Genomic DNA, 115,343 nt, shown 5'->3' on the forward strand with positions numbered 1-115,343 from the left:
TTCTGGTCCTGCAGCATTACGTTGTTCGATGTTTGTTCATCAAACAATGCAGCGAGACAAAACCGATCAAGTGACCATGACTTTAGATGTTTTACCAAATTTTTCTGTTGGACAGCTTACCCAACAATTCCAACAACTCATTAAGAAGGATGGCGATAAAAGTCTAAAGAATGCCTTGAAAGGTTTGGTTCCAGAACGTTATTTATTATTTGCTATTGAGCGTCTTAAATTAGATGAAGGACAACCTTTAAAACAATGTACTACTGAACAAATCGACGGATTAATTGCCTTCTTTAAAGATTTTCGATTTACTGCGAATGGGACACATCCGTTAGAAAAGGCTTTTGTAACGGGTGGCGGAATTCATACTAAAGAAATTAATCCTAAAACGATGGAAAGTAAATTAGCGAAGGGGCTATATTTTACTGGAGAGATTATGGATATCAATGGCTATACTGGTGGATATAATATTACAGCTGCCTTTGTAACTGGACGAATTGCAGGAATGCATGCTAGTCAGATATCTGAATAGAAAGAAAAAACTTCTCACTCCTAAATTAGGAGTGAGAAGTTTTTTAATTAATCATCATTTTTCTTTATATCCAGCAGCTTTTAAGATTTTTTCACTTTCTTTCATACTAATTTTCTTACTTTTGGCATCGGCATTGCCAGATGTTCCTGGAAGATCTCCTAATTTAGATAAATCAACTTTAGAATAATCAACAGCTACTGTTTCTGTAGCGTACGTATCACTATACTCAATTTTTTCTTCTAGTCCATCAATATTTTGGAATTTTTTTGACTGTTCATCTAAAATGGTTTTTGCTTGCTCTTTAGTTTCAATTCCAAGTGCTTTATACTCTATTTTACTCGTTGTTACTTGTTTTGTTACAGTATCTCCCTCATACGTGTATGTTAAGACCATCTCAATACCAGCTTGATTCATAGTAAAAGATTTTGTTTCCTCCTTAGCTCCACACGCTACCAGAAAGAACGCTACCAAAACTAGCATCATACCACTAACAATTTTTTTCATATCTTATTCTCCCCCCGAAAAATTATTTTATGAACTTAAATATAATTCATTAAAAATCCTTTGTCAACGGGAAAAATAAATAACGTTCTTTTATTATAAACTTGTTATTTTATAATAAAAATAGCGCCTCATATCTTTATTATACAACAAGAAATTTGCTTATTTAGATTTTTATAGCTTCTACAACTACTCTTATTTTTATAACTTAAATCTACATAGTTTATTCAAAAAAACTTAATCTGTAATATCAGCGAATTGTGCATGAGCCACCTGGCTTAATGCCCTTGGATCCAAAGCAATCTGCATACCACGTTTGCCTGCCGAAATAATCACTTCAGCTTGATCTTGCGCTTCGCTTGCAATGAAAGTAGGAAATTCTTTTTTCATTCCAATTGGCGAACATCCCCCACGAATATAACCCGTTGTTTTTTCTAAATCTTTCATAGGCAACATCTCGATTTTTTTATTGCCACTGACCTTTGCTAAGGCTTTTAAATTCAATTCATGAACACCGGATAAGCACGCTATCGTAATACCCGATTTATCGCCAACCGTCACCAAGGTTTTATAGAGATTTTCTCGCTTTATTCCAATCTTATCAGCCACTGAATTGGCATCCAAATGATCTTCACTCCATGGAAACTCATACACATGATAATCGATTTTAGCTTGATCCAAGATCCGGCAAGCATTAGTTTTATGAATTTTTTTTGCTTTCATTACTAAACAACCCTTCTGAAAAATAGCTTTTATTTGCTAATAGTTTAACATAAGTCTCGTTCTTTTGCGAAGTCTATTTCTCAGCAGAAGGGCTATGATTTGAATTTTAAATCCCTTGGGGCTACAATCAAGTTATACTGATAGTTGGAGGGATTTTTCATGACAAAGAAAAGAATTTCACGAGGCAAATTTGAAAAAATGCAACAGTTATCCAATCAAGATGGAGTCATTGCTGCTTTAGCAATTGATCAACGTGGTTCTATGAAAAAAATGATGGAAAGTGCAGTTGGTCCGGATACCTATAACATTGATATGGTTTATGAATTCAAAGGGTTAGTTTCACAAGAGTTGACTAAATACGTTAGTGCTATTCTATTAGATGAAGAGCTTGGATTTAAAGGAATTCAAGATAAAAATCCACAAGCTGGTTTAATTTTGTCCTATGAAAAAACTGGCTACGATGCCAATACTCCCGGTCGTTTACCTGAATTATTACCTGATATGTCCGCTCAACGTTTAATTGCCAAAGGGGCAGATGCGGCAAAGGTTTTAGTTTATTTTAATCCTGATGAAGCTGATGAGATTATACAAAAGAAACTGGGATTTTTAGAGCGTCTTGGTGATGAAGCTCGAGCTGCTGATATTCCTGTCTTTGTTGAACCCATTGTTTATGATGATAAAATCACTGATGATCACAGTCCTGAATTTGCTAAAATTAAACCTAAAAAAGTAATTGATACAATTAAAGAATTGACTAAAGACAAATACCATATTGATGTGTTAAAAGTTGAAGTGCCAGTACTCTTTAAATATGTGGAAGGTTACACTGAAAATGACGATTCTCATGTTTATACACAAGAAGAAGCTTTGAGTTATTTTAAAGAAGCCAGCGATGCTGCAACTCGTCCCTTCATCTATCTAAGTGCTGGCGTTCCAACTAAAACTTTCCAAGAAGAATTACGTTTTGCCAAACTTGCTGGTGCTACTTATAGCGGGATTCTTGGTGGACGTGCTACTTGGTTTGAAGGTGTGGCCGCCTATGCAGAAAATGGCAAAGAAGGCTTAGTAAAATGGCTTGATACAACTGGTAAAGCCAATGTTGAAACCTTGAATACAATTTTAAAAGATGGTGCTGTTCCTTGGTATGATGCTTATGGCGGTTTAGAGAATATTGAAGTCTTTGATTTAAATCTAGCTGATTAATAAACAGAAAAGTGAGTGGGACAAAACTAAAAATAGTTTTGTCCCACTCACTTTCTTTACATAAATGACAGTAAAAAAACACCTCATTTATTTACCAGTCAAATACTCTTCACCTAAATGAACTTGATTCCGTCCTGAATTCTTAGCTTGATACAAAGCTTTATCTGCATCTTCAATAATCTCTGAGTAGTCTTTTCCAGTTCCACTTTTTATAGAAACACCAATTGACGTTGTAATCTCAACAACATCATCCTCAGCAATAATAAATGAATACTCAGAAATAAGCTGACGCATAATTTCTGCTATGTCGCATGCTTCAACCAAGCCGACATTCTTAAGCAAAACAATAAATTCTTCTCCACCATAACGAAAACTCATATTTTTTTGTTCAAACGCAGATTTAATTATTTTAGAGAATTGTTTTAACACTTGATCTCCTGCTAAATGCCCATATTGATCATTGATTAACTTAAAATGATCAATATCTAACATTAAAATGCAATAATTTTTATTTTTAGAATCTAAGTTTTTCAGTGTTGTCACTAAGTAATTTCGATTGTATAAGCCTGTTAGAAAGTCTTTTTTCGTTTCTTCGATTAACTGTATATGACTCAAAAAATAAATTCGCTGTTGATTCACAAAATAATAACAAATGATGGAAGATAAATAACAAAACGTTTCAAATAAAAAAATATCTGGTGATTTCCAAGTATCTGGATAATAAAAACTTAGCATAAAGATGGAATAAACAATCATAATCAACAAATGCAGTGAAAATCGTTTAGGAGAGTTATTTTTCCATCCTTTTACTAAAAGCATAAACACAATTAAAACGGAATAATACAATATATTAAGCCATTCAAAAGTCCAGTTAGGAGTAGTCAATGCATCGAAAAGATACATAACTGAAAAACTAGTAAGTCCACTTAATGGGCCAGCAATGTAAAAACAAATAAAAATTGGAATAAAACTATAAGTTAAACTACTTTCCCCAATAACAATAGCTGTATACATTAATAGCTCTGCTACTAGCCCAAAAACGACCCCAAATAATACTCGCTTCCACCAAACTGAAGAAACGGACAACAAACTATTTCCATCAACTAAATAAAAAGTTAGCGAAAGCAAAAAGTAAATCACGCTAATATTTTCGATTGATCGAATAACCAACTCACCAATATTCATATTTACTCTCCCCCTATCGCTTAGATAACTTTTAAAAACTAAGCTCTATTTTTTACGTAAAATCCAGACCTTTAAATAACTACCTTCTGGAAATTGTGGGTTTAATTTAAAATCACTAGGCAATTGATAGCTCTCCAGCCATTCAAACTGACTATTTTGATTCACAAAAGCCTTTTTAATCATACCTTCAAATTTTTCCATTGTAACATTGGCAGCATTTGTTGAAGCAACAATCACGCCATTTGGATTAGTAATCGCAATAACTTCTTCTAATAGTTGACTATAATCTTTCGCCACACTAAATGTTTTTTTCTTTGAGCGAGCAAAACTTGGCGGATCAACTACAATCGTATCAAATGAAAGCTCTTTGCGGGCAGCGTATTTGAAATAATCGAAAACATCCATCACGATGATTTTCTGTGTTGCTGGATCAATACCATTTACAGAGAATTGTTCTTGAGTTTTAGGCAAGCTCCGATTGGCCAAATCAACGCTAGTCGTTTCAAGTGCGCCACCCATAGCAGCTGCTACTGAAAATGCGCCTGTATAGCTAAACGTATTCAGAATTGTTTTTCCAACTGAGTATTTTTCCCGAATTGCTTCGCGGACTTCACGTTGATCTAAGAAGATCCCTGTCATTAGACCATCATCTAAATAAGTTGCATACTGAATCCCATTCTCCACAACTATCAAAGGTTCTGGTGCTGTTTCCCCAAATATATGGCTATCATAAGTTGCCCCTTTTGTATCATAACGGAATTTTTGATAAATCCCTTTTCTAGATGGAACAGCTTTTTTGAAAGCTTCTAGGATCATTTTTTGATGTTGATAAATCCCAACACTATACCAAGAAAAAACGTAATAATCAGCATAATAATCAATTGTTAATCCGCCTAATCCGTCTCCTTCTCCATTAAAAAAGCGATAAGCTGTTGTCTCATCATCAGCCTTTAAGGCAGCTCGATTTGCTTCAGCTTCATGGAAAAGACCTTCATAAAATTTTTGATTAATGGGTTGATTTGGAAGTATAGATAGAACCCAACCGTCCCCTTTATTTTGTGTCGCTAAATAGCCATGAGCTACAAATTTTTGTTGTGAATCAATTAATTCAACAAGCGTTCCTTCAGCAACTTTAGGTTCTTTTACAAAATCTCCTTTTACTAATAATGGATAACCACTACGAATTCTACCTGTTGCTTGCTTTTTTAACATCATTTTTTCCATTTTATAAAAAACTCCTTTGATTGTCTATTAAGATGTAGGCTTTTGCTTTTTGATACTTTTTGTATTTCGTTGAACTAAGAATAGATTCATCACAATAAACAGCGGCGTAATCAGAAATACACTACTAAAACCAAAACTAGCGGATACCATTGAACCGACTAGTGGACCCATTACATTTCCCATTGCCTGAAAAGACTGATTATAACTAAAAACACGCCCTGCCACAACATGTGGGCTATTTTTGGTTAAAATTGCTTGAACTGCTGGAATCAACGCGGCATCGGAAATACCTAATAAAAAGCGTAAAACCGCCAGTTGCCAGACTTGTGTTACGAAAGCCATCGGAATCAAAATAATAATTGAAAAAACTAAACCAGCTTTTAAAACACGTTCACTCCCAATTCGATCTCCTAATGCCCCTAATCTTGGTGCTGCAATCAAGGTAGCTATTCCAGGTACCGAGGCGACAATCCCACTAATAAAAGCAATATTACCAGAATTTCCAGCTAATTGCTTCACATATAAACTAAGTATTGGGCTGATGGAATTGGAGGCGACTTGAATCATCATCGTGGTCACAAACATTCCAACAATCACGCGAGGGTTTTTAAGCTGATGCAAAACATCTTTCCCACTAAGTTCTTCACTTTTTAAAATCGGAACAAATTCTTCTTTTACAAAAAATAAACAGAGTAAGAAGACTAAGAATAATAACAGTCCGGTAATAAAGAAGGTGACTCGAAAACCAAAAAATCCAGCAATCGTACCACCTGCCAAGGGACCTAATAAGGTTCCTGTAACACTTCCTGTTGTTAACGTTCCAAGTGTGGCACCACTTTTTTCACGAGGAACTTGAGTCGCAATTAGTGCTGTTGCATTGGAAATAAAACCAGCAAAAACACCTTGCAGTAAGCGCAAAGCAATTAATTGATACACATTTTGCACAATACCCATTAATCCAAGTACAATTGCCATCCCTAATGCAGTTCGTAAAAGCATGAGCTTTCGTCCTTGTCGATCAGCTAATTTCCCCCAAAAAGGTGACACAATCGCTGTGACTAAAAAGGTTGAACTAAAAGTAATGCCGCTCCAAAGACTCAATTGCTTTTGTGTAAAATCGCCTAAGGTATTAATGTAAAGTGCCATAAATGGCATAACTAAACTAAATCCCATACCTGCTAAAAAACAGCCAAACCATAAAATCTTTAAATTCGTTTGCCAAATTGATTTATTCACGTGCTGTCCACCACTTTTCTGAATTCTTCATCTACTATTATAGCACAGCTTTTTTCAGCTAAAAGCTTAGTTTGCTTGACAGGCTATTTAAAATAGGAAAGCACTTACACTTCAACTAACTTTATTCGTCCTTTAGTTTACATTCATAGCTAGATAGTGTTCAGTAAAAAACCTGTTAAAATTTAGAATTTTTAACAGTCTAAATCATTTTGGTGGACTTATTTCCAAACTAGTTAAAGGATTTTGCGCCCCATTTCATATTCAACCAAGGACTTGCATTATTGGTTAAAAGCCAGTTCAATCTCAATTAGATCAACTTTCTACCTAATTTAGAGCAAATTAAAGCTATTCTTAAGGGACAAACATAGGCACTCATTTTCTTTTCTAATGAAATAGGGGCTTCTTTTATATCTTGGTACATTTTTTAGCTCTTCCTGTTCTTCTTTTCTTTCTTTAGTAAATTTGAATACTCACGCCATCTGAATCGCTTCCTTTTTACCTTTCTATTCTTACGATAAACTAAGCTATGATGACTAAATCCCCAACTCTATGTAGCATAACTATAACTATTTTCAGATTACTATCTCCTGATTAATCTCTATTAAAATAACCTATACTTCCCCCTCTTCCTTCTCAAGATTAATTTTTTGAATAAATAGGAATTATAAATAGAGACTACATTTTACCAAACTATATGCAGATAAAGTGAGTAGAACAAAACTAAATAAATCGTTTTGTCCCACTCACTTCAGATTCAATTAACTTAGCGCTATTTTTAACCTTGTGATGCCTTCTTGGATTTTATTATGAGATGCGCCAATATTCATTCGCAAATAATTAGTACCAGCTACACCATAGGTATCGCCCCGCATTAAAGCAACTTTTCCACGATTCACTAATTTTTTTTGTAATTGATCCATTGAAATCCCTAGATCCGCAACATGAATCCAAGCTAAATATGAAGCTTCTGGAATAGTAAATTTGATTCCAGCGATCTGATTTAATTCTTTTTCTAGATACAAAAACTCTTGATCCATATGTTGGCAAAGTTGATTGACCCACTGCTCTTCCCTATTGTAACATTCCATATGTGCCAATAATCCTAGATAAGATGCGGAAGATAAACCATTTTCTGCCTTTAATTTGCCTAAAAAAGCTTCACGTAATTGAAAATCTGGAATAACACAATATGAAAAAATTAAGCTAGGCGTATTAAAAGTTTTTGAAGAAGAAGAGACCAGCGCCAAGCGATTTCCTAGTAGCTTTTGAAACATCGTAATTGGTAAATGCCTTTGACCAGCTCGCAAAATATCCATATGAATCTCATCACTAATGACAAATAATTCATATTTATGACAAAGTGCCATTAACTTTTCCAACTCCCACTGTCGCCAAACGCGACCTGTTGGATTATGAGGACTACATAATAGAAATACTTTAGCCTGTGTCTGTTTTATTTGCTTCTCAACATCTTGGAAATCGATTTCAAAATACCCCGCTTCATTGGGAACTAAATCTGATCCAATCAATTGGCGCTGATTCGCTGTAACTGTCTGAATAAATGCATCATAACAAGGCATTAAAGTAAGAACTGTATCTTTTGGTTGACTCACTAATTCAAGAATTTTGGCAATACTGAATAAAACACTGGGACTGTAAACTAACCAATCTGGCTCAAGAGTTGCTGCAAATCGCTTTTCAAACCAATTCACCGTGCTATCCTTAAAATCAGCATGATTCCAACGGGTATAACCAAATACACCTTTTTTTACTGCATCTTCTAAGACCAACAACGTTCCATCAGGGACTTTAAAATCCGTATCTGAGATTGTGAACGGTAGTAAATTTTTTTCACCAAAACGGTCTTGAACATAGTCCCACTGAGTGGAATAGGTATTACTACGAGAAATAACTTGATTAAAATCAGCGTTAGTCAATCGCCAGACCTCCTTCTTGATCGATTGTTTGAATAAATTTCACCAATAATGCTACACAATTTTTAACATCCTCTAACTGAATAATCGATGCACCACTGTGACAATAACGAACGCCTAAGCTAATCACAATTGTTGGAATACTCCCGCCAGTCAACTGAACAGAACCAGCATCTGTTCCACCCCCTGATAATTGATCATATTGATAGGGAATCTGATGTATTTCAGCAACTTCAACCATTTTATCTACTAAATGTAGGTCTGCCAAGGCCGTTTTATCATAAAGTACAATCCCCGGACCTTTTCCTAATTCACGATTTCGGTAGCGATCTGCTTGAGGTGTATCTTTGGCCGTTGCAACATCTAACACAATCGCCACATCAGGCAATACTTTTTTTGCGGCAATTTTAGAACCTCTAGTTCCAACTTCCTCTTGCACCGAGCCAACGCCAACTACATTAAATTCTGTTAAAGAGAGCCGGCTCATTTCATTTAATACCTCAGCCATTATGCCACAGCCTACTCGGTCGTCCCATGCTTTGCCTAATAAATAATTCTCATCTGCCATCGCAATCGATTCCGTATAAGGAGTAATCATGTCCCCAGGCAATATTCCTAAATCGGATACTGCTTTTCGGCTACTGACACCAAGATCAATATACATGTCCGTTGGCGCGATGACTTTTTCAGGAGCGTGATTTTTAGATGGAGTCGTTCCAATCACACCACGATATTTTAGTTTATTCTTTCGAGCTGTCACCGTTACTAGTTGCCCTAATAAAACATGTCCCCACCAACCACCTAAAGGTTGAAAATAGATAAACCCCTCTTCCGTGATATGCTTGACTAAGAAGCCGACTTCATCTGTATGAGCCATTAACATGACTTTTTTAGTCTGAGGCAAATCCGTTGTAACATAGAAATTACCAAAGCCATCGACTTCTTGCTTTAAAGCGTCATTTTTATTAAAAAAATTAGCTAAAACATCTCGAACTTCTTGTTCTCTACCTGCCACACCATCTGCCATCGACAAGGCTTGATAAAACTCACGAGTTTTTCTTTTCATTTATAACTCAATCCATTCTCTTGTTGATTTTGTTAAACTTGTCGCTATTCCGTTTGGTTGAAGCCAGATATCATCTTCAATCCGTACGCCACCTTTTTCAGGTAAATAAATCCCCGGTTCAATTGTAAATACCATTTGAGGTTGCAACGGTAAGTTTGTTGTTTGATTAAGAGCTGGAAATTCATGGCAGCTTAAGCCAATTCCATGACCTGTCCCATGACCAAAGTAAGCACCATAACCTGCTTCATGGATAAACTCACGGCACACGGCATCCACTTCTTGACATGTTTTACCAATCTCAACGGCAGCCAACCCTTTTTCACCTGCAGCATTAACAATTTGATAGATCTGTTTCAGTTCAGAATCTACCGCTCCAAGGGCAATCGTACGAGTCATATCAGAGTAATAATTTTGATAAATGACCCCAAAATCTAACGTAATCAACTCGTTTTTTTGGATTACTTTTTCGCTCGCATGTCCATGTGGCAACGCCGAGCGCCAGCCAGAAGCAACAATCGTTTCAAATGCACTTCCAGTAGCTCCTAACTCCCTTAAATAAGAATCAATTTTTGCAGCTGTCGCTTGTTCGGTCATTCCTGGTTCGACTATCTTTAAAAAATAGGAAAAAACTTCATCTGTTAGTGCAGCAGCTTGTTGCATTATTTTTATCTCATTTGGTTCCTTAATCATTCGTAACGCTTCAACTAAATGTTCCGTTTCTTGAAGTCTGACGCCACCATTGAGCAATTGAAAATAATCTTTTGTAATCAGATACTCCGCTTCATAACCAACTTGTTTTAACTTTAATTGTTGAACCAACTCGACAGTCCTCTGATACATCTGACCTTTATGATCCACTACTTCAAAATCTGGTGCTTGCTCTTTTAATTGTTGAAAATAACGAAAATCAGTAATAATATACGCTTTAGTTTGGGTAATTAAAAACACTGCTGAACTCCCAGTAAAATTAGACAAATAAATTCGATTGGTCTTATCTGATACTAGAAAACCATCTAAGTCCTGTTCTTTCATCCTTTTCCGTAATTCCGTTAACCGTTTCATTTCCATAAAATTAACCAGCTTTCATTTAGTCTTCCTAAAAAATTAAAAATCTAAATCACCTAGTAATACTTCATCTTCTTTAGAAATCACAGATTTCTTAATTTCATTTTCTGCTTCACGTTTTAATTCTTGTTTTTCTAGAACTTTAAAGAATGGCAAATACAGACCAAATGATAACAGTATTTGAACGCCGTTGACTAAAATAGAGCGCCAATCAAATCCCACTAAAAAGCCTTCCATAAAAACAGGAACATAAGGCGGATCAAAGATGGGAGAATTTAGAAGACCTAATTTCATCATCACCATCGGAAATAGCCCTACTAGCGAACCACCAAAGATAAAGGGAATTAACAATATCGGATTTAAAATAATCGGAACTCCGAATAAAACTGGTTCGTTGATTCCAAATAATGATGGCAACAATCCTACTGCCCCGACTTTTTTATAACGTTGTGATCGACTAAATAACATTGCAATTACTAAACCAATCGTTACTCCAGATCCGGTAAAGTTTGCATAAGCAGATAAAGACCCGCCTGTTAAAACATGGGCTAATGGTTCACCAGCTGCTTTTGATGCGATGTTTTCTGATAAATACTGCACCGCAATTGGTGAAATAATCGGTGACAATACAGCTGAATGAATACCAAAGAACCAAAAAGTTAAACGTAACACTAATACTACATAAATCACCCATAATGAATCCATGCCACCAATTGCTGGTGCAAGAGCGCTCATAATAATCTGTGGAACTAAAATACCATTTGTTAAACTATCTGCTACTGCCCGAATCACAATAAAAATAATACCAATTGCAGCGGTTGGCGTAATCAATTCAAAGGAACTAGAAACAAAATCTGGAACTCCTTCTGGCATCTTAATCACCAACTTATGTCGTGTAAAGAAGCGGTAGATTTCCACCGCAATTAAAGCGACAAAGATAGCCGTAAACAGCCCTTTTGAATCTAAATACGTAGCAATTAAATTCCCACTATCATCAATATCCAATGCTAATAATAAAAAGGCAATCGTGGCTAACAACATAGAGCCAACAGTATACAACTTATAATGTTCACTTAAAAAATAAGAAATTCCTAAAACAGCATATAAACCGACTAATCCTAATGAAACCTTTGAGATTAAACTAAAAATATAACCATATTGCTCAAACCAATTCACAACTCCTTGATTAGGAATAAACTCTGGAATTGAGGGGAAAATGGCAGCGATTGAACCTAATAATAAGACTGGTGTTAATACAACCATCCCTTTTTTGATTGCTGTTAAATGAGGCTGGTTATCAACTTTATTGGCAATTGGAACTAATGTTTTCTGAATGACTGCTTCAAATTTTGCGAATAAACCTTCTGTTTGAGACATCCTTCTTCCTCCTTTTTAATTAGCCAGATTTTTACGATAGGCAATAATCGCCTGCTTCACAACTGTACCACCATCCATTGCGCCATAAATTTCAGATGTTAGCAATACAGCTGGTTTATCACGTTTTTTAGCTTCCTCTGCCACATAATCAAATTTATGACTTAATTGTGGACCAACTAAAATCACTTCATAATTGTCGATATTTTGTTCCAAACGATCGACACCAATCGCTTCCATTGGAAAATCTTCAATCGCTAATTTTTCAGAACCATTAATTACCTTTTTCATGGCTTCCATCATCATTGTTGTTGAAAAACCACCTGCACAAACTAAAAGAATTTTCATTTTTCATCGACTCCTCTGTTTTTATTTTTTTTGATAAATTTCTTCTAACATGCCAACCATTTCTTCAATTAAATCACGAGCTAACATGGATGACATCAAATGATCTTGCGCATGAACCATCAATAGGCTAACTTCGGTTTTATCCCCTTGGGTTTCTTTAGTAATTAAATGTGTTTGAACTTCGTGGGCGGCAAGACTTTTTTCCTTCGCCTCTTTTAGTTTCTCCTTAGCTCCTACAAAATCTTGTTTTCGTGCCAACCCTAATGCTGCAAAGGCTGCTCCACGACTGTCACCTGACGAGGCAATTATCTTAAATATTTCTAATTCTGCTGCTTCCATATTTACACTTCCCTAACGAATAGTTTGAATAACTTGTTTAAATTCTTGGTAATTTTGACTTCGTAAAACTCGTGCCAATAACTCATCATCTTCCATCATCTTCATCAATAACAAACTAATTTCTTTATGCACCCATAAATGACCTTTATTTAAATTAATTAAAAAAATCAATTGAACTTTTTTCTGCAAATAGAAGATTGGCTGCTCTAATAAAATCACACTAATGCATTCAATCTTTGCCCCCATCTCAATCCCATGAGGTCCAGCAACTCCATTTTGATAAATAGTATTCATTCGCTTTTCTCGTTCCATGACTTTAGCCGGATAGTGAGGTTCCCCATAGCCTAACTCAACTAATTCATTGGCACCTTCTTCAAGTAACGTTAAATAGTCACCATGATAATCTAAACGCTGAAAACAATCTTCTTTGAAATAATCTAAGATTGTATGAATAGCTGTTTTTGATTGCCTTTGCTGCAATTCTCCCGCTAAAAAGAGCGTATCTCTGATTTTATTTAATTCTTTTTCATTTAATAGATTAGATACTTCAATAACTGGTACTCGAAACAAGGGATCAACTAATGGCAATGTTGAAATAACAACATCAAAGTTTCCTTGTTTAATCTTGGCAATCTCATTAATAGAAAAAGTTTCAATCATTCCCGTTGAAAATAAACTCTCAAGCTTAATTTTTAATAAAAATGCTGCACCACCACCACTGGAACAGACCACTGCAATTTTATCGTATTGACTCAATATTCGATTTTTTTCTTTCTCTAGACTGGCTGCTAAATAAATAGCAACGTATCCAATCTCATCTTTTGATACAGTTAATGAATACTCCTTGCCAATTAATTGAATAAAAAATAATGCACTGTTAAAAACGTTAGCATATCGTGTATAAATATCTTCAATGATTGGATTGTCTAATTGCATGTTGTAATGTAAACGCATCAATAAAGGATACACATGCATCAATAAAGCTTGAATCAATTCTTCATCTTTGCTAAAAGTAGTCATAAAAGCTTGATCCACTTCTATTAAAGCGCTGACAATTTGTTGATATAATTTATCTTTTTCAACTTGATTGATACTATCCAAGGTTACTTTTCCAACTAAATGTTCAGTAAGATAAGCTATTTCAGTCTCTGGAAGCTCCACTTGGAATTCTTGTTTTAGATACGCACTAATATCTTGACTTAATTGCTGACACGGCTGAAAGGTAGAAGCATTTGCCAAGTCCTGATTTAACTCCATTGAACGAATGTAATTGTGCTGGGATACTCGGAATAGTAACATTCGCAAATGCTCAATAATATTTTGAAAGGCCTGATCACTGAGATATATCTTATAGAACCCAATTCGTTTCCAGAGATAGTCTGCTAGATTTGTCATATCCAGCGTTTCCATAAAGTTCTGATAATCTGACGTTTTCAATAATTGAATTTCCGATTGGTTAAAAACTTGTTGTAAAGCTTTTCTACGTACAGCCTCGTCTCCTACTAATCTCAGTCCATAGTGAGCTCGTCTTTCTAATGAAAGTCCCTGTTGAATCAAAAAAGTATCAATTTTTTTTAAATCCGTTTGAATAGTTGAAGGACTAACTTGTGAGTTTTCTGCCAGACTTCCAATCGTAATGTATCCATTAGCTTGAAATAATAGTAATAAACTATCATTGATTCGCTGCTGAATCGTATAATGCTCTGCGGAAACATACAAAGATGAATAGTAAGCTAAGAATTGATGTTGTTCCTTAATAACCAAGCGATATCCTACATTCCGAACACGTTCTACTTCAAATCCATGATTTCTCCCAATTGTATTTAGTGTTTTTATTTCATTTCTAACTGTTCGATCCGAGATTGTACACAGATTCATTAAGTCATGACTTGCAACGACTTGATCTGATTCAACTAAATAAATCAACATTGTATCCGCTCTCAATTATAAGTTCCTCCTTAGATACTCCAAGTTTACTGTTCTGTTTACACTTTTAAAATAGTAAATTTTTCAATAATTTTTGGCAAAAGCTACCACATACTTCAAATTAACCATAACTTACAAAAAAATACTATCAAATCTTAGGAATTAAACCTAGATTTGATAGTATTGATGTTGGATGTTACGTTTTTCTTTTATGCCTTTTTTGTTTAATCAAAAAGTAAATTTCATAACACAAAAAACCTACAACGCCACCAAGAGTATTAAATATGACATCATCAATATCTGCTACACCCGTTTGAAATAAAAATTGTAAGCTTTCAATTAACAGGGAAGCGAACATACCGATGACAACCGTTTTTATAAAGGGATGATGTTTCTCAGAGAGATAGGCTATACAAAAACCCATTGGAATAAACCAGAAAATATTGCCATATAAATTATAGTAGAAATCAAACTTTGATGTACCTTGAGTTAGTTTTAGCGTTTCTGTAAATGGCTCCCAATTGACTTCACTTAATGGTCGTAATTCAATATGAACATTCATAATGCTAGATTCACCACGAAAAACAGTTAATTGAAATAGTAAAATTAGATAGAAAACAAAAAAATGTACTAACAATTCTCTAGCTATAGAGAAGGATTTTCCATTGTTTGAAGGGGACTTTTTAACAACTTTTTGATAGCCTAAGTAGATTCCACGAATAACCAACCAAATAATAAAATATTGTAATGTTCGATCAAGGCTATAAAATATGAGCCGAATAAGCGGAAAATGATTGATTGTGTCCCCAAAAACCGAGTCAGTGTAATTGTATAAATTTTGTAAGAAAAACATTCTTTGGGAACCTCCTTTTTTTAGTCTTCTAATAGTATAACTGAAAGTTAAAAAAAAAGATGCAGTGGAAGTTTAAGATTTCTTTAAAATCAAAAAATGTCACCAAAATTGTATCCTCATTGACTTTTGAAAGAGTTACTTTTCTGGTATATATTTGACATAGTTCTGTTAAAACGGTAAAATATTAGATGCTATACTTGTTGATAGTTTAAAGAAGAGCACGTGACAAAGGGAATACGTGATACTTCTTTTTTTAATGGAAAACTATACAAACTTGTCTACTTTTTAAGGAGGACGCTAGAATTGAAAATTATCGAAAAAACAAAATCACTATTAAATACACGCTTGGGGTTCTTTACACTTGCTGTGATCCTATTTTGGGCTAAAACCTATTATAGCTATCAAACTGCATTCTCATTGGGGGTAACTGGACCACTACAACAATTTCTCTTGTTCATTAACCCTGTGGCTACAACGCTATTTATTTTCTCAATAGCCTTATTCTTCAAAAATCCTAAACGAGCTTACATCGCTCTATTCGTTTTATATTTACTGGCAACTGTACTTGTCTATGCCAATGTAATTTATTATCGTGAGTTTACAGATTTCTTAACAGTCAATACAATGTTAGGCGCTAAAAGCGTATCTGGTGGATTGAACACAAGCGCGTTTGCATTAACTTCATTTTCTGATATCTTCTATATCTTAGACTTTATTATTTTATTAGGTTTATTGTTAAGCAAGCAAGTCAAAATCGATCCAAGACCCTTTAAAAAACGTTATGCCTTTGCCATTATGGCTTTATCTGTAGCTATATTTGGTGCTAACTTAAGTCTTGCCGAAAGCAATCGCCCACAACTATTAACTAGAACATTTGACCGTAATTACATTGTGAAATACTTAGGTTTAAATGTTTTTACTGTTTATGATGGCGTAAAAACAGCTCAAGCCAACCAAGTTAAAGCAAATGCTGATAGCTCAGATATGGCGAATGTCATTTCTTATTTAGATAAACGTCGTACAGAACCAAATCCCATCACATTTGGTTCTGCTAAAGGAAAAAATGTTATTTATATTCATTTAGAAAGTTTCCAACAATTCTTAATCGATTACAAATTAAAAGATGCAAATGGTGTTGAACGTGAAGTAACACCTTTCTTAAATAGCTTATATCACGATCAAAGTACAACTTCTTATGAGAATTTCTTCCATCAAGTTGGACAAGGAAAAACAAGTGATGCTGAAACGCTTTTAGAAAATTCACTATTTGGTTTACCACAAGGTTCTGCCTTTACTCAAGCTGGTTCAACAAATATTTTCCAAGCTGCACCACAAATACTACGTGACAATGGCAACTATACAAGTGCTGTTTTCCATGGTAATGTTGGTTCTTTCTGGAATCGTGACAACACGTATAAATCATTTGGCTATAACTATTTCTTTGATGCAAGTTACTATGATGTATCAGACGGCAATACGTTAGAATATGGTCTAAAAGATAAATTGCTCTTCAATGAATCTGTTCAATATTTAGAAAAATTACCACAACCATTTTATGCAAAATTCTTAACGGTAACGAATCACTTCCCTTATCCATTGGATCAAGAGAATGTTGAATTTCCAAGAGCCACTACTGGAGATAGTACAATTGATGGCTATTTCGCCACTGCTCACTATTTAGATCAATCGGTTAAAGAATTCTTTGACTATTTAAAAGCTTCTGGATTGTATGATAACTCAATGATTGTTCTTTACGGCGATCACTATGGGATCTCTAATTCTAGAAATACAACATTAGCTCCATTACTTGGCAAAACAGCTGAAGAGTGGACAGAATATGACAATGCTCAATTACAACGCGTACCATTTATGTACCATATTCCTGGTCAAAAAAATGGAGGCATTAAATCAGAATACGGTGGTCAAGTTGATGTATTACCAACTCTGCTTAACCTATTAGGTGTTGATACATCAAATAAAGATGGCTTCATTCAATTTGGAACAGACTTAAATTCCAAACAACATGATCAAACCGTTGCTTTCCGAAATGGGAGCTTCGTAACACCTAAGTATACGGTTATGGGGACTGATATTTATGATACTCCAACTGGCAAGCTAATTGAAAAACCTTCTGAGGAAGTTTTACAGGAAGTTCAAACCCTACGTACTGGTGTTGAAAAACAATTAAATCTTTCTGATAGTATCATCAATAGTGATTTGCTACGTTTCTATACGCCTGCAAGTTTCACACCTGTTGATCCAAGTAAATTTAATTATAAAAACCAAGTGAAACAATTGGATGATGCTTCAAAAGAATTAGGCGATCAAAATACTAGCTTAATTACTAAAAAAGCTGGTACTTCTACTGTTGATTTATATAAAACAGATGCTCCAGAACTAATGACAGAAGCTGAAAAAGCAGCTAAAGCTGCAGCTGACTCAGCAGCTAGTTCTAGTAGTCCTGCTACAGAAGGTGCCGACAAACCAGTTACAACCAATGAAGCAAAATAAAGTTAACCAGAACAAAAAACAAGTTGATTATCTTTTATCAACTTGTTTTTTTATTTAGTATTTTTAAGATAAAAAATAAAGGCCTACTGCCTTTCCATAGCCACATAGCTAATTTTTTTAAATTCATAGCAGCAAACTTAAGCATCGTATGCACTGTAACTTTTTCCAAGCTTCTGTACTTGGTCCAGCGCATCCCATGCTTTTCTTTTACATCTGCAAATACTCGTTCAATGGTTTCTTTTCTCTTTTTATAAAGTTCTTTGTTAAACGCCGTATGGCGTAAATGCTCCAATTCATCCATCAGGTTTGACCAAACATGCCTCGTCACAAGTTTTTAATAATGGGCAGTTGATGCATTTTTTCGAATCAGATTTATATTCTCGATAGCCTTCACGATTAATTGTTGTAAATTTCAAAACACCGTTTGCTGGACATAAATAACAATCAAAATAAGTATCATAGACAAAATTATTTTTTCTGAAAAGTGTTTTATCGCCACGCGGTCGAGTATAAGGAAGGATTGCTTGGAGTTTCAAGTGTGTTAAAAAGTGGACAAATTTTGGTGTTTTATAACCTGCATCCGCAATCACGTTTTTTATTGAAGGAAACGTTCTTTTAGATTTTTTCACCAGTTGAAAAGCAACTTGGCTATCATGAATATTCCCTGGTGTGACAATGGTACTGATAATAAATCCATTATCATCACAAGTTGTATGTGTGGAATAAGCAAATTGTTTTTCTCGCTCTCCTTTAACGTAATAGCCACTTTCAGGATCTGATTTACTAATTTTTCGTTCTTTCAACTCACTTTCTGTGCCCCATGTAAAAGGATTTTTTCCTTCTTTTATTCGTTGTTCATTGATTTCATTTTCTAATTCATCTTGATAAGCTCTTGCCTCACTATAAGTCATTTCTTTATTAAATTTATGTTTATTTGCGTTGGCTTTAATATGAGTAGAATCCATATAAAGATTATCTTCTGTGACAAAGCCTGCCTTAACTGCTTGTTCTAAAACATAGGAAAAAATTTTTTCAAACAACGTGGTTTCTCTAAAACGTCGCACATAATTCTTTCCAAATGTTGAAAAATGCGGCACTTTATCATCGAACGAATAGCCTAAAAACCACCGATAAGCAACATTTGGCTCAATTCCCTTAATCGTTTGTCTCATGGATCGAATACCGAATAGGTATTGAATAAAAACTAATTTAATTAATACAACAGGATCAACACTTGGGCGACCTAAGGTCGAATACGTTGATTCAACAATAGGATAAATAAACTCAAAATTAATTGGATGATTAATTTTTCGTACTAAATGGTCTTGTGGCACAAGTTCATCAATTGTGAGCATGGAAAATTGATTTCTTCCGTTAACAGATTGTTTCGTCATCATAGCTATCACTCCTTGAATTCGTTTTCAATTCTATTATAAAAGAAAAAAACTGTAAACGTCATCCTTTTTGGGGACTTTGTCTACAGTCTGAAGCCAATCCTATTCGCTGTAGGGTTGGCTTTTGTGCTATTTATACTACCTTATCTTATCTCGCTCCTTAATAATATACTAAATTTCAATTAAATAACGAAAAAGTTCCTCGTTATCGAGCGACTTTACATAATGGCAATTATCTCAACCTCCACGACCCGTAAGGGACAGAGCTTGAAAGTTTGTGATGTTGAACTGGTATAAGTTCGGAATCTTGATTTAATAGGATTTAAAAAGGACGTTTCCTTGTGAAAATTAAAAGGAAAAAAACTTTTTAAATAATGTTTTTCGTTCTATTAATCATTGATTTCTGTTTTTTCTATGTCAGAAGCATTTTTTAATAAATTTTTAATCTCGACAATATAAGAATCACTCACATACTGGTTGATTTGAATCAAAATGTTCCGTTGGTAATTTGGCAACTGAACTGGATTAATGTAGTTAGTGTTTATTCCTGTGTAGTCAAAATAATCACTATTTTCAAATGATGCAATAGTTTCATCCATATCTTTTGAATTGTTAAAAATAATAAATTTACCTGTACGCATTTTATTAGGTGGGCTACCAAAAAAATCACTTATACCTATTTCTGCTTCTATATCAAATTCTATTATTTTTTTCGGATTTTTATAATATGATTTATAATTGTCGTCAATAATACTTGGGTAGGCTATTTTTAGAAGCTCTTTTTTTGACATTAACTCTATAATTCTCGTTAAGTATTCATCATTGCTCCAAGCCTTACTTTTTATATGTTCGTCATTAGTAATAGTTTCCTTTTTTGAATCTGATAGTTTAAAATTTATAGTGCAGGCAGTTAGTAGGACCAAAGTGAAAACTACCAATAAAATCTTTTTTATAGTTATTCATCTCCAATATTTTTTGTTTAAAAAGCCTTTGATAGAAAATGCTACAGTATTTATTTCTGATTTTAATTTTCAGAATTATCTTTCACAAAATTAGTAACTTCATCATTTAATTTTTCTTCTTGAACTACAGAAAGAACTATTTCACTTTCCGCTCCATTTACAGCACTAGGTAATGTAAACTCATTAAGTTCGTCATTTTTTTCAAAACGAGTCATATAATTCCCCATAAACTGATAAAAGTCCTGCGATACTCCTAACGATTCTTTCGGTAATTTCACTAAAAAAGCTGCCATTTCGGTTCCAGGTATTGAGTTTTGGACGCCATCAAAATTAACAACTACTTCTTCATCTAACTCTTTAGTTGTCATTTCTGGCTGCTTAGTATCCATCCCTAATTCTCTTTTTGATATTATTCCACCTGCTTCATAGATAATAATTTCAGTATCTTTAAAACTAGCATCTCCCTCTAGTACGTCATTGACGTATAAAGTTATCTTTGTATAAGGCTCTGATCCAGATTCTGTTGTATAAATAAATGGTTCGCTATTCACTACAACACCTGACACAGCTATTTCTGTAATTTCCAACACATCGCTGACTGTTTCTATATCTACATCTACAAAAGCTGAAGTGAAAAGTTGCTCTTTAGCGTTATATTCTGACCGTATTTTTTCTCCTTTAGTTTTTGATTCTGCTACAATTACGTCATACTTTGAGGTTTCAGATAATTTTTTACTCACTACAGACGAAGTGATTTCAGAATTATTTAACTCTGTATTAAACGATGTTTTTGTATCTTGAGAACATCCCGCTAGACTTAATAGCATGAATGTACTTAATAAAAAGAATTTTTCCATATTTTTAGTCACTTTCTTTTTTTAATATAAGTAGTTTATTCCTTTGAAATCATTGATAGTTGGTCCTGTTGGCATTCCGTTTGAGTTACTCGTTCTCATCACAGTTGAATCCCCTATAGTATTGTTGTGATTTAACCCAAATGCATGGCCAATTTCATGGGAAGCAGTTCTATTTTTAATAGTTACATTAGCACTAGCGTATGCTGTTGTCATAGTGATTTTTGCCCAATACCAACTAGTTTTACCGAATGGATTTACGACTGAGTTACCATTAAAACCTTGAGTATAGCCGTATACTCAAGATATAGGTCCTCCTCTATGAAAGTTCTATTGTAGAGTTGGATTGTGCAGAGGTACGTCTAAATGAAATAGCTGTATACGCTCCCGTCCCGTTACTGTTAACCCATTTACTCATAGCGCCGTTTATAACATTTTGATCGGCTGCTGTTGCATATCCTCCAGAATACCAATAGTATTTGGTACTGTTCCCATAGTTACCAACACCACTAGATAGCCTGTTTTTCCCCCAAGTTATATAAGTGGCGGCATTTACTTTTTCAGTAGCAATAAAAAATAAGGCTAAAAATAAACCTACTACAATAATTTTTTTTTCATGATAAACTTTCTCCTTTTCAACTTTTAATTAAAAACAACCAGTTATTATTTTAACAAAAAACAAAATATTTGTAAACGTTTTATTATATAATTTAATTCAGAATGATAGGTTTCGGTTCTTGAAAATAAATACGAAAACTAGCAATTTGGGTAGGGGGGCAGGGGAACAATGGAACCAAAAATTACGGTAGGATTGATTTTTAAAAAGTAAAAACGTTGATTTGAAAGGATTCTTTAAATTCCAACACTTTTTTTACCGTAAAACTTCCAAAACTATTGACCTGAAAATTACGGTACGTTTCAAAAACCGAACAATAGATCAAAATGCCGGTCGGTTTTTCTTAGTATATTTCACCTGAATTTGAGCTACTTAACATAAGACCGATTAAGCCAAGTACCATACACCGTAAGGGATAGCGCTATAAAGATTGTGAAATGAGAGTGGACTATCTGCTATAGTTTATAGAAATACTATCAACACGCAATGTTTAAAAAATCCATCCTTGTGAAATTTGATAGACGTATGCTCTAAATAAGCTATAATCATCAAATTTAAAAAGCGACTGTTAATTTCATTTTTTTTAATAAAAGTTCGGTTTTGTACCGTGATTCTTGGTTCCATCGTTCCCTTGACCCGAGGATTGCAAGGCTGAAAATTTTCACTTCGACAACTAAGAGAGAATATGAGTAGCCTGAGGATTTAAACATGAATGTGTACGCTTTTTAAGTTAAGTAGAATTGGAAATAAGGCGGGAGAATCAACACTTTTTTGTATTATCTAATTTATATAAAATGTTTAACGTGATTATTAAATAATATGTTAGTAGTATTTTGGAGGAATACTACTAACATATAGCTAGGGAAGCTCAACGAAACTTGAAAGATTCTTTTACAAGCAATTCTGGAAAAGATATTCAACAAAAGTTAATGGATAGAGCCGTGTTAATGGGAGATTCAAAAGCCGATATAAACAAGTTGAAAAAGTCTATGAAATCAGCAAATATCTAAAAAACTAGGAAAAGAAAGGCGGATTAAGCCTGTTCTTTTCCTAGTTTTTTTAATGCACGTTGCAAAGCTGATTTTTCTTTACCAGCGTAGCCTTTGGTTTCTAAAAATTCTGCTATTGTGATGTCGTATTGTGCCATTTGTTCGGCATACCATTCTTTATAAATTGACTCTTCTAATTTCGTGAGAGGAACAGAGGTATCCGTTGCCCAATCGGGCAAGGTTTCTTTCCGTTGACTAGAGGTTTTATCTGGATCAAATTTGTTCTCTTCCCACGTCCCTGTTTGTTCAGCCTGCCATGTGAATTTATAACCTAAAAGTTTGTTTCAACGAGTATTAACTTTTATTTTTATTAATTTTAACACTTTAAAATATTTAGGGAGTTCGTCTAGGATTGGTTTTAAGACTTTTTGATCCACACTACCCGATTTATAACTTGGAGGAATATCTAAAAGAAAATTAAATTCATTTAAGTTGAATTCACGAGTCCCCTTAGTGCGCCACTGTTTTAATAAACGGTACATAGATTTTGCATAAGTTGACCTAAGATGGGTAAATTCCTTCAGCTCCCATAAAGTGAAATTAGCTTCTAATTTATTTAGAACATATTCAAATTGTCTAGAAACCTCAATAATAACCTTCATATCGGAGTAATCTGACGTCCATTCAACTTTAAATTAGGAAAAAAGTGTCATAACTTCATACGAATTAGAAGTACGTTCTCTATATTTTAAATCGGATAATTTATCAACTAAACCAGCCATGGTCTTTTCGAAACGTTTATTATGGTCATTGCTATATTGTGCTAATTCTTGCTTGGAAAATATAATTTCTTTGCAACTTTGTTCCTTAGCTTTGGCTACAATTGAAAAAAAGAAATTCATTTCTTCATTATCTTTTATTAACTTGTTTTTTTATTTAGTTTAAGAATCTCTAAATTAAAAGATAAAAATACATTAACTGTTCACACTTTTTTCACAATCATTTACTATAATAAGTTATATAAAGTTACTATCTAACTATTTAGTGTTTTCATATAAAATTTAGATTTAAAGGAAAGGGGGCTTGAAAAATGACTATTTTCCAACGGGCGATGTTAAGTATCCGTCATAATCCATGGAAAAGTTCAATTGTTTTTCTATTTTATACGGTCTTCATTAGCAGTCTTTTCTTTTTCTTTTTAATTATGAATCAACTAAAGCAGTCACTAAGTGCTATTAATTCAGCTTTAGATACAACTAAAACTACTAATAGAACTGATTTTTTCCACTCGTTGGCTAAAACTATTACTGAAAAGTTGATTCCACTTACGCAACATATTTACCTAACACTTATTATCAGCACCCTTTTCTTTATGGGTTTATATATGCTCCTTTTCTTTTTACGTAAAAAAGAGTTTAGTAGTTTCCAGTTAATGGGAGAGAAAAAAAGTCGTATTTATTTCCAACTAGTTATAGAAAATCTTTTGCTAGTCAATGGATTTCTATTTATTCTCTTTTTAGGCAGTATCTTTTTCCGCGCTCCATTGGCTGCTCAGTTAAATCAGATTGAACAAGAATTACTTGATCAGAAAGTTCAAAATATCGTTATTAAGACACAGCCCATTACCGAGAAACAACAAACTCCCGATATGGCTGAAGGCTCTATCTATGAAAGTGGCGTATCTCATTTCAATATGGCTGTTGTAACCGAAACAAGTACTAGTTCTACCATTGAACCACAGTACTTTTCATTATTTGTTATTTTTATTAATTTCTTCACATTAATTTGTCTATCACCGGCAGCGATTTGGTTTCTTAATCGATCTGGTTCAAAGAATAATTACCACTTTGTTTAATTTAAATGGTTAGGATGTGTGAATAATGGCTAGTTCTCTTAATATACTAAAAAAAGAACAACTACTTGAAGATTTTCCATTTGGAGAAAAAAGTTTTTATACCATCTTTTTAGATGATGAAGAACATCAAGAAGTACAAGCAAAAAAAATATACAAATCTCTAATTTCATTATTTAATGAGTTTCATCAAGAACAACCTGGGTACATTCTACAAGATCCCCCTTTTATTAATTACCTGACGCTCTTACAAAATATGCTACTAGCAGTAACACTTGCACAACCAAAGCTACGCTCACCTGAGTTAGTCGTTCTGGATGCTTTAGAGGAAAGTCAATTTTCCCATAAACAGGCTGAAAAAAGAATTGCGGATTTCTCACCACAACAAATAAAAGAAATTCAATTAATTACTAATCTTTGCAGTCAAAAGCAGACAGTTATTATCGATGATTGGTTAAAAGATGAGAACGACATACAACAAAAAAATTGGATTTTAATTTTAAAAAGTCTAGTGAAACAAGAGCAGATTTCAGTAATTTTGGTCACTTCAAATCCAACAATTGCTGATATGGGGGAAATTCAATTTAACTCAGATAGCTTTATTTAACAAAAAATCAGAACGATTCATCTTACTGAATCGTTCTGATTTTTATTATTTTTTTGCTAAAGCTTCTTTTCCTTTTTCCAAATAGCTTAAATCTCCAATATCTACAATAGAGTAGCTACCATCTTTCACTTTCACTTTGGTTACACTGCAATTTTTAATTGATTCTCCTTGATATCCTCCTGGCACCAACAACTCTAAAATAGTTGGAATCTCACTACCATGAGCAACAATTAAAATATTCCCTCCACCTTTTTCAGTTCCTTTTTTGACAATTTGATCCATGGCTTTCTGTGATCTAATAACAATCTCTGCATAATTTTCTGCAGTTCCCGTTGGATCATTTTTAGCAATTAAATTGGCAATATCTTCATCACTTAACTTCTCCGTTAACGCACCATATTGTGACCAATCTTCATCAAAGGTTAAACCATTTTGCTGAAAAATCGGATCCCACATTGTTGCATTATCTCGTCCTTCATAGCCACCGTAATTCCACTCTCTTAATCCAGTCAATGTCTCTAATTCTAGATTTTTACGATTCCCTTGCTGCAGGACATAATGAGCAGTTGAAATAGCTCGTCCCAAATCACTAGAGTAAGCCAGTACAAAAGGAGTTGCTTCCAAACCGAATGCTAACTCTTCCGCACCTTGAACACCTTCTTCTGTCAAAGGTGTATCTGACCATCCCTGAACTTGTCCGGTTGTATTAAACATCGTTTTTCCATGCCTCACAAAATACAAAACAAGCTCCTTATCGTCTATTGCTAATTTACTACTTTCTAGTGCTTGATCATTAGTAGCAGACTCTCCATTACACGCTGCCAATAATACTACACAACCTAATAAAACAATCCATAATTTTTTCATTGTATTCTCCATGGTTTCATTTTATAACGTTTCCCCGTTACTAGCGATTACTTGTTGCATCCAAGTATAACTATCTTTCAAATAACGTTTGCCTGTACCTTTACCATAATCATCTTGATCTACATAAATGAATCCATAACGTTTGCTCATCTCCGATGATGAACAACTAATAATATCAATCGGTCCCCACGCACAATAACCACGTAAATCGACACCGTCTTGAATCGCTTCTTTCATTTGCTCAATGTGAGCCTTGTAATAATCGATTCGATAATCATCATGAATCTTGTCGTCTTCTTCTAAAACATCGTAACAGCCAATACCATTTTCAGTGATATAAATCGGACATTGATAACGATCGTAGAAGGAATTCAATAAAGTTCGTAAACCTAATGGATCAATTGTCCAGCCCCACGGATTGGCAGGCAACGCTTTGTTGCGGTAAGGCTCTGAGTGTTCAGCATCACAGATTTGTGTGTAGTAGTAAGAAAAGGACATATAGTCAGCTGTATGCTTCAGATCTGCTTCATCTTCTGGTCCAAAGTTTAGCTGAATCTTGTTTTCTTCAAAATATCTAAAGGCGTAACCAGGATAGTAACCCCGTAGCAATACATCCGCAAAGAAATACTGCATTTGATTAATTTTCAAAGTTGCAAGTACATCTTCCGGTTTGCATGTTGCTGCGTATTCTGGACCACCACACAGCATCATGCCAATCTCATAGTTTGAATCAACTTGATGAGCATAGTCTGTTGCTCGTCCACAAGCCACCATCATATTGTGAACTCCCTGATATTTTGCTTCAACCAAATTCTCAACTTTATCTTCCGCAATTCCTAAATGATTAAAGGATTCATGACCAATTAAGTTAATCTGATTAATAATAATCCAATACTTCACCTTGCCTTTGTAGCGATCAAATAAGACCTTACAATAATTAACAAAGAAGTCAATTACCTCTCTTGAATACCAACCTTGATAGTTTAAAGTTAAGTTCAAAGGAATCTCATAATGAGAAATTGTAATCATTGGTTCCATCCCATTGCTAATAATTTCATCAATCAGATCATCATAGAAGGCTAGACCTTTTTCATTTGGAACAAGGTCATCTCCATTTGGAAAAATTCGTGACCAATCGATAGATGTTCGGAAAAGCTTAAATCCTGTTCCACCTAATAACTTTAAATCTTCACGATAGGTTTCTTTAAAGTTAATCCCCCATCTTTTTGGAAAGACACCCGTACGATTGTTTAAAGCCTCTTCAATATAGCTTGTTGAAATTTCTGCATTAGAACGTTTCTCTAATGGCAAATCTGCTCGAAATTCATTAATATCTGCAACACTTGTGCCTTTCCCTTCAAATTCATAGGCACCTTCGGCTTGATTAGCAGCGATTGCTCCTCCCCATAGAAAATCCTTTGGAAAGCCTTTTGGAACTTGTCTCATTTTCTTCGCCTCTTTCTAGTTTATTTAATCTAATTTTTGTTATTTTTTTGCTTCTAATGAAGTCAATCTTGTATCTACTTTTTCAGCAATCTTGACTAAATGATTGGTAATGTTAATCTCGCTATAAATCGTCATTAGTGTATCTTGAGCATGGGTAAACAGTAAGGATGGTTTATGTTCTACTTCCTCTTCACGCATCTCATTTTGAATGGCCTCTGTTTGAATCTTATGGGCTTCTGTAATATTTTTCTTTGCTAATTTCATTTCAGCCTGTGCCGTTGCAAAATCATTTTTTTCAGTTGCAACTAAGGCATTTTTACAATTTACACGTGCATCTCCAGCAAATAAAATAATATTCATTGCTTGTTTTGTTGTTAGATCGTCCATTTTACGTGGTCCCTTCTGCTTTTAGATTTTCGGCCTTCGTTTCTTGATCGTCATAGGCTTTAAAGAACGGATACCAAATTGCAGCTGAAATCACAAAGATCAGCGCCATCAAGAGTAATCCAAAAATACTACCGGTTGTAAACCAAGTTACAAATGGGAATGGTACATACCACATCTCAAATTGAACCTTAGGAATGGGTGCAAAATGAATCACTTTCGTAAATAAATAAATCACTGTTGGTAAAATAATTCCTTGCAGCCACATTGGAATCATCAACAAGGGGTTCCAAGCTACAACACCGAAGATAACGGGTTCATTAATATTAAAAATAGATGGTGCTAAACAGGCTTTCCCTAATGCGCTAATCTTTTTAGACCGTGCTCGCATCATCATAAAGACAAGTGGCATCGTGCATCCAATTCCACCAATCCATAAGTAAGCGGAATATAACGTACTACTTGTGACTAAATTCAATGTTTCTGCAGTTGCTTGACCATTTTGAACTAATGTCAAATTTTCAGCAATTGCTTTTAACAATACGGGTTGAACAACTGGTGTTAAGACCCATGTCGAAATTCCCATTGAATACAAAAAGCAAATCAAAAACATCATTCCGATAAAACCTAATGGCGACTCCATAAAGCTTGATAAAGGCATAAATACGCTCAGCACCATGTTATATAAATCAACATTTAACATCAAAACAACGACCCAACCAAAGACAATAACAATCCCAATTGGCAGCATTGAATCAAACCAGGCTCTCACAAAATCAGGAATCACAGAGTCCTCTTTAAAGAACGAGAATTTCCCAACCATCACTAACACAAATCCTGCAATTAAGCCAGCGACAATCGCAACAAACATTCCACCTGCCCCTAAAGCTTCATGACCAAAACCAACCACGCCATCCTTTTCAATTTGTGGAGAAATAATCATGAGAAATAATATCAAACCACTCATTCCCGCAACAATTCGTTGCTTTCTAAGACGCTTCTTTTCCATTAAATTAAAAGGAATCAAAAATGCTACAAAGAGAGAAATCTTCCCCATCGTCCAACCAAATGGAATCCAAAAACTTGGTAGCATCGGAAAATATTCATTTAATATCGCTAACATTGAAAAAATAGAGCCTAAAAAAACAAATGGTAACGTTTGCATAATTGAATCTTTAATACTGACAATCCAAGGATTATTATTCACTTTATTCATTTTTGGTGAAAAGCTATTTTCCAACCAATTAATTAATCCATTCATCTCATTATCCCCTCCTTTATTATCCTTCTTCTTGTAAAGCACTTTGCAAATGTTCAATGGCTGCATTACCATCTAGCGTTGCATAATACTCTTTTTTCATCAGTATTACTTTGATTGGAAATTCATGAATCAGATCATCAATTTCATCTAAAATATAAGCCAAATGAGGTCCTACCATTAAAGCATCAATCTCCTCAATATAGTTCTCAATTTCTGATTCACTTCTAGCAGAAATCTTCATATCTAATTGCTTTTCTTTAGCAGCCTTCCGCATATTAGCTGCCATAAATCCGCTACTTGCCCCTGATCCACAAACTAATAAAACATTTAATTCACTCATTTTTTCTTCCTCCCGACTAAGTTTTCTTACACTCCTATCATCTATAATTTTCACTTATTTATCAAATATCCTTTTTTCCTACTACGTCTAATTTGGCGGAAAAAAATGTATTTGATTTGCTACTAAGAAGATTGAGATAATAGAATGAATAAGAAATGAGAGGAGATTTTTACTGTGTCCTTAAATAAAAAAGAAACAGCGCTGATAAAAATGCTGACGCAGCAACAAACTTGGCTATCAGCAACCTATTTATCGGAAGCTTTATCTACCTCAACACGAACTATTCGGAATTATGTCTACCGGATTAATCAAAAAGCTGGACTTGAATTGATTGTATCTTCTAGACAAGGCTATCAAATCGATTGCACTTTTGGTGTTGAAGAGTTACTCTCTCAAAATAAACGAGACGTATATACACCTAAAGATCGACTGAATTATTTAATGAATTTATTGATTCAACATCGAAATGTAGACTATTTTGATGTAGCTGAAACGCTATTTGTTAGTGTTCCAACTATTGAAAAAGATACTCTACGTTTACGTAAAAAATTATGTGGTTTTAATTTAACCTTAGTAAAGCATGGGCAATTCCTCAGTATGGAAGGTGAAGAAGTTAATTTTCGTCGTCTAGCTAGTACAATGTTGCAAGATGAGGCCTTGCAAAGTTTTCAATCCTTAGATTACATTCAATCTATTTTTCCAGATATCTCAATTCAGTATGTACAAAAAATTGTAATGACCTGCTTAAATCAACAACATTTATATGTAAATGGATATGCAATGAATAGTTTGCTGTTACATATCGCTATTGCCATTAATCGACTACTTCATAACCAGCGATCTGAAATGGTGCCTACACCTCTTCTCTTTTCAGATGATCAAATGGAGCATTTATTAGCTAAGCAAATTGCGCTAGAACTTAATCAGTCCTTTCAAGTAGAGATGGATCAATATGAAGTTTATAATTTAACCTTGCTTTTAATGACAAAAATCTCTCCATCAAATGATGCCTTTTTAAAAAATTATATGGATACTTCGATTTACACCTTTGTAGAAGAAACGATGCAATTAGTTTCAGAAAAATACTTTATTGCTACTGTTTCAGCAGATCTCATTTTAAACTTAGCATTACATGTCTCAAATTTAATTACTCGAGCCAAAAACGGAAAACAAGTTCGCAACCCTTTGGCAGAGGAAATTAAACAATCCTATGCCTTTATTTATGAAGTTGCTGTTTTTATTGCCAAACAAATCCAAAAAAATATCCAAATGCCGATTACTGATGATGAGATTACCTTTATTGCCTTGCATATTGGGTCCTATTTTGAGGAAAAATTTGAAACTGAAAATAAACTGAGCTGCATGATTTACACTCCTGAATATTACGACCTTCATCAACGATTAATCTATAAAGTGGGCGATACATTTAAATCAAGTTTAACTATTCTTGGAAGTGTTCATTTGCTAAATAATGAGGATATTGCTGAATTAAAGCGAGCTGACTTAGTCTTAACTACAATTGATTTGCCTGACTGGCCTAATGGGATTCACATCTCACCTTTTCTTTCACAAAAAGATATAGATAAAATTCAAAAACAGATACACTATGTACAAAATCAACAGTTGCAAACAGAGCTTAAGGAAGGGCTTACAAAGTATTTAACTCCTGAACGCTTTGAGCGCAATATTTATTTGGACACACCAGAGGAATACATTGAACATCTTGGTGGACAACTAGTTCACGCTCACTACATCGATCGTTCATTTATTGAATTGATTAAAGAACGGGAAAAAATGTCAGCGACTTCATTTAATAATTCCGTGGCTTTGCCTCATGCAATTGAAATGAGCGCCAAGAAAACTGGCGTTTCAATTATTATTAATAAACATCCAATAAAATGGGATACTCACTACGTTCAAGTGATTATTATGATTGTCATGAACCAAAGTGATACTAAAAAATTCAGACAACTTTTTGATTTTATGATTGATACTTTTTCTAATCAAGAGCGACTAAAACATTTGTTAGATGCCGAAAATTATGAGCAATTTATTGAGAAATTATTTACGTTATGACTAAATTAAAAAAAGACTGAGAAAAAGCAATATTTAAATGAATAAAGAGGGCGAAACAAACTAAAACATAGTTTGTCTCACCCTCTTTAATTCATTTATTCTTAGACAGAAGTTTCTTCTGCCACCGTTTCTTGTGGGAAGGATAATCTAAAAGTTGTTCCTTCATTTGGTACACTTTCTACTGTGATTTTAGCATTATGCATATTTATTAGCTGCTGGACAATCGCTAAACCTAAACCAGATTCCCCAAATTTAGTATTTTTTCTAGAAACATCTGCTTTGTAGTAGCGTTCCCAAATATTAGCAACCTCTTCAGCGGTCATTCCAATTCCAGTATCTTGAATTTCAATCACTGTTTCATTTAATCCAGCAAAACCAGTTACTGTAATGTGACCATTTGAAGTAAATTGAATAGCATTTTGAATGATATTCACAATGATTTGCACAAATCGATCGTAGTCTGCAAAAATAGTTAGATCTGGTGAACAGTCTAATTCTAACGTATTTCCAGCCTCACTAGCTTTTACATTTAGCTGTTGAACAATTCCCTCTAAGGCCTCAAATGCATTAAAGGTATACTTAGATAATGTAATCTGATTAGAACGAATTTTTTCATAATCTAGATTTTCATTCACTAAACGAATTAAGCGACGGGTTTCATTTTGCATCAACGTAATGCTACGTTTCTTTTGCTCTTCTGGAAAGACATCATATTCCAGACCTTCTAGAAGCCCATTAATGGTTGTTAGAGGCGTTCTCATTTCATGAGCTGCATCAGCCATGAATTGTCTTCGGCGATTCTCTTGACGCTCAATTTCTTCATTTGAGTCCTTCAAAGAGCTGGCCATGCTATTAAAGTCTTCCGCTAAATCATCAAACTCATCTCTAGCCTTACTTTCTAAATGCACATCGAAATCACCTTTAGAAATACGATGAGTTGCATTCCGAATGCGATTAATTCGTTTTACTTGATACTGCGCTAAGACAAAACTCAATATTAATGCACATATTGTTGAAATAATCAGCGCAAAATAAAGATTTTTCTTCAATTCAGAAATACTTCCTTTAATGTTACTAACGGGAGCATCAACATAAACTACACCAGCAAATTGCTGCGTATCTGAATAGACGAATGGTACTAATACCCATAGCTGTTGCTTTTTATTTCCTAACAAATCAATAGCTGAATCACCTTTTGAACTAACTTCATTTCCAGATTCCAGTGCTTTAAAATCTGCTTCTGAGATATTTAAGTACTTGCCTTTGTCTCGTAAAGGAGAAATAATCTGCTTTTTATCATTAGTTACAAAAATACGAATGTCTTGATTACGCAGTAGAGCCTCTGCCCACTGAGAATTCTCTAATAGACCATTGGGATTTTCAATAATTGTATTGGCATAACTACTTAGCTGGCGCTCCAAGTTCTCTTGCACTGTATCTGATGTAAATTTAACAAATGAAAAACCTAGAATAATTAAAACCGTCATAATAACTGCAAAAAAGGCCAACATTTGTTGATAAAGATACTTCATAGTTATTCAACTCCGCTGTCATCAAACTTATAACCGACTCCCCAGACAGTTTGAATTACCTGTGGACCCGTTTTTTCAATTTTTTGACGTAATTTTTTTATATGTGCATCGACGGTTCGCTCATCCCCATAATATTGATAATCCCAAACAAGTGTTAATAACTGTTCTCTTGAGAAAACCTGTTTAGGACTTCTAGCTAATGTGTAAAGCAACTCAAATTCTTTTGGTGTTAATCCTTCAATTGGTTTTTTGAATAAAAAGGCTTCTCTTGTTTTTGTGTTAATCTTTAAATGATCCGTCTCCACTTCAAAATCTTCATCTTTAGTGTGCTTTGTTCCATCTGAGCTTTCTTGTATGCTTAAATCCGCTCTACGATGTAATGCTTTAAGACGAGCAATTAATGTTAATGGACTAAAAGGTTTCGTTACATAGTCATCTGCGCCCATTTCTAGACCAATTACTTGATCACTCTCTGAATCTTTAGCTGTTAACATAATAATCGGAATACTTTCAGATACTTTTCTAATTTCACGACAAATCTGAATTCCGTCCATTGTCGGTAAGTTTAAATCTAACGTAACAATATCCCATGCATCAGGTTTCTCTAAAAAAGCATCTAATCCTTCTTTTCCATCTTGCTTAAAGGTTGCATCCCAATTTTCTTTTAAAAAAAACATTTCCATCATTTCACAGACAGATTGGTTGTCTTCAATCATTAATATTTTCATCTAGATCCCTCGTTTCTGTTCAATTCTGATAGTCTCTCTTCATTATACTATTTTTAACTGCTGAAACAAAGTAACTTACTAAAGAATCAAATTTTCTTCACAAAGTATTCATACTTAGAATAAAGAAAAAAGCCCTCATATTTCTATGAGAGCTTTAAGCATAATCTATCTTAATCTAAAATTGTTACATTAACGGTACGAACGCCCCATTGATAGCAAGCAGCTACTGTTGAAAAATGTACATCAATCTTATTTCCAACAATTGCCCCGCCTGTATCGCCAGCAATTGCTTCTCCATAACCTTCTACCATAACACGGCTACCTAATGGAATAACGCTTGGATCAACTGCAATCACATTTGGTGTTTGTCTTAGATCAATTCCAGTTGCGGTATACGGTGTTAATCCTGCTTCACTAAAACTATACGCTGTAGAAGTAACGGTTACTGTCCGTCCAGTTGTTGGTGCTGCTTCAGCAACGACTGGTACTGGTGTTTCGGCTACAGGTGTTGCTTCAGCTGTTTCGATTGTTGCTTCAGCCACAGGTTCGATTGTTGGATTAACTTCCGTCACAACAGGTGCTGGTGTTTCTACAACAGGTGCTTTCCATGTTAATTTTGTTGTTTCGATTTTAGTAGGGTCTTTTTCAGTTTGTATTTTAAGCTTTTGTCCCACTTGAATAATTGAATCAGCTGTTAAACCTTCATTCCATTTAGCTAAATCATCCATTGAAACTTCAAAAGCTTTTGCAATATTTTCACTAGTATCACCAGCTTCTACAGTATAACTTGCAACAGTTGGTGTTTTCTCAATTTTTGTAACCTTTGTCATAGCTGCTTCTTTTTCAGTTAAGTTCTTATCAGCTAGTAGGTTTTTTATTAAATCTGGCGATTGACTAGAATCATTTAAATCCGCCAACACTGCTTGATTTGATTGGATAGTTACGTTTTGAGTTGATACTATCTTGTCTGAACTATCATCTAAAGTTGCAGCTAGTACAGAAGAGATCCCCACTGTCCCTGCAAATAAAGTTGACATAATAGCCATCGACATGATTGTTTTCTTCATACGTTTATTTCCTCCTATTCATTACGAGGAAAATCTTACCATGCCACTAATCCCTCTAGGTTACTGAATCATTAAGCATTCATTACTCGGTTCCAAATCACTTAAGGATTACCGTTATAATTGTAAATTTTCTGACAATTCTTTTTTTTTTAAAATAATACTAAATTTCATTTTATTTCTCATTTTTCCTTATAAACCCTAATTTACTCACTTTTAATTCTAAACTTTCAACAAATTTTTTTCTCATCTTTTTTTTTAAAATTTACAGCATTTACGTAAGATTGCTTATTTTAATATTACAAATCAACAAAATAAATGGTTAAATTCGCTACTATTTTATTTATAAAAAAAAGAAAGCATGCTTTTAGACTACATTGTTACAGTTAAATAACAACTAAGTCAGGTCATTTAGAAAAAATTGCTACTCATCTTCAATAGATATCGTCTCTTCTGTTCGTTTATTTTGCAGAAATTGAACTTCTTCAACCCGCATTTCAACAACGAAAACAGTCTCCTTCTCACGATTAATAAAGCTATGAGATTGCATCTTTCCATTGAGACCAATCAAATCTCCTTTCTCACAATACAAATCAATTAGCTTCGCAACTTTACCCCAAGCAACTATTGGAATAAAATCAGTTTGTCCTGAATCTGTTTTAAATAATCTCTGGACAGCAAGTGTATTATTCAGTACGACTTTATTCTCACCTACATTCTGAATTTGTACCTCCCGAACTAAACGCCCCACCAATGTTACCTGATTCATGTTCTTCACTCCCTTCTGCTAGTACTATATGCAAAAAAAGTCAAAAAATTTTTTAAAACTAAAAAAAGTCTTAATTCAATTTTTTGAATTAAGACTTTTGCTAGTTATTTAACAACTTTTCCCTTAGTGAAGTAACTAAAAATATGTTTCCAAGTTGCTGAATCGAAAATAGAAAATGGATTTCCATCTCCTAGTACTCCAAAACCAATCATGGATCCAATCAAGAATGCCAAGATAATTGTGCAAATTACAATCAACACCTTATAGGCAGTTGGTAGACTGGTTAATTTTATTTTTTTCTGCCTCATTTTCCACCTCATTCGTTAACACAGCATTATTCTTTTAAATAAGAATACAGGTCATTTATCAGGGGATAAAAGAATTAACGACGCTTTTTATTGATATTTTCTAATAAAATCCCTGTTCCTAGAGCAACAGCATCTAGTGGACGTTCAGCTACAAATACAGGTACTTTTAGTTCTTCTGCAAATAGTTGATCAATCCCATCTAGTAACGCACCGCCACCAGTTAAGATGATTCCACGATCTATGATATCCGCTGATAATTCAGGCGGTGTTTGTTCTAATACGTCTTTTGCTTGTTGAACAATCAACATCATTGATTCATTTAATGCTTCTTGAACTTCATCTGATGTAATTGTAATTGTTCTAGGTAAACCACTAACCATATCGCGACCACGAACATCCATTGAATCTGTACGATTCTTAGGAAAAACAGTTCCAATCTCCATCTTAATTGATTCAGCAGTACGTTCACCAATTAATAATTTATATTTTTTCTTCACATATTGTGTAATTTCACTGTCTAGCTTATCACCAGCTAATTTTAATGAACGACTCGTAACAATATCTCCCATTGATAAAACTGCGATATCACTAGTTCCTCCACCTATGTCAATAACCATATTTCCGCTTGGTTGGAAAATATCCATTCCAGCACCAATTGCAGCAACTTTAGGCTCTTCTTCAAGATAAACATTTTTCCCACCACTTTTTTCAGCAGCTTGAATAATGGCTTTTTGCTCAATAGATGTGATATTTGTAGGGCAGCAAATTAAGATGTTTGGCTTTGATAAGAAACCTTTTACGTTTAATTTATCTATGAAATATGAAAGCATTGCCTCTGTAATATCAAAATCAGCAATAACGCCATCTTCTAAGGGACGAATTGCACGTATATTTCCTGGAGTCCGTCCTACCATACGATAAGCTTCCTCACCAACTGCTAAAACTTGTCCATTTGTTGTATCAATAGCTACTACAGCCGGTTCATTTAGAACAATTCCTTTACCTTTTACATGAATCAATACATTTGCTGTACCTAAATCGATACCTATATCTTTCGCCATTATTATTGTTCTCCTCTCAAAGCTCTTCGTTCAAATTTAGGCTATAATAAAATCTAGCCATCTAATATTTTATTATAGCATAATTCCTACTATTCGGAAACTAGCATTTTCTTAAAAATTTGATAATATCGTTCGAACATGATAATGTCTTAATGTAATCGAAGCACAAAATGTCCCTTCGTGATAAAATCAAACCATGAAAAGGATAATACTAACAATGAATGAAGATAAGAAATATAACGTAATAAAAGCTGTCACAGAAAAAAGAAAAGATAAGAAGAGAGCTTGTGTTGAACTAGATCTCTCGATCAGACAAGTCAATCGATTAATCCAAAAATATCAAGAAGGAGGAAAGGCTGTTTTTTCACACGGCAATAGAGGAAAAAAACAGATGCATGCCGTACCGGAGGATGTAAAAAAACAAATCATTGGGCTTTATCAACAGTTTAATATAAAACCGAATGTGAAGCACTTTACTGAAATATTAAAGGAGGATTATGCGATCTGTTACACCGATACAACGATTCGAAATATTTTATACCTAGCGAATATTATCTCACCTAAAACACAAAGAAAGACACGAAAAAAAATAAAAGCTCGAATCAAAGCACAATCAATGAAAGCAAAGACAAAGCTTGATAATCCACTGCTTCCAAGAGCCGAAGATCAACTGGCTTCACCCGAAAAAATCCATCCTAGCCGCTCTAGGAAAAAATACCAAGGAGAGCTGATTCAAATGGATGCCAGTTCATACAATTGGTTCGGGAACGACGTCACCCATCTTCACTTAGCGATTGATGACGCTTCTGGGGATATCGTTGGTGGGTATTTCGACACGCAAGAAACGCTCAATGGCTATTATCATGTGCTCCATCAGATCCTCCGTAACCGAGGGATTCCTTTAGCTTTTTTAACCGATAAACGAACCGTTTTTGACTATCAATCCAAAACCAAGAAAGTCGTTGAGGAAGATACCTTCACGCAATTTGGTTTTGCCTGCCATCAACTCGGTATTGACATTCGTACCTCCTCTATTCCACAAGCGAAAGGCCGTGTAGAACGATTAAACGGCACGGTTCAATCACGACTTCCTGTAGATTTAGAATTAGCAGGGATCCAATCTATTGTGGAAGCCAATCATTTTTTAACAAAATGGATTCAATCATTTAACAGGAAGTTTGGTAATAAGACGAAGGAATCAATCTATGAGAAGGCACCTACGAAATCAGAGATGAATTTATTATTAGCACGAGTCGCAAATAGAAAAATCGATAGTGGGCATCACATTCGGTATCAAAATAACTACTATTTACCGACGGAGGGTAGCGAAGATCAGTACTTTACACGCGGATCAAAAGCCCTCGTTATCGAATCCTTTAACGGCGAAATCTATGTAAATATCGCTGAAAAAATATACACAACAAGGAGACTGAAAGAACATGACGACTATTCAACAGAGTTTGACCCGATTCCAGAGCAAAAAAAAGAAAGACGCCAGTATATTCCCCCACAATCTCACCCGTGGAAACTAGAGTCTTTCAAAAGATATCTTCGCAGCATCGGAAAAACACTCGAAGAATACGAAGCTGAACGAGCAGCTTAACACTCATTTTACCAAATACGGTCACATTAATGCAAGTTTTTACGAAGGAAAAGCTTGCATTAATGTGAGCTTAAGGTTTAGGACATTTTACCTTTCGCTTGACACTAGCATTTTCTTAAAAATTTGATAAAAAACCGCTATCTTTATCGTTTTTTACAACTTTCCATATTATTATAACGATTGTTTCATAAATTCATCTTAAAACTGGAATTCAATTTCACTATCAAAAATTTAGTTTGGAAAAGGCTTCCTTTAGGTACGTTTCTAAAATTTAAAAAATATGCATCTTAAAATGGCGAATATTCATTGTAGAAATTGCTTTCTACATAATTTTTCCAAGAACTTATCCTCTAACAAATAAGAATGAATCTCATGAATTGGAATTCCTCCAACATCAAAATAAAGTTCAGCAAAGATTTGATGTTGGAGAGCTTGACTATTTTCTATTTCTAATTGATAATCTGCTTTTATTTGATTGAATATAATTTACTTATGTTGACTGTTCAACTTGTTGATTGTGAATGTCATTTTTCAACATTACATATGTAATAAATAGTTTTATAAAAAAGACCCTAAAAATTAGATTTGACTAAAATTCAGGGTCGATACCATTTAATTAATTAAATAAGCTTGCTAATTCAGCATCCGCTAAAACATGTGTGTCTTCTTCGTTAACACGTTCAACATCAGCACCTAATGCTTGTAATTTTTTGTGGAATTCAAAATAACCACGATCTAGATATTCTAAATGAGTTACACGTGTATAACCTTCTGCACATAAACCACTTAAAATTAAGGCTGCTGCTGCTCTAAGATCCGTAGCAGCTACTTCAGCACCTTGTAAGTTTGTAGGACCATAAATAACTAAAGAGGAACCTTCTACTTTAAAGTTCGCATTCATGCGTCGTAATTCTTCCATATGCATGTAACGATTTTCAAAAACCGTTTCAGTCATTGTACTTGTACCTTCTGCTAATAATTGAATAGCAGTCATTTGTGCTTGCATATCTGTTGGGAAACCAGGATGAGGCATTGTTTTCACATCAGTTGCTTTTAACTGATCCGGTCCAATTACACGTAGACCATTTTCTTCTTCAATAATCGTTACATTCATTTCTTTTAATTTAGAAATTAAAGGTTTGTTGTGTTCAGACATCGCATCTTCTACTAAAACATTTCCTTTAGTCATTGCAGCGGCAATCATAAATGTACCAGCTTCAATACGGTCAGGAATAATTCCATGTTCCGTTCCAACTAACTCTTTTACGCCTTCAATTCTGATTGTTTCAGTACCAGCACCAACAACTTTAGCACCCATACGATTCAAGAAGTTAGCTAAATCAACAATTTCAGGTTCACGAGCTACGTTTTCAATCGTTGTTGTTCCCTCAGCTAAAGTAGCTGCCATCATAATATTCTGTGTTGCACCTACACTTGGGAAATCAAGATAGATACGTGCACCTTTTAGTTTATCTGCAAAAGCTTCGATATATCCATTTTCGATATGTACTTTCGCACCCATCGCTTCAAAGCCTTTTAAATGTAAATCAATTGGTCTAGTTCCAATTGCACATCCTCCTGGAAGAGCAACTTTAGCATGACCTAATCTCGCTAATAATGGACCCATAACTACAATTGACGCACGCATTTTGCTTACGTACTCAAATGGAGCTTCAAAATTTAATTCATGAGTTGCATTAACTGCAACAGTTTTATTTTTTTCATTAAACGTAACATCTAAATTTAAGTGATGTAGCACTTCATTAATTGTATAAACATCAGACAATGTTGGTACATTTGTTAACTTACTTTCACCAACACTTGCTAAGATAGTTGCTGCTAAAATAGGTAAAACTGCATTTTTAGCACCCTCTACTTTAACTGTTCCTTCCAGACGCTTACCGCCACGAACAATTATTTTTTCCATGTTTTAAACCCCTCCGAAACTCTTAAGTGCTTCATTGAATAACAAAAAGAATTTTTTATTCAATGGTCGCTTCTAGCATTATAGCATGAAATGATTTCACGAAACAATCATTTCATTCATTTTCTAAAAATTTAATTAGTTTTCTCTTATTTTAACAAATACGGCAAACTTTTCGATAGATTAATAAACTCCAAGAAAAAGCTACTAACCGTGTACCCAATTACGATTGATAAGAAAATATAAAGTACTTGCGCTTGCCTAACTTGTCCTTTATTGATCCAGTTGTCAAATCGTACAGCACGTAACGCCCAGAAAGATAACATAATAAATAGAATATGGGAAATAACTCCCAATAAAGATTGAACGCCAAAAATAGACACGAAATGCCTCACTCCCTTCTTTATCTATCTACCTTGGTACTATAGATAATAAAACTTTCTCATTCTTTTGCTGCATGAATCCGAATGAGTATGTAAAAATCCTCAGAACTACATCTGAGGATTTTGTTTAATCATTGAAACTACTCGCTTCATTAATTCCACTATCCATTAAAATGAAACAATCAAAAACTACTGACCATGATGTTTAACCGAAATCCGGTTAATTGCTTTGTGTAAAGCAACTGTTGCTCGTTGAATTTCGTCACGATCTTCATGTTCTTTCGCTGCTTCAATTCGTTTTTCAGCTTTTTCTTTTGCACGTTCAGCACGGCTTAAATCAATATCACGTTCTCTTTCTGCACTATCCGCAAGAATAATACAAACATTATCACGAACTTCCATAACCCCACCATTTACAGCAACTGCATCTTCGTGGTCTGGTCGATCAATTCGTTTAATCCGAACTTCATTAATTTGCAAAGGAACAATAATTGGAGCGTGCTGTGGTAAAATCCCGATTTCTCCATCGAGGGTTTTAGCAACAACCATATTCGCCTGATGATCATAAACAAGCCCGTCTGGTGTAACAATATTGACTCTTAAAGCAGCCATGAGTTACCCTCCTTTTAATTAGTAGCCTTCAGCCTTCGCTTTAGCAACAACATCTTCAATTTTCCCAACACTTCTAAATGCATCTTCAGGTATATCATCGTATTTCCCATCTAATATATCTTTAAAGCCACGAATCGTGTCTTTAACTGGTACATAAGATCCTGGTTGTCCAGTAAAGGCTTCAGCAACGTGGAAATTTTGTGATAAGAAGAACTGAACACGACGTGCACGAGAAACTAAAATCTTCTCGCTATCTGATAATTCATCCATTCCTAAAATAGCAATAATATCTTGTAATTCACGATAACGTTGTAACGTTTGTTGAACTTCAGTTGCTACTTTATAATGTTCTTTCCCAACAATTTCAGGTGCCAATGCACTTGAAGAAGAAGCTAACGGATCAACTGCAGGATAAATCCCTTGTTCCGTTAATTTACGTTCTAAGTTAGTTGTTGCATCTAAATGGGCAAACGCTGTAGCAGGAGCCGGATCGGTATAATCATCGGCTGGTACATAGATAGCTTGAATAGATGTGATTGAACCTTTTCTTGTTGAAGTAATACGCTCTTGTAATTGACCCATTTCTGTTGCCAATGTAGGCTGATACCCAACGGCAGAAGGCATACGACCTAAAAGTGCCGATACTTCTGAACCCGCTTGAGTGAAACGGAAAATATTATCGATAAATAAAAGTACATCTTGTCCTTCATCATCACGGAAATATTCAGCAATTGTTAAACCAGTTAAAGCAACACGCATACGTGCACCAGGCGGCTCATTCATTTGACCAAATACCATCGCTGTTTTTTCGATAACACCAGATTCTCTCATTTCAAAATACAAATCATTACCTTCACGGGTACGTTCCCCAACTCCGGTAAATACTGAAATTCCACCATGTTCTTCAGCAATATTGTGAATTAATTCCTGGATAAGTACTGTTTTACCAACACCCGCTCCACCAAATAACCCGATTTTACCACCTTTTAAATACGGAGCAAGTAAATCAATTACTTTAATTCCAGTTTCTAAAATTTCAGTACTACTACTTAATTCATCAAAAGCTGGAGCGCTTCTATGAATGACATCACGACGAGCTTCAGCTGGAAAAGGCTCTTGTAAATCAATGGTTTCGCCTAATACGTTAAACACACGACCCAAAGTTTCCTTTCCAACTGGAACTGAAATCGCACGTCCAGTGTCTTCAACATCCATCCCACGTTGCAGTCCGTCTGTTGATTCCATTGCGATGGTACGAATGATGCCATCACCTAACTCTAAAGCAACTTCTAAAACAATAGTTTCAGGTGCTTCATTTGTTTCAGCATTTTTATTGTAGATTTTTTTAACAATTAGGGCATTATTAATATCAGGTAATGATCCATCTAATGGGAATTCCACATCGACAACGGGTCCAATTACTTGAACAATTTGACCTATACTCATTCGTTTTTCCTCCCATTTAATAAAAAGTTTGTGGAGCCTGCTTAACTCTGACAGAAAAATAGGAACTGGAAGAGATGACGTTTTTTGTCATTTTTTTCATTTATCTTTTTTCCGAAGAGTTGGCTCATAAAAACTAGCCTTAATAAAAAGTTTGTGGAGCCTGCTTAACTCTGACAGAAAAGTAGAAAATGGAAGAGATGACATTTTTTGTCATTTTTTTCATTTATCTTTTTTCCGAAGAGTTGGCTCATAAAAACTAGCCTTAATAAAAAGTTTGTGGAGTCTGTGCTTAACTCTGACAGAAAAATAGGAACTAGGAGAAGATGACAGTTTCGCCATTTTAACCATTCCTTTTTTCTGAAAAGTTGCTCATAAAAATTATTCTAGCGCCGAAGCACCGCCAACAATTTCGGTAATTTCTTGTGTAATAGCTGCTTGTCTAGCCCGATTATAGGTAATCGTTAAATCCGCAATAATCGAATGAGCATTATCTGTTGCACTTTTCATCGCACTCATTCTAGCAGCAAATTCAGCTGCCTTAGCATCTAGGATTGCTCCATAGATTAAACTTTCGGCATATTGTGGTAAAAGAATATCCAAGATAGCTTCTTTAGAAGGTTCAAAGATATATTCTACTTCATACTCAACTGATTCGCTGGCATCTAAGTCACTTAGTGGCAACATTTTTTCTGCTCGATATTGGCAAGAGATTGAGTTTACATGATGGTTGTAACAAACGTACAATTCATCAAAAACTTCATTTTTATACATCTCAGTTGCTGTTCTTGCAATTTCACGAATCTCTTCAAATGAAGGTGAATCACTAATCCCTCTTAATTCATAGGCTAAATTCATCCCACGACTTTTAAAGAAATTAGCTGCAGCAGATCCAACTGCCATAAATACATACTCATCTGATGATTTATGATCTCTTGTAATCATATCAACTGTTGATTTGATTACCGAGCTATTGTAGTTTCCAGCTAAACCTTTATCTGAACTAATAACAATATAACCCGTTTTCTTCACAGGTCTTTCAATCAACATATCATGAAAATCAACGTTAGATGGTGAATTGGTGCCGATTAGGTTGCCATCTTCAATCATCGCTAATTGAGTTGCCGCAATATGAGTCACGACTTCTCTAACTTTCGATGCATAGATTTGGAAATCTTTAGCGACTGCCTCGGATTTACCTAACTTAGCACCAGCAACCATCTGCATTGCGCTGGTAATCTGACTTGTTTTTTTAGTTGAAGCAATTCTTTTCTTTATATCAATTAAAGAGCCGCCCATTCAGGCTCACCACCTTTAGTTTGTTTCAAAAAATTTAGATAGACGATTTAACAGGAATAAAGGTTTCTTTAAAGCTATTAATCGCTTCATCTAAGTCTTTTTCATCTGGTAAATCTTTTGTTTCAACAATTGTTTTTAAAATTTCTGGTTTTTGACTATCTAGATAATCAAAGAACTCACCTTCAAATCTTAAAATCTCATCAACTGGAATACTATCTAAGAAACCATGTGTTAATGCATATAAAATCATTACTTGTTTGGCTACTGGTAGCGGAGCATGTAAATCTTGTTTTAAGATTTCGACAGTTCGACGACCACGGTTTAATTTTGCTTGTGTTGCCGCATCAAGGTCTGAACCAAATTGAGTAAAGGCCTCTAACTCACGGAAACTTGCCAAATCTAGACGCAATGTTCCAGCTACTTTTTTCATCGCTTTAATTTGTGCAGCACCACCTACCCGTGAAACTGATAATCCAGCAGCTACGGCTGGTCTTGTTCCGGCATAGAATAAGTCGCTTTCCAAGAATATTTGACCATCTGTAATCGAAATTACGTTTGTTGGAATATAAGCAGAGATATCTCCCGCTTGTGTTTCAACAAATGGTAAAGCAGTCATTGAACCGCCACCAAGTTCTTGGTTTAATTTGGCTGCACGTTCTAATAAACGTGAGTGCAAATAGAAAACATCTCCTGGATACGCTTCGCGACCTGGAGGACGACGAAGTAGTAAAGAAATTTCACGATAAGCCGCTGCTTGTTTTGATAAATCATCAAAGACGATTAAAACATGCTTGCCATTATACATAAATTCCTCACCAATTGCAGTTCCAGAGTAAGGCGCGATAAACAGCATTGGTGCTGGTTGAGAGGCACTTGCTGTAACAACAATTGTATAGTCCATTGCACCGTAACGTTTTAGTGTTTCCACTTGGTTACGAACAGTTGATTCTTTTTGACCAATCGCCACATAGATACAAATCATATCTTGATCTTTTTGGTTAATAATTGTATCAATCGCAATACTTGTTTTACCAGTTTTACGGTCCCCAATGACTAATTCACGTTGACCACGACCAATCGGAACTAATGCATCAATTGCTTTTAAACCTGTTTGTAAAGGTTCTCCAACTGATTGACGTTGCATAACGCCTGGTGCCAATGCTTCAACTGGGCGTGTTTTAGTTGTTGCAATCTCACCTAAACCATCAACTGGTTGTCCTAGTGAGTTTACAACGCGACCAATCATCGCTTCTCCAACTGGTACTTCCATAATACGACCGGTTCTTCTGACTTTATCCCCTTCACGAATCTCTTCAAAAGGTCCAAGAATAATAATCCCAACATCATTTGACTCTAAGTTTTGAGCCATTCCAAATACACCATTTGAAAACTCTAATAACTCACCAGACATGGCATTTTCAAGTCCATATGCACGAGCAATCCCATCACCGATATAAGTTACAGTTCCAACTTCATCGATAAGTAGCTCGTTGCGGTACCCTTCTATTTGTTGCTTAATTAGAGCACTGATTTCTTCAGCTTTAATGCCCATTACATCTTCACCTCTTCAACCATTTCAATTTATTTAATGATTTGTTTTTTCAATGTTTCTAAATTCAAACGAATACTTCCATCGAAAATTTGATGTTCTGCTTCAATAATGACTCCACCCAAGATAGTTGGATCAACAACTTCATCAAACATCACTCTTTTTCCGTCCATTTTTTTAAGAAATGACGCAGATAATTGTTCTTTTTGAGTAGCTGATAGTGGTACAGCAGTTGTTACCTTCGCTAAAATTGTGCGATTTTTATAGTCGTAAAGCTTTTCAAATTCGTCAACGATTAATTCCATATCGTTCATTCGATCATAATCAAATATCATTTGAACAAAATTCTGCATAAGTTCTGGAAAATTTTTCATTAAATTTTCTATGATTGGACGCTTTTGAGAGGCAGATAAACGCGCATCTGACAAAACAAGACCAAGACCTTGGTTGTCTTGAAAAATTTGACGAATATCCATCATGTTATCAAAAGCTTCTTCAATGGAATCATGTTCTTCTGCTAGTCTATAATAGGCTTTTGCATATCGACTTGCTACTGTGTGTTTGTCTAATTTCATTCGTCATCAGCCAACCCTTCAATATACTTATCGATTAAAGCGGCATGATCCTCACTTGTTAATTCTTTTCCAATCAGTTTAGTGGCAATGTCAATAGATAAATGACTAACATCATTTTTGACACTCTCAATTGCTTTTTGTTTTTCTAATTCAATATCTTTTTTCGCTTCTACTATTATGCGATCTGCTTCTGCTTTCGCTTTTTCTAGCATCTCGCTTTGAATATTTTCACCATTTTCACGAGCTTTCGTGATAATAGCTGACGCTTCAGTTCTTGTCGCTTCAAGATTATCTTTACTTTCAACGGCTAAACGATTGGCCTCAATACGAGAATTTTCTGCACTATCGATATTTTTAGCAATTTGCTTTTCGCGGTCTTCCATGATAGTCATCAATGGTTTCCATGCAAATTTCTTTAGAACTAACAATAGCAATAAGAAGGACACTAAGACAAAAATTGTATCTCCAGCACTGGTGGATTCTCCTAATACTAAACCGTACATTTCCGACACTCCTTCTAAATCACTTTTAACACTTTTTGTTTATACAAAAAGGCAGAGGTACCGTTCAACAATCTCCGCCTACATCTATTTTTATTTAAATACTAAGATAAAGGCAATAACTACTGCCATAATTGGAACAGCTTCAATCAAACCGACCCCAATAAACATCATCATTTGCAGTCTACTTTGTAATTCAGGTTGACGCGCCACTGATTCGATTGTTTTAGAGATTACTTTCCCGTTACCTAGTGATGCTCCGATTGCTGCTCCTGCTACTGCGATTGCTGCCCCGATTAAACCCATTCCGTTCATAATAAATTTCCTCCTTGAAAATAGTTACTTTTATAGTTTTTTTATTACTCAGTTGTATCTCTGTTACTCTTCTACTTGCACTTTATGTGCCATATATACCATCGTTAATGTGGTAAATACGAATGCTTGAATACTTCCGATAAACATTGAGAATCCTTGCCAAATCATTTCCAATGGTAACCCGATAATCCAGGTCCATGGTCCGTAGCTAAGTCCTAAACTGGCAATTAAGCCTAGTAAAATTTCGCCTGCATAAATGTTCCCATAAAGACGTAATGCTAATGTTAACGTGTTTGTGAATTCTTCTAATAGTTTAATTGGTAGTAAAAATGACACTGGCTTAATATAACTATTGACGAAATATTCCTTAAACCCTTGTTCACGTACTCCAAAATAGTGAGTAAGTAAAACAACCATTAATGCTAAAGCTAGACAGACTACTGGATCTGCTGTTGGACTCTTCCAATATCCTTTACCACCAACTGTCAAAGTTAACGGCAATCCCATCATATTAGATACAAAAACAAATAATAACAAAGTAAAACCTAATAAATGAAACTGTGCTCCCTCTTTCCAAGACATTGGTCCAGAAATAATGGTTCGTACGAAATCAACAATCCATTCAATGAAATTTTGTTTTCCTGTTGGTTTAATTTTTAGATTTCTCGTACAAACAAACGTAATTAAGAAAACAATTAAACATGCAGCCACGACCGTAATCATGTTCGCCACATTAAACGCCAAGCCAAATAAATGAATTATTGGAGCCTCATGATCCACAACTTTCACCTCTTTTCCAAAATTGAATTCTCATCCAACGAAGTTAGGTAAAATTAAAATTAGCAATTGAAAAAATAACTTTGTAGCATCACTTCATTTAATCTTTCGAATCCATTCGTTGATACCTTTATATTCTAACACAAATGACTAGATATTTCCTATTTAAATCACCTTTTTTGGTATCACGAAGAAAGATAAACTGAAACTTATCGCATCATCATTTTTTCAAGTTCATTCTTTAACATTTGCTATCATACCACCATTCTTTCAAAATTACAAAGCTTTTTGAAAAACAGTTCTATTTTTCAAAAAAAGACTTTTAAATAAAGGTTCCTTTCAAATATTTTTTTATTCTTCTCCTCTGTTTATCCTTGTGATTGTTTTCTCTCAGCAATCTGTTTTTCATAATTACACAGTTTATTTTCCACCAAATTAAAAAGCCAGTTATACACTTTATTTTTTTATTTTATTCTAAAAATATAGACTTATTTCATTCTTAGTTTTCCCAAGACACTTTATGGAAGAAATCGATCTAAAAAAAAGCTAGTTAAATAACTAACTACTTATATGTATAACAAGTTTATTCTTCTCAATCCATTGCAGATCCTCCTTCTTCATTTGCGCCGCTTGAACTTACCAGCACCTCCACCAAATTGCCAAGAATTCCCGGAAGCATTAACAGCTGTACTGGGTTCAACATTTCCATAATATACTATTTGTGATGCAAAATTTGTACAATCTTCTTTATAATTAGGAAAGCTATAATTACGGTCAAACGCCCACTTACGTGCATATCCAGTAACATTTTCTACGTTTAATGTTTTATTTCTACGCGCCGAAGGTTTAGGTACTAAACCAGATTGTTCAGCTTCCATAATGTTGACAGCGTTCTCATCTTTAATGTTCTGAAATGTTTTATTTAATAGTTCTAGTCTACTTTTCCGAATGACATCAAGATTACTATTATCTGCTAATTGCATAGAACCAACTCTGTTAAAGTAAACGTTTGAATACTCTTTAACATATTCAAAAAATGATTCATTATGAATTGGATTATTAGCATCGTCAACAATAGACGACAGATAGGTTGAGTATTCGGGATTATCTGGGGTTACTTCAATATTATTCAATTGAAAATAATTTAAGATTACAGTTTCGACATCAACTAATTTCATATTATAATCAAAATTATCAACTTCCCTTTTCTTTGTATTTGACTGAATCATCTCTGTCATTGTTTGCCCTTCGTTAGCACTAACGCGATTCGATGGGAAAACTAAACTACCTAATAAACCGGCTGAAACTCCAAGTAATAAACTGATTTTTATTATTTTCATATTGTATCCTCCAAAAAATAGTTATACTTTAAAATATAAGCATGCAAATTAAATATAACGCGCGTATAATTAAAATGCAACACCCTTGTAATATAAATAATCAATAATAACAAAAACAATTGATAGTAACATCATAATATGAAATAATGAGTTAAAACATAGGAATATATAGGGGTACTTAAATTATTAAAAAAAATATATATATGAAAGTAGCTATAGCATTAGTAATGTTATTAAGTGTTATTGGTGTTATGCTCTCAATATCTAATACTGGAGATTTGAAAAAAGTTTTAATAAATACTGAGTGGGAAATTCAAACATCTGAAGGAATTAGTGGAAAAGTTAAATTTGGTGAAAAAAATGCAGTTTTTTATGTGCAGGATGGTACAGGGAAAGAGGAAGAAGTTACAGGTGCATTTCAAGTAAATAATTATACGCGTGAATTAAAAATAATGAGAAAAAAATTATTATTTCTGTTGCTAACATAGGACCAAATGAGTTTGAGAAGGGTTGGAATCCAGCAAGCTTTGAGGTTTTTTTAGATTATTTATATCCTAAAACTATTGGGGGGATGATGATTAAGATAAAAAATTAAAAACTGATAGGGTATGTGCTATCACTTCTCCTTATACTCTTTCTCGTTTTTGACCGACGTTTTTTAGTAAACTGGAGCTTTTTATTTTCATGGTCACTCTCGTTTTTTCACCCTCACTTTTCAAAAAAACGAGTATCCGTTCTTAATTTAAAGTTACCAGTAACTAATAACTAAAAAAACTGAAAACAGGAAAAATCCTGAAGAGCGCACTTACAAAAACTCAAAATTTTGGTTGCTGCAAGCAAAAGAAATGGATCTGGTCGACGACATTTTTTTCGTTTTGCAAGCTGAGCCACATGTCCCCATGTGACCATTTCGACAAAAAAATTGTCGGTGGCGGATAATTTTTTTAGGTTTCCCCAATCCCATCAAACCAAAATTTCAAAAAATCGCTCGATTAAATTTACAAAAAAATAAAAAAGACAACGACTAAAAATTCGCAACATGGGAGTCAGTATATTTCAAATGATTTTCAAGTTCTGGAATTTTCTTGAATATATCATCAGTCCCACTAATCTTCTCGGAAAAACCGGGTACTTTCACCCTCTCCTTAAACCCTTTTACACCCACATATCCGCTCATACTAGCTCTAATCCGCCAAACATCCCCTACATAATTCGCTCCGATGGACTTAATTTTTGCCCTGAACCAATCTCTTCTCCCGATACCGATATGTGTCTAAGGATACAAAAAAAAACGCTGAAAAATCAGCGTTTTTTTTGTATTTCTACTACGCCCTTGAAGTGTACTTATAAGTTACACATTTTACGGTTTATATTTGTTCATTCTATTACTCAACAAATATTTGAAGTCTATCCACTTTTAAGGTAACATATTGCCCTATTAAATATTCATAATCCTCAAATAAATCACTCGTAATCAGACATCCTGCATCAAGAACATTTTTGTCTAGCAACTTTCCCATTACAATATAACTAAAATTTTCTAGATACTCCATTTTTTTCTGCTGTGCCCCACTTTGTTCTTCCATGTCTAATCCATCAATTAAAAATATATCGATTTCAGCTTCATAACTTTCCCCTACTTTTAATTCTTGCATAGATGTATTGAAAGCAGTTAGTTTTTGATTATTTACTACAAAATCCACTTCTTCTTCAATTATGTCATCAATTCTGCATATTGTTATCATATTCTTCATATTAAATCAGCTCCTTTATTCTATAGGATGAATAACTGGTATGTTTTCACCATTGTTCATCATTTTCCAAAATGTTTTTCCACTTTCAAGATGATATGTTGTAATTTCCCCATTATTATTCGTTCCAACAAATTCAAATTTAGCATAACTTTTTTTAGGAACACCATTAGTATTATACAAGCTACTGTTCTTCATAAAAGCAACATATCCAGTTCTTAATTCAAATGTTCCATCTTGAAGTTTGTAATTATATTGGACTTTCATTCCATTTGTTATTACATTGTTAGCCCCAAATAGATATCCATCTGCATCAGAATACGCTCCTCCGAATTCAGCACCATGTTTTGAAAAATGATTTTTTAATTTCTCTGCATTCGCAAAATTTAATTTAGTCCTTTTACTAGAATTGTTAACGTCAAATCCTTCGGCAGTAAACCATGTTTTCCCACTCATTGAGTTATAGCTATATGAATTTGTTGAATTAACCTCATTCATCATAGCATCGCCCATTTGATTCAGGTTCATCTGAGCATTGTGGATTTGAGCGGTCTGTTCCGCAACTGCTGCAGCTGCCATTGTATCGGATTCTTTAATGAAATCAATCTTGTCTTTATTTCGTTCATTAAACTTAGAAAGATTTGAAACCCAGGAATCTTTATTAAAATCAATAGGCCCAAATCCTTTGGTATCTCCTTGAAAATTCTTCTTGTTTCCAACAGCTTCTAGTCCAATTCTCAAAAAATGCAATGCTTCAGCTATCTCGTCAAATTCATTTCGATGACTGTATTCAAACTCTTGAAACTTTCGTAAAAGAATGACCTCTTTCTTGGCTGAATTTAAACTGAATTCATCAAAAAACTTTCCAATCCCTGGAATACCCGCTAATTGGTCGGCCATGTCTAACAGCCATTGTGCTTTATAAGAAGCTAGCTGCTGCATACGTATCTCCAAATCTTCTAACTGATCTGTATCTAGTTTAACAGATCCGCCTGTTACTTGTTGACGAAATTCAGTTGTGTAATCACTAAATTTATCTACAAGTAAAACAATCGTTGATTCAAATGTTTCAGTCAAAGGGCGATAGCCTATATCAAAGTGATTCTTTGCTGAACTCCAAGCTCCACCAGTTAATTTCTTTTCTTCTGAGAAGCCTTTAATAGCAAGATTAGATTGTTTAAAATTAAGTTCTATTTCTTGTCTACTTTCGTTAAGAAGTTGGTTGAATTTATAAAGTTCTTCAGTATCAATTTTCGTCATAAACGCGCCTCTTTTTCTAGCGCAGTCAGTTCTTTCTCAATCTGTTTGGCTTTCTTAGACTGTTCATCGAAGCTCGTTTCAAACGTTTCTTGATGAGATAACAATGTCCGATATCGCTTATAGTAGTCGTCCTCTGCTTCATCAAATTGAGAACTAAGGAAAGAACTGACATCGGAATTCCCACAAATTTCTTGTTCTTCTCTCATTAAATCACGTTCTCTTTCAAACAGACTTTTAAATTGTGAGATAAACGTCTCTAGTGTTTCTTTTTGTTGGCGCATTTTATAAACTGTATCATCGGCTCGCTCCAACTGTAGTTTTTTCTCGGTCAACAATATACGCCATTCTTTAGAGTTAGGCAATCGTCATCACCGCTTTCCCAATGGCATTTTTAAGAGCATCATCCTTTTCAATAAACGTTTGATTGATTTGTTTAATATGATCTGCATCCGTGTTTACAGACGTTTTTAAGTTACTCAACAATGTTGAAAATGTCTCAATGCATTCTTGACCTTGAACCATAGCTGCTCCATCTGAATAGTTTATTGTGGGTGCTGCTTTAGATGGGAATTTAGCCCCTTTAAGTGCTTTTTTTAATGCTGCTGCGTGTGCATCCGCTTGAACCGTATGTGTTTGAATAGCGTCCATTTAATTCCTCCTGACTGTATAGTTCAATTGAAACACATCAGTTATATAAAACGCAATCTAATTTAATTTTTCTTTAATACAAAAAGTATCAAAACCATAAGTTTCAATACTTCCTTTTTTTCAATTTTTTTCTCAAAAGGGTCTACTTTAAAGTATTCTCAATTGTTGAAGCATAGTAAAGAGATTCTGCCTGACAGTCTTGCATTTCTATAAAATCGGTTAGTTGAGCTTCTAATTCTTGATATTTATCTGCCGTATCTCGATTTGGAAGTCCTATATACTGAAATGAGCTACTCTTCGACAAAGCATTTCTTTTCATCCCATGAATGGATGCTAAAACTTTCAAATGATTGTTTACATAGAGAACTAATTGATTTTTTAAACTTTTATAAGCTTCTTTTTTTCACGGTAATCCGTTGTCTTAAATTGGATAAGCTAGTCCCTCCTTTTAATGACTAGTTTTATCTTATCCTGTAACCAAGATAAATTACACACTTTTAATAACGATAGTAATTATAGTATATAATTATCAAACGTACTTTTATTATTTATTCGTTTTACAAAAAACAAAAAACAGATGAGAAATAAATTTCTCATCTGCCAATCGCTTTTTTATAGAAAATCCGTATTTATTTTGTTCCGAATAAACGATCGCCAGCATCTCCAAGACCTGGAACGATATAGCCGTTTTCATCTAATTTTTCATCAAGAGCTGCTACATAGATATCTACATCTGGATGTGCATCTTGCAATGCTTTTACACCTTCTGGAGCTGCAACTAGACAAACGAATTTAATCGATGTTGCCCCACGACGTTTTAATGCATCAATTGCCATGATAGCTGAACCACCTGTAGCTAACATTGGGTCAACAACAAACATTTGACGTTCATTAATATCATTTGGTAATTTTACAAAATACTCAACTGGTTCTAGTGATTCATGATCACGATATAAACCAATATGTCCAACTTTTGCTGCTGGAATCATTTCTAGCATACCATCAACCATTCCTAAACCTGCTCTAAGAATTGGAACAATTGCTACTTTTTTACCTGATAATTGTTTTTGTGTTGATTTAACTAAAGGCGTTTCGATTTCAACATCTTCTAATGGCATATCACGTGATACTTCATAAGCCATTAGCATAGCTATTTCATTAACAACTTCTCTAAACACTTTTGTTCCTGTTTTTGTCTGACGAATCATTGTTAACTTATGTTGGATTAACGGATGATCTAATACTTGAAATTTACCCATTATTTTAGCCCTCATTTTCTCTAAATTTTTTCCTAAACAATTCCATTGTAAAGGAAAATAAAGTCCTTGGCTAGCAATTATGCTACTTTTTTTATTTATTAGAAAAAAATAATGTTTTAAGCAATTACTCCGTTTCATTTATTTAGAAAAAAAGCCTATGAAATCCATTTATAAAACAAGGATTCCATAGGCTTTTCATTGATAAAATTTAGTCATTCTCTGTATATAGTGGACGCTTCGCTGTTAATTCACGAACAGCTTGGCTAATTTTTGTCAATTCGTCAGTATCTTCTTTGGCAGTTAAAGCTGCTACAATTAGTTCTGCAACTTCTTTGGCATCTTCTTCTTGGAACCCACGAGTTGTAATGGCTGGTGTTCCGATACGAATACCACTTGTTTTAAACGGACTTAAAGTTTCAAAAGGAATCGTATTTTTATTAACTGTAATTCCAACGCTGTCTAGAATAGCTTCTGCTTCTTTACCATTTAAGCCGAAATTAGTGACATCTAATAAAAGTAAGTGATTATCTGTTCCTTCGCTAATTAAATGTCCAACAGATTCATTGAAAACAGATTGCATTGCTTGGGCATTTTTGATGACTTGTTTTGAATATTCTTTAAACTCTGGCGTCATCGCTTCTTTAAAGGCAATGGCTTTACCAGCAATCACATGTTCTAATGGTCCACCTTGAATTCCTGGGAAAATAGCGCTGTTTAAAGCTTTGGCATATTTTTCTTTTGCTAAGATCAATCCACCACGTGGTCCACGTAAGGTTTTATGAGTTGTTGATGTTACTACGTCTGCATATGGAACTGGATTTTGATGAACGCCTGCCGCAACTAAACCAGCAATATGCGCCATATCCACCATAAAAATTGCTCCAACTTCATCTGCGATTGCTTTGAATTTGGCAAAATCAATCCCACGAGAATACGCACTAGCACCGGCAATGATTAATTTAGGTTGACCTTCTAAGGCAATCTCACGAACTTTCTCATAATCAATCATTTCTGTTTCTGGATCAACACCGTAGGCAATAAAATTATACGTTCTACCACTAAAATTCACAGCTGAGCCATGAGTTAAATGTCCTCCATGAGTTAAATCCATACCTAAAACCGTATCTCCCGGTTCAATAAAGGCATTAAATGCAGCCATATTTGCTTGTGAACCAGAATGAGGTTGAACATTGGCATATTCTGCGCCAAATAATTCTTTTACGCGATCAATTGCAAGATTCTCAACGATATCTATGTATTCACAGCCACCGTAATATCTTTTGCCAGGGTACCCTTCTGCATATTTATTCGTTAAAATACTTCCTTGTGCTTCACGCACTGCTTTAGAAACGAAATTCTCAGAAGCAATTAATTCTATATTTTGTTCTTGACGATTTTTTTCTTGTTCAATTGCGCCCCATAGTTCTTGATCCAAATCTTTAAAAGTCAAATCCAACACTCCATTCAATTCAAGGTAAAATTAGTATAGCATCTTTTGCATTTAATTTCTCGCTTTTTGCTCATAAAGTTCGTTAAAAATATTTTTTTCCAGATGATTTTTCAATTCTATTCATATAAGCCTGATTATTATCATTGATATCATAAGCTTCTGCTAAAATCATTGTAACTTCCGTTTTTTCAAAAAAACGCAAACCCGCATATAAATTATGAGAAGCATCTTTAATGTTCGTTTTTAGACCTAATGAAAATACTTCTGTTACTTCGGATTTTAATTTGGTAATTAATTCTAAATTAGCTAATATTCCAACTTTTTCCCCTTGCTCTTGAAAATAAGCAATGGCTTCCCGCCATTTGCTTATGTCTGTCCCTTTGACTAAAATAACTGGCTCAGCTGGAGCATAATGCTTATATTTCATTCCAGGGGCTTTAGGAGCTTCTTTGTCGGTCACTAAATGTTGATCGTATGCAACGGGCTTGCCGATAATGGCTTCAAGCTCTTGCTTCGTCACAGCTCCTGGTCGTAGTATCACTGGTTGATCTGGTTCTGTAATATCCACAACGGTTGATTCCAAACCAACCCCCGTAACTCCATCATCAATAATTCCCGCAATTTTTCCTGCTAAATCATGATAGACATGTTCAGCTGAAGTTGGGCTTGGACGACCTGATGTATTGGCACTCGGACCAACTAAAGGAGTTCCCGCCTGTTGAATTAGCTGTAAAGTTGATTGATTGTCTGGCATTCTAATAGCTACACTCGTTAAACCCGCTGTTACAGTTGGAGCAAACACACCTGATTTGGCTTTAAAAATCATGGTTAAAGGACCTGGCCAAAAAGCTGTCATTAATTTTTCAGCAACTGGAGGAACTTCGGCTACTAGTTCAGAAACTGAGCTAGCATTTGCGACATGAACAATTAGCGGATTATCACTAGGTCGTCCTTTTGCCGCATAGACTTTTTTTACAGCAACTTCATTTAAAGCATCTGCTCCTAATCCATAAACAGTCTCTGTTGGAAAAGCAATTAATTCCCCTTCTTGAATAAGTTTAGCAGCCTTAGCTAAATCAGCTTGATCAAATTTTTTTGTTTCCACTAACAGTTCCTTCTTTCTTTTTATCGACTATCTGATTCTTTACGGCAATTGAACATAAATCATTCGATCCAATCCTGATAAATCTTTTTCAACCTCAACTTGTGCCTGAGGGAAAGCCTTCATAAACAACGCCTTAACTGCTGCTCCTTGTTGAAAACCAATTTCTAAAATAATCTCGCCTGCTGGATTCATCAAAGAAGGCAATTCTTTTGCTAGTCGTTGATAAATCAATAATCCATCGTTTTCAGCAAATAAAGCCAGGTGAGGCTCGTTCTCTAAAACAATGTCATCTACAAGTGGACGTTCAGCTTCTGAAATATAAGGAGGATTAGAAATCACTCGATCAAATTTTTCTTGACCAACAGGTTCCGTTAAATCCCCCAATAAGAATCGAATATCGGCTCCTAAAATTTGGGCATTTTCTTCTGCTACTTGAAGGGCCTCTGGTGAAATATCAATAGCTGTCACAGTGTCCTCTGGTCTTTCTCTTTTGACTGTAATTCCAATTATTCCTGTTCCCGTTCCAATATCTAATACAGTTAACGGAGGTTGTTCTTGGTTTCGCTCAAGGTATTTGGCAATAATTTCTTCGGTTTCTGGTCGCGGAATTAAAGTGTCTTTTGTGACGTTAAACTTGCGCTCATAAAACCATTCATAGCCTAAAATATGTTGTACAGGTCGTCCTTTTACAAAATCTGCGACATCTTGTTCTAATTGTTGCTGAACGCATGTTGGAATTTCAGTAGTTAAATGCAAAACTAAATCCGTCTTTGTCCATCCTTGGCGTTCCACTAAAAAACGTTCGGCCACATAACCGTCTAAATGTTGACTTTCTAAAAAAGAAGAAGCCCCATGAAGGACTTCCCTATATGTGAGCTTAGTTTTCATTCTTCATTTGCTCCATTTTTTCAGTTTGATCGTACACAATTAAAGCATCTACAATCTCATCTAATTTACCAGATAAAATCTGATCTAATTTTTGAATGGTTAACCCAATTCGGTGATCGGTTACGCGGTTTTGTGGGAAGTTATATGTTCTAATTCGTTCAGAACGATCACCTGTTCCGATTGCTGATTTACGGTTTGCATCGTATTCACTTTGGACTTCGTTTTGAATTTGATCATAAACACGCGCTCGTAAAATTTTCATGGCTTTCTCACGGTTTTTAATTTGCGAACGTTCATCTTGCATTGCAACAGCAATCCCAGTTGGTAAATGAGTTAAACGAACAGCAGAAGCAGTTTTATTAACGTGCTGTCCACCCGCTCCACTGGCATGATAAATATCAGTTCTGATATCTTTATCTGCCATATCAATCTCAACTTCTTCAGCTTCTGGCATTACAACAACAGTTGCTGTTGATGTATGAATTCTCCCTTGTGATTCTGTTGAAGGAACACGTTGAACCCGGTGTGCACCACTTTCATATTTTAATTTTGAGAAAACATTATTGCCGCTAATCATAAAAATAATTTCTTTATAACCACCAATACCAGTAATATTCGCTTCTAAGATTTCCGTTTTCCATCCTTGATTTTCAGCATATTTTTGATACATACCGAATAAATCTCCCGCAAATAAAGCCGCTTCATCGCCACCTGCTGCTCCACGGATTTCCATGATAATATTTTTATCATCATTTTCATCTTTTGGAAGTAAGAGAATTTTAATTTTTTCTTCTAGTTCATCTTTTTCTTTCTTTAAAGAAGACAATTCTTCTTTGGCCATTTCAGCCATATCAGCATCTAGGTTCTCTCCTAGCATTTCTTCCGTATCACTAATATCATCTACAACTACTTTATAGCGACGATAGGTTGCAACTGTTTCTCGTAAATTAGCTTCCTCTTTTGTTAATGCCATCAAACGTTTCGTATCACTGATAACCTCAGGATCACTAAGTAATTCACCTAGCTCTTCATAACGTCCTTCAACGCCTTGTAATTTATCATACATTCAGCTTATTCGCTCCTTTTTAAGTTCATTTTCTAGTCCTACACTTCAACCGCTACGCTAGTGTTGAGGTGGGTGATGGTAATGTTTACGACAAACGGGCAAATACGATTCATTTCCCCCAATTTGAATTTGTTCTCCTGTGTAAATTGGTTTTCCATCAACTAAGCGCATATTCATAATCGCTTTTTTATGGCAATACCAGCAAATTGTTTTCATTTCTTCAATCTTATCTGCATAGATTAATAAATATTGTGAGCCTTCAAATAACTCATTTCTAAAATCATTTTTTAAGCCAAATGCCATTACAGGAATGTCTAAATCATCTACAATATGAGCAAGTTGATACACATGCTCCTTTGTTAGAAATTGAGACTCATCAATTAAAATACAGGCTGGTGTAAAACCAACTTCTTCAATTGTTTGATATATATTCGTTTCATTAAAAATTGGCAGTGCTTCACGACGTAAACCGATTCGACTTGAGACAAAACCAACTTCATCACGGTCATCAATTCCACTTGTCATAATCACAACTGGTTTATCTTGCTCTTCATAATTATGAGCGACCTTTAAAATTTCAATGGTCTTCCCACTATTCATTGCGCCATACTTGAAAAAAAGTTGTGCCATGCTGAATCTCACCTTTTCTTTCCTAGAGTAATCCATCTAGCATTATACTGTAAATTCAAGAATTTTTCATCCCTTATTTATAAAAAAGCGGTTAACTAGAGCTATTTTATAAAAAAGAAAGTTTTTTAGACAATCTGACAGATAATCAATACTGTCTGATGATTCGATTTAAGCCTAAAATAACTGGCATTAGAAAATAGTCAATGTTATAGTTTAAAAGTAAAAAAAAGGAGGTTATTTTATGAAAAAGAAATTTTTATTGGTACTTATGAGTTTAGTCGTTTTAACTTTGACAGCTTGTGGGGCAAGTATGTCTGGTGGATCTTCAAAAACAACTGTTAATGACTATACAAAAACAATTTCTAATTACGAAGATAAACAACAAGATTTGATGATGAAGCAATCGGATATGCCCTCTAATGATGCAGACGAATTAATCAAACATGCAAAAGAGGTCGTTGATTCCAAGGAATATAAAGATTGGATAACAGCATCTGAAAAAGTCGCTAAACTTGATGTTTCTGAGTTAGAAAGTTCTGAATCCTTCACTAACTTCATTACAGCAATTTCAGAATACAATAAGGTTCAATCTGAATATTTTCAAGAGTTAGCGAAAGCAACAAATAAAGAAGAATACAACGCTGTCAATGCACGTATAATTCCGGAATTGCAAAAAGTCGAAGATAACTATATTAACTTATCAAATTCGGCACAGTAAGTAACTATAGCATTAACTCAAGTTCTACTATATAAAAGCTTTATTATGAATTTTAGACTCTACAACTTCTTACAAGAAAAAGTTGTAGAGTCTATTTTGTTCCTTATACTCGATGAATAAAGAAGGAAAACGAACTCTACTTATGTTTTTAACTGCTTACCATTCTCTTGTTTAAGTATTCAAGTAAATCATATTGTCTAGCTTTTTCAATCAGTAGTTCACAATCTTCTGTTGATAAGCTAATTGTTGGCTTTCCAAAAGGCAACTTTAATGTAGTGGAACGTTCTTTAAGCTTCAGAGCTTCTCCACTATAAATAAATTTTTTAATATCTTCTTTATCCAAATTATTTCTTAGCTCTTCATCAACTAAACTTAATCCGACTTTCTCAGAACCTGCATTTGTGTCATTTGCTCCAATTAAATCTAAATGCACCATCCAAGCATGCTCAATAAATTGAACTTTTCGATAAAGATCATTAAAGTAATCTAGCTCTAACCGTTTATTACGACGCCATAAATTGGATTTAGTCGCTTTAACTTTTTCAGCAATAGCTTCTATTATTTCAGGTTCTTCAATTCCATCTTCCTGAGTCTTTACTGCTATTTTGTGAGTATCGTTTTCTTCAATTGGATCTAATACTGAATCGGATTTAGCCACTTCTCCAATACTTTCTATTGATTCCTCTGTCTTAGAAGTAAATTCGGCGGACTTAGAATTTAGGCTATCCTCATCTACTGGTTTAGGTTCTATATTTTGCTTAATGAGAACTGTCTCTAATTGCTGAATTTTTTCTATTAACTGTGTTTCTCGTTTTTTAGCAGCTTCAACTTCTTGAGTCATTTGTTGTAGTTTTACTGTTAGATTGGCTTGCCCTTGAAGGTCTTTTTGTTTTTTTATTTTCTCCATGGAGTGGTTCAAGATTTTTTCAAGTTTTTGATTCGTCTTTTCAAGCTCGTTTACTTGTTGCTCTAAATTCGTCAATTGGAGTTGATTTTTTTCAAATTCCTGAGCCTCAACTTGTAACGAAGGAATGACTTCTGTTAGTTTTGCTTTCATTTCTTCAATCTGCTCGTTCAATTGACGCGTTTCGTTAGCAAAATACGTATAATTTTTTATCGTTTTGGTTTTTTTTTGACTAGCATCGGCTATGAGTTGTGTTAATTCATTTAATTCTGCTTGATTAGTAGCAAAACTTTCCTCAACGACTACTTTAACTTGGCTTATTTTTTCAACATCTGACTCTAAGTCTACTAGAGCTTTATTCAAACCTTGGGCTTTCATAGCTAAATTTTTTCCTGAAATTTCGATTGTTGCTTTGCCATCATGTATTTCTAATAACGGAAGGGTTTTTTTGATTTTTTTCTGAATTTCTTCAAATTGCTTTTCAAGGAATTTAGCTTCGCTTTCCATATGAGCCTGTGTGTGTGTTACTTGATTTTTTTTATTTTCCATTTCTTCAAGTGTTGTGTTTAATTGCTGTACTTTGGCCAGATTTTTTTCAGTATTTTCCCCGATAATTGTATTTATTTTTATAGTATCTTGCATCGTTTGTTCTAATTCGACTAATTCTTTATCAATAGAGTTAAATTTCTCGTTCAAATTATGATTGTTCATTTTAACGTCTAATTCAACTTGTTTATTAGCCATAATAGGTTCTGTTGCAGTAAGCTTTTTCTTAATTTTTTGTAATTGCAAAGCTAACAGTTGAATTTCTTGGTCAAAATTCTGATAATAACTTTTTATTTCCTTTTTTCTATTATCAATATTGCTAATGAGTTTCGTTAAATCTGTCATTTCATTTAAATTAGATTTTAAATTTTCTTCAATCTTTCTCTTTACTTTTACAACTTTTTTTACATCTGAGCCTAAACTGTTTAAGTCTTCGTTAATCTCAACGACTTTAGCTGTTAGTTGAGCTTTAGCAGTATTTCTTCGACTTTCTTCTTGCTCTTCATTTAAGCTAGATAATGTTTGAACTAGCTGCATTTTTGTTTGTTTTAACTCAGCTTCTATTTCTATCGTATCTTGATCAAAAGACTCGTATTCAGTTTCGATGTATTTTTTTCTAACTTCAATATTTTCAACAAATTGGGTTAATTTATCAATTTCTACTTTATTGACAAATAAATTTTGTTGCATGACTTTTTTTGTTTCGTTTACCTGTTGGATGCTAGAGTCTAATTCTGTTAGCTGTTGTTTCATTGAAACAACTTCTTTTGGAATCTCATCGATTTGATCTTTGGTTATGTTCGTTGTTGATTGGTGATGTTCGTATTTTTCCATCATAAGTATTTTTACTTTATTGGCTTCTCTATTTTTCCATTGAGCCAAAATATTACCTTCGTTACCTAGACCTTGCTTAAGCAGTGCTTCGCTCATACCACTATCAATGAATTCACCAACTTGATAAGTGAAGCGAATAAAAAAGTTTAAAACTAATTTTACATTTTGAGTTTCTTCTAAAAGATAGGCTTGATACAACACTAACTGAGAATTTTCAGTAATAAAATCTTGAACATATTCTTCCGCCACTTCTAAAACAATTTCACGATTGTTGGAATAATGATCAAGCTCGCTAAATTCTACAACGGATTGACGAATTAATTCACTTGATTGATTTAACCAAGTTGAGTTAATTGCCAATTTTTCTTTACTTGTTTTAGTCCGATTTACTAGTGCTTGAGATTTATTTTTTAATTCTTGTGCCAGTTCATTCACCACATCTGGTAAAAAATTATTTTTATAAAAATAAATACTTTGTTTTCCTATATCTAATTTTATTTTTTCGTAACTAAACACCCGATATTGAACTTTTATATCTTCCATTTATTCACATCCTTATTAAAAAATATTGGCTATACCTACTTATTTAATTGTATGAATGGTTCATTATTTTGTACTAACTTCAATATATTATACTAAAGCTTTTCCGCGAATTCTATTTAGAAGATGCATTCTATTTTTCTATTATTTCCATAAAATGCGCATAATAAAACAAATCTTCTCAAAGCCTAATAAAAATTGATTACCTACAAATTCTTACTAGCAGAATTGACTCTATTTTCTAGTTAAAATGCCTGTTTTAGCCTCTAATAATCATTTTTAATTCAGAATATATCATTTAATAGAGAATTTATGATATTAAGTTTGATTATCGTTTTTTTTATTTCCTTTTATTATAAAAAAATATATTAAAGCTTGATTTTTTTATAAGTTTGACTATTCTCATGAATTAGTTGACTTTTTTAATTAATTTAAAGAAAAATTATGCTATGATGTGAGAGATGATTTAGAAGTATTTTATTTGGAGGTAACGAATTTGAGTATACGTAGCTCATTTGCAATTATGGTTGGAAAGACAACTAGATGGGGACTTCACACCTTTTTTAAAGGCGGGAGTAGCTTACCTGGTATGATTACACAAAAAATTGATCCTAATGTTCTTGGTGCTTTAGCAAAAGATTATGAAGTCGTGATTGTGACTGGAACAAATGGTAAAACATTAACAACTGCATTGACTTTTCAGGTTTTAAAACAAAAGTATCCAGATATTATTACAAATCCTACTGGTGCGAATATGCAACAAGGAATTATTTCAACTTTTTTAACTCATGATTCTAGCAGTAAAAAAGGACAAAAGAAAGTCGCTGTTTTAGAAGTGGATGAAGCTAGTTTAGTTCATGTAACAAAGTACATTAAACCTAAAGCGATTTTGTATACAAATGTTTTCCGTGATCAAATGGATCGTTTTGGTGAGATTTATACTATTTATCAAATGATGGTAGATGGAGCAGCTTTGGCTCCTAATGCTAAAATTATTAGTAATGGAGATGCTCCAATTTTTAATTCTTTAGATACAGTTAATGAACGAGTTTATTTTGGTTTTGATAATCAGCCTGATGGAGAATTAATGGCTCATTACAACACAGATGGCGTTCTTTGCCCTCGTTGTCAAAATATTCTTCATTATAAATTCATTACCTATAGCAATCTTGGTAAGTACTATTGCCCGAATTGTGATTTTAAACGCCCAGAGTTAAGTTATCGTTTAACTAAAATGGGACATATGGATCATAAAAGTTCTGAATTTGAAATTGACGGAGAACCATTTAAAATTAATGTTGGTGGCCTATACAATGTTTATAACGCCTTATCAGCTTATTCAATTGGTCGGATTTTCGATGTCGAACCTGCTGAGATTCGTGCTGGTTTTAATTTGGCAGAAAAGGTTTTTGGACGTCAAGAAGTCATTCAGATTGGCGATAAAGAAGTGACGATTAATTTAGTTAAAAATCCTGTTGGCTTGAATCAGATTTTAGAGATGATTGCTTTAGATCCTCGCCCATTTTCATTAGTATCGATTTTAAATGCTAATTACGCTGATGGAATTGATATTAGCTGGATTTGGGATGCCAATTATGAACGAATTATGGAAATGAATATTCAACAATTTACGGTTAGTGGAGAGCGAGTTGCAGACATCGCTACACGCTTAGAAGTCGCTGGCGTGCCAAAAGAAGAGTTACAAGTTATTCCTAATCTAAGCGACGTGATTAAAAACTTTGCTAATGCACCAACCCAACATATCTATGTCTTAGCAACTTATACGGCTGTTTTACAATTGCGTAAAGAATTAGCAGCTCAAGGCTATGTAAAGGAAGGGATGTAAGATGAAGGTATTAAAAGTCTGCCATCTCTATGGCAATTTATTAAACACTTATGGTGATAATGGCAATCTATTAATGTTAAATCATCGCGCAAAGCAATTAGGCATTCAATTAGATAGTGAAATCATCAGCTTAAAAGAAGCGTTTGATCCTGAAAAATATGATTTAGTCTTCTTTGGTGGTGGACAGGATTATGAACAATTAATTGTTTCACGAGATATTCAAGATAAAAAAGCTGACTTAACAACTTATATTGAAAATGATGGAGTAGTCTTAGCAATCTGTGGTGGTTATCAATTATTAGGTCATTACTATATGGATGCTAGTGGCAATAAAATCGATGGAATTGGTGCATTAGATCACTATACTCTAAGTCAAGACAACAACCGTTTTATTGGTGATATTATCATTAAGAATGAAGAATTTGACGAGACTTATGTTGGATTTGAAAATCATAACGGTATGACCTTCTTAGGCAAAGGTGAAAAACCTTTAGGGATTGTCCAAAAAGGCAAAGGCAATAATGGAGACGATCAATCTGAAGGAGCTATCTATAAGCAAACCTACTGCTCTTACTTCCATGGTCCATTATTAGTTAAAAATACTAGTTTAGCAGATCGTTTATTAAAAACAGCTTTTAATAAACGCTATCCTGATTCAACTATTTAGTACTTTTGATACTAGATTGGACGATAGGAATTAAATAACATAATTATAGATATATCGTAATCATTAAAAAGTTAAAACAAGTTACTTTACTATGACAAAATAAAAAACAAACAGATGAAAAGTTGATTTTTTCATCTGTTTGTTTTTATTTAAATACTTAGATTGCTTACTTTTTTAATTTATATTACTTTTATTTTTTGATAAATTTGCTTTCAGCTGTAGCGTATCGTGGCCCTACATTTGAGTAGGTAGTCAATAGGTCTTTAATTAGTTGGCGTTCCTCAGAGTCTAAATGAACGTCAACAGCCTTTGCATTTTCTTCTAAATATATGCGTCGTTTTGTTCCTGGAATTGGAATAATGTGACTCCCTTGATCTAATACCCAAGCTAAGGTTAATTGAGCCGCAGTAATGCCTTTACTTGCTGCAATTTCAGCGATAGCAGCAGCTAATTTTTGATTGTTTTCTAAATAACTTCCATTCATACGTGGCAAATTCTTACGAAAATCAGTTTCATTAATTGCTTCTATCTTAAGATTATTAGTCATTAATCCCCGTGCTAGCGGTGAAAATGGAATAAATGCCATATTTTGCTCTTTGGTAAAGGGTAAAATTTGCTCCTCGACCTCACGTGTTAGCATTGAATACTCGCTTTGTAAGGCACTAATTTTATGAATTTTATTGGCTCTTTGCACTTCATCTACAGAAGCTTCGCTTAATCCTAAATACCGAACTTTGCCTTCTTTCACTAGCTCTGCCATTGCTCCAACCGTTTCTTCAATCGGAATCGTCGGATCAACACGGTGCAAATAATACAAATCAATTGTATCTATACCTAATCGTCTTAAACTAGCTTCAACCGCTTCTTTAACGTGTTTTGGTGAGCCATCAATGTACATTTGATCACCTGCTAAATTGCGAATATGACCAATACTAGGATCCTTAGGACGAAAACCAAATTTTGTTGCTAAAAATACTTTATCTCGATTCGGAACTAAAACTTTAGACACTAATTCTTCATTTGCACCTATTCCATAAATATCTGCTGTATCCCAAAAGTTAATACCTAAATCTAAGGCTTTGTTCAAAGTTGCTAAGCTTTCCGAGTCATCTCCTTCACCGTAAGAAAAACTCATGCCCATTGAACCTAAACCAATTGCCGACAATTCAATGTCGGTATCTGCAAATTTACGATAGTTCATCTCTAATTCCTCCATTTTCTTGGATGATTCATCCTTATTTAATACAGAATTTGGATCGAGATCAATCCATTACTTTTCAAATACAACCCTACTCTAACACCTGAAGTGAACTTCAAGTCAAGTTTTTCACAAAAAAAAATAAAAGAAAACCAGTGACGTTTTCTTCTATCTTTAGTTCGTATAGTGGAGCATAACCGTTTTAAGCAAGCTCTCCATCGTATAACTTTCATCTAACGGCAGCAGTCCCTTGGCACCAGAAGCTCGTATAGCTTGATCTGTAATTGGACCAATAGCACCGTATAACAGTTCTTTTTCTAGCGCAAGCTTCTGGGCAACTTCATCATAACGATGCCACGCTGAGGGACTAGTAAAAAGTACACAATCAATTTTTCCAGCTACTAACAAGCCAGCTAATTTTTCTTTGCTTTTTTCAGGCAAAATATTTTGATAAACAATTTTTTCACTAACTTGATGACCTTGTGCCTCAAGTTCTAATTTAATATTAGAGCGTGCTAAGTCACTTTTAGGCAATAAAATCCGATAACACTGCTGATTTCCATATTTTATCTGCCATTGTTGGATAAATTGATCTGAACTATATTCTGTGGGCTGAAAAATTGGCACTAGTCCAAATGAACGCACCATTTTAGCAGTTTGACTACCAATAACAGCAATTTTTATCGAATTGACCACAGCAGGATCGACTAATTGATTAAAAAAATGCAGGACTGAATTAGAACTTGTAAAAAATAACCACTCTATCCTTTGAAAATCTAGTGTCTCTAAGTCTGCTTCTCGTGGTTGAATCTCAATTAAAGGAATAGAATAAATTTGAAAACGACAATCATTTACCAATGCAGAACTGACGTCTATCTGTTCTTGACTGCGTGTAAAAAGAAGTCCAATTTTCTTAATTACGAATCACCTCTTTTAGAATAATTTTCTAAAATTAATTGCGCTGCCTGCTTTCCGAGTAAATTAGCATCCACACCATGAACTTGTACTCGTTGATAATGTTTTCTATTTTTATCACTGAACATTGCAGTTAAACAAATCTCTTGATTCTCTTGATGCACACCATATCCCCCAATTGCCATATTCGATCCCACATTCAAAGTTTTTAAAAAACTTCTTTCTGCTAGAATACATGCCATTGATGACGGATGATTGACTTTTTCTAATAAATTTCTAGTCGCTGCATCTTCCTGACGACATTCTAAAGCTAAGGCTGCTTGCCCAACTGACGGAATAAATTCTTCTGAAGTAAAGCTTACCACTGTAAACTGTTCTTGATTTTCCCAACCAAGACGTTTCAAACCTGCAACTGCCAAAATAATTCCATCAAACTCTCCTGACGCTAATTGTTGTAAACGATTATCAATATTGCCACGGATAGAACAAGGCGTTAAATCTGAGCGCAGACGTAATAGTTCAACTTCTCTTCGTAAACTACTTGTTCCAATACGGGCTTGAATCGGCAATTCAGCAATACTTGTTGCTTGACGCATAATCAAACAATCAACAGGAATCTCTCTTTCAGGAATACTGGCAATCATCAAACCTGTAGCTAATTCAGCAGGCATATCCTTCAAACTATGAACGGCAAAGTCGATTTGCTGATTTAAAAGTGCTAGCTCAACTTCATCAGTAAAAATACCTTCTGATTCCATTTGACTTAACGCTGTTTTTTTATCACGATCGCCTTTAGTACTTAGCTCAATTAATTCAAATTCAACAGTCGGATCCACTTTTTTCAGTTCGGCTAAAACAAGTTTTGTTTGTTTAATAGCCAATGGACTTTTTCTTGTTCCTACTTTAATTCGCTTACTTGATGCTTCCATATTCCCACAACCTCTCTATCTTATCTACTTGGAACTAGCATTCTTCCCAGTTCCAATCTTATACGCAGCAAAATACATAAAGGCAATAAAGCCACCGCCACCAATGACGTTTCCAAGAAATACTGGAATCATATTCATCCAAAAATCTCCCCATGTTACACCACCAGCTAGAATCCCTGCTGGAATGATAAACATATTGGCAACCACGTGCTGAAAACCAGACATAACAAATCCCATAATTGGCAACCAAATTCCAGCTATTTTCCCCATGAAATCTTTCGCCGCAAAGTTCAGATACACTCCTGTACTTACTAAGATATTACAGGCAATTCCTGATAGAAAAGCTTGTAAAAAATCATCTTTCGTGCGACCTTGAGCCACTAAAATTGTACGGGCTGCAAAGTCACCTTGTAACGCACCTGCTAAATGACCAAAAAAGTAAGCGACAAAAAAAGCACCAATAAAATTAAAAATCGTTACAATTGCAATATTTCTAAGCCATTCTTTTCCTGTAATTCTTTTCGCAAATAACGCCATTGAGACAACCATCATATTCCCTGTTACTAATTCTCCACCGGCTAATAATAAACAAATTAACCCAAATGGAAAAACACAAGCGCCAATCAATAACACCAAACTTCCCCATTCAGCCGGCATCGTTCCCATTGCTCGTATAAAAGCGATTCCCGCTAGACCAATAAACATGCCTGCTGCAAAGCCTAATACGCTTAAAGTCAAAACACTGGCTTTTGCCTTATCTACACCTTTTTCAATCGTTACATCTACTAGTTCTGGTGGACTATAAAATCCCATTTTTTTCAGCTCCCACTTCATTTTCTATTTCTCACTATTTGGTCTATCTATCTTTAATTCTTCTAAAAACTCATGAAACAACAGCTCCATTTTATTCACCTCTGAATTCTCTTCTTCAAGAAAAATCACTTCATCATAGGTTTGTTCATTTAATAAACGCATCGTCACTTCATCTAAACGACTATCTCGACAAGAACCTAGTTGAATCCCCCAGATATCGGCACCTTGGGAACTATAGTGAGTCAATTGATCCCACTCAAGCGGCTTTTGACTCACTAGCAGAATTTTACGACCGAATAACGGCAGCTTTTCAAACCATGAAATGGCTGAACGTTTCGTCACCACTTCACCAATAATAATTAGTGAGGGATTTATCACTTTTTGAGCCTTAGCGTCTTCTACAATCGTTGCTAACGTACCTGTTAGTACAACTTGTCGACCATAACTTCCCCACGTAACAATTGCAATGGGAGTGCGTCCAGCAATTTCATTTTCAAGCAATTCAGCACAAATCGTTGCTAGATTTTCGACGCCCATATAGAGAATTAATGTACCACCTCTTGCAAAGGTCGCAAAATCCATTGGACTTGGCTGGTTCACTTGTCGATGTCCTGTCGCTAAAGTAACATGACTATTTACTTGACGATGAGTTAAAGGAATCCCTGCATAAATGCTAGCTGCCGAAGCCGCTGTAATCCCTGGAATGACTTCATATGAAATAGTCTGTTGCTCAAGAATTGCCATTTCCTCACCAACACGACCAAATACCCCAGGATCGCCACCTTTTAAACGAACCACTAACTTTCCAGCCAAGGCTTCTTCTACAATTTTGGCTTCGATTTCCTCTTGTTTTAATGTATGTTGTTGCGGTAATTTTCCGCAATAGATAAATTCAGCTTCTAATTTGGCTAAATATAAAAAGAGTGGGTTTACTAGTCGGTCATAAATAATGACATCTGCCTCTCGAATTACTCGAGCGCCTTTTAATGTCAATAACTCAATATCACCTGATCCACCACCGACTAAATAAACTTTGCCTTTTTCTGAATTAAGCCCAGACATAGACTTTTCCGTCTTCAACACTGGTTTTGTATTTATTTACACACCCTTCATCTGGTGCTTGGACTTCGCCACTATTCAATGAAACTTTGTAATCATGCAACGGGCAAAAAACAAATTCCCCTGCTACAATCCCTTCGGCTAAAGGTCCATTCTCATGTGGACAGCGATTGCCTACCGCTCTAACAGAATCATCTGGCAAACGAAATAACGCAATCTCTTCCTTTTCAACATGAATTTCTCGACCAATATTCACAATTAAATCAGCTAAATCAGCTACAAATATCTTTTCCCTCATTATTCTCACGCTCTTTCTACTGTGTATAATTCAGCTTTTTTCTTTTTATCTTGTAGGATTTGTTCCCACGGATTCACTTGTTTGCCATCCATTGCTTTTTCTAGTTCCATATTTAATTCTGATCGAACCTCTTTGTTCAGTAGAATTTCTTGCACTTTTTCAAAGCCCATTCGATCTAACCAAGGAGCTGTTCGTTCAGCATAAATCCCTGTTTCACGGTAATATTGCAACATAGCACCGCATAACTCAATCACTTCTTCCTCAGTTTCAGCAGTTGTTAATAGTCGACCTTCTTTAATTTCAGTTCCGCCATTTCCGCCAATATAGATTTGAAAACCATTCTCCACGCCAATTACACCAAAGTCTTTGACGCCAGATTCTACACAGCTACGAGGACAAGCAGAAATGCCCATTTTGAATTTATGGGGCGTATCGATAAATTCAAATTTCGTTTCTAATTTAATTCCTAGTCCCATTGAATCCTGCGTACCAAAGCGACAATGATTTTTTCCAACACACGTTTTAACTGAGCGGAAAGCTTTGGCATAGGCTGAAGCTGAAGTCATATCTAGCTCTTCCCAGATTTTTGGCATATCTTCTTTTTTCACACCGTATAAACCAATTCGTTGGCTACCTGTAATTTTTACTAATGGTACATCATATTTTTCAGCTACTTGAGCAATCTTCATCAGTTGCTGTGGATTCGTTTTGCCACCACGCATTCTTGGAATCACTGAGTAGGTGCCATCTTTTTGAATATTCCCATGCATGCGCTCATTAACATAGCGTGATGCTTTTTCATCTTCATGCTCATGCGGATAAATCATATTTAAATAATAATTTAACGCTGGATGACAATTTGGACAGCCGTCTAAATTATCAAAATTCAAGACATGACGCACTTCTTTAATCGATTTTAGCTCTTTCTGGCGAATCCCAATGACAATCTGATCACGCGTTAAAGTTGTACAGCCACAGATTCCAGTCGGTCCAGCTGCTTGGAAATCATCACCTAATGTGTAAGCCAAAATATCGCCAACAACACCTTTACATTTTCCACATGAATTTCCAGCCTTTGTTTGGGCAGTAACTTCTGCAACAGTTGTTAAACCTTTTTCTTGAATCGCTTGAACAATTGTACCTTTTGAAACACCATTACAGCCACAAACCGTTTCATCGTCAGACATCGCGGAAATGTCGCCACCTAAATCATCTTCACCTGTGTATAACAGAGAAACCATCTTATAATCTGTCAGAGCTTCTTCTTTTTTCAAAATATTGTAGTATCGATTGCCTTCAACTGTATCCCCATAAAGCACAACACCAGCTAATTTGCCGTCTTTAATAAAGATTTTTTTATAAGAATTCGTTGTTCCGTCAAAACTCTCGACGCCTTTAATCTCATCATTTTCCACAATGCTTCCAGCAGAAAATAAATCACAGCCAGAAACTTTTAATTGGGTGAACATTTTACTACCTTCATACGGAGCCGTTTCTCGATAGGTTAGGCGATCTGCCAATACTTTCCCTTGCTCATACAAAGGTGCGACTAAACCATATGCAATCCCACGATGTTCACAACATTCGCCCACTGCATAAATATCCGTAATAGTTGTTTCCAAATAATCATTCACAACAAAACCACGATTCACTTCTAAAGGTGTACCATTTGCCAAACTAATCTCTGGACGAATACCAATCGACATGACAACTAGATCAGTATCTAATTGCGTACCATCAGTGAATTCTAAACCCGTCACACGCTTCTCACCAATAATTCTAGAGGTTGCTTTGCCAATGGCGAATTTCAAGCCTTGTGCTTCCAAATCAGTTTGCAACAACTGCCCTGCGCGTCGATCCAATTGCGTTTCCATCAACCATTCAGCTAAATGAACGACAGTAACATCCATCCCTTGATCATGAAGGCCTTTCGCTGCCTCTAACCCTAATAATCCTCCGCCAATTACAACAGCCTTGTGGTAATTTTTAGAAATATCTAACATCATTTCAGTGTCGTCAATCGTTCTAAAACCTAAAACACCTTCTAAATGAATGCCTTCGACGGGCAGCATAAAAGCACGAGAACCTGTTGCCAAAATTAATTTATCATACCCAATTTCCTGACCATCTTTTGTATAGACACATTTAATAATTGTATCTATCTTCTCAATGGGATTGCCATTAATCAACGTAACGCCGTTTTCTTGATACCATGAATACTCATTCATAATGATTTCATCTGTTGTCATTTTCTTTTGTAAAATATTCGATAACATAATACGGTTATAATTCGGGTAATTTTCTTCACCAATTACTGTAATGTCATACAAATCTGCATCTCTTTCAAGAATCTCTTCAAGAGTACGAATGCCCGCCATACCATTTCCAATCATGACTAAACGCTCTTTATTTTTCATCGTATTCCTCCTTAACCTAATGTGAATTATTGAACAATAAATTAAGTTTAACAAAAAAGCAACTGCTCTCCTATTAGGGAAAGTCCTATATCGAAAAATAAAAAGAGAACTTTTAAACTAATTTTCTAGTCTAAAAAGTTCTCCATTAATGCAATTAAATTTTGCTTTATTTGTTTGATTCGACTAGGATTTTGTCCATCAGAAGAAAGGTGAATAGCGAAATCAGATTGTTCAATTGTAGCCATATTGTAAAAATCCGAGTTAGCTTTATTTGTGCAATCATTAACTAACTGCCCATTTTGACAAAGAGTGACGATTTGCTGATTGATATCTGTTTGATTTGTGCAAATAAAAACTAAAAAGGCCTCCTCAATATCTTTCGGCACAAAAGGTCGGATAATTAACGTTACTTTGGTTGACGTTAACTTTAATAAAGTTTCTGACATCTTTGGAGCTACAACATAAATCATAGCTTCTGTTTTTAATAAATCTAGTACTTTTCTTGTACCAATTTTTCCGCCGCCAATCACAACTACTCGTCTATTCATTAAATTCAAATTAATCGGATAATTATTAGCCATCCACTCTCGCCTCATTCATTAAATGATTGATACCATTAATCAGTCGTCTATCTAAATTCAAGGTTTCTGTGTAGCTAAAAATAACCGTGTTTGGTTTAATTTCCGTCAATGCTAATTGAATTTTATCAAGCAAATGACCATCAAATAAAAAGAAGGGAATGACTAAAATTTGCGGATGTTGCTGAATTAATTGTTTAGCTTCAAGCAAGTAATCTGGTTTTCCATAAAGCACACCGGCTGTAACCGGTAATTCTAGATTAATTGCTAACTCTTTGGCTATTTTTTCTACAATCTTACCAGGTTTTTCATAGTTCGTACTTCCATGTGCCACCAACAATATTGCTGGATTAGTAGGGAAATCCTTTAACTTCTCACGACAGCGCTCTTCTAAAATAGTCACAACTTCCGGCTCTTGGGCAAATGGTTGACTGACGCTAAATGTCACGTCTGAATAACACAGCTCCACCTCTTTCAGAGCTTGGGGAATATCCTCTTCCATATGCATCGCTGAAAAAAGTAATAGCGGAACGATGATAAACTCTCGAATTCCTTTTTGATACATTTTTGCTACAATTACTGCAATCGTATCTGGATGTTTTTCTAAATAAGCCAATCCTTGCTCTGTTTCTGGATGAGTTTGAATTAATTCTTGATAGAATGCCTGCATTTTTTGATTTTTCCCCATTTTTTGACTCCCATGAGCCACATATACAATTCCTTCCACTGAACTCCCCCCTTTTCACTATATATCAATAATCTGTTCTTTAATTGCGTAATGAATCAACTCAACTCGTGTTGATAATTTTAACTTTCGCATAAAATTAGCTTTATGAACTTCAACCGTTTTCACAGAAATAAATAAACGTTCCCCAATCTCTTTGTTGCCATATCCTAGAGCTACTAAAGGCAAGATTTCTTGTTCACGTTTCGATAACTGCTGATAACTATTTTCAAGAGGTGCTTCGTTATCTTCTTCCAGTTTTGACAGTACATTATCTCCCAAATAAATCTGTTGATCCAAATAAATCTGCTCTTGATAAACGCCTCGAATTCCTTGAATAATCTCTCGGTCATTTGAACTTTTCAATAAATAACCATCTGCTTTAGCCTTCAATGCTTGAATAATATAATCCTCATCATCATGCATTGATAAAATCAAAATTTTAACAGCAGGAAATTTTTCTTTAATCCGCTTTGTTGTCAATAAACCATTTTCCCCCGGCGGCATTCTTAAATCCATCATTACAACATCTGGTTCTAGTTTTTCAACTTCCATATAGGCTTCAATTCCATCTGTAGCATGCCCTATTACTTCCATATCCTCTTGCTCATTAATCAAATGAGACAAGCCATTTCGCACCACTACATGATCATCAGCTACAATTACACGAATCATTACTCTTCCTCCTTTATGAAGTTGGAACTTCCACTTTTAGTTGTGTCCCTAGATTTTTTGTAGAGAAAATAGTTAATTGCCCTCTAATCATCTCCACACGCTCACGAATATGTATTAAGCCCATTCCAGTTCCTTTAATATCAGGACTATTTGCTGAAAATCCAACCCCTTCATCTAAAACTTCCAAAACTAAAGACTGGTCTTTTTCTACAAGTAAAACATCTAATTCAGAAACTTTTGCATACTTAATCGCATTCATTAAGGCTTCTTGTAATACCCGATACAATGTAATTTCCACTTGTTCATTAAAACGTTGGTGCTTTAATTGAGAGATAAAATTTATTGTGATTCCTGTCGTTTCTTCCATCCGATGAATCAATGTAGTGATAGCCGAAGCCAAACCTAAGTCATCTAAAGCCGCAGGACGTAAATCTAAAGCTAGCGTTTTGACTTCATCTAAAGTCATCACTAAATGCTCTTCTAATTGAGTTAATTTTTCATTAACTAGCTGATTGGTCTCAAAAGTACGTTTAATTTGCCTTGCTTCTAATAACGTACTAAACACATGCTGTGCAATTCCATCATGTAAGTCTTGGGCAATCTTTTTTCGTTCATTCTCATGAGCACGACTCACATAAGCAACTAATTGCTTTTGCTGAAAAATATTCGTCGTCTTATCTTGCTTTGTTAGATTTCGGATAATCAATACCACAAAATCCTCACTTGTAAGCTCAGTAAAGCTTGCACTAAAAGTCTCTTTGGTTCCATTTATATTTTCAACCACTAAGGAAAAAGCACTTGGATCAAAATGCTGTTTAATCTCACAATCATGGCATTTTTCCATAACAGAGTGTAAGGCACACCCCTGAGAATGACAGATATCTAAAATCTTATCTAGCTGGAAATGATAGTTTTGCAAAAATTGTTCTGCTGCTCTATTGCTTTCAATAATTTGATGCTCCTTAATCAGAAACACTGAATCCGTTGTTTGAGCCAGAATCAACTGGCTGAGTTCTTGATTAAACATCAGCTTTTCGCCTCCTTTTTTTCTTGAATTAAAACAGCTACACTGGCTGTTTCCTCAGTCAATTGTTGCACAACCTCTAAGGTAACCCGATTCGGTTGACGATAGCCAATCAATAAAATAGCAACAATATCTCCATAAAAAAAGACTGGTACAACACCAACACTTTTCAACTCTTCCGTAAGTGCAATTGGGTATTCTAATAACTCTTCAGCAGTTCGTTGCTCCAAATCAGCTTCAATCAATGTCCGACCAGTACGCCAAACGATTCCTGGTAAACCACGACCCTCTTGAAGAACAATCTTTTGATAACGTAAACTAATGTTACCACTAACATATTTCCATCTAATTTCTTTACGGTATGTTTTTTCGTTGGTTGTAGCTAGTGCCATTCCAACAAAATCAACGCCTAATGTATCATGTAATTGCTGGATTTTGGATTGAATAATCTGATTTTGCTCTACCATTAATGCAACTACTCCTTTTCCCTAATTCTCCATAAGTTTCCTGATTCTACCTTGAGATTTTTCTAAAAATAACGTAAGCTAACACTCATACTACAAAATATCATTTGCAACTTATGAGGTGCTTACTTGTTTACTAAATCACATGATTACTCTCAGAAAAAAATTATTCTAATGATCACAACTACGGTTTTTTCTTTTTCCAGCATGGCCAATTCTTTTTATTTGATGGGAACTGCTGCTATTCCATGGTTTCTTGTAACCGCTATTTGTTTTTTTATTCCTTATGCTTTCATTATAGCAGAATACAGTTACAGATATAAAGAACAAACCGCAGGGATTTATTCTTGGTTGAAAGACACCCTTCCTTTGCCTATCGTATATATAGCAACTTTTATTTGGTATAGTAGCTACACAATTTGGTTGGTCAGTCTGTCATTAAAATTATGGATTCCCTTTTCTATCTTCTTATTTGGCCAAGACTTAACTCAAAGAGCGGCTATTTCAGTAACCATCAGCAATCGCTTTTTATTAGGATTGCTCTCTATTTTAGCAATTTTTTTATTGACTTGGTTTGTAAGTCGTGGCTTTCAAAAGTTAACTACATTCATTATTTTAGGTGGTAGGCTGATCTTAGTTTTATTTATAGTCGCCTTAACTAGTCACCTGATTTTATTTTTTAAACTGCCTGACAACTCATTTAATCCGCTTACTACACATTCCTTACTGAATTCCCCAAATCCAGCATACCAATCTTCTTTGGGAAACTTGTCTTTTTTTATTTTTGGTATTACAGCTTACGGTGGCTTAGATACAATTGCAAGCTTAGTTGATCAGCTTTCACAACGAAAAAATCATTTTGCCAAAGCAGTTAGCGTTAGCTCCTTCTTAGTCGCAGGATTATATTTATCTGGCGTTTTATTATGGTCCACTACTACCTCTTGGTCTGACATTTTTACTCATTCACACGTAAATCTAGGCAATGCGATGTATGTACTGATGGAGAATTTAGGGGTTCGTTTAGGGGAAACTCTTGGATTTCCACCAAAACAAGCTTTTAGATTAGGACAACTATTCTTGCGTTTAAACGGGCTCACCTTATTTATTACTTACTTAGGCTTACTTAGCACAATCAGCTATTCACCTTTAAAAACCTTAGTCTTTGCTCTTTCAAAACAAACGATTATTCCAAAAAAAGCCTATTGGATTCAAGCGAGCGTAGTAAGTTTATTTATTCTATTAATCAGCAGTGGTGAACAAGGGATCAATCAGCTTTACAATCAACTCACCTTGATGACCAGCGTGTCGCGTTCCCTACCTTACCTATTCCTTGCTTGGAATTTCTATTATTTTAGACAAAACCAGGCTGAATTTATCTTCTTAAAAAATAAAAAACTCGCCTTATTGGCAAGCTTTAGTGTGACTGTTAGTGTTTTATTCGCTCTTGGCTTTACCTTGTTAACACCTTTTTTGGCAGGCGATTATGAAACATTCTTCTTTTTATTACTGGGTCCTTGTGTTTTTTCGGTGGTGGGTCTAGGTGTTTGGGGATTAAGGAAAATAAAGCCATTGTGAAAATTCACAATGGCTTTTTGGATTAGAATTATTTTTTATTTAGATTAAGGCAGATAACCTGATAAGCTCAATACTATCAGAAGTAAACCTGTTGATTATCTCATTTTTTGACTCATTGAGGGTCGACAGATTAAAAAAAACTAGTTAATTAGATTATTCTAACTAACTAGTTCTGATTTCATTAACGATTAGCTTTTCCTGGTGTTGAAGCAATAATTTGTAGATTGCCATCAATTTCCCAAGCTTTAATAGCGTTTGGTAAAATAAAATGAGTGCCTTTATTAATTTCATATGTTGCACCATCTGGTAAGGTTAGGACTCCTTGACCTTCTAAAACGCTGACTAACGTATAAGGCGCAGTTGCCATAAATTCAGCACGTCCTTTAATCATCCATTGATAAACATCAAAGAAATCTGACTCAACATAAGTTGTAATTTCAACATGTTCTTTATTCTTTGTTTCAACATGTAGAACTGGATCAACATGTGGAACAGTTGTAACATCAACGGATTGTTGAATATGCAATTCACGAGGTAAGCCACTATCATCTTTACGATCATAGTCGTAAACACGGTACGTAGTGTCACTACTTTGTTGCGTTTCCAGAATCATAATACCGGCTCCAATTGCATGAATCGTGCCACTTGGTACATGGAAAAAATCACCTTTATTGACTTTAATGCGACGCAATAATTGATCCCATTCGCCACTGCGAATCATCGCTTCTAATTCTTCTTTTGTATGGGCATGATGTCCATAGATAATCTCAGCACCTTCATCTGCATCAATTACGTACCAACATTCAGTTTTTCCTAATTCACCTTCGTGAGCCAAGCCATAAGTATCATCTGGATGAACTTGAACAGATAAATCATCTGCTGCATCTAAAATTTTCGTCAATAACGGAAAAACATCTCCTGTAACATTTCCAAAAACTTCACGATGTTGCTCCCAAACCTCAGCTAATGTTAAACCTTTTAATGGACCATTTTTTACAACACTAGGACCATTTGGATGCGCGCTAATTGCCCAGCATTCTCCAACTTTATCACTAGGAAGATCATAGCCAAAAACTTCTTTTAACTTTGTTCCACCCCAAATTTTTTCTTGTAAAACAGCTTCTAAAAATAACGGTTCGCTCACTTCGTTTTCCTCCTCAATCTTATTCCATTCTATTTTACCATAGATGAAAGCGATTCACCTCAAAATCAACGAATCTTTTCTTAAACTAATTTATCCAATACTTCACTTTCAGCAATATAAGTTTCCATCAAGATATTACGGCGTTTTAAATAATAAGGCGTATCCATTTGTACATGTACCCGATTGGATAAGAAAACAAAACTACGCTTTTTCACTAGATCTAAAATGATAATCGTTCCAGTAAAACCCGTATGCAATAAATAACGATTTGGTACTGCTCCATCTGCAGATCCTAAAAAGGCCCACCCTAATGAACGGTTTAAATCACCTGTTGGCGTCCAATCATGCATAAGCTGCTCAACGGTTGCTTCTTTTAAAATCTGAACACCTTTCCAACTACCACCATTTAACATCATTTGGCTAAAACGAATCACATCTTGTAGGCTAGAAAAAAGTCCAGCACTTCCACAATGTGGATACAAAACTAAGGCTTTTGGATCATGAACCTCTCCACGAATCATGCCTCGAACTGGATGATTTTCAGTTGGCGCACATTGCAATGGATTAGTTGGTTTAAATAGCGTTTCCTTTAATTCTAACGGTCGGCTGATTCGTTCTTCAAAAACCGTTGTTACAGTTTGATTCGTGATTTTTTCAATAATAAAGCCTAATAAAATCATACTCGTATCTGTATAAAGAACTTCTTTTCCAAAATTTTCACCAACGGTCAAATGCATAAAAGCTTCACTTAATTCTTCCGATGATAAGCTATCTCGATTTTCAATATACCCATTTAATGCAGATGTATGAGTTAATAAATGACGAATCGTGACTTGAGGCTGACTAAATTCAGGCAAATATTTGGTTACGCTGTCTTCAATATCTAATGAACCTGCTTCCCATAATTGCAAAATTAACGTAGCCGTCATCATAACCTTAGTAACTGAAGCTAAATCATAGAGTTCATTTTCTAAAATAGGTTCTTCCTCTGGAAAGATTGCTGCATGCCCTTCACGATAGATACGTATCTCCTGTGGCTCAATAAAAGCATAACTTGCACCAGGAATCGTTCCTTCCGCAATTAATTCTGCAACCATCGACTGTGTTTTCGGATAGTTTGTCATCACTGTACACTTCACTTTCTTTTTTCTCAACTCTTAGTATAACAAACAAAGCCAATCTACCAAAGAACAAATACAGGTTCTTTAGGTAAGAAATCGGTTATCTTAAATTATCTATTATGTAAAAAGTAGCTCAACCATATAGTTAAAGAGTTAGAAATTTTGTATCAACCATTGCTTTTTAAACTAACTTATTTTATTGAAATACACCCTTCATTATATAGAAATTAATAACAGAACTCTTAGTAAGTTTCCTGCAAGAATGCTTTTTAATTAATCATCAGTCCAAATAAAAAAAGTTCACAAACTACGCATGTGATGACTTCAAAAACGTTAACTTTCTTTTAAAAGGTCTACGCAGTGAACTAGTTTTCATTTTGTTTTTCCTTTACAAAAGTCGCCAGTGTATCCACACTAGTCAACCATTTAGAAAACCTTATCAAGCCCCTTTGATAGATTTTTCAGTTTATTTGAACAGCCCTTTCAGATAACGCATTGATGCATAACACACTTCCTCATTTGTCATAATAATTTCTCGCTCTTTCTTTTTTATTTCTAGAATATTTTCACGATTTACTACATACGAATGATGGCAACGATAAAAATTAGCTCCCAAATTTTCCAGATCTTTAAGCTTGCCATAAAATTCCACTTGACGATTTTCCAGATGCATAATAATCTTATGCACTTTTGGTGATGACTCAAAAAAAAGAATCTCATCATAAGGTACATGAATCACTTTATCCCCAACCTGTGTTTGAAAGAATACCTTCGCTGGATTTTTATCCCTCATTACTCGGTCATAAGCTGTATCCATACAAGCAACTATGCGACTTTGAATATCGGTTTGTTGATCCTTCAAAATAAAATCCATGGCCTCGACTTTGTAAACAAAAGTTAAATACGTAAGTTCCGAATGAGTAGTAATAAACACAATCTTCCCCATCGGGTCGTATTTGCGAATCTCTGCTCCTAGCATAATCCCTGACATCTCATGACCTAAATCAACATCAAGAAAATATAAACCACTTTTTTTATTAAGTTGGATTGTTGCCAATAATTCGTCGGGATTGCCAGTTGCTAAACGTAACTCCATATCCAATTCTTCAATCATTAAGTAACTTTCAACATAATCTGTAAACTGCTTTAATTGAATTGGATCATCCTCACAAATAAAAATATCTAACACACAATTTCCCCCTTAGTTTAAAATCTCAATCTCTTGAATAAATAACTCATTTTCAATTCGTGTATCCAAGGTCACAAAAGAAAATCGATCAATCTCTTCTTGCAAATTACTTAAGCCTAATCCACGCCCAGCACCTTTTATGGAAAAATCTCGTTTAATAAGCTGATGAATTTTTGGCGTATCTGTTCGACAAGAATTCATCACTACAATAACTAAGCTCGTGGATCGTTTAATAAATCCAACTTTAATAGAAGCTTGATTCATTTCCATCGTTTCTTCAATTGCATTATCCAATAAGATACCTAAACAACGACAAAGAGACAGTGAATTCATTCTTACTTGATCAATTTTTTCTGTTGCTTCAAAATCAGTATCAATTCCTAATTCTTGTGCTTGAATCATTTTTGAAGCCACAATTCCTTTTATTTCAGGTAATTCCAGCTGACTCAATCCAGCTAATTTAAAATTATTCATTTCAATATCTTGACTAACTACCATAACTTTTTCTTGAAAATAGCATTCTAAACCTATTAAATCTTTTTCTTGAATATACCCGGACATGCTTGCTAAGATATTAATATAATCGTGCCGGAATTTCCGCATATCTAAGTAGACTTTCTCTAAATTCTTGGCATAATCTTTTAACTGTTGTAATTCCTCATGTTCTTGTTGTTTCTTTTGTTTTCTAGCTAACCTAGCAAAATAAACAGCCGTAACCCCCCCACTAATTAAAGTAAGAAATAGCAAATTCAAAAATAAATTTTCGGAACCATCCACGTAATAACTTAAAAAAAAGAAAATACTTATTAATACAAATCCCTCCAAAGAAATAAGCTTCATTTTCTGTTTTAACTCAATGGTAAAGACAATCCCCCTCGTCAATCGCTTGATTACATTCTTTAACATAAAACTCAAAATTACTATGAACAAAGACTCAAGCCCTAAAGAAAAAACTTTGACTTCCCAACTATCTATTTCCTCTAATGAATATCCTAAAATTGTTCTTAAAACTGCCATACATAAAATGGCTCCAATACTATGAATAATAAAGCAAGAGAAACTCAATAATATTGATTTTAAAGCATATTTAAATTGGATGTAATTGAATAAAAAAATCAGAAAATAAACAATGATAAGTGCATACGGAAAATAAATCACGCTAATGACAACTATTGGTAAAATAACAACAACCAGATAAGTAATCCAAACTTTCCAATCAAACTCAATTGAATTTATAATTAGAATTATTAAGGTTACGGTTAAAATTAAATAACCGGATTTAAGAATAGCCTCAATCAACAACAGTCCTACCTCCTTATGTTTTACTTTGCCTTTCATTCACTATACCATATTCTTCAGTTGAAATAGACACCATCCTAAACTAAATCTTTTTTATTAATTTTCAAAATAGATAGTCCCAAAAATAAAATAACACCTCCAACAATTCCGATATAAGCTTCATTTGTTATTGGACGGTACAAAGCCTCGCTCATTGTATAAAAAGGAATATACTCAACAATTTTTTCAATTAACGTTAGTTTCATGGCAACTAAGCCGATAAAATTAGGCAGTACCTTAAAAGCAACAAAGGTTAAAATAAAACTAGCAACTGGTCCTAATGTTAGAATAGACATTAAAATTCCAAAACTACCAATTAAAATCGCAATCATCACATACGTAGCAATATTTATCATAAAGGGAAGCAATGCATCTAAAAAATTACTTTCCTTTAATAAAAATACTTGGAAAATCAGACCAACAATGGAACTAACTAAACCTAACATACCGCCTAGTAATCCCATACAAAATAACTTAGCTAACACGACTTTCGTTCTGGAAATACCTTTTGTAAAAATAGTCGTTGACGTTTTGTATTGAAACTCAGAGCCTAAAACACGTGCACCATAAAAAATTAAAATCAACTCACCAATCATCGCAAAAAAACCAAAAACATTCACTAATCCAAAATACTCTGTCGTCACTGCCATCCACCCCATTGCACAGCTTGCCAGTATAGCGCACAAAATACCAATATATAAGCCAACTTCTAATGTAATTTTCTTAAATTCTAAAACACTTAATTTTGTTGCACGAATCATTTTATTTTCCTCCTGTTAAATCTAAGAATTTTTCTTCAAGGGTTTGATTTTTTTCACAAATATTCGTAAATGCTAACTCGCTAGCTGCTAGCTTTCTAATAAATGCAGAATAGTCACTTTTATCGACTTTAATTGTAATTGATTTTGAATCTGTTTGGATGACCTTAATCTTTTCTGTTTCTAAAAAGGCCAAACATTCCGAAATTTGAATCGTTGCAATTAAATAAAAGCTGCTATTTTGTTGATTTCGTTCAGCCATATCAATAGATTCTACTAGTCGTCCATTCTGTAAAATCACAACACGATCACAAATTTTTTCAATTTCTGACAAAATATGACTAGAAATTAAAATTGGAATTTGCTTTTCTTTAGAAATACGCACTAAGTATTCTCTAATTTCTTTCACACCTTGTGGATCCAGACCATTTGTCGGTTCATCTAAAATTAAGATATCTGGGTTGCCTAACAAGGATTGAATAATTCCTAAACGTTGACGCATTCCTAGCGAATAGCTTTTTACTTTTTTATTCATCGCATCACTTAAACCTAGTAGATTAATCATTTCTTGCACTTTCCATTTATTTACACCTCCTGCTAAGGCTGCAAAAAAATCAATGTTTTGTTGTCCGGTCATATGTGGATAAAAACTAGGTGTTTCAATGACACACCCAATTTTCAGTTTTTCACTTAAACTTGAAAATTGAATAGCTCCTTGATAATTCTTAGTTAACCCAACAATAATGCGCATTAAAGTTGTTTTTCCAGCCCCATTTGGTCCTAACAGTCCACTAATTTCTCCTTGCCTCAGGTCAAAACTAACTCTATCTAAAGCTAACCTATCTTGATATCTTTTACTTACTTCGCTAATTTCCATTACAACTTGTTTTTCCAACTGAAACACCCCACTGATTTATTTACTTGATAAACTTAGTATAACCTCACTATTCATCAAAATTCCTAATTGATCTTGCAAGCGAATTTCAATCTCATACTTGCATAATAATAACTAAAAAAAGACACTTGCGATATGTAGTGACCCCCAAAAGTTAGACTTTTTTACAGAGTAGATTTTCTACTCTGTTTTTTTACGCAGTTAAACTCATTTTCTTTCTAAATTGAACTGGGCTTAGCCAGTCTAATTTTTCTTTTATTCGAGAATGATTATAGTACTCTATATAGTGTTCAATCGCTTGTTTTAATTCTTGGTAGCTTTTGTAGATAACGCCATGGTAAAGTTCTTGTTTGAGAATACTAAAGAAATTCTCCATAGGAGAATTATCTAAGCAGTTTCCCTTACGAGACATACTTTGAAAAATATGATGCTTTTTTAATTCATGGCTATAGGCTTTCATTTGGTATCCCCATCCTTGGTCGGAATGGAACGTTCGGCGATAGAGGCAATCATTCGTTTTCACAATAGCTCCATTTAATGCATCCATAATCGCTTTTGCTGTAGGTTTCTCTGAAATTGAGTAAGAGACAATCTCGCTATTATACATATCCATGAACGGGTTTAGATAGAGTTTCTTAATACGCAAACTACCCGAGTGATCTTTTTCATAATACTTAAATTCTGTTGTATCTGTTGTCATTTTTTGATGAACAATACTTGTATAAAAATGACGATGAATCCGATTTTTTGCCACTCTCCCAACAGTTCCTTTATAGGAATTGTATTTCCGTGATTTCCGTGTGAATGAGCGTACCAAGATTCCTAATTTTTTCATTAAACGTTGCACTTTCTTTTTATTCACAAGGATACCACGGTTTCTAAGTTCTTGATTCATCCGACGATAGCCATAATCCTTATGTTCGTGATGAATTTTTTCCATTTCTTGTTCAATTGGTTTATCTGGATTTTCACGGTTAAAGCGTTTTTGCCAATACATATAGGTTGACCTAGGAAACCCTAGGGTTTCAAGAATGTCGATTAATCTGAATTTCCCTCGGAGGCTATGAATGATTCGTGCTTGTTTTTCTGTTGCTGTTCCATCAAACGCAACCTCCTTAATTCTTTTAAATAGGCAAGTTCAATTTTTAACTGTAGATTTTCTTTCTCTAGCGCTTCTAAATAGGTTAACTCTTTTTTTGAAGAATCAATAGCTGGTAATTTATTCTTTTTTTTAGGCATTTTAGATGGACGTCCTTTCGGTTGTGAGAGCCCATCTACTCCATTTTCTTGGTAAGCTTTACGCCAATTGGCAATCATAGAAAAATTGGTCATTCCAAACTGATTGGCAACTTCTCGATAGGACATCTCTGTTGTTAGATATAACTCTATCGCATCTAACTTGAATTGAACAGAATAAGTTTTATTTTGGCGACTACGAAGTAGACCTTCCTCACCAAATTCTTTGTACGTATTTATCCAAATTTGTACTTGAGAGATTCCTTTAATGCCATATTTTTTAGCTAAATACTTCATTCCACCTTCTCCATTTAAATAGTTTTGTACAACGTTCATCTTAAATTCTGTGCTATATTTTGCCATACAAAAAGACCCCCAAAAGTTAGATTTTTTAGGTCTAACTTTTGGGGGGCGGTACAATATCGCAAGTGTCTTTTTTTAAACTTATTTTAAAAATCAAACCTCATGGTATTCAGTGATTCATTTCTTAACACTTTATAATAACCAAGATAAAGATCAATGTATTTCCCCCCATTTTTAGGGAATATATGATAAAAAGGGGTTGCTACATTCAAATTATTTTCTTCTAAGGTAGCTAATAGTTCTGCATAAGATTGCTCCGTTACTCTATCAAAATCGCCAACAATTATTGTTTTTAATAATTGTTTAATTTCAAAATATGAGGCAAACTGATACCCATCTGCTTTGAAGGTATTTTCAATAATTGGAAAAAACATCTCAATGTCTACTATTTCATCCATTGGAACGTTATTAAGGCTATAAAAATAGGGTCCTTTCACATTATAACCTTCGTCAGCAATACCAGAGACAAAATTTTCATAATTCTTTTCCATTTCAGAATAATGAAATTTACCTCTCTTACTCACAACATTTTGAAAGCCGATTTTTTCTGCTGTAAATACTGTTGGTAACAATTTCATAGTTTGTCTACCTCACAATATAAGTCAATAACGATATCGCCATCTAAATCCAGCAGAACATGATAAATTGTTAATAAAATACCCTTATCATCTTCAATTTTTTTCTTAATTTCGTTATAAGGTATGACTTCTTCTTGGTCATAATGACGATAAAAATAATCTGTAGTAAAGTCCAATCTTTCTTTATAAAAGAATTGTGACCTATTTTCTCCAACAATATTTATTTTATTGCCAACGGCAGATAAAATAGTTGTGTCATTTGATTCTTCAAATGGATTATAGTCAAAAATAATAGGTGTATCTGCATAATACCCATTCTGGATTAATACTTCTTTGAACTTTGTACTCATTTCAGACACTTGGTCAAAGATGTCATTTTTAGAGTTAAGCGTTGCACTAAATCCAATGACATTGTTTAGGCTAAATTGTCTTGTTTTTAATTTCATCTTTTTCTCCCAACATTCTTATTTTTTATTTTTTTTACAATCCACCAAACTAAGATTAGTGTCAGTAAGATGAAAAGTACTAGAGTGACATATGAAAATATAATATTCCAGACTTCAGACACAGCATACATATCTTCTATCTCTGCTATAGCAAAAATCAATAACATACTAAGCACTACATATGTTGATATCTTTTTTGAACGCAATTTTATTATCTTTTTCCATGATCTTTTGGGCTCATCAGTATAAGTTATCCAGTAGTCTTTATTCTTATTTAGCAAATAAGCAGAATATCCTACTTCTATTGTTAATCTAGAAAAAATAGCTCCCAAAAACAAGCCAAACAATACTCCAAATATTTTTGCCAAATTTCCCGTCAAAAAAGCACCTATCATTGAACTACCAAAGATTATCCACAATGATTTTGATTCATAAACTTTAGATTGAGCAAAATAGTTAGCTGTGGTACGCTCTGTGGGGAACCCTACTTCTAATTGTTTTTTTAGCCAATAAAAATTATAAATCAAACAACCAATATACTCTAAACTAAACAATATTATAATGATAATCGAAAAATTTGATCCATACCAAATTTCATTAGGATTATCCCATTGAGTTATCATATAGAACATAAACATTAATATGCCTGTAAGTATAATTGATTGGACTACTCCTAATATACCTAAAAATCCTTGGTGTTGAAGTAGGACTCGTCTGACAGCTCTTAAATTAACAGATAAAAATGTCAATAACATAAAAATAGCAATACATATAATAAAGATATTAACTTTACTTTCGAGTGGATTTATCCCATAGCCTAGAACAGCAACATTCCATGTTATAGGCAAACAAAGAAGGGCAATAACCAAGCCTGCCAAAGATATTTGCAGCAAGCTGATACCTCCTCTAGTAGCTATAAATGATTTAAAATAGGTTTTATTTTTTTCATCTATCGATTCACTTTTAATATTCATTTCCATAGAATTAACCTCCAAACCCAAAATTAAATCCTCCTACTAAATTGCTTATCTTATCCCCAATACCTTTTGTAACATTCTTCACACCATCTTTTACATGATCAACGGTACTTTTAGGTGGATCGCCAAAGGGATGATTTATAAACATATTTACCCCTATGCCTACACCAGCTCCAACAACTGTCCCTAAAGGAGGTAAGAAGGCTGAACCAACCATTGCACCAACCGCAGAAGCTCCTGCACCTGAACCAATATCTATTGTAGTATCTGTCACAAAATTAACTGTTTCTCCTACACCAAGCCCATCAGATAGATCTATGTTATCTGCAAAATTATTTCCTATTGTTAACCCCGTTCCAAGAATTCCTAGACCTTTTCCAAATTTACTAACTTTTGAAGCATCTCCCCATCTTTTAAAATCATTAATGGGATTAAAAGCATCTTTAAACCCTACAAACCCTGCTGCTTTCATCTCCCCAAAATTAAACTTTCCGTTTGGAAGCCTTGAGTAGTGATAGTCTCCTAGATCAATACCAGACTTATTTTGGAAGTCTTTACCTAGATTGTAAGTGTGACCTCCATTTTGAGTTGGTTTAAATAAAAATCTATTTCTACATTTCAATCTACCTAATGAATCTTGAGAGATGGCAATGCCATTTAGAAAAGCACGGCCATTTCTAAAACTTATAGCTGATACCGTTCCATCTTTAAAATAATCTAAAAAGTCAGGTCCAAATTTTTGAAGATTTTCGCTTAACCAGTTTTCCGTTTCTTTAGGTGTCCTATTTTTCGGCATGTGTGTAACGGCATAGTTTGGTGAATTCTTAAATGCTGCTATATCTTTTTGGCTCGTAAACCAACTTTTATCTACTCCAGCTGGCAAGGTATATGAGCCGTCAGGATTTACAATCATGCTATCTAACACTAGAACTCCTTGTATGGCTATCTTCAAATCATTAAGACTATTATTGAATAGACCATTCGTTTGAGAAGAAAAGTTGTGTAGCTTTTCTAATTTTTTTTGCAGTTGCTCAATATCATCTTGAATACTATCTGACATCCGATTTAAATTCCTCTGAAAATCAAGTAAAGCATCTAATACTGCTACAACCGGATTATTTCTTGAAGCTGTTCTTGCGACGGACGAGGCAAAGTCTACAGAAGCTTTCATTGCTTTCTTTGTTGCAATTTGTTGATTTAAATTGTCTTCATTTAAATATCCCTCACTTGAAATAGCTTCATCGGCTGATTTATATTTTTGTAATTCTTGTTCGATTGCATCACAAGCGGTCGTTGCACGTGTAATTATTGGAATAATCAGATCGCTAAATAATCCTTTTCCAGCAGTGTAAGCAGCTCCAGCCAGAGTGCGTCCATCAACTGCTGCAACTATTTTTTGACTTCCAGTTTTTAATTGATTGACTGCTTCTTTTCCACTCGCTAAATTGCTAGTTAAGGCTTGAATCAATTCTGCGGACTCACCACTTGAATAAACTAATCCCAAGGAATATCACTCCGTTTCTTATAAAGCATTTCTCGTTCTTCATCCATCTTTTTTGTTTCTTTCTTATAAGCTAATGCAATTTGTTCATTAGATTCGCGTAGTAATTGACGAAATGATCGCTCTTGTTCTTCATTATTATGTAGTAACCAACTAGTTTGAGAACCACCAAATCTTGAAGTTTCATCATTTAAGCTATTTAGTTTCTGAAAACCTCTATGAAAGTCTTCTTCTAAGCTGTAAATAGATTCTTCTATTTTTCTTTTTCCATTATTAAGCTCATCAATTAACTCTTCATTTTCTAAAATTAGTCGATCGTATTTCACACGTTCTTGATCCTTTGTCTTATTTTCCAATTCTTTCACCTCTTAAAACTTAATCTGGCTATCTCGAAGTGCAATAAGTTCTGCAATTTTGGGGAATTTTTCACTTTGAGTTGTTACACATTCAACTAGTTGAGCTAAATCTGACAACAATTGGTTATTGACTTCCATTCCAGTTTTCATACTTGCTATTGTACTTTTCCCCAAAGAGACTTGTTTGCCTTTATTGATAGTGACTGATTTTACACCAGCGACAGCAGTGGTTGCCAGGCTAGTACTAGAAGCAATCTTGCTCATAAAAAAGCCTCCTCTCGTCATTTATTCTAAAGTTTTGTCTAATTTATTATAAAATCAGTATATCAAAAAATAGATACTTAATGTAAAAAAAATTAATAAATATTTTTTGTGACGACTCTATGTTTTACTATATAGCAGCAACACAAACTACGTTAAATGCGCTACTGACGAAACGAAAAATAAACCTTTCATTGATGAAGAAGCGGCGGAAATCGTGAGAAACATTTACGGATGGTATGTTTATAATGGTATGAGCTAGCTTAGAATTGTAAAAAAGCTCAATTCATCAGGAATGACTGCGCCAACAGAACGAAAGAAACAACTAGGGATAAATCACGTTACCAACCATGAAAAGTTAAGCGGAATGTGGGCTATTTCGACTATTTCGCGAATACTAAAAAATGAGGTTTACAACAGACAGGGTTGTGTATGCCCTTGTCTATATTCTACTTTATGAGTTAGCACCATTTGGTCCTAACAGTCCACTAATTTCTCCTTGCCTCAGGTCAAAACTAATTCTATCTAAAGCTAACCTATCTTGATATCTTTTACTTACTTCGCTAATTTCCATTACAACTTGTTTTTCCAACTGAAACACCCCACTGATTTATTTACTTGATAAACTTAGTATAGTAGCTTTTTAGTTCCTTAATTCATCTTATCGTAACTCCTTTTTCTGTGTGCTTAAGCGGATCTATTTATCAAAAAAAAGACACTTACAACATCGCAAGTGCCTCCTAATTTATATTATGGAAATATTTATACTTATCCAACAAATAAAAAAGCAACTTGAGAATAGCTCTCTCAAGTTGCTAAATTTAGTTATGCATTCTCTAGTTGCATTTCTTTTCGATTAATCAATTTGGAATAACCAAATCTTAGAATTGCTGTAATAATCATCAAGATTAAGAAAATCGGTAACGTATTATTCGTAATCGTTCCTAAGTGTAAGAAACCTTTGAACAGATAGATTGCTGTATAAAATCCAACAGCAACTGTACTAAATAAGAAGATTCGCAATGGATTAAATGGTAGACATGCTCTTAAAACACCCAAGATACTAGTGAATCCAACCATGTAAAACATTAATGTTGTTGTTTCTAATTGACCTAATCCTTGAATATCTGAGATAAAGTAAATTGCAATAATATTCATAATAATCAACAAGGAATTTGGTAACGCCGAGTGAATAACAGTATTTAAAAATTTCCCTTTCACTTTCTTCTTATTCGGTTCAAACGATAGAAAGAACGATGGGTACCCTTCAATAGCTAAATCAATCATGGTGATTTGTGTTGGGATAAACGGAAAAGCAATTGTTGTTAGTATACAAATTGCTGCTAAAATAACTGAATAAATCGTCTTAATAAAGAAGATTGATGCTACTTTAGTCACGTTATTTACAACACGACGGCCTTCTGCCAAGACATCTGGTAAAGCTGAAAAGTCTGAATTTAGTAAGACTAATTGAGAAACTTGCTTCGCAGCATCATTTCCTTCTGCCATTGCAATACTACAATCGGCTTCTCTTAAGGCCAGTACATCATTTACACCATCACCTGTCATAGCCACAGTATTTCCATTTGCCTGCAGTGCTTTTACTAGTAGTTGCTTTTGCTCAGGACTAACACGACCAAAAATACTATGAGTTAGTGCCAGTTTGCGAACTTCTTCTTCATCTGTAATCGTTGATAAATCAACGTAAGTTGCGTAATCTTCAAGTCCCGCTTTGCGTGCAATATTTGAAACTGTAACGGGATTATCCCCAGAGATTACTTTGACCGCAACACCTTCTGCTTTAAAATAATCTAACGTTTGTTTTGCATCTTTACGAATCGGATCATCTAGTTCAATAGCAGCAACTGGGGTTACTTGTGGTAAGCCTTCGTCTGTTACAGTTTCACTTGTATGAGCCAGTAATAAAATACGCGTGCCCATTTTTTGAGCATTAATGACTAATTCAGGTAGTTCTGTCCCTTGCAATAACATCTCTGGTGCGCCAAAAACAATCGAACCAATGTTAGCAAAGTTAATCGCTCCCCATTTTCTTTCAGAAGAAAAAGCAACAGCTGATAGAACTTCTTGTTTTTGATTGGCTGTAAAGTGTGCTCTTAAGGCAGTCATTGTCGCATTTCGATCTTCTGAAGCGCCTATATAAGCTCCAATTAACTCATCTGTGGGAAGATCAACAATGTCATCACGTAAAGTCGTCACATTTGAAACACTCATTTTACCTTCTGTAATGGTTCCAGTTTTATCCAAACACAAAACATCCACATGAGCCAAAGTTTCAAGAACAAACATTTCTTGGACTAAAATATTCTTTTTAGATAACTTAATTACTCCAGTAGCTAAAGCTAAGCTAATTAACAACACTAAGCCTTTAGGCAACATTCCTAATAAAGCGGCAGCCGTTGCTACAACCGATGTTTGCATATCATCTGAACGTACAAATAACGCTTCTAAGAATAAAACAACTCCAATTGGAATAATAATATAGCTGGTAAACTTAGTTACTTTATTCATTGAACGAATTAACTCAGAATTAACTTTTTTGTGTTTTTTCGCTTCATGAGCAATCTTAGCAGAAAAACTTTCTGCTCCAACTTTTTCTATTCGAGCATAACATCTACCACTAACAACAAAACTTCCAGATAGTAAATGCGCATCTTCTCTTTTCATAATTGAATCTGATTCACCTGTTAACAGGGACTCGTTAGCTTCGATGCTGCCATGAACAACAATAGCATCGGCAGGAATCTGATCTCCCATATCTAATAAAATAATATCATCTTGCACTAAATCTTCAATCGCAACTTCTAATTCTTGCCCATCACGAATGACATGAGCTTTTACTGCTGAAATTAAAGAAAGTTTTTCAACTAAATTTTTTGCTGTTATTTCTTGGAAAATCCCAATACAAATGTTTAATAAAATAATCAACATAAATAACAGATTAGAATATGCTCCAACAGCTGCTAAAGCAACTCCGATAATTAAGTTTAATAAGTTAAACATCGTCCAAACATTTTCTTTAATAATTTGGCCATTGGTTTTAGTTACCTTCTCAGGCGCTGCGTTCACTAGGCCCTTCTCTTTTTGAGTGGCTACTTGAGCAGCACTTAACCCCTCTTTATATGAGGTTTTCGTTTGATTTTCCATAGTGTCCCCCGAATCATTTTTTGATTAACAGTCTAAGTATACAATAAATTCAAGGATAGAAACATACATCGAACCTTAATATTTAATAAAATTTAAGCTATTTTACTAAATAACATGCAAAAAATGGATAATACAGAAAGTATCCTCTCCATTATTACCCATTTATTCGCTTATTTTCTAACTTCAATCACTAGATCAATTCCATTTGGATCTGTTAGTTTAATCTCTTGGCGAGTTGAATCGTGTTCATAAGAATAAACTTTTTCAATTAAATTTGCTTCTACTTCTTTTAACGCCTCAACAGACGGAACGACCATCGTAAAATAATTCAAACCTTTTGTACCTTTTTCCATTGCCGGAATATTTCTACCAGACCAAACATTGGTTCCAATATGATGATGATATCCCCCTGCTGCTAAAAATTTCGCTTGATTAGGAAATTCAGTCTGTAAGTTCAACTGCAACGTATCTACATAGAATTCATGAGTTTTCTCTAAATTCGCAACAGTTAAATGAATATGTCCCACTGTTGTTCCAACTGGCATCCCTGTAAATGAACCACTAGCTTCACCAATCACACCTTCTGCATCCATCTCAATCGTAATCCCGTTAATCGTACCATCTGGATTAATGTCCCAAAACTCTCTTGGTTTATCGCGATAAATCTCAATTCCATTGCCCTCAGGATCGTCTAAATAAATAGCTTCGCTGTATCCATGATCACTTGCTCCTGTAATTGGATATTTCCCTCTAAGTAAATGATATAAACTATCACCTAAATCACTACGCTTTGGTAATAGAAACGCCGTATGATACAAACCAGTCGCTGTAACTTTTGGGTGAGCTGCAACTTTTTTCAGAGTAAGTAATTCTTTCTTCGTTTCTCCATGAATTCCAAAATGAACTTCATTTTCTGTTTCACCTTGAATTTCTAAGCCAATCATTTCTTGATAAAAATCTCGCATTAACGTTAAATTTTCAACATTTAAAACAACTTTCCCAATAACTGTTTCTGCATTTATTTTATACATTATTGTCACTCCTTAAATTTTTATTCTCTTAATAGTTTAATTAAAACACATCCGTTTAATTACTTCAAGTAATTAGCTTACTTTTTGAAAGTTGATATTTTTCATATTCTTTGCTATTCATCTTCAAGAGGATTAAACTAGACGTAAGAACAACTAATTACTTAGGAGGGAAACCAATGTTAACTAGTACAGAGCAGATTACGCACAAATTAAATGACACAAAAAAAGAGATTGACCGCTTAGCAGATCGCCGCTCAGAACAATTAGCCAATCCCATCAATTATGTTGAGAATGAATTAAAAATAGCCAATCTTCAAGGACAAATTACTGGTTATGAAGAAGCTTTACGTTTATTAGAAAGCTAACAAAAATGCATGAAATCCACTATTTAAATAATGGGTTTCATGCATTTTTTTATTTTAAAAATAATCTGACAATGTTGGAATCCCCTTTGGAATTATTCTTTCTAATTCCGCGATACCTGATTGATTTCCTGTTAACCGATGAAAGAAGTGCAATTCACTTATTGAACGATAACCAATAAAAGCTTGTGTCCAAGTCTGAATATCACCTTTAATTAAAAATTGTTCTTTTTCAGTATTAACTTGTGTAACAGCAGTGAATTGTGGTTGCCCTTTAGTAAAAGTCAGTTGCCAAATTCCATCATTCCACGGTGCAATTGGATCACTTATTTCAAGATAAAGTTCCTTTTCACTTAGTTCTTTGAATGGATACTGAGATAAAAATCGCTGAATATTTACAATACGTCCCATCATAGATGGAATAACTTCTTGTTTAATGCGTGGATTTTCTAATAAATAAGCTTGCTGCTCATCCATTCCACCAGTATAGTCAAAAAACTTAAAACTGCCACTATGAGAACTTATAAATCCCCATAACATCTCATAGGCTGTATGTGTGTGATAGATCATTTCCTCAATCTTAAACGTCTCTCCATCCAAATAATAGACAATATAGCCCTCTGGTTGATTCGCTTCATTTGTATAAAGCGCAATTTTTTGATCTGGCTTATGAGTAAATCGATATTCCCACCACCAGTCTTCTCGTTGTACAGCTCCTACACTGTTAGCTTTTTGCTGTTCATATAAAAATTTCATCGACTCTTTGCCTTGTTCCCATATCACACGTTCTAATTTGCCTGATTTTGTTTTCACTCTAGGTAATTGTTCAGCTGTTAAAGTCATTTTAAATTGATCAAAGATTTGTTCAAATCCATATTTACGATAGAAAGGATAGGAAAACGGTGCTAAATAAGACAAATCCATCCCTTTCTCATTCATTGTTTTTAACGATAATTTCATGAGTGCTGCAACATCTCCAGAACCTCGATATTCAGGGTAACTTGAAACAAGTCCAATTCCGCCCATTTTATATAAGGCCTGATGAAAATGAACTACATAAGGGGTAACCAATACTTGGGCACTTAATTTTTCTTCATGGAAAGCGCCCAAAGAAATTGTATGTTCAAAAGTTTCTTTAAAGCGATTGCGACGGTCTTCCGTTATCTCCATATTAAAAGCATATCCACCTAAGGCAACTTGTTCTTCAAAATAATCTGGTGATATCACTTGATAATTTGTCATTTTTTCTACCCCACTTCCAGCTTAATTGATTTTAGTTTATCATAACTATCCATCTATAATCTATTTTTAGCAAATAAAAACGCTCCATCTGACAGTAACTAGAAATCTACTTTATTTCTAGTTACTGTTTGTATGGAACGCTGTAAAACTTATCAATCAATTAATCAATTTAATTTTTCTTTCGTTTCTTCATGATCAGAAGCAGTGGCAATAGTCCAAACAAGATAAATGCACCTACTACTGTTTGAATCATACCCATTGTTGCATTATCTCCCAATTGAGGATACGTTTTTTTAATCGGATTTGTGCTTGAATTTCCTCTTTTAACAGAGTCTAGTCCTCTGATTATTGGTGACGTCCCACCTTTTGTTGAGCTTGAGTTAACCGTTGGTTTGCCTCCATTAGTTGAACTAGGATTACTTCCATTCGTTGGATTAGATTTGACACTATTTTTTACAAAAATATACGTGATTGTTTGGGCATCGGCACTGAATGTACCCGTTCCGTTTGTTGGCAATAAGTTAGCATTTAGAGTATAACCTACAATTCTTACTCTATACTTTGAAGTTGTTGCATCGTATGCATCACCTAGATTGCCGTTAAGCGTCTTACTAGACACAAGTTCTTTGCCTGATTGATTCACGTAACGAATTGTGATTGCGGCAGCTGGTACGGCTTTTTTCACATACACATACGTGACTGTTTGGGCAATCGTAGTTAACGTACCTGTTCCATTTGTTGGCAATTTAGCAGTATCTGACTCATATCCTGCAATCGTTAATTGATACTCTGAAGTTGTTGTATCATATGCATCACCTATATTTCCACTAATTGATTTGCTAGGTGCTACTTCGACTCCATCTTGATCTACATAACGGACAATTACACCAGCCGCGGCTAATGGATTTTTTGAAAAAACATACGTGACTGTTTGTGGTTCTACGCGTAATACACCAGTTGCATTGGTTGGTAATTGGCTTTCTACTAGTGTATAACCTGCAATAACAGCTTTATAGGTTGGCGTACTAGCATCATATGCATTACCTACATCACCACTGATTGTTTTACTAGGGGCTACTTCAGTTCCTGCTTGATCCACATAACGAATCGTCACATCTGCTGCAGCTACTGGATTCTTCGTATAGACATACGTGACAGTTTGACTATCTGTACTGAATATACCGGTTGTATTTACTACTTGATTTTGATTGAATGAATAACCATTAATGACTAATTGATAATCTGGTGTACTTACATCATAGGGTGTTCCAATATTTCCATCAAGCACTTTACTAGGCGCTATCTCAAGACCTTGCTGATCGACATAGCGGACAATAACATGAGCTAAGAGTCTTATTTCTTTTTTATAAACATAAGTGACTGTCTGAGACTCTGTACTTAGCATTCCTGTTCCATTACTTGGTAGTTGAGTGGTATCTAATAAATAACCTGCGATAAGTGGCGTATAGTCTGGTGTTGTCGCATCATAGGCTGTACCAACATTTCCTGTAATCGTCTTATTCGTCGCTACTACATTTCCCATTTCATCTACATAACGAACCGTCACACTACCAGCAGCTACTGAATTTTTCTTATAAATATACGTCACTGTTTGCTGTGTTGAACTTAAGGTTCCTGTTCCGTTTGTTGGCAAGAGGCTGGCATTTAACGTGTAACCTGCAATCGTTAACTTGTAATCTGATGTCGTCGCATCATAGGCATCGCTTATATTTCCACTTATTGCTTTTTTAGGAGCTACTTCGTTTCCATCTTGATCCACATAACGAACCGTCACATCTGCTGCAGTTACTACATTTTTTGTATAAATATACGTCACTGTTTGAGCATTTGCACTTAAGGTTCCTGTTCCATTTGTTGGCAACAAGTTGGTATTTAACGTATAGCCTGCAATCGTTAACTTGTAAGTTGAAGTTGTCGCATCATAGGCATCCTCGATATTTCCACTGATTGCTTTACTAGGAGTGATTTCATTGCCAGATTGATCCACATAGCGAACCGTCACATCTGCTGCAGTTACTACATTTTTTGTATAAATATACGTCACTGTTTGAGCATTTGCACTTAAGGTTCCTGTTCCATTTGTTGGCAATAAGCTGGCATTTAACGTATAGCCTGCAATCGTTAACTTGTAAGTTGAAGTTGTCACATCATAAGCATCACCTATATTTCCGCTAATCGCTTTACTAGGAGTGATTTCATTGCCTGATTGATCCACATAGCGAACCGTCACATCTGCTGCAGTTACTACATTTTTTGTATAAATATACGTCACTGTTTGAGCATTTGCACTTAAGGTTCCTGTTCCATTTGTTGGCAATAAGCTGGCATTTAACGTGTAGCCTGCAATCGTTAACTTGTAAGTTGACGTTGTCGCATCATAAGCATCCCCGATATTTCCACTGATTGTTTTACTAGGATTCAATTCATTGCCAGATTGATCCACATAACGAACGGTGACATCTGCTGCAATTAGTGGATTTTTCGTATACTTATAGGTTACAGTTTGATAATTTCCACTTAAAGTACCTGTCCCATTACTTGGCAATTGCGTTTCGTCTAAGGTATATCCTGGAACGGCTAATTTATAATCAGAGGTTGTCGCATCAAAAGGATCCCCTACATATCCACTGATTGTTTTATTAAGCCTAATTTCATTACCGTCTTCATCCACATAACGAACGGTCACGTTTAAAGCCGGATCTGCTTCTATAATTTGCTTATAAACATACGATACGGTTTGAGTATCTTCACTGAATATTCCTGTCCCATTTAGCAATACTTGATTTTGATCTAACTCATACCCCGGAAGCACTAATCGATAATCTGACGTGGTTACATCATAAGGTGTTCCCACATTTCCCTCAACAGCTTTAGAAGGTGCTAATTCATTTCCTTGTTGGTCTACATAACGGACTTTGACACCACCAGAAGGTATTGTTTTTTTCTTATACACATAGTTCACTGTTTGAGGATTAACACCTAATGTTCCTGTTTTATTGCTCGGCAGTTGACTTTCATCTAGGGTGTAACCAGCGATTGTCTTTTTATAATCTGCTGTTGTTGTATCATAAGAATCGTCTACAACTCCACTAATCGTTTTACTAGGTGCAAGTTCATTACCTGCTTGATCCACATAACGTACTGTAACATCAGCAGCTGGTTGATTGTAGACATACACTACATCCTGATATGAAACAGATGAAGTCAGAAGTCCAATCGCATTCGTCGGCAATATGCTTTCATCTAATGTATAGCCCGGAATGACTAATTTGTAATCTGGTGTACTAACATCATAGGGTGTTCCTTCAATTCCACTAATCACTTTAGTAGGAGCTACTGCATTTCCTCCTTGAGCTACATACCGAACATTTACTTGTCCCATTACAGGTGCTTTAGGCTGCCAGACATAGGTATCTGCCATAGTAGCTCCTTTAAACGTCTCTGTAAGTTCTCTTCCTGTAAGAACGTATTGACCATTCGGTTGAGTATCTGTTCCATTACCTACTGATTGCCATTTATCTGTATAGTCTGTACGATTGGGATCTAATGAAGCAAGCCCTGTAATGTATAGATTATTAAACGTACTTGGTAATGTTATTTTCCATAGTGAGTCCGTAGAACTAAACATTGCAACGACATTTGTAGAACTAGATGTTGTCCATCCGCTAAGATCTAATGTTTTTAAAGAAGATGCTTGTTCAAGAAATGAAGACATCATTGTTACATTTCTTGTATCCCATGTTGACACAGATAACTTCTCTAATGACTTATTACCAGCAAACATATCGCGCATTGACGTAACACTGCTTGTATTCCAATGTTCTAAATTCAATTCTTTAAAATTAGTTGCGCTGAACATCGTATCCATATTTTGAATCTTACTGGTGTCCCATCCTGCAGTATTTAAGTTCTCTAAAGAACGATTTAAAGCAAACATATTGTTGGTATTTGTTACATTGCTCATATTAAAACTTGATAAATCTAGAGACTTTAAAGACTCAGCTCGAAAAAACATTGCTCGCATATTCGTAACATTACTCGTATCAAGATAGTTAAGGTTTTCAAAACTAACTACATTATAAAAGCTACTAAATAAAGACTCCGAAATTGGAGCGGCTTTTACAGGACCATCTAAAACCACTGAGATAATCTTTTCGTTCCAAGCTCCCCAAGGGCTATCAGAATTAGTTGTATTCACTAATTCCCCTGCTCCAATATGCAAAACACCATCAGAAGTTAGATACCATGGGCTTGTTCCAACTGTTCCTGAAGCTATATTAGCTGCTCGGGCGGCTATATTTTCAGTTGTATCCTTTGTTGAAGCATCTGTAGTCACCGGTTCAGGCTCGGGACTCCCTTCATTTGTTTCATTAGTGGCAGTTGGGATTGGCTTTGACTCAGGTTCCGGTTCCGGTTCCGGTTCAATTAATGGACTTTCCTCACTGACTTCGTTCCCAGAAGTTTCAGCTCCTTCAGCCTTTATTGACTCTTTATTGGCTTCCTTTATTTCCACTGGTTTATAGGTATCACTACTTGTTGATTCAGAATTTTGTCTATCAGAGTTTACTGAAGATTTCTCCGTATCTCCCAGTGCTAATATTTTGGCAGTTGGATTAACTAACAATTGTATTCCCAATACTAAAACAACAGAAATTTTATAAATTTTTTTCATATACGTCCCTCCTATTTAAAAAAACATTAAACTTTACAGTTATTATATAATTGGATTATAACCAATTTTTAATCTAATAGCAATCTTTTATTTTATATGAATACGCATTCATTAAATAACATTTTTTTAATTTAAATACTTATTTTTATTTAAATTAAAATTATCAAAAACATACTAAACAGACAACAAAAAAGCTACAATAATGTATTTATATTTTAAAAATCCATATAATATATTTTATATAACGACTTATACAGAATATTTTAAAAAACAAAAAAATAATTAAATAAAACTCGTCATCATTGAAAATAATCCGGAAATTTGTTTTCCAATCACTTAACCCTCTGCAAAAGAAATATTTTAAATACGTTATTTTATTCAAAATATTTTAAAAATTCTAGTTCAATTATAATTTATAAAACAATTTTATGAATCTGTTCTCATTACTGTAACTTAAACTAGGAGGGGTTAAAATTCCCTTGTAACAAAAGCATCTTAAAAGGCTAGCTTCTCTATTGTTCAATCGCCGAGCAATAGTTAAAAATCATCCTAGTTTTAACTAATTTTTGTGACATCCACTTTTTCAAATTTTTTTAATCTAAATTAATAGATACAACCAAATAACTCATTATGTAAAAAATTGAAATCCTATTTTTTTGTACGCGTACTCATTATGAAATACAATATAGGAACTATTAGGACATAAAAATCATAATCATTCCTTAATTATTATTAATTGATCTTATCATTTGGTTATATCGAATAATAGTAACTATAGTACTAGATATATGCCGCATTAATGGATTGATTCTTAAATGTCAGACAGTTTCTTTTATAATACAAAAAAATTCTTACCTAAAATCAAACTCGTTTTAGGTAAGAATTTTATTGTATATTCTCTTATTAACTTACTGCTTCCTCTGAAAATTGACTATTATATAAGTCTGCGTAAAAGCCATTTTTAGCCATTAATTCATCATGTGTTCCTGTTTCAACAACTGAACCATGATCCATTACAATAATATTGTCTGCATCACGAATCGTTGATAAACGGTGAGCCACAACAAAACTTGTCCGGCCTTTTAATAATTTGCGCATTGCTTGTTGTATCAAGACTTCGGTACGAGTATCTACACTTGAAGTCGCTTCATCTAAGATTAGGACTTCTGGGTCAGCTAAGAAAGCACGAGCAATCGTAATTAATTGACGTTGACCTTGAGAAATATTACTTGCATCTTCATTTAAAACCGTATCATAACCATGTGGCAATTTACGTACAAAATCATCTACATGGGCTGCTTTAGCCGCTTCAATAATATGATCTTCTGATTCTTTGCGTTCATTCCCGTATTTGATATTATCATGAATAGTTCCATTGAATAACCACGTATCTTGTAAAACCATTGAGAAATGCGTCCGTAATTCATCACGGGTCATATCTCGCGTATCAATACCATTGAATTTAATACTTCCGCCTTTAACATCGTAAAAACGTTCAAGTAGATTGATTAAGGTTGATTTACCAGCTCCTGTTGGTCCAACAATCGCCACCATTTGCCCTTCCTTAACGTCTAAGTTAAAGTCTGTCATTAATAAATTCTCTTTGCCTTCACCATAACCAAATTGAACATGATCAAAGCTAATTTTATATGGAGAATCTTTCACTGGTTCAATACCAGATGGTGAATTATCCATATCTTTTTCATCTAAAACTTCAAAAACACGTTCTGCTGAAGCCACAGTAGATTGAATCGTGTTCATTAAGTTAGCGATTTGTGTAATTGGTTGAGAGAATTGATTAGTATATTGTAAGAATGCTTGTACATCCCCAAGACTCATATTTCCATTAGCTACTTTAATCCCACCAAGAACTGCTACAAAAACATAGCCTAAGTTTTTGATAAAGTTCATTAAAGGCATAATTAAACCAGAGATAAATTGAGCTTTCCAAGAAGCTTTATACAGTTTTTCATTTTGTTCTTCAAAGACTTCAATCGATGCTGCTTCGCGATTAAAACTTTTTACAACAACATGACCGCTATACGTTTCCTCAACTTGGTTGTTTAATAACCCTAAGCTTTTTTGTTGTGCTGCAAAGAAACGTTGTGATTTTGGTGCCACAATTCCAACTACAATTAAACTCAATGGTACGGTTGCTAAAGCAACTAGAGTTAACTGCCAGCTAATTGTTAACATCATGTAGAGAACCCCAACAAAGGTTACAATACTTGTTACTAATTGAGTTAAGCTTTGTTGTAACGTATTTGCAATATTGTCCATATCATTCACTGCGCGGGACATGACATCTCCATTTGAATGAGTATCAAAATATTCCATTGGAACAGTGTTCATTTTACCTTTTAAATCACGACGCAATTCATAAACTGTACGTTGTGAAACACGGGTCATGATAAATTGTTGTAGGAAACTAAAAACAGCTGATGCGATATACATCAATCCTACAATTAAAAGAATTGAAGCAATTTTATCATAGTCAATTGGAAATTTAGCCACTTGCATTCCAGCTTGACGTTGCTTCATACCAATCATAACACCTTTAAAAATTTCAGTTGTTGCTTCACCTAAGATTTTAGGTGTTCTAATTTGAAAGATTGTTGCAGCAATTGCTAGAACAAATACGGCTACAATCGCAACTAAACGTTTAGACATATAGCCGAATAGACGTTTAACAGTTGGCCAAAAGTTTTTGGCTTTTTGAACAGGGAGTCTTGCACCAGGTCCACCACCCATTGGTCCTCTATTTGGTTGTGCTGGTTTTGTATTTTTATCACTCATTTTAGATTTCCTCCCCTCTAAGTTGAGAACTAATAATCTCTTGATACGTTTCATTCGTTTCTTTTAGTTCTTCATGTGTTCCCATACCAACAATGCTACCTTCATCCAATACCATAATCATATCGGCATCAATAACTGTACTGATTCGTTGTGCAACTAATACAACAACCGCTTCTCTTGTTTCAGGTTTTAAAGCTTTTCTCAAAGCTGCATCGGTTTTAAAATCTAGCGCTGAGAATGAATCATCAAAGACATAAATGTCTGGACGTTTCACTAACGCACGAGCAATACATAGACGCTGTTTTTGTCCACCAGAGAAGTTTCCTCCACCTTGCTCAACATAAGAGTCAAGTCCATCAGGTAAAGCTTCTACAAAATCTTTTGATTGAGCAATTTCTAATGCATGCCAGATTTCTTCATCTGTTGCATCAGCTTTTCCGTATTTTAAATTTTCACGGATTGTTCCTGTAAATAACATTGCTTTTTGTGGCACATAACCAACAGCATCTCGTAAATCATGTTGTTTCATTTGACGAATATCAATACCATTGATTTCAATACTGCCACTTTCCACATCATAAAAACGACCAAGTAAATTAGATAATGTTGATTTACCAGAACCCGTTCCACCAATAATCGCAAGCGTTTCGCCATTTTTACTATGGAAATCAATATCTTTTAAGGCTAAATTTTCAGCACCAGTATAACGGAAGTTTACATGGTTAAAATCTAATGTTCCTTGTTTTTCAGCTGGTAATTGAACTGCTTGTTTTGGATCATTAATTGTACTTTCCATATTTAATACTTCATTAATCCGAACAGCAGATGCTTGTCCTCTAGGAATAAAGATAAAGACCATTGCTAACATCATAAAGCTCATTAGGATTTGCATTGCATACGTCATAAAGGCGATTAGATTCCCTACTTCTAAGGTTCCATCTCCAATATAATGACCACCATACCAAATAATCGCAATGTTTGTTGCACTCATTACAAAAGTCATAATCGGCAACATAAAGCTCATAATGGTATTTACTTTAATGGATGTATCGGTAAAATCTTTATTTGCTTCTGCAAAACGTGCTGTTTCAGATTTGCTACGGTTAAAGGCCCGAATAACACGGATTCCTGTTAAACCTTCACGGAATACTAAGTTTAGTTTATCGGTTTTCTTTTGCATTGCTTTAAACAAAGGTACTGCAAAGTACATAATAACACCGATAAAGATCGCTAAAATAGGTAAGACTACAAGGAAAATTTGTGTTAATTTCCCATCTTTACTATATGCTAAGAAACTTGCACCAATTAACATGATCGGTGCCATAATCATCATTCTTAAGAACATCATGACTACGTTTTGGATTTGAATCACATCATTGGTTGTTCTAGTAATTAATGAAGAAGTTCCAACTTCATCGAATTCATCGTTTGAAAAGTTAGTTACTTTGTCATAAATTTCACTTCTTAATGTTTTCCCAAGTTTTTGTGACTGTCTAGCGGCCAAGAAAACATTTCCTGTTGCAGCGGCAATGCTGATTAGTGAAAAACCTAACATTTTAAAGCCCACAGACCAAATGTAATCAATATCTCCTTTGGCAACACCATTATTAATAATATCTGATGTTAAGGTTGGTAAATATAAATCGCTGATTACTTGGACAATCATAAACAGGACTGCTCCTGCTACGGCCCAGAAAGACATTCGTTTTGCTAATTTTATCATTTCTGTCATTCCTTTCTTCCTATAGGGTCGTTCTTTTGAACTCCAATAGTTTCACTTTTTCAAATTTATTATTTCATGACGGTATCTATTTTTTTAAATAGACACCATCTTGTAACCAAGATAATTTTTTATTAAAGCTAGTAACAGCTTCTTCTTCAGACATTTCTCGTGCAAATGTATCCCCTATTGTTTGAAAGAGAATCGTCATTAATAAACGAATCAACAAATGAAAATCTTCAGATGGCTCAATATTTAGTGAATCCATATTAACAAATTCATATAAATGTCCTTTAAGGTCACCATGCTTTTTCGTACATTCCCTTTTTTTCACTCCTGGAGATACTTTCCGACTGGTTCGATAATCCATATGCAAAAACATATTTCTAAAGAACTCTGCATGTTTTTCTTCTGTAATCATTTTAAACATTTTCGGAAAATAGTATTTATAACCTAAGAATAAATCACCATTCGCTTCAGTTAAACACTCTTCAAGCAACTTTCGACTATCTTTTTTCAAACTATTAAAAAAGTAGTAGTATAAATCTTCTTTATCTTCAAAATATTGATAAAAACTACCACGAGAAATCTCAGCTAACTTAATAATATTATTAATAGAAGCACTGTTAAATGGAACTCTTGAAAATTCGGCACTAGCAGCATCCAATAATCGTTGTTGCTTGTCTTCTGGCAAATTAAAAAAAGTTTGAGTGGGCATTGTTTTCCTCTCCTTTCACATTGAGTTTAAATTTCCTATGTCTTTCAAAATTCTCAATCAAAAATGACAGACCGTCATATGACACTTTGTCATTATAGATGACGACTTGTCATATTGCAAGTAAAATTTAGTGTTTTTTTCAATAATTTTGAGTTAGAATGCTTTACCTTTCCGTTTTCAAACAAAAAAAACGAGTAATTTCAACAATGAAAACCATCTCATTATTTTATTAAAAAAACAAATAAATTCTCTTTATTTCATTTAATTTATGAAAATGAATGCATCATTAAATAAATATTTTTTCATTTTTTGATAATTAACTGTTGCGTTAGTCGCTTACTTTTGGTAAGATGATTCTTGTAGCAAGTTTTATACATCAACTAAAAATGAGAATTGAAAGAGGTTATTTAAATTATGAGTAAATTATTAGTTATTAAAGCACATCCATTAACAGGGGAAACTTCACGTTCTATGCAAGTTGCAGATACATTTGTTGAAGCTTATAAAGAAAAAAATCATTTTGATCACATAAATGAAATTAATTTGTATACATCATTTATCCCAGAAATCGACTTAGATATTTTAAGCGCTTGGGGAGCTTTAGGAAACGGAGCAGATTTTGCAACATTGACTCAAGATCAACAAGATAAAGTATCTCGCTTCAACGAATTAACTCAATTATTCTTAGATGCAGATAAAGTTGTCATTGCAAATCCACTTTGGAATTTAAATGTTCCAACTCGCTTAAAAGCTTGGATTGATACAGTCAATGTTGCTGGAAAAACTTTCAAATACACTGCTGAAGGTCCTGTTGGACTTGCTGGCGACAAAAAAGTATTACACATCCAATCAAACGGTGGCGTTTATCAAGGACAAGATCCTGCTAGCCAATACCTTAAAACAATCTTCAACTTTATTGGTGTAACTGACTATCACCATATCGCTGTTGAAGGAATGGATTACAACCCAGACCAAGCTGGCGAAATCATGGAAGCTGGTTTCACTGCAGCTAAAGAATTAGCTCAAACATTCTAAGTCTATTAAATTTAAAAATGGTTGAAGGACAAAAGAGAAATTTCTCTTTTACCTTCAACCATTTTTTTAGTTAGGAATCAATATCTGGTGGTTCTGATACATCACTATCCGTTATAGGATCAGTAGTATATAACCCTGATACTTCCTTATACCAATTAAATAAATACGTAGCCAAAACTTTCATTACTGCATAACCGGGAATTCCCAAAACAACTCCTGGAATTCCATATAATTTGCCGGCAGTTAACAAAACAACAATAATCGTCACTGGATGGATTTCTAAACTACTACCTAAAACTTGCGGTGAGATAATCCGCCCTTCAATTGTTTGCTCAATAACGAAGACAATCAAAACTTTTACTAACATTTCTGGTGAGGTTACCAATCCAATTATAATAGAAGGAACCATCGCTAAGAACGAACCTAGATACGGAACTAGATTTAGAAATCCTGATAGAATTCCCAATGTAACTGCATATTCTAAACCAATAACCCCATATCCAACCATAAACATGATCGCCACGAAAAAAGCGACTGTTAATTGACCGCGAATATATTGACTAATTTGAGTATTCATATCACTTAATAAGTTAAAGGTTGTATCCCGCATTTTAACAGGAAAAGCCTTCATTAAATGATGAGGTAAGTTTTTTCCATCTTTTAACAAGTAAAATAAGATAAATGGCATCGTAATAATCGCCACAAGTACATTCGTTACTGCTCCAACAACACTACCTAACCCATTAAATGTTGAATTAAGCATAGTATTTAATTGTCCAGTTACTGACTTCACTAAATCTTCATTCGTACTTGAAATTTGTTGCTGTAATTGTGACAAAAGATCACTACGCAACCAGTGGTCAACTTCTTGATTTGCTCGTTTCCAATAAGATGGCCAGTTGTCAATAAAGCTCATTGTTTGTTTTTGCATTAGCGGAATTAAAATAGCCACACCCCACACAATCAAACCAATAATAATAATAAAGACAATTGTAATTCCAACTGTTCTAGGTACTCTTCGTTTCTCTAACCAATCAATTAAAGGATTGATTAAATAATACAAGATTCCGGCCATTACAATAGGCAAACCAATAACACCGAAAAAACTTGCTATTGGTTCAAATACGTAACTTATTTTTGATAAAGCAAAGATATTTAGTAAAATCAATAAATTCACCAACAAGATGGTGACAAACTTATTATTTAAAAACCAGCGCCAAAACCATGATAGCGTTTTGTGGCTAACGGTTTTTTCTTTTATTTCATTCATCCTTTAGCCTCCTACTTTATTTGGAGCAACTTTGACTATTTCTATCAGTCGTTTTGATAGCTGATTTTCATTCCCAGTTTAAAATCAGGTAAGCGATGAGGCGTTAGATAAATACCATTGCCCAACATATCTTCAGCAGGGACTTCAGAAAAGCTCAAAGTAATATGCCCAATACTATTTAAATTATCAGTTGCTAATACTCCAACTGCTTCAATTGTATACGCTTCTTCATCAAACAAAATCGTTTGACCCACTTTTAAATCTGCCTGTTCCGCATTTTCAAATTCTTGAATAACAGATACTTCTCGAATATCCTCAGTTGCCCCTTCACCAAATAAAATAATAATTGGGTCTTTTTGACTGATTGCTTGTGGTCCAATACTTGTTACTGTTCCAATTAACATGTAATACCCTTCTTTCTTCTCCAATTTGATTCTTCCTTTATTTTATCATAGAATGATTTCCATTTGTTAGCTTTATAACTTTATCTTTACTGAATTAGAAAAATTCAAACAAAAAATGACTTTTAAAATATGTAAAGTTTCCTTGACACTTTTAAATTCCTATGGTAAGTTAAAAATAAATAGAAATCAACTAATGGAGGTGCCTATGCCTGTTATTAATAACGTAAAAAAAGTGAGAAAAAAAAATCGAATTTCTCAAAAACAGCTTGGAATAGATTTGGAAGTTTCTCGGCAAACAATTAATGCTATTGAAACGGGAAAATACAATCCCAGTTTAGAATTGGCATTAAAAATGGAAAACTATTTTCATGTTGATTTTCATGACTTATTTACTTTGAAGGAGGAGGAAGAATGAAAAAAAATCAAAAAAACTTAGTAACGAAAAAATATGTAACCACTAGAGCTCTTGGATTAATGGCTTTTTATTTTTGGTTAAATGTGAATTTCACTATTTTTTCAAGTGAAAAAATCGAACTTTCTACTTTAGTTAAAGAGGTTTACTCAAATACAATTTGGCTTTTAATTTTAATTCCGCTAGTTAGCCTAGGTATTTTATACATTAAGCCCATAAAAAAAATACATGAAAACTATCTAAAAAAGCATCTAAATGACGAACGTAAACAAAACCTTCGCTACAAAATTTATTTTTATGCAGCTTTCACATTGGTTTTATTCATACCTGTTATTGGTTTAATTCTAAAATCAACTAACTATACTCAACTAAACTTAAATAATCTTGGAAATTCCTCAGTTCTTTTCATCGCAGTTATTGTGATAGCAGTAGAACTTATAATCGAAAAAATTTAGTTTAGTCTCCACTTGCTACCTTTACTGATCTCGTCTAATTAATAGCGCATACTTATTTTTTATCTCAATTTCATATTCGTTCAATCCATGAATTATTTTTTGTTCTAATTTTCCAATTCCATTTTTTAAATAAAGCTTTCGCTGTACATTCCAACTAATTAGCCAAAATAGCGGACCACCTATAAACCAGACAAAATTATCAGTCTTTGTTCGACAATACTCAATTAAATCAGGCAATTGCTCAACTACTTTTCCAGTAAAAACATACTCTTCATCTCGTTTAGATAACGCTTTATAGAATAATTCCAGATCATTAAATTCCATTTCCTAATCCTCCCCTTTCCTTTTTCTAATTATATCAATACTAGAAGAAAAAACAAACAGGGCTTATTTTTTCTTCTGGCTACAGCAAGAATGCTATTTTATTCGTAAGAATCATTTTTTCAACAAAGATTACAATTCCTTTACAATTGTAGCAATTCATTGCAACGCTACCATGTGACTGCTATGATAAGTTGGAGTCAATATACTATGGACTAAGCTATCGGAGGAATTAACTATGTCATTGAGATCATCTATTAAAGATTCTCATTTATTTCTAAATCGACACAAAACTGAAGTCAATTTAACGCATCCTAGTTTTTCAATTAGTATGCAAGAAGAAAATATTGTCACAACTATTTCCCTAAATAAAGAGCATCCTGTATACTTTAAGGGCTTTTTTATTGTACATCGTGAAACCGGGGAACGTTATACTTTTCCCGCAACCGAAATCGATCATACAACCTTTTCTTTTAAATTTAATTTAACTGAATTTATTCATACACATATCCCTCAAGGTGGACGGGAGCATTTTGAGCTTTACATGACCATCAGCTATTTTATTGAAAATCAATGGTTAGATAAAGAAGAGCCCCTTTCTTTGGATTTATTTGAACAGTTTAATTCCTTTGGATTAACTCAATTCAAAGATCGTGAAGATAATATTTTCCCATATTTTAGTCGTAAAACTAATGGATTCTGTTTTACAGTTAACGTTCCTGTACGTAGTCTTCGCTATATTCAAGGTAGTGAGATTTCTGCTTTGAAAACAAAGGAACAAAAAATCAATATTTATGGAACGATTCGTTCAAAAGCATTTGCGATTAATCGAATTGATACCATTATGGTGGGGAAAAAGACCGGATTAAAACGTAGAATTCATTCAAATGTTCTTCTAGATCGTCTTGATTCTGGCAGTCATTTATATCATTATGATTATCATATTTTAGTAGATACGAAAGAATTTGCTAAAGAACTATTATTAACTGATTTCCCTGATGATGATTTTGACATTTATTTTGAAGTCTATTTAAATGGTTTATTTGAACCAACAGTTATTCGTGTTGGCAATCCACAAAAAATTAAATCAAAATGGATTTACAAAAATGCTTTCTATAGTTATGGAAATACTACTTATACATTTGCACCTAATTTTACTAGTAATTCTCAAAGTCTTTCGATCTGTGTCACACGAATGGAAAAAGCTGTTTTTGCTTATTTCCGTGAAATGCTTCTATTATTTTGGTTTATCCGCCCTTTCTACTTAAAACGAAATATTTGGGTCATTGGAGAAAAGCCAGATACTGCAACTAACAACGGGTTTGCTTTTTATCAATATATGCGAGAAAATCATCCTGAACGTGAAGTTTACTATATTCTTGATGATCTCTCACCTGATTATGAAAAAGTTGCACACTATGGAAAAGAGCATGTTCTGTCTTTCAAATCAAAAAAACATATCTGGCATTTATTTATGGCTCGAGTTATTTTAACAGCTTACTATCCACATGAGATTTATCCAACTCGTACACAACAACTAATAAATTTCATACGTGGGAAAAAGGTCTATCTACAACATGAGATGTTAGGGTTACAGAATGAAATCAATACATTAGGGCATCGTTCGTTACAATTTGAAACAGATTTATTCTTAATCAGTTCCAAAAACGAACAACGTTTAGCAATCAATACATTGGGCTATCCTATAAATCGTGTGGCAATTACTGGTTTAGCTAGTTTTGATTGGTTATTTGATTCTACTAAAAAAACCAGTGAAAAACAGCAACTTTTATTTTTCCCTGTTGACCATGAAACTGGTTTGCATTTTCAAACAGAACTCATTGATGTTTTAGCTCAAAATTATTTAGCCTTTTTAACAAGTGTAGAATTTCAAAAGTATTTAACTACAAATCAGCTTCAGTTAGCAGTTGCACTACCCGATGCCTTCCAAAAATACGCTGCGCAATTTCAACAATTAAATGCCACAATCTACTTCCAATCTTCAATGAATACAGTTGATGTCTTAAAAGAAAGTAAATTGATGATTACCGATTATGCTCCAGAAGCTTTTGAATTTAGTTTCTTAGCTAAACCAGTCTTCTTCTATCAAATCGAAACTCATTTCCAACAAGAAACTGACGATGACGTGCATTTAAATCAAACTTATCAAAATGAATTACCTGGTGAAATCGCAACAAATGAGTCGGCTCTTCTTCATTTATTAAGTTTAGCTGAGGCAACAAATTTTGCATTGAGTAAGAAGAATAAACAAAAAGCTGAATTATTGATTGAATATCGTGATACGAACTCAAGACAGCGTATCTTTGAAACCGTTGAATCCTTTACCAAGGGCATTTTTAGAAATAATGGCTCTTTGTCAAATCGTGTTGGTGAAGAATCAATTGACTAAAATCATGGAATAGGTGAGGAATTTTAGTTCTTCACCTATTTTTCTTTTCTCTTGTTTTGGGTTAAACGTTCTCCTTGAATGAGATAAATTCGTGTACGAAAGTTGATAAAGTTCCGGTACCCATAGGCAACTCGTTTAATGACTTTAATTTTATTGTTTAGCCCTTCAACGATTCCATTAGAATAAGGAAGATGAAGAGCATTTGAAATGCCTTCCTTATGCTTTTTAAAGAAAGTCAGTATCGGGTAAGCTCTTTGGTAATTGGTCGATTAAATCGAAAAATAACTCACTATTTTTACAAAGTATGGCATACTTAAGCAAGTGCATTTCATCATAGGCTTGTTTGAGAAGTGGATGATAGGTTAAGAGTTCATCCATGATATCTTTTTGGCAGAGTGGTCGTTTAAACAAGCGATTATAAGAACATTTTTCTGTGTCTAACTGATTGGAATCTTTAAAAAATAAGGACCAGTATCGTTTTAAACGACGATACTTTTTTGCATCCTCATTAAATTAATATTTTTTCCACACTTTAAGTAGATATATTTATAGTTATATTTGTAATAGATAAAAAAGATGTACCTAACAGGTACTGATAACTACTAGTAGATAATAATTATAAAATAAATAACGTTCATTTTGTAGAGTGGTAGCACTTATGATAAAATTAAAAATGTCATAATTGTAAATGTTTTAATTTATGATATACATTCAAAAAAATACATTAACCGTAAATTTATTAACTTACAGGAGGATTTTATGGAAGAAAAAGTAACCACTAATTCACCTATTGTTACCATGGTAACAATAGGGATGACTGAGTCAAGCTCTCATGTTTCATTTGATGTAAAAAAAGACATTTCATATTCTAAAAGTACTGCTGTAACAATTTTATCCGAATGTTTAGGAGACATGAAAAAAGCGACTACACAATTTAAGTCAGCCATTAAAGTGGATATTGGAAATTTAGTGAAGATTCATGAAGCGATTCAAAAAACAGATGAAAATTTGTAGCCACTTGAAAGAGAGTTGAGAATGAAGAAGAACAGTCGAGTAGTGAACGAAGAGTATTTGGACATAGAAGATGAATTAAAAGGTTTAAAAAAAGCGAATCTTTCAATTGAAAATGCCTATTCAGATTTTCAAAATTATTCGAGAAAAGAGTTCGAGTTATGGGAATCAATTCGCCGATTGAGTAGTGGTACGGAAGCCGAAGCGTCAGTTTTAAGGGAATTTGATTATTTGGAAGAAGAACGTCATTTTTTTTATGGGAAATTAGCAGAAGGCGAAGAGGAGTTAGAACAAGTAATGAAATCAAAAATAAAGAAAAGAGTTGAGTTGGAAGAATCTCTTTTTGAAGTCAGAAAAGAGGAAAATAAATGCCACGAATAGATTACCAAGAACTAAAGGATCTTTCTGAGGAAGTTACCAAATTGAGACAAGAAACGGTCTCTTATTTAAAAGAGTACGACAAGTCAAATGATTTATTTACCGAAGATAGGGAGTTATTGGGAGCGGCTTGGTCGTCTGGTAAACAGTATCATGGGCAATATAAGATGATTTCAGATGCTATTTTTAATGCTCTGTACGATTTGGATGATTCGATTAAGAACTATCTAAAAGAATTTAAAAATATCGTGGGAGAAGCTGAAAATAGATTAGATACAGAGGAGTTGCAAGAGTTAGAAAACGATTTAAGGCGTCTTCAAACCCAAAAATTAGAATTTATGGAAGCTATGGCAGAAGTGTTCAAAGACGTTCCAGTATTAAAAGAATTTTTTGGGAATAATACGATGAACGGACGAATGAAAGAAATCGAGGTGTTGAAACACTATGAACACTTTGAAAATACAACACAAGGGAATTTTGATGGTGTCAAAGAAACCATTCAAGCGATTTTAGAAGGATTGGCGTATTTAGGTCAAAGTAAACATTTTGAGAGCGGGGCAAGTGGGTATCGTGTTGAGGACATTTCGGGAAGTAGTTGGTATAAACACATATCTGGTTACAATAAAGCCAACGAAAAAGATCGTTATGAAGTCAAAGAAGTGAAGACAAAATATGGTACGTTTTATCAAGTGTTGAAAAATGGAAAAGTTGATAAAGATGCAACAGAAGCTTATAATGAAATTTTATTGGAAGAGCAATGGGATGATGTAAAAGATAAAGTGAATACGGCAAAAGATGTCGTTGATATTCTGTCCTATTTAATTGGAAATACGGTAAAAGTTGTCGGAGGTGGAACAACTGCGATAGTGGGTGTAGTTGGGATTACAGGCGCTTATGCGGTTGTAGAGCTTGCGAGTGGTGGAACAGCAACTATTTTTCTACCAGGAGTTGCGACAGCAGGTGTAGCAGTGGCAGGAACTGGAACAGCGATAATGGTAGATGGGCTAAACGGTTTTCAAAATGGTTATGAAGGCAATGTGATGTTTTCCAATAATGGGAAGATTACGAGCAAGACTTTTGGTAAACCGATTGAAGTACCACTTAATGGGACAAAAAGAAAATTAAGAGTAGATGCAGAACCAGATGGAAATAAAATTCAAATTCAATCTGGTGGCGGAAAAGACTCTTTTAAAGATGACCGAATTTTAATTGAGTTAATTACAGATAAGGCTAGTATTTTAAAGCAAATTGAGCCAAGTTTAAAAAAGAAACTTAGTAAAGGTAAACTAGAGGAATTAGTTAATAATATTTGGAAGGCTTATATTTGGCTAACAACAAAATAAGGAGGATAAAATGAAAATTTATATACAAGTTAAAGAACCAGTTATAAATTTAAAATATCGAGGATTAGCAGAGAAAATGTGGTTCAGTCGTTATATCCATAAAAAACTAGAGATATCTCATGGAGGTAATACTGAAACTTTACAAAATAATTTTTCACTTTCTTTGAAATGGGATAAGAGTTT

111 protein-coding genes and 3 pseudogenes (2 of these 114 only partly in view) are annotated in these 115,343 nt (G+C 34.3%); 22 read left to right on the forward strand and 92 right to left on the reverse strand.

Annotation, left to right across the window (positions count from 1 at the left end; translation table 11 throughout):
* Positions 1 to 532 carry the end of a BaiN/RdsA family NAD(P)/FAD-dependent oxidoreductase gene (locus BR43_RS06005; RefSeq protein ID WP_034560270.1) on the forward strand. It extends 734 nt beyond the left edge of the window, so only the last 532 of its 1,266 coding nucleotides appear in the window; the start codon falls outside the window, past its left edge; it ends in the stop codon at positions 530 to 532.
* A gap of 54 nt (positions 533 to 586) precedes the next feature.
* Here BR43_RS06005 and BR43_RS06010 read toward each other — a convergent pair whose 3' ends face one another.
* Complete coding sequence (locus tag BR43_RS06010; RefSeq protein WP_034560271.1) at positions 587 to 1,036, reverse strand: YehR family lipoprotein; 450 nt, start codon at positions 1,034 to 1,036, stop codon at positions 587 to 589.
* A 234-nt stretch (positions 1,037 to 1,270) separates the two neighbouring features.
* Positions 1,271 to 1,756: a Cys-tRNA(Pro) deacylase gene (gene ybaK, locus BR43_RS06015; RefSeq protein ID WP_034560273.1), complete on the reverse strand. Its 486-nt coding sequence runs from the start codon at positions 1,754 to 1,756 to the stop codon at positions 1,271 to 1,273.
* 159 nt (positions 1,757 to 1,915) lie between these two features.
* On the opposite strand from ybaK, the gene BR43_RS06020 reads away from it, so the two are divergent.
* Entirely contained in the window at positions 1,916 to 2,959 is a 1,044-nt protein-coding gene (locus tag BR43_RS06020; RefSeq protein WP_034560275.1) for a tagatose 1,6-diphosphate aldolase, read from the forward strand.
* Between the two features lie 87 nt (positions 2,960 to 3,046).
* Here BR43_RS06020 and BR43_RS06025 read toward each other — a convergent pair whose 3' ends face one another.
* The 11 genes from BR43_RS06025 to BR43_RS06075 all read right to left on the reverse strand — a co-directional run bounded on the left by BR43_RS06025 (position 3,047) and on the right by BR43_RS06075 (position 15,509).
* Complete coding sequence (locus BR43_RS06025; RefSeq protein WP_034560276.1) at positions 3,047 to 4,144, reverse strand: GGDEF domain-containing protein; 1,098 nt, start codon at positions 4,142 to 4,144, stop codon at positions 3,047 to 3,049.
* 45 nt (positions 4,145 to 4,189) lie between these two features.
* On the reverse strand, positions 4,190 to 5,368 hold the full coding sequence (locus BR43_RS06030) for a class I SAM-dependent rRNA methyltransferase (protein ID WP_034560277.1): 1,179 nt from the start codon (positions 5,366 to 5,368) through the stop codon (positions 4,190 to 4,192).
* Between the two features lie 27 nt (positions 5,369 to 5,395).
* Positions 5,396 to 6,604 (reverse strand): multidrug efflux MFS transporter, encoded by a 1,209-nt coding sequence (locus tag BR43_RS06035; RefSeq protein ID WP_034560279.1) that lies wholly within the window; start codon positions 6,602 to 6,604, stop codon positions 5,396 to 5,398.
* Positions 6,605 to 7,362: 758 nt separating this feature from the next.
* On the reverse strand, positions 7,363 to 8,541 hold the full coding sequence (locus BR43_RS06040) for a MalY/PatB family protein (RefSeq protein WP_034560281.1): 1,179 nt from the start codon (positions 8,539 to 8,541) through the stop codon (positions 7,363 to 7,365).
* Positions 8,534 to 9,604 (reverse strand): M42 family metallopeptidase, encoded by a 1,071-nt coding sequence (locus BR43_RS06045; RefSeq protein ID WP_034560282.1) that lies wholly within the window; start codon positions 9,602 to 9,604, stop codon positions 8,534 to 8,536. Before BR43_RS06045 ends, BR43_RS06040 begins: the two co-directional genes overlap by 8 nt.
* Positions 9,605 to 10,666, reverse strand: coding sequence for a M24 family metallopeptidase (locus tag BR43_RS06050; RefSeq protein ID WP_034564860.1), 1,062 nt, complete (start codon positions 10,664 to 10,666; stop codon positions 9,605 to 9,607).
* Between the two features lie 42 nt (positions 10,667 to 10,708).
* The gene (locus BR43_RS06055) at positions 10,709 to 12,046 is read right to left on the reverse strand and encodes a PTS sugar transporter subunit IIC (RefSeq protein WP_034560284.1); all 1,338 of its coding nucleotides are present in this window, start codon (positions 12,044 to 12,046) and stop codon (positions 10,709 to 10,711) included.
* 15 nt (positions 12,047 to 12,061) lie between these two features.
* Entirely contained in the window at positions 12,062 to 12,391 is a 330-nt protein-coding gene (locus tag BR43_RS06060) for a PTS sugar transporter subunit IIB (protein ID WP_034560286.1), read from the reverse strand.
* Positions 12,392 to 12,412: 21 nt separating this feature from the next.
* Complete coding sequence (locus BR43_RS06065; RefSeq protein WP_034560287.1) at positions 12,413 to 12,730, reverse strand: PTS lactose/cellobiose transporter subunit IIA; 318 nt, start codon at positions 12,728 to 12,730, stop codon at positions 12,413 to 12,415.
* 12 nt (positions 12,731 to 12,742) lie between these two features.
* Positions 12,743 to 14,674, reverse strand: coding sequence for a BglG family transcription antiterminator (locus BR43_RS06070; RefSeq protein WP_034560289.1), 1,932 nt, complete (start codon positions 14,672 to 14,674; stop codon positions 12,743 to 12,745).
* A 178-nt stretch (positions 14,675 to 14,852) separates the two neighbouring features.
* Positions 14,853 to 15,509 (reverse strand): VanZ family protein, encoded by a 657-nt coding sequence (locus BR43_RS06075; RefSeq protein WP_034560291.1) that lies wholly within the window; start codon positions 15,507 to 15,509, stop codon positions 14,853 to 14,855.
* Between the two features lie 303 nt (positions 15,510 to 15,812).
* Between BR43_RS06075 and BR43_RS06080 the strand changes: the two genes are divergently transcribed.
* Positions 15,813 to 18,020 carry an LTA synthase family protein gene (locus BR43_RS06080; protein ID WP_034560293.1) on the forward strand — a complete coding sequence of 736 codons (2,208 nt, stop codon included), beginning with the start codon at positions 15,813 to 15,815 and terminating at the stop codon, positions 18,018 to 18,020.
* A gap of 37 nt (positions 18,021 to 18,057) precedes the next feature.
* On the opposite strand, the pseudogene BR43_RS06085 reads toward BR43_RS06080, so the two are convergent.
* From BR43_RS06085 to BR43_RS20685, 7 genes and pseudogenes are all read right to left on the reverse strand, one after another.
* A pseudogene (locus BR43_RS06085) lies at positions 18,058 to 19,417 on the reverse strand (IS1182 family transposase).
* 386 nt (positions 19,418 to 19,803) lie between these two features.
* Entirely contained in the window at positions 19,804 to 20,337 is a 534-nt protein-coding gene (locus tag BR43_RS06090; protein WP_157463952.1) for a hypothetical protein, read from the reverse strand.
* A gap of 101 nt (positions 20,338 to 20,438) precedes the next feature.
* Positions 20,439 to 21,245 (reverse strand): hypothetical protein, encoded by an 807-nt coding sequence (locus BR43_RS06095; protein WP_169741025.1) that lies wholly within the window; start codon positions 21,243 to 21,245, stop codon positions 20,439 to 20,441.
* Positions 21,246 to 21,254: 9 nt separating this feature from the next.
* Entirely contained in the window at positions 21,255 to 21,446 is a 192-nt protein-coding gene (locus BR43_RS19835; RefSeq protein WP_157463954.1) for a matrixin family metalloprotease, read from the reverse strand.
* Between the two features lie 1,433 nt (positions 21,447 to 22,879).
* Entirely contained in the window at positions 22,880 to 23,074 is a 195-nt protein-coding gene (locus BR43_RS18990) for a hypothetical protein (protein ID WP_051933833.1), read from the reverse strand.
* A gap of 105 nt (positions 23,075 to 23,179) precedes the next feature.
* Complete coding sequence (locus tag BR43_RS20680; protein WP_342668058.1) at positions 23,180 to 23,377, reverse strand: replication initiation protein; 198 nt, start codon at positions 23,375 to 23,377, stop codon at positions 23,180 to 23,182.
* Positions 23,372 to 23,506 (reverse strand): annotated as a pseudogene (locus BR43_RS20685) (replication initiation protein); the annotation flags it as partial. The pseudogene BR43_RS20685 and the gene BR43_RS20680, both read right to left, overlap by 6 nt.
* Positions 23,507 to 23,925: 419 nt before the next feature.
* Between BR43_RS20685 and BR43_RS06105 the strand changes: the two are divergent.
* Both BR43_RS06105 and BR43_RS06110 read left to right on the forward strand, forming a co-directional pair.
* Positions 23,926 to 24,690 carry an FtsX-like permease family protein gene (locus tag BR43_RS06105; protein WP_034560298.1) on the forward strand — a complete coding sequence of 255 codons (765 nt, stop codon included), beginning with the start codon at positions 23,926 to 23,928 and terminating at the stop codon, positions 24,688 to 24,690.
* A gap of 25 nt (positions 24,691 to 24,715) precedes the next feature.
* Positions 24,716 to 25,294, forward strand: a complete 579-nt coding sequence (locus tag BR43_RS06110; RefSeq protein ID WP_051933836.1) for a hypothetical protein — start codon at positions 24,716 to 24,718, stop codon at positions 25,292 to 25,294.
* 45 nt (positions 25,295 to 25,339) lie between these two features.
* On the opposite strand, the gene BR43_RS06115 is transcribed toward BR43_RS06110, so the two are convergent.
* The 5 genes from BR43_RS06115 to BR43_RS06135 are packed head-to-tail and all read right to left on the reverse strand — an operon-like array spanning position 25,340 to position 29,592.
* A complete protein-coding gene (locus tag BR43_RS06115; RefSeq protein WP_034560300.1) occupies positions 25,340 to 26,161 on the reverse strand; it encodes a histidine phosphatase family protein in 822 nt (273 codons plus the stop codon).
* A gap of 21 nt (positions 26,162 to 26,182) precedes the next feature.
* Entirely contained in the window at positions 26,183 to 27,607 is a 1,425-nt protein-coding gene (locus BR43_RS06120) for a glycoside hydrolase family 1 protein (protein WP_034560302.1), read from the reverse strand.
* Between the two features lie 39 nt (positions 27,608 to 27,646).
* A complete protein-coding gene (locus tag BR43_RS06125; protein ID WP_034560303.1) occupies positions 27,647 to 27,994 on the reverse strand; it encodes a PTS lactose/cellobiose transporter subunit IIA in 348 nt (115 codons plus the stop codon).
* A 1-nt stretch (position 27,995) separates the two neighbouring features.
* Positions 27,996 to 29,252 (reverse strand): PTS sugar transporter subunit IIC, encoded by a 1,257-nt coding sequence (locus BR43_RS06130; RefSeq protein ID WP_034560305.1) that lies wholly within the window; start codon positions 29,250 to 29,252, stop codon positions 27,996 to 27,998.
* A 19-nt stretch (positions 29,253 to 29,271) separates the two neighbouring features.
* On the reverse strand, positions 29,272 to 29,592 hold the full coding sequence (locus BR43_RS06135; protein ID WP_034560307.1) for a PTS sugar transporter subunit IIB: 321 nt from the start codon (positions 29,590 to 29,592) through the stop codon (positions 29,272 to 29,274).
* Between the two features lie 174 nt (positions 29,593 to 29,766).
* Here BR43_RS06135 and BR43_RS06140 point away from each other — a divergent pair, with 174 nt between their 5' ends.
* The gene (locus BR43_RS06140; protein ID WP_034560308.1) at positions 29,767 to 31,668 is read left to right on the forward strand and encodes a BglG family transcription antiterminator; all 1,902 of its coding nucleotides are present in this window, start codon (positions 29,767 to 29,769) and stop codon (positions 31,666 to 31,668) included.
* A 101-nt stretch (positions 31,669 to 31,769) separates the two neighbouring features.
* Here the strand turns inward: BR43_RS06140 and BR43_RS06145 are convergent, their stop codons facing one another.
* The 6 genes from BR43_RS06145 to mreB all read right to left on the reverse strand — a co-directional run bounded on the left by BR43_RS06145 (position 31,770) and on the right by mreB (position 37,130).
* A complete protein-coding gene (locus tag BR43_RS06145; protein WP_034560310.1) occupies positions 31,770 to 33,200 on the reverse strand; it encodes a sensor histidine kinase in 1,431 nt (476 codons plus the stop codon).
* A 2-nt stretch (positions 33,201 to 33,202) separates the two neighbouring features.
* Positions 33,203 to 33,928 (reverse strand): response regulator transcription factor, encoded by a 726-nt coding sequence (locus BR43_RS06150; protein ID WP_034560313.1) that lies wholly within the window; start codon positions 33,926 to 33,928, stop codon positions 33,203 to 33,205.
* Positions 33,929 to 34,098: 170 nt separating this feature from the next.
* Positions 34,099 to 34,995, reverse strand: a complete 897-nt coding sequence (locus BR43_RS06155) for a 3D domain-containing protein (protein ID WP_034560315.1) — start codon at positions 34,993 to 34,995, stop codon at positions 34,099 to 34,101.
* 421 nt (positions 34,996 to 35,416) lie between these two features.
* On the reverse strand, positions 35,417 to 35,761 hold the full coding sequence (locus BR43_RS06160) for a single-stranded DNA-binding protein (RefSeq protein WP_034560316.1): 345 nt from the start codon (positions 35,759 to 35,761) through the stop codon (positions 35,417 to 35,419).
* A 104-nt stretch (positions 35,762 to 35,865) separates the two neighbouring features.
* Positions 35,866 to 36,069, reverse strand: coding sequence for a DNA-directed RNA polymerase subunit beta (locus BR43_RS06165; protein WP_034560318.1), 204 nt, complete (start codon positions 36,067 to 36,069; stop codon positions 35,866 to 35,868).
* Positions 36,070 to 36,143: 74 nt separating this feature from the next.
* Positions 36,144 to 37,130, reverse strand: a complete 987-nt coding sequence (mreB, locus tag BR43_RS06170; RefSeq protein ID WP_034560319.1) for a rod shape-determining protein — start codon at positions 37,128 to 37,130, stop codon at positions 36,144 to 36,146.
* Between the two features lie 217 nt (positions 37,131 to 37,347).
* On the opposite strand from mreB, the gene BR43_RS06175 reads away from it, so the two are divergent.
* Positions 37,348 to 38,733 carry an ISNCY family transposase gene (locus tag BR43_RS06175; protein WP_034558391.1) on the forward strand — a complete coding sequence of 462 codons (1,386 nt, stop codon included), beginning with the start codon at positions 37,348 to 37,350 and terminating at the stop codon, positions 38,731 to 38,733.
* Between the two features lie 616 nt (positions 38,734 to 39,349).
* On the opposite strand, the gene murA is transcribed toward BR43_RS06175, so the two are convergent.
* From murA to BR43_RS20290, 11 genes are all read right to left on the reverse strand, one after another.
* The gene (gene murA, locus BR43_RS06180; RefSeq protein WP_034560321.1) at positions 39,350 to 40,660 is read right to left on the reverse strand and encodes a UDP-N-acetylglucosamine 1-carboxyvinyltransferase; all 1,311 of its coding nucleotides are present in this window, start codon (positions 40,658 to 40,660) and stop codon (positions 39,350 to 39,352) included.
* A 146-nt stretch (positions 40,661 to 40,806) separates the two neighbouring features.
* A complete protein-coding gene (locus BR43_RS19490; RefSeq protein WP_084679780.1) occupies positions 40,807 to 41,040 on the reverse strand; it encodes a DUF1146 family protein in 234 nt (77 codons plus the stop codon).
* Positions 41,041 to 41,229: 189 nt separating this feature from the next.
* Entirely contained in the window at positions 41,230 to 41,652 is a 423-nt protein-coding gene (locus BR43_RS06185) for a F0F1 ATP synthase subunit epsilon (protein ID WP_034560322.1), read from the reverse strand.
* Positions 41,653 to 41,670: 18 nt separating this feature from the next.
* Positions 41,671 to 43,098 carry a F0F1 ATP synthase subunit beta gene (atpD, locus tag BR43_RS06190; RefSeq protein ID WP_034560323.1) on the reverse strand — a complete coding sequence of 476 codons (1,428 nt, stop codon included), beginning with the start codon at positions 43,096 to 43,098 and terminating at the stop codon, positions 41,671 to 41,673.
* 378 nt (positions 43,099 to 43,476) lie between these two features.
* The gene (locus BR43_RS06195) at positions 43,477 to 44,394 is read right to left on the reverse strand and encodes a F0F1 ATP synthase subunit gamma (RefSeq protein ID WP_034560325.1); all 918 of its coding nucleotides are present in this window, start codon (positions 44,392 to 44,394) and stop codon (positions 43,477 to 43,479) included.
* A 34-nt stretch (positions 44,395 to 44,428) separates the two neighbouring features.
* Positions 44,429 to 45,946, reverse strand: coding sequence for a F0F1 ATP synthase subunit alpha (atpA, locus tag BR43_RS06200; protein WP_034560327.1), 1,518 nt, complete (start codon positions 45,944 to 45,946; stop codon positions 44,429 to 44,431).
* Between the two features lie 29 nt (positions 45,947 to 45,975).
* Positions 45,976 to 46,518: an ATP synthase F1 subunit delta gene (gene atpH, locus BR43_RS06205; RefSeq protein ID WP_034560329.1), complete on the reverse strand. Its 543-nt coding sequence runs from the start codon at positions 46,516 to 46,518 to the stop codon at positions 45,976 to 45,978.
* Positions 46,515 to 47,021: a F0F1 ATP synthase subunit B gene (gene atpF, locus BR43_RS06210; RefSeq protein ID WP_034560330.1), complete on the reverse strand. Its 507-nt coding sequence runs from the start codon at positions 47,019 to 47,021 to the stop codon at positions 46,515 to 46,517. Before atpF ends, atpH begins: the two co-directional genes overlap by 4 nt.
* Positions 47,022 to 47,111: 90 nt before the next feature.
* Positions 47,112 to 47,324, reverse strand: a complete 213-nt coding sequence (gene atpE, locus BR43_RS06215; protein ID WP_010054312.1) for a F0F1 ATP synthase subunit C — start codon at positions 47,322 to 47,324, stop codon at positions 47,112 to 47,114.
* 72 nt (positions 47,325 to 47,396) lie between these two features.
* A complete protein-coding gene (gene atpB / locus BR43_RS06220) occupies positions 47,397 to 48,113 on the reverse strand; it encodes a F0F1 ATP synthase subunit A (protein ID WP_034560332.1) in 717 nt (238 codons plus the stop codon).
* A gap of 614 nt (positions 48,114 to 48,727) precedes the next feature.
* The gene (locus BR43_RS20290; RefSeq protein WP_034560333.1) at positions 48,728 to 49,450 is read right to left on the reverse strand and encodes an amidase domain-containing protein; all 723 of its coding nucleotides are present in this window, start codon (positions 49,448 to 49,450) and stop codon (positions 48,728 to 48,730) included.
* A 203-nt stretch (positions 49,451 to 49,653) separates the two neighbouring features.
* Between BR43_RS20290 and BR43_RS06230 the strand changes: the two genes are divergently transcribed.
* Complete coding sequence (locus tag BR43_RS06230; RefSeq protein WP_034560335.1) at positions 49,654 to 49,938, forward strand: hypothetical protein; 285 nt, start codon at positions 49,654 to 49,656, stop codon at positions 49,936 to 49,938.
* A gap of 897 nt (positions 49,939 to 50,835) precedes the next feature.
* Here the strand turns inward: BR43_RS06230 and BR43_RS06235 are convergent.
* The 11 genes from BR43_RS06235 to BR43_RS06280 all read right to left on the reverse strand — a co-directional run bounded on the left by BR43_RS06235 (position 50,836) and on the right by BR43_RS06280 (position 59,507).
* Positions 50,836 to 51,204 carry a hypothetical protein gene (locus tag BR43_RS06235; protein WP_034560336.1) on the reverse strand — a complete coding sequence of 123 codons (369 nt, stop codon included), beginning with the start codon at positions 51,202 to 51,204 and terminating at the stop codon, positions 50,836 to 50,838.
* Between the two features lie 15 nt (positions 51,205 to 51,219).
* Entirely contained in the window at positions 51,220 to 52,461 is a 1,242-nt protein-coding gene (locus tag BR43_RS06240; RefSeq protein ID WP_034560338.1) for a T7SS effector LXG polymorphic toxin, read from the reverse strand.
* Positions 52,458 to 52,793 carry a hypothetical protein gene (locus tag BR43_RS06245; protein ID WP_157463957.1) on the reverse strand — a complete coding sequence of 112 codons (336 nt, stop codon included), beginning with the start codon at positions 52,791 to 52,793 and terminating at the stop codon, positions 52,458 to 52,460. Before BR43_RS06245 ends, BR43_RS06240 begins: the two co-directional genes overlap by 4 nt.
* Before the next feature lie 22 nt (positions 52,794 to 52,815).
* Positions 52,816 to 53,109 (reverse strand): DUF3130 family protein, encoded by a 294-nt coding sequence (locus BR43_RS06250; protein ID WP_034560341.1) that lies wholly within the window; start codon positions 53,107 to 53,109, stop codon positions 52,816 to 52,818.
* A gap of 142 nt (positions 53,110 to 53,251) precedes the next feature.
* Positions 53,252 to 53,455 carry a hypothetical protein gene (locus tag BR43_RS19845; protein ID WP_169741026.1) on the reverse strand — a complete coding sequence of 68 codons (204 nt, stop codon included), beginning with the start codon at positions 53,453 to 53,455 and terminating at the stop codon, positions 53,252 to 53,254.
* A 283-nt stretch (positions 53,456 to 53,738) separates the two neighbouring features.
* Positions 53,739 to 54,368, reverse strand: a complete 630-nt coding sequence (gene upp / locus BR43_RS06255; protein ID WP_034560343.1) for a uracil phosphoribosyltransferase — start codon at positions 54,366 to 54,368, stop codon at positions 53,739 to 53,741.
* Between the two features lie 208 nt (positions 54,369 to 54,576).
* The gene (gene glyA / locus BR43_RS06260; RefSeq protein ID WP_034560345.1) at positions 54,577 to 55,818 is read right to left on the reverse strand and encodes a serine hydroxymethyltransferase; all 1,242 of its coding nucleotides are present in this window, start codon (positions 55,816 to 55,818) and stop codon (positions 54,577 to 54,579) included.
* An 82-nt stretch (positions 55,819 to 55,900) separates the two neighbouring features.
* Positions 55,901 to 56,923 carry an L-threonylcarbamoyladenylate synthase gene (locus BR43_RS06265; RefSeq protein ID WP_034560346.1) on the reverse strand — a complete coding sequence of 341 codons (1,023 nt, stop codon included), beginning with the start codon at positions 56,921 to 56,923 and terminating at the stop codon, positions 55,901 to 55,903.
* Between the two features lie 39 nt (positions 56,924 to 56,962).
* A complete protein-coding gene (gene prmC / locus BR43_RS06270) occupies positions 56,963 to 57,811 on the reverse strand; it encodes a peptide chain release factor N(5)-glutamine methyltransferase (protein WP_034560348.1) in 849 nt (282 codons plus the stop codon).
* Positions 57,801 to 58,877 carry a peptide chain release factor 1 gene (gene prfA, locus BR43_RS06275; RefSeq protein WP_034560349.1) on the reverse strand — a complete coding sequence of 359 codons (1,077 nt, stop codon included), beginning with the start codon at positions 58,875 to 58,877 and terminating at the stop codon, positions 57,801 to 57,803. Before prfA ends, prmC begins: the two co-directional genes overlap by 11 nt.
* A 57-nt stretch (positions 58,878 to 58,934) precedes the next feature.
* Positions 58,935 to 59,507, reverse strand: a complete 573-nt coding sequence (locus BR43_RS06280; RefSeq protein WP_034560351.1) for a thymidine kinase — start codon at positions 59,505 to 59,507, stop codon at positions 58,935 to 58,937.
* A gap of 241 nt (positions 59,508 to 59,748) precedes the next feature.
* Here BR43_RS06280 and BR43_RS06285 point away from each other — a divergent pair, with 241 nt between their 5' ends.
* Complete coding sequence (locus BR43_RS06285; protein WP_034560353.1) at positions 59,749 to 60,225, forward strand: hypothetical protein; 477 nt, start codon at positions 59,749 to 59,751, stop codon at positions 60,223 to 60,225.
* Positions 60,226 to 60,373: 148 nt separating this feature from the next.
* Here BR43_RS06285 and BR43_RS06290 read toward each other — a convergent pair whose 3' ends face one another.
* Entirely contained in the window at positions 60,374 to 63,052 is a 2,679-nt protein-coding gene (locus BR43_RS06290) for a coiled-coil domain-containing protein (protein WP_034560355.1), read from the reverse strand.
* 493 nt (positions 63,053 to 63,545) lie between these two features.
* Here BR43_RS06290 and BR43_RS06295 point away from each other — a divergent pair, with 493 nt between their 5' ends.
* Both BR43_RS06295 and BR43_RS06300 read left to right on the forward strand, forming a co-directional pair.
* On the forward strand, positions 63,546 to 64,895 hold the full coding sequence (locus BR43_RS06295; protein ID WP_034560357.1) for a Mur ligase family protein: 1,350 nt from the start codon (positions 63,546 to 63,548) through the stop codon (positions 64,893 to 64,895).
* Between the two features lies 1 nt (position 64,896).
* The gene (locus BR43_RS06300; protein ID WP_034560359.1) at positions 64,897 to 65,562 is read left to right on the forward strand and encodes a type 1 glutamine amidotransferase; all 666 of its coding nucleotides are present in this window, start codon (positions 64,897 to 64,899) and stop codon (positions 65,560 to 65,562) included.
* Between the two features lie 190 nt (positions 65,563 to 65,752).
* Here the strand turns inward: BR43_RS06300 and BR43_RS06305 are convergent, their stop codons facing one another.
* The 12 genes from BR43_RS06305 to BR43_RS06360 form a co-directional block, all read right to left on the reverse strand.
* Complete coding sequence (locus BR43_RS06305; protein WP_034560360.1) at positions 65,753 to 66,763, reverse strand: aldo/keto reductase; 1,011 nt, start codon at positions 66,761 to 66,763, stop codon at positions 65,753 to 65,755.
* 171 nt (positions 66,764 to 66,934) lie between these two features.
* Positions 66,935 to 67,618, reverse strand: coding sequence for a uroporphyrinogen-III synthase (locus tag BR43_RS06310; RefSeq protein WP_034560362.1), 684 nt, complete (start codon positions 67,616 to 67,618; stop codon positions 66,935 to 66,937).
* Between the two features lie 59 nt (positions 67,619 to 67,677).
* A complete protein-coding gene (gene hemC, locus BR43_RS06315; RefSeq protein WP_051933837.1) occupies positions 67,678 to 68,604 on the reverse strand; it encodes a hydroxymethylbilane synthase in 927 nt (308 codons plus the stop codon).
* 24 nt (positions 68,605 to 68,628) lie between these two features.
* Positions 68,629 to 69,417 carry a formate/nitrite transporter family protein gene (locus BR43_RS06320; RefSeq protein WP_034560363.1) on the reverse strand — a complete coding sequence of 263 codons (789 nt, stop codon included), beginning with the start codon at positions 69,415 to 69,417 and terminating at the stop codon, positions 68,629 to 68,631.
* A gap of 24 nt (positions 69,418 to 69,441) precedes the next feature.
* Positions 69,442 to 70,479 (reverse strand): uroporphyrinogen-III C-methyltransferase, encoded by a 1,038-nt coding sequence (gene cobA, locus BR43_RS06325; protein ID WP_034560364.1) that lies wholly within the window; start codon positions 70,477 to 70,479, stop codon positions 69,442 to 69,444.
* A complete protein-coding gene (nirD, locus tag BR43_RS06330; protein ID WP_211252908.1) occupies positions 70,466 to 70,774 on the reverse strand; it encodes a nitrite reductase small subunit NirD in 309 nt (102 codons plus the stop codon). The genes cobA and nirD overlap by 14 nt, the downstream gene beginning before the upstream one ends.
* Before the next feature lie 5 nt (positions 70,775 to 70,779).
* Entirely contained in the window at positions 70,780 to 73,191 is a 2,412-nt protein-coding gene (gene nirB, locus BR43_RS06335) for a nitrite reductase large subunit NirB (RefSeq protein ID WP_034560367.1), read from the reverse strand.
* Between the two features lie 125 nt (positions 73,192 to 73,316).
* The gene (locus BR43_RS06340) at positions 73,317 to 73,772 is read right to left on the reverse strand and encodes a precorrin-2 dehydrogenase/sirohydrochlorin ferrochelatase family protein (protein ID WP_034560369.1); all 456 of its coding nucleotides are present in this window, start codon (positions 73,770 to 73,772) and stop codon (positions 73,317 to 73,319) included.
* Positions 73,765 to 74,496, reverse strand: a complete 732-nt coding sequence (locus BR43_RS06345; protein ID WP_034560371.1) for a sirohydrochlorin chelatase — start codon at positions 74,494 to 74,496, stop codon at positions 73,765 to 73,767. The genes BR43_RS06340 and BR43_RS06345 overlap by 8 nt, the downstream gene beginning before the upstream one ends.
* A gap of 18 nt (positions 74,497 to 74,514) precedes the next feature.
* A complete protein-coding gene (locus BR43_RS06350; RefSeq protein ID WP_034560373.1) occupies positions 74,515 to 75,168 on the reverse strand; it encodes a response regulator in 654 nt (217 codons plus the stop codon).
* Between the two features lie 13 nt (positions 75,169 to 75,181).
* Complete coding sequence (locus BR43_RS06355) at positions 75,182 to 76,195, reverse strand: sensor histidine kinase (RefSeq protein WP_034560375.1); 1,014 nt, start codon at positions 76,193 to 76,195, stop codon at positions 75,182 to 75,184.
* Positions 76,195 to 76,659: a GAF domain-containing protein gene (locus BR43_RS06360; RefSeq protein ID WP_051933838.1), complete on the reverse strand. Its 465-nt coding sequence runs from the start codon at positions 76,657 to 76,659 to the stop codon at positions 76,195 to 76,197. Before BR43_RS06360 ends, BR43_RS06355 begins: the two co-directional genes overlap by 1 nt.
* Positions 76,660 to 76,785: 126 nt before the next feature.
* On the opposite strand from BR43_RS06360, the gene yjeM reads away from it, so the two are divergent.
* Positions 76,786 to 78,231 carry a glutamate/gamma-aminobutyrate family transporter YjeM gene (yjeM, locus tag BR43_RS06365; protein WP_034560377.1) on the forward strand — a complete coding sequence of 482 codons (1,446 nt, stop codon included), beginning with the start codon at positions 76,786 to 76,788 and terminating at the stop codon, positions 78,229 to 78,231.
* A gap of 181 nt (positions 78,232 to 78,412) precedes the next feature.
* On the opposite strand, the gene manA is transcribed toward yjeM, so the two are convergent.
* From manA to BR43_RS06435, 13 genes are all read right to left on the reverse strand, one after another.
* Positions 78,413 to 79,375 carry a mannose-6-phosphate isomerase, class I gene (gene manA, locus BR43_RS06370; RefSeq protein WP_034560378.1) on the reverse strand — a complete coding sequence of 321 codons (963 nt, stop codon included), beginning with the start codon at positions 79,373 to 79,375 and terminating at the stop codon, positions 78,413 to 78,415.
* Positions 79,376 to 79,455: 80 nt separating this feature from the next.
* A complete protein-coding gene (locus BR43_RS06375) occupies positions 79,456 to 80,499 on the reverse strand; it encodes a serine hydrolase domain-containing protein (protein ID WP_034560380.1) in 1,044 nt (347 codons plus the stop codon).
* A gap of 463 nt (positions 80,500 to 80,962) precedes the next feature.
* On the reverse strand, positions 80,963 to 81,685 hold the full coding sequence (locus BR43_RS06380; protein ID WP_034560381.1) for a LytR/AlgR family response regulator transcription factor: 723 nt from the start codon (positions 81,683 to 81,685) through the stop codon (positions 80,963 to 80,965).
* 12 nt (positions 81,686 to 81,697) lie between these two features.
* On the reverse strand, positions 81,698 to 82,702 hold the full coding sequence (locus BR43_RS19005) for a GHKL domain-containing protein (protein WP_169741027.1): 1,005 nt from the start codon (positions 82,700 to 82,702) through the stop codon (positions 81,698 to 81,700).
* Positions 82,703 to 83,061: 359 nt separating this feature from the next.
* Entirely contained in the window at positions 83,062 to 83,784 is a 723-nt protein-coding gene (locus BR43_RS06390) for an ABC transporter permease (RefSeq protein ID WP_034560382.1), read from the reverse strand.
* A 1-nt stretch (position 83,785) separates the two neighbouring features.
* Positions 83,786 to 84,676, reverse strand: a complete 891-nt coding sequence (locus BR43_RS06395; protein ID WP_051933840.1) for an ABC transporter ATP-binding protein — start codon at positions 84,674 to 84,676, stop codon at positions 83,786 to 83,788.
* A gap of 193 nt (positions 84,677 to 84,869) precedes the next feature.
* Positions 84,870 to 86,275, reverse strand: a protein-coding gene (locus BR43_RS19495) for an IS3 family transposase (protein WP_157463898.1) whose coding sequence is annotated in 2 segments (ribosomal slippage) — positions 84,870 to 85,729 and positions 85,729 to 86,275 — 1,407 coding nt in all. Because the reading frame shifts where the segments join, the coding sequence is not laid out codon by codon here.
* A gap of 86 nt (positions 86,276 to 86,361) precedes the next feature.
* Positions 86,362 to 86,853, reverse strand: coding sequence for a DUF5085 family protein (locus BR43_RS06410; protein ID WP_034560384.1), 492 nt, complete (start codon positions 86,851 to 86,853; stop codon positions 86,362 to 86,364).
* Positions 86,850 to 87,299, reverse strand: coding sequence for a hypothetical protein (locus tag BR43_RS06415; RefSeq protein ID WP_034560385.1), 450 nt, complete (start codon positions 87,297 to 87,299; stop codon positions 86,850 to 86,852). The genes BR43_RS06410 and BR43_RS06415 overlap by 4 nt, the downstream gene beginning before the upstream one ends.
* On the reverse strand, positions 87,296 to 88,279 hold the full coding sequence (locus BR43_RS19010) for a hypothetical protein (RefSeq protein WP_157463961.1): 984 nt from the start codon (positions 88,277 to 88,279) through the stop codon (positions 87,296 to 87,298). The genes BR43_RS06415 and BR43_RS19010 overlap by 4 nt, the downstream gene beginning before the upstream one ends.
* 4 nt (positions 88,280 to 88,283) lie before the next feature.
* The gene (locus tag BR43_RS19015; protein ID WP_051933842.1) at positions 88,284 to 89,780 is read right to left on the reverse strand and encodes a T7SS effector LXG polymorphic toxin; all 1,497 of its coding nucleotides are present in this window, start codon (positions 89,778 to 89,780) and stop codon (positions 88,284 to 88,286) included.
* Positions 89,771 to 90,133, reverse strand: coding sequence for a hypothetical protein (locus BR43_RS06430; RefSeq protein ID WP_034560387.1), 363 nt, complete (start codon positions 90,131 to 90,133; stop codon positions 89,771 to 89,773). Before BR43_RS06430 ends, BR43_RS19015 begins: the two co-directional genes overlap by 10 nt.
* Before the next feature lie 12 nt (positions 90,134 to 90,145).
* The gene (locus tag BR43_RS06435; protein WP_034560389.1) at positions 90,146 to 90,397 is read right to left on the reverse strand and encodes a hypothetical protein; all 252 of its coding nucleotides are present in this window, start codon (positions 90,395 to 90,397) and stop codon (positions 90,146 to 90,148) included.
* 265 nt (positions 90,398 to 90,662) lie between these two features.
* Between BR43_RS06435 and BR43_RS20710 the strand changes: the two genes are divergently transcribed.
* Positions 90,663 to 90,854: a recombinase family protein gene (locus BR43_RS20710; RefSeq protein ID WP_425393647.1), complete on the forward strand. Its 192-nt coding sequence runs from the start codon at positions 90,663 to 90,665 to the stop codon at positions 90,852 to 90,854.
* On the opposite strand, the gene BR43_RS19850 is transcribed toward BR43_RS20710, so the two are convergent.
* From BR43_RS19850 to BR43_RS06445, 3 genes are all read right to left on the reverse strand, one after another.
* A complete protein-coding gene (locus BR43_RS19850) occupies positions 90,849 to 90,986 on the reverse strand; it encodes a P-loop NTPase family protein (protein WP_157463963.1) in 138 nt (45 codons plus the stop codon). The two genes, BR43_RS20710 and BR43_RS19850, sit on opposite strands and share 6 nt — an antisense overlap.
* A gap of 233 nt (positions 90,987 to 91,219) precedes the next feature.
* On the reverse strand, positions 91,220 to 93,559 hold the full coding sequence (locus BR43_RS06440; protein ID WP_034560391.1) for a cation-translocating P-type ATPase: 2,340 nt from the start codon (positions 93,557 to 93,559) through the stop codon (positions 91,220 to 91,222).
* A gap of 170 nt (positions 93,560 to 93,729) precedes the next feature.
* The gene (locus BR43_RS06445) at positions 93,730 to 94,590 is read right to left on the reverse strand and encodes a VOC family protein (protein WP_034560393.1); all 861 of its coding nucleotides are present in this window, start codon (positions 94,588 to 94,590) and stop codon (positions 93,730 to 93,732) included.
* A 176-nt stretch (positions 94,591 to 94,766) separates the two neighbouring features.
* Between BR43_RS06445 and BR43_RS06450 the strand changes: the two genes are divergently transcribed.
* Positions 94,767 to 94,955, forward strand: a complete 189-nt coding sequence (locus BR43_RS06450; RefSeq protein ID WP_034560395.1) for a hypothetical protein — start codon at positions 94,767 to 94,769, stop codon at positions 94,953 to 94,955.
* A gap of 54 nt (positions 94,956 to 95,009) precedes the next feature.
* Here BR43_RS06450 and BR43_RS06455 read toward each other — a convergent pair whose 3' ends face one another.
* From BR43_RS06455 to BR43_RS06475, 5 genes are all read right to left on the reverse strand, one after another.
* The gene (locus BR43_RS06455; RefSeq protein ID WP_034560397.1) at positions 95,010 to 96,194 is read right to left on the reverse strand and encodes a GNAT family N-acetyltransferase; all 1,185 of its coding nucleotides are present in this window, start codon (positions 96,192 to 96,194) and stop codon (positions 95,010 to 95,012) included.
* 169 nt (positions 96,195 to 96,363) lie between these two features.
* Positions 96,364 to 100,887: a MucBP domain-containing protein gene (locus BR43_RS19020; protein ID WP_051933843.1), complete on the reverse strand. Its 4,524-nt coding sequence runs from the start codon at positions 100,885 to 100,887 to the stop codon at positions 96,364 to 96,366.
* A 903-nt stretch (positions 100,888 to 101,790) separates the two neighbouring features.
* Positions 101,791 to 103,683 carry an ABC transporter ATP-binding protein gene (locus BR43_RS06465; RefSeq protein WP_034560399.1) on the reverse strand — a complete coding sequence of 631 codons (1,893 nt, stop codon included), beginning with the start codon at positions 103,681 to 103,683 and terminating at the stop codon, positions 101,791 to 101,793.
* 1 nt (position 103,684) lies between these two features.
* The gene (locus tag BR43_RS06470) at positions 103,685 to 105,406 is read right to left on the reverse strand and encodes an ABC transporter ATP-binding protein (RefSeq protein ID WP_034564870.1); all 1,722 of its coding nucleotides are present in this window, start codon (positions 105,404 to 105,406) and stop codon (positions 103,685 to 103,687) included.
* Between the two features lie 85 nt (positions 105,407 to 105,491).
* Positions 105,492 to 106,121, reverse strand: coding sequence for a TetR/AcrR family transcriptional regulator (locus BR43_RS06475; protein ID WP_034560401.1), 630 nt, complete (start codon positions 106,119 to 106,121; stop codon positions 105,492 to 105,494).
* Positions 106,122 to 106,535: 414 nt separating this feature from the next.
* Between BR43_RS06475 and BR43_RS06480 the strand changes: the two genes are divergently transcribed.
* Positions 106,536 to 107,156: an NAD(P)H-dependent oxidoreductase gene (locus BR43_RS06480; RefSeq protein ID WP_034560403.1), complete on the forward strand. Its 621-nt coding sequence runs from the start codon at positions 106,536 to 106,538 to the stop codon at positions 107,154 to 107,156.
* A gap of 70 nt (positions 107,157 to 107,226) precedes the next feature.
* On the opposite strand, the gene BR43_RS06485 is transcribed toward BR43_RS06480, so the two are convergent.
* Together BR43_RS06485 and BR43_RS06490 are read right to left on the reverse strand one after the other, a co-directional pair.
* On the reverse strand, positions 107,227 to 108,417 hold the full coding sequence (locus tag BR43_RS06485) for an AI-2E family transporter (protein WP_425393648.1): 1,191 nt from the start codon (positions 108,415 to 108,417) through the stop codon (positions 107,227 to 107,229).
* A 53-nt stretch (positions 108,418 to 108,470) separates the two neighbouring features.
* Positions 108,471 to 108,854 carry a PTS glucitol/sorbitol transporter subunit IIA gene (locus BR43_RS06490; RefSeq protein ID WP_245617828.1) on the reverse strand — a complete coding sequence of 128 codons (384 nt, stop codon included), beginning with the start codon at positions 108,852 to 108,854 and terminating at the stop codon, positions 108,471 to 108,473.
* A 181-nt stretch (positions 108,855 to 109,035) separates the two neighbouring features.
* On the opposite strand from BR43_RS06490, the gene BR43_RS06495 reads away from it, so the two are divergent.
* Both BR43_RS06495 and BR43_RS06500 read left to right on the forward strand, forming a co-directional pair.
* Positions 109,036 to 109,245: a helix-turn-helix transcriptional regulator gene (locus BR43_RS06495; protein ID WP_034560408.1), complete on the forward strand. Its 210-nt coding sequence runs from the start codon at positions 109,036 to 109,038 to the stop codon at positions 109,243 to 109,245.
* Positions 109,242 to 109,697 carry a hypothetical protein gene (locus BR43_RS06500; RefSeq protein ID WP_034560410.1) on the forward strand — a complete coding sequence of 152 codons (456 nt, stop codon included), beginning with the start codon at positions 109,242 to 109,244 and terminating at the stop codon, positions 109,695 to 109,697. The genes BR43_RS06495 and BR43_RS06500 overlap by 4 nt, the downstream gene beginning before the upstream one ends.
* Positions 109,698 to 109,718: 21 nt before the next feature.
* On the opposite strand, the gene BR43_RS06505 is transcribed toward BR43_RS06500, so the two are convergent.
* On the reverse strand, positions 109,719 to 110,021 hold the full coding sequence (locus BR43_RS06505; RefSeq protein ID WP_034560411.1) for a hypothetical protein: 303 nt from the start codon (positions 110,019 to 110,021) through the stop codon (positions 109,719 to 109,721).
* Between the two features lie 235 nt (positions 110,022 to 110,256).
* Between BR43_RS06505 and BR43_RS06510 the strand changes: the two genes are divergently transcribed.
* Positions 110,257 to 112,428: a CDP-glycerol glycerophosphotransferase family protein gene (locus BR43_RS06510; protein WP_051933844.1), complete on the forward strand. Its 2,172-nt coding sequence runs from the start codon at positions 110,257 to 110,259 to the stop codon at positions 112,426 to 112,428.
* A 35-nt stretch (positions 112,429 to 112,463) separates the two neighbouring features.
* Here the strand turns inward: BR43_RS06510 and BR43_RS19505 are convergent.
* Both BR43_RS19505 and BR43_RS20145 read right to left on the reverse strand, forming a co-directional pair.
* A pseudogene (locus tag BR43_RS19505) lies at positions 112,464 to 112,607 on the reverse strand (transposase); the annotation flags it as partial.
* Positions 112,608 to 112,653: 46 nt separating this feature from the next.
* Positions 112,654 to 112,806, reverse strand: coding sequence for a hypothetical protein (locus BR43_RS20145; RefSeq protein ID WP_169741028.1), 153 nt, complete (start codon positions 112,804 to 112,806; stop codon positions 112,654 to 112,656).
* 381 nt (positions 112,807 to 113,187) lie between these two features.
* On the opposite strand from BR43_RS20145, the gene BR43_RS06515 reads away from it, so the two are divergent.
* The 4 genes in view from BR43_RS06515 to BR43_RS06530 are tightly spaced (at most 21 nt apart) and all read left to right on the forward strand, a layout consistent with a single transcriptional unit that may run on beyond the window.
* Positions 113,188 to 113,442, forward strand: a complete 255-nt coding sequence (locus BR43_RS06515) for a DUF3130 family protein (protein WP_034560413.1) — start codon at positions 113,188 to 113,190, stop codon at positions 113,440 to 113,442.
* A 21-nt stretch (positions 113,443 to 113,463) separates the two neighbouring features.
* Complete coding sequence (locus tag BR43_RS06520) at positions 113,464 to 113,820, forward strand: hypothetical protein (protein ID WP_034560415.1); 357 nt, start codon at positions 113,464 to 113,466, stop codon at positions 113,818 to 113,820.
* Positions 113,808 to 115,160 carry a T7SS effector LXG polymorphic toxin gene (locus tag BR43_RS06525; RefSeq protein ID WP_034560417.1) on the forward strand — a complete coding sequence of 451 codons (1,353 nt, stop codon included), beginning with the start codon at positions 113,808 to 113,810 and terminating at the stop codon, positions 115,158 to 115,160. Before BR43_RS06520 ends, BR43_RS06525 begins: the two co-directional genes overlap by 13 nt.
* A gap of 10 nt (positions 115,161 to 115,170) precedes the next feature.
* Positions 115,171 to 115,343 carry the start of a hypothetical protein gene (locus BR43_RS06530; protein ID WP_051933845.1) on the forward strand. The gene runs 346 nt beyond the window's last position, so the window shows 173 of its 519 coding nt (coding positions 1–173); its start codon is at positions 115,171 to 115,173; its stop codon lies off the right edge, out of view.

The organism is Carnobacterium gallinarum DSM 4847 (genome assembly GCF_000744375.1).
Lineage (GTDB): Bacteria > Bacillota > Bacilli > Lactobacillales > Carnobacteriaceae > Carnobacterium > Carnobacterium gallinarum.

What these genes read in the sequence shown, in the direction of transcription:
- BR43_RS06050 (WP_034564860.1), bottom strand. Translation starts at nt 10,666, where the DNA reads ATGAAACGGTTAACGGAATTACGGAAAAGGATGAAAGAACAGGACTTA.
- BR43_RS06350 (WP_034560373.1), bottom strand. Translation starts at nt 75,168, where the DNA reads ATGATTCGTGTAATTGTAGCTGATGATCATGTAGTGGTGCGAAATGGC.
- BR43_RS06160 (WP_034560316.1), bottom strand. Translation starts at nt 35,761, where the DNA reads ATGAATCAGGTAACATTGGTGGGGCGTTTAGTTCGGGAGGTACAAATT.
- upp (WP_034560343.1), bottom strand. Translation starts at nt 54,368, where the DNA reads ATGGGTAAATTTCAAGTATTAGATCATCCGTTAATCCAACATAAGTTA.
- BR43_RS06475 (WP_034560401.1), bottom strand. Translation starts at nt 106,121, where the DNA reads ATGCCCACTCAAACTTTTTTTAATTTGCCAGAAGACAAGCAACAACGA.
- BR43_RS06175 (WP_034558391.1), top strand. Translation starts at nt 37,348, where the DNA reads ATGAATGAAGATAAGAAATATAACGTAATAAAAGCTGTCACAGAAAAA.
- prmC (WP_034560348.1), bottom strand. Translation starts at nt 57,811, where the DNA reads ATGAAAACTAAGCTCACATATAGGGAAGTCCTTCATGGGGCTTCTTCT.
- BR43_RS06240 (WP_034560338.1), bottom strand. Translation starts at nt 52,461, where the DNA reads ATGACGAAAATTGATACTGAAGAACTTTATAAATTCAACCAACTTCTT.
- atpF (WP_034560330.1), bottom strand. Translation starts at nt 47,021, where the DNA reads ATGTACGGTTTAGTATTAGGAGAATCCACCAGTGCTGGAGATACAATT.
- BR43_RS06510 (WP_051933844.1), top strand. Translation starts at nt 110,257, where the DNA reads ATGTCATTGAGATCATCTATTAAAGATTCTCATTTATTTCTAAATCGA.
- BR43_RS06340 (WP_034560369.1), bottom strand. Translation starts at nt 73,772, where the DNA reads ATGGCTAATAATTATCCGATTAATTTGAATTTAATGAATAGACGAGTA.
- BR43_RS06105 (WP_034560298.1), top strand. Translation starts at nt 23,926, where the DNA reads ATGACTATTTTCCAACGGGCGATGTTAAGTATCCGTCATAATCCATGG.
- BR43_RS06470 (WP_034564870.1), bottom strand. Translation starts at nt 105,406, where the DNA reads ATGATAAAATTAGCAAAACGAATGTCTTTCTGGGCCGTAGCAGGAGCA.
- BR43_RS06025 (WP_034560276.1), bottom strand. Translation starts at nt 4,144, where the DNA reads ATGAATATTGGTGAGTTGGTTATTCGATCAATCGAAAATATTAGCGTG.
- BR43_RS06250 (WP_034560341.1), bottom strand. Translation starts at nt 53,109, where the DNA reads ATGGACGCTATTCAAACACATACGGTTCAAGCGGATGCACACGCAGCA.
- atpE (WP_010054312.1), bottom strand. Translation starts at nt 47,324, where the DNA reads ATGGGTTTAATCGGGGCAGCAATCGCAGTAGCAGGAGCAGCAATCGGA.
- BR43_RS06440 (WP_034560391.1), bottom strand. Translation starts at nt 93,559, where the DNA reads ATGGAAAATCAAACGAAAACCTCATATAAAGAGGGGTTAAGTGCTGCT.
- BR43_RS06135 (WP_034560307.1), bottom strand. Translation starts at nt 29,592, where the DNA reads ATGAGTGAATTAAATGTTTTATTAGTTTGTGGATCAGGGGCAAGTAGC.
- BR43_RS06355 (WP_034560375.1), bottom strand. Translation starts at nt 76,195, where the DNA reads ATGTTTAATCAAGAACTCAGCCAGTTGATTCTGGCTCAAACAACGGAT.
- BR43_RS06375 (WP_034560380.1), bottom strand. Translation starts at nt 80,499, where the DNA reads ATGACAAACTATCCGAAAACACAGTCGATGGTTGCAGAATTAATTGCG.
- BR43_RS06360 (WP_051933838.1), bottom strand. Translation starts at nt 76,659, where the DNA reads ATGGTAGAGCAAAATCAGATTATTCAATCCAAAATCCAGCAATTACAT.
- BR43_RS19020 (WP_051933843.1), bottom strand. Translation starts at nt 100,887, where the DNA reads ATGAAAAAAATTTATAAAATTTCTGTTGTTTTAGTATTGGGAATACAA.
- hemC (WP_051933837.1), bottom strand. Translation starts at nt 68,604, where the DNA reads ATGGAAGCATCAAGTAAGCGAATTAAAGTAGGAACAAGAAAAAGTCCA.
- BR43_RS06145 (WP_034560310.1), bottom strand. Translation starts at nt 33,200, where the DNA reads ATGAAGTATCTTTATCAACAAATGTTGGCCTTTTTTGCAGTTATTATG.
- BR43_RS06195 (WP_034560325.1), bottom strand. Translation starts at nt 44,394, where the DNA reads ATGGGCGGCTCTTTAATTGATATAAAGAAAAGAATTGCTTCAACTAAA.
- BR43_RS06010 (WP_034560271.1), bottom strand. Translation starts at nt 1,036, where the DNA reads ATGAAAAAAATTGTTAGTGGTATGATGCTAGTTTTGGTAGCGTTCTTT.
- BR43_RS06030 (WP_034560277.1), bottom strand. Translation starts at nt 5,368, where the DNA reads ATGGAAAAAATGATGTTAAAAAAGCAAGCAACAGGTAGAATTCGTAGT.
- BR43_RS06155 (WP_034560315.1), bottom strand. Translation starts at nt 34,995, where the DNA reads ATGAAGAAAACAATCATGTCGATGGCTATTATGTCAACTTTATTTGCA.
- nirD (WP_211252908.1), bottom strand. Translation starts at nt 70,774, where the DNA reads ATGAGGGAAAAGATATTTGTAGCTGATTTAGCTGATTTAATTGTGAAT.
- BR43_RS06285 (WP_034560353.1), top strand. Translation starts at nt 59,749, where the DNA reads ATGAAAAAGAAATTTTTATTGGTACTTATGAGTTTAGTCGTTTTAACT.
- BR43_RS06185 (WP_034560322.1), bottom strand. Translation starts at nt 41,652, where the DNA reads ATGGCTGCTTTAAGAGTCAATATTGTTACACCAGACGGGCTTGTTTAT.
- BR43_RS06045 (WP_034560282.1), bottom strand. Translation starts at nt 9,604, where the DNA reads ATGAAAAGAAAAACTCGTGAGTTTTATCAAGCCTTGTCGATGGCAGAT.
- BR43_RS06480 (WP_034560403.1), top strand. Translation starts at nt 106,536, where the DNA reads ATGAGTAAATTATTAGTTATTAAAGCACATCCATTAACAGGGGAAACT.
- BR43_RS06120 (WP_034560302.1), bottom strand. Translation starts at nt 27,607, where the DNA reads ATGAGACAAGTTCCAAAAGGCTTTCCAAAGGATTTTCTATGGGGAGGA.
- prfA (WP_034560349.1), bottom strand. Translation starts at nt 58,877, where the DNA reads ATGTATGATAAATTACAAGGCGTTGAAGGACGTTATGAAGAGCTAGGT.
- BR43_RS06465 (WP_034560399.1), bottom strand. Translation starts at nt 103,683, where the DNA reads ATGAGTGATAAAAATACAAAACCAGCACAACCAAATAGAGGACCAATG.
- BR43_RS06075 (WP_034560291.1), bottom strand. Translation starts at nt 15,509, where the DNA reads ATGTTTTTCTTACAAAATTTATACAATTACACTGACTCGGTTTTTGGG.
- BR43_RS06125 (WP_034560303.1), bottom strand. Translation starts at nt 27,994, where the DNA reads ATGGACGATCTAACAACAAAACAAGCAATGAATATTATTTTATTTGCT.
- BR43_RS06290 (WP_034560355.1), bottom strand. Translation starts at nt 63,052, where the DNA reads ATGGAAGATATAAAAGTTCAATATCGGGTGTTTAGTTACGAAAAAATA.
- BR43_RS06505 (WP_034560411.1), bottom strand. Translation starts at nt 110,021, where the DNA reads ATGGAATTTAATGATCTGGAATTATTCTATAAAGCGTTATCTAAACGA.
- BR43_RS20145 (WP_169741028.1), bottom strand. Translation starts at nt 112,806, where the DNA reads ATGGATGAACTCTTAACCTATCATCCACTTCTCAAACAAGCCTATGAT.
- BR43_RS06230 (WP_034560335.1), top strand. Translation starts at nt 49,654, where the DNA reads ATGAAAGTAGCTATAGCATTAGTAATGTTATTAAGTGTTATTGGTGTT.
- BR43_RS06280 (WP_034560351.1), bottom strand. Translation starts at nt 59,507, where the DNA reads ATGGCACAACTTTTTTTCAAGTATGGCGCAATGAATAGTGGGAAGACC.
- BR43_RS06305 (WP_034560360.1), bottom strand. Translation starts at nt 66,763, where the DNA reads ATGAACTATCGTAAATTTGCAGATACCGACATTGAATTGTCGGCAATT.
- BR43_RS06055 (WP_034560284.1), bottom strand. Translation starts at nt 12,046, where the DNA reads ATGTCTCAAACAGAAGGTTTATTCGCAAAATTTGAAGCAGTCATTCAG.
- BR43_RS06235 (WP_034560336.1), bottom strand. Translation starts at nt 51,204, where the DNA reads ATGAAGAATATGATAACAATATGCAGAATTGATGACATAATTGAAGAA.
- ybaK (WP_034560273.1), bottom strand. Translation starts at nt 1,756, where the DNA reads ATGAAAGCAAAAAAAATTCATAAAACTAATGCTTGCCGGATCTTGGAT.
- BR43_RS06445 (WP_034560393.1), bottom strand. Translation starts at nt 94,590, where the DNA reads ATGTATAAAATAAATGCAGAAACAGTTATTGGGAAAGTTGTTTTAAAT.
- BR43_RS19005 (WP_169741027.1), bottom strand. Translation starts at nt 82,702, where the DNA reads ATGGCAGTTTTAAGAACAATTTTAGGATATTCATTAGAGGAAATAGAT.
- BR43_RS20680 (WP_342668058.1), bottom strand. Translation starts at nt 23,377, where the DNA reads ATGTACCGTTTATTAAAACAGTGGCGCACTAAGGGGACTCGTGAATTC.
- BR43_RS06130 (WP_034560305.1), bottom strand. Translation starts at nt 29,252, where the DNA reads ATGAATGGATTAATTAATTGGTTGGAAAATAGCTTTTCACCAAAAATG.
- BR43_RS06390 (WP_034560382.1), bottom strand. Translation starts at nt 83,784, where the DNA reads ATGATTCGTGCAACAAAATTAAGTGTTTTAGAATTTAAGAAAATTACA.
- BR43_RS06115 (WP_034560300.1), bottom strand. Translation starts at nt 26,161, where the DNA reads ATGAAAAAATTATGGATTGTTTTATTAGGTTGTGTAGTATTATTGGCA.
- mreB (WP_034560319.1), bottom strand. Translation starts at nt 37,130, where the DNA reads ATGGCGAAAGATATAGGTATCGATTTAGGTACAGCAAATGTATTGATT.
- BR43_RS06495 (WP_034560408.1), top strand. Translation starts at nt 109,036, where the DNA reads ATGCCTGTTATTAATAACGTAAAAAAAGTGAGAAAAAAAAATCGAATT.
- BR43_RS06410 (WP_034560384.1), bottom strand. Translation starts at nt 86,853, where the DNA reads ATGAAATTGTTACCAACAGTATTTACAGCAGAAAAAATCGGCTTTCAA.
- BR43_RS20290 (WP_034560333.1), bottom strand. Translation starts at nt 49,450, where the DNA reads ATGAAAATAATAAAAATCAGTTTATTACTTGGAGTTTCAGCCGGTTTA.
- BR43_RS06020 (WP_034560275.1), top strand. Translation starts at nt 1,916, where the DNA reads ATGACAAAGAAAAGAATTTCACGAGGCAAATTTGAAAAAATGCAACAG.
- cobA (WP_034560364.1), bottom strand. Translation starts at nt 70,479, where the DNA reads ATGTCTGGGCTTAATTCAGAAAAAGGCAAAGTTTATTTAGTCGGTGGT.
- BR43_RS06450 (WP_034560395.1), top strand. Translation starts at nt 94,767, where the DNA reads ATGTTAACTAGTACAGAGCAGATTACGCACAAATTAAATGACACAAAA.
- BR43_RS06320 (WP_034560363.1), bottom strand. Translation starts at nt 69,417, where the DNA reads ATGGGATTTTATAGTCCACCAGAACTAGTAGATGTAACGATTGAAAAA.
- BR43_RS06515 (WP_034560413.1), top strand. Translation starts at nt 113,188, where the DNA reads ATGGAAGAAAAAGTAACCACTAATTCACCTATTGTTACCATGGTAACA.
- BR43_RS06060 (WP_034560286.1), bottom strand. Translation starts at nt 12,391, where the DNA reads ATGAAAATTCTTTTAGTTTGTGCAGGTGGTTTTTCAACAACAATGATG.
- BR43_RS06525 (WP_034560417.1), top strand. Translation starts at nt 113,808, where the DNA reads ATGCCACGAATAGATTACCAAGAACTAAAGGATCTTTCTGAGGAAGTT.
- BR43_RS19010 (WP_157463961.1), bottom strand. Translation starts at nt 88,279, where the DNA reads ATGGAAATGAATATTAAAAGTGAATCGATAGATGAAAAAAATAAAACC.
- murA (WP_034560321.1), bottom strand. Translation starts at nt 40,660, where the DNA reads ATGGAAAAAATAATTGTTCGTGGCGGTAAGCGTCTGGAAGGAACAGTT.
- BR43_RS06300 (WP_034560359.1), top strand. Translation starts at nt 64,897, where the DNA reads ATGAAGGTATTAAAAGTCTGCCATCTCTATGGCAATTTATTAAACACT.
- BR43_RS06150 (WP_034560313.1), bottom strand. Translation starts at nt 33,928, where the DNA reads ATGAAAATATTAATGATTGAAGACAACCAATCTGTCTGTGAAATGATG.
- BR43_RS06500 (WP_034560410.1), top strand. Translation starts at nt 109,242, where the DNA reads ATGAAAAAAAATCAAAAAAACTTAGTAACGAAAAAATATGTAACCACT.
- BR43_RS06435 (WP_034560389.1), bottom strand. Translation starts at nt 90,397, where the DNA reads ATGAGCAAGATTGCTTCTAGTACTAGCCTGGCAACCACTGCTGTCGCT.
- atpA (WP_034560327.1), bottom strand. Translation starts at nt 45,946, where the DNA reads ATGGGCATTAAAGCTGAAGAAATCAGTGCTCTAATTAAGCAACAAATA.
- BR43_RS06165 (WP_034560318.1), bottom strand. Translation starts at nt 36,069, where the DNA reads ATGAGGCAGAAAAAAATAAAATTAACCAGTCTACCAACTGCCTATAAG.
- atpD (WP_034560323.1), bottom strand. Translation starts at nt 43,098, where the DNA reads ATGAGTATAGGTCAAATTGTTCAAGTAATTGGACCCGTTGTCGATGTG.
- nirB (WP_034560367.1), bottom strand. Translation starts at nt 73,191, where the DNA reads ATGAAAAATAAAGAGCGTTTAGTCATGATTGGAAATGGTATGGCGGGC.
- BR43_RS06520 (WP_034560415.1), top strand. Translation starts at nt 113,464, where the DNA reads ATGAAGAAGAACAGTCGAGTAGTGAACGAAGAGTATTTGGACATAGAA.
- BR43_RS06065 (WP_034560287.1), bottom strand. Translation starts at nt 12,730, where the DNA reads ATGGAAGCAGCAGAATTAGAAATATTTAAGATAATTGCCTCGTCAGGT.
- BR43_RS06455 (WP_034560397.1), bottom strand. Translation starts at nt 96,194, where the DNA reads ATGACAAATTATCAAGTGATATCACCAGATTATTTTGAAGAACAAGTT.
- BR43_RS06415 (WP_034560385.1), bottom strand. Translation starts at nt 87,299, where the DNA reads ATGAAATTAAAAACAAGACAATTTAGCCTAAACAATGTCATTGGATTT.
- atpH (WP_034560329.1), bottom strand. Translation starts at nt 46,518, where the DNA reads ATGAAATTAGACAAACACACAGTAGCAAGTCGATATGCAAAAGCCTAT.
- BR43_RS19835 (WP_157463954.1), bottom strand. Translation starts at nt 21,446, where the DNA reads ATGACAACAGCATACGCTAGTGCTAATGTAACTATTAAAAATAGAACT.
- BR43_RS06110 (WP_051933836.1), top strand. Translation starts at nt 24,716, where the DNA reads ATGGCTAGTTCTCTTAATATACTAAAAAAAGAACAACTACTTGAAGAT.